The 115,343-nt window shown below is 45.2% G+C and carries 100 protein-coding genes and 1 tRNA gene (2 of these 101 only partly in view); 27 read left to right on the top strand and 74 right to left on the bottom strand.

All coding sequences use genetic code 11. The features are described 5' to 3' along the window. The 5 genes from QBE54_RS02500 to aroF form a co-directional block, all read right to left on the bottom strand. Window positions 1–532: the 5' portion of a TetR/AcrR family transcriptional regulator gene (locus tag QBE54_RS02500; RefSeq protein WP_369018785.1), read on the bottom strand. Its footprint begins 41 nt before the window's first position; 532 of the gene's 573 nt are visible here — the first part of the coding sequence; its start codon is at window positions 530–532; the stop codon falls past the left edge of the window. A 9-nt stretch (window positions 533–541) separates the two neighbouring features. Then, a complete protein-coding gene (locus QBE54_RS02495; RefSeq protein WP_369018784.1) occupies window positions 542–1,834 on the bottom strand; it encodes a DUF1302 family protein in 1,293 nt (430 codons plus the stop codon). Window positions 1,835–1,845: 11 nt separating this feature from the next. Further along, window positions 1,846–2,613, bottom strand: coding sequence for an outer membrane lipoprotein-sorting protein (locus tag QBE54_RS02490; protein WP_369018783.1), 768 nt, complete (start codon window positions 2,611–2,613; stop codon window positions 1,846–1,848). Continuing rightward, entirely contained in the window at window positions 2,610–5,414 is a 2,805-nt protein-coding gene (locus QBE54_RS02485) for an RND family transporter (protein ID WP_369018782.1), read from the bottom strand. Before QBE54_RS02485 ends, QBE54_RS02490 begins: the two co-directional genes overlap by 4 nt. Window positions 5,415–5,533: 119 nt before the next feature. Beyond that, entirely contained in the window at window positions 5,534–7,429 is a 1,896-nt protein-coding gene (gene aroF / locus QBE54_RS02480; RefSeq protein WP_369018781.1) for a 3-deoxy-7-phosphoheptulonate synthase, read from the bottom strand. A 92-nt stretch (window positions 7,430–7,521) separates the two neighbouring features. Between aroF and mgtE the strand changes: the two genes are divergently transcribed. After that, on the top strand, window positions 7,522–8,886 hold the full coding sequence (gene mgtE, locus QBE54_RS02475) for a magnesium transporter (protein WP_369018780.1): 1,365 nt from the start codon (window positions 7,522–7,524) through the stop codon (window positions 8,884–8,886). On the opposite strand, the gene QBE54_RS02470 is transcribed toward mgtE, so the two are convergent. Continuing rightward, window positions 8,800–9,447, bottom strand: a complete 648-nt coding sequence (locus tag QBE54_RS02470; protein WP_369018779.1) for a flavodoxin family protein — start codon at window positions 9,445–9,447, stop codon at window positions 8,800–8,802. The two genes, mgtE and QBE54_RS02470, sit on opposite strands and share 87 nt — an antisense overlap. Before the next feature lie 86 nt (window positions 9,448–9,533). On the opposite strand from QBE54_RS02470, the gene QBE54_RS02465 reads away from it, so the two are divergent. Continuing rightward, a complete protein-coding gene (locus tag QBE54_RS02465; RefSeq protein ID WP_369018778.1) occupies window positions 9,534–10,196 on the top strand; it encodes a diphthine--ammonia ligase in 663 nt (220 codons plus the stop codon). Between the two features lie 69 nt (window positions 10,197–10,265). On the opposite strand, the gene QBE54_RS02460 is transcribed toward QBE54_RS02465, so the two are convergent. Beyond that, complete coding sequence (locus QBE54_RS02460; RefSeq protein WP_369018777.1) at window positions 10,266–10,436, bottom strand: hypothetical protein; 171 nt, start codon at window positions 10,434–10,436, stop codon at window positions 10,266–10,268. A gap of 183 nt (window positions 10,437–10,619) precedes the next feature. Here QBE54_RS02460 and QBE54_RS02455 point away from each other — a divergent pair, with 183 nt between their 5' ends. Then, a complete protein-coding gene (locus QBE54_RS02455; protein ID WP_369018776.1) occupies window positions 10,620–11,036 on the top strand; it encodes a secondary thiamine-phosphate synthase enzyme YjbQ in 417 nt (138 codons plus the stop codon). A 250-nt stretch (window positions 11,037–11,286) separates the two neighbouring features. On the opposite strand, the gene QBE54_RS02450 is transcribed toward QBE54_RS02455, so the two are convergent. After that, complete coding sequence (locus QBE54_RS02450; protein WP_369018775.1) at window positions 11,287–12,144, bottom strand: alpha/beta hydrolase; 858 nt, start codon at window positions 12,142–12,144, stop codon at window positions 11,287–11,289. 193 nt (window positions 12,145–12,337) lie between these two features. On the opposite strand from QBE54_RS02450, the gene QBE54_RS02445 reads away from it, so the two are divergent. The 4 genes from QBE54_RS02445 (at window position 12,338) to QBE54_RS02430 (ending at window position 15,490) form a co-directional block, all read left to right on the top strand. After that, window positions 12,338–13,300 (top strand): sugar ABC transporter substrate-binding protein, encoded by a 963-nt coding sequence (locus QBE54_RS02445; RefSeq protein WP_369018774.1) that lies wholly within the window; start codon window positions 12,338–12,340, stop codon window positions 13,298–13,300. 84 nt (window positions 13,301–13,384) lie between these two features. Continuing rightward, on the top strand, window positions 13,385–14,356 hold the full coding sequence (locus QBE54_RS02440; protein ID WP_369018773.1) for an ABC transporter permease: 972 nt from the start codon (window positions 13,385–13,387) through the stop codon (window positions 14,354–14,356). Between the two features lie 3 nt (window positions 14,357–14,359). Further along, window positions 14,360–15,106: an ATP-binding cassette domain-containing protein gene (locus QBE54_RS02435; RefSeq protein ID WP_369018772.1), complete on the top strand. Its 747-nt coding sequence runs from the start codon at window positions 14,360–14,362 to the stop codon at window positions 15,104–15,106. A gap of 69 nt (window positions 15,107–15,175) precedes the next feature. After that, on the top strand, window positions 15,176–15,490 hold the full coding sequence (locus tag QBE54_RS02430; RefSeq protein WP_369018771.1) for a YbjQ family protein: 315 nt from the start codon (window positions 15,176–15,178) through the stop codon (window positions 15,488–15,490). Here QBE54_RS02430 and QBE54_RS02425 read toward each other — a convergent pair whose 3' ends face one another. The 17 genes from QBE54_RS02425 to iolM all read right to left on the bottom strand — a co-directional run bounded on the left by QBE54_RS02425 (window position 15,491) and on the right by iolM (window position 34,902). After that, entirely contained in the window at window positions 15,491–17,152 is a 1,662-nt protein-coding gene (locus QBE54_RS02425) for an ABC1 kinase family protein (protein WP_369018770.1), read from the bottom strand. It lies immediately after the preceding gene. Beyond that, window positions 17,152–17,454, bottom strand: coding sequence for a hypothetical protein (locus tag QBE54_RS02420; RefSeq protein ID WP_369018769.1), 303 nt, complete (start codon window positions 17,452–17,454; stop codon window positions 17,152–17,154). Before QBE54_RS02420 ends, QBE54_RS02425 begins: the two co-directional genes overlap by 1 nt. Window positions 17,455–17,555: 101 nt before the next feature. Then, window positions 17,556–18,878, bottom strand: coding sequence for a chloride channel protein (locus QBE54_RS02415; RefSeq protein WP_369019378.1), 1,323 nt, complete (start codon window positions 18,876–18,878; stop codon window positions 17,556–17,558). 18 nt (window positions 18,879–18,896) lie between these two features. Next, a complete protein-coding gene (locus QBE54_RS02410; protein WP_369018768.1) occupies window positions 18,897–19,832 on the bottom strand; it encodes a carbohydrate kinase family protein in 936 nt (311 codons plus the stop codon). Between the two features lie 5 nt (window positions 19,833–19,837). Next, window positions 19,838–20,890: an SIS domain-containing protein gene (locus QBE54_RS02405; RefSeq protein WP_369018767.1), complete on the bottom strand. Its 1,053-nt coding sequence runs from the start codon at window positions 20,888–20,890 to the stop codon at window positions 19,838–19,840. Window positions 20,891–20,994: 104 nt separating this feature from the next. Continuing rightward, entirely contained in the window at window positions 20,995–22,470 is a 1,476-nt protein-coding gene (locus QBE54_RS02400) for a gluconokinase (protein WP_369018766.1), read from the bottom strand. A 4-nt stretch (window positions 22,471–22,474) separates the two neighbouring features. Beyond that, window positions 22,475–23,299: an SDR family oxidoreductase gene (locus QBE54_RS02395; RefSeq protein WP_369018765.1), complete on the bottom strand. Its 825-nt coding sequence runs from the start codon at window positions 23,297–23,299 to the stop codon at window positions 22,475–22,477. Between the two features lie 24 nt (window positions 23,300–23,323). Beyond that, complete coding sequence (locus tag QBE54_RS02390) at window positions 23,324–24,808, bottom strand: tagaturonate epimerase family protein (RefSeq protein WP_369018764.1); 1,485 nt, start codon at window positions 24,806–24,808, stop codon at window positions 23,324–23,326. A 41-nt stretch (window positions 24,809–24,849) separates the two neighbouring features. Next, window positions 24,850–25,632 (bottom strand): hydroxypyruvate isomerase family protein, encoded by a 783-nt coding sequence (locus QBE54_RS02385; RefSeq protein WP_369018763.1) that lies wholly within the window; start codon window positions 25,630–25,632, stop codon window positions 24,850–24,852. A 105-nt stretch (window positions 25,633–25,737) separates the two neighbouring features. Next, window positions 25,738–26,745, bottom strand: coding sequence for an inositol 2-dehydrogenase (iolG, locus tag QBE54_RS02380; protein ID WP_369018762.1), 1,008 nt, complete (start codon window positions 26,743–26,745; stop codon window positions 25,738–25,740). Between the two features lie 27 nt (window positions 26,746–26,772). Then, window positions 26,773–27,603: a sugar phosphate isomerase/epimerase family protein gene (locus tag QBE54_RS02375; RefSeq protein ID WP_369018761.1), complete on the bottom strand. Its 831-nt coding sequence runs from the start codon at window positions 27,601–27,603 to the stop codon at window positions 26,773–26,775. A gap of 15 nt (window positions 27,604–27,618) precedes the next feature. Beyond that, window positions 27,619–28,881: a uroporphyrinogen decarboxylase family protein gene (locus QBE54_RS02370; RefSeq protein WP_369018760.1), complete on the bottom strand. Its 1,263-nt coding sequence runs from the start codon at window positions 28,879–28,881 to the stop codon at window positions 27,619–27,621. Window positions 28,882–28,925: 44 nt separating this feature from the next. Continuing rightward, the gene (locus tag QBE54_RS02365) at window positions 28,926–29,891 is read right to left on the bottom strand and encodes an ABC transporter permease (RefSeq protein ID WP_369018759.1); all 966 of its coding nucleotides are present in this window, start codon (window positions 29,889–29,891) and stop codon (window positions 28,926–28,928) included. A 22-nt stretch (window positions 29,892–29,913) separates the two neighbouring features. After that, entirely contained in the window at window positions 29,914–31,395 is a 1,482-nt protein-coding gene (locus tag QBE54_RS02360) for a sugar ABC transporter ATP-binding protein (RefSeq protein ID WP_369018758.1), read from the bottom strand. 62 nt (window positions 31,396–31,457) lie between these two features. Then, window positions 31,458–32,408, bottom strand: coding sequence for a sugar ABC transporter substrate-binding protein (locus tag QBE54_RS02355; RefSeq protein WP_369018757.1), 951 nt, complete (start codon window positions 32,406–32,408; stop codon window positions 31,458–31,460). Window positions 32,409–32,581: 173 nt separating this feature from the next. Next, window positions 32,582–33,691, bottom strand: a complete 1,110-nt coding sequence (iolN, locus tag QBE54_RS02350) for a 3-dehydro-scyllo-inosose hydrolase (protein WP_369018756.1) — start codon at window positions 33,689–33,691, stop codon at window positions 32,582–32,584. Between the two features lie 23 nt (window positions 33,692–33,714). After that, a complete protein-coding gene (gene iolM, locus QBE54_RS02345) occupies window positions 33,715–34,902 on the bottom strand; it encodes a scyllo-inosose 3-dehydrogenase (RefSeq protein ID WP_369018755.1) in 1,188 nt (395 codons plus the stop codon). A gap of 228 nt (window positions 34,903–35,130) precedes the next feature. On the opposite strand from iolM, the gene QBE54_RS02340 reads away from it, so the two are divergent. From QBE54_RS02340 to QBE54_RS02325, 4 genes are read left to right on the top strand one after another with little or no spacing between them, the layout of a single operon-like run. Continuing rightward, window positions 35,131–36,186, top strand: a complete 1,056-nt coding sequence (locus QBE54_RS02340) for a LacI family DNA-binding transcriptional regulator (protein ID WP_369018754.1) — start codon at window positions 35,131–35,133, stop codon at window positions 36,184–36,186. Between the two features lie 6 nt (window positions 36,187–36,192). Then, window positions 36,193–37,026: a 5-keto-L-gluconate epimerase gene (gene iolO / locus QBE54_RS02335; protein WP_369018753.1), complete on the top strand. Its 834-nt coding sequence runs from the start codon at window positions 36,193–36,195 to the stop codon at window positions 37,024–37,026. 58 nt (window positions 37,027–37,084) lie between these two features. Next, complete coding sequence (gene gndA, locus QBE54_RS02330; protein ID WP_369018752.1) at window positions 37,085–38,491, top strand: NADP-dependent phosphogluconate dehydrogenase; 1,407 nt, start codon at window positions 37,085–37,087, stop codon at window positions 38,489–38,491. A 3-nt stretch (window positions 38,492–38,494) separates the two neighbouring features. Beyond that, the gene (locus QBE54_RS02325; RefSeq protein WP_369018751.1) at window positions 38,495–39,769 is read left to right on the top strand and encodes a lactate racemase domain-containing protein; all 1,275 of its coding nucleotides are present in this window, start codon (window positions 38,495–38,497) and stop codon (window positions 39,767–39,769) included. A gap of 12 nt (window positions 39,770–39,781) precedes the next feature. Here QBE54_RS02325 and QBE54_RS02320 read toward each other — a convergent pair whose 3' ends face one another. The 11 genes from QBE54_RS02320 to QBE54_RS02270 form a co-directional block, all read right to left on the bottom strand. Beyond that, entirely contained in the window at window positions 39,782–40,321 is a 540-nt protein-coding gene (locus QBE54_RS02320) for a hypothetical protein (RefSeq protein ID WP_369018750.1), read from the bottom strand. Between the two features lie 86 nt (window positions 40,322–40,407). Next, window positions 40,408–41,460, bottom strand: a complete 1,053-nt coding sequence (locus QBE54_RS02315) for a peptidoglycan DD-metalloendopeptidase family protein (protein WP_369018749.1) — start codon at window positions 41,458–41,460, stop codon at window positions 40,408–40,410. 12 nt (window positions 41,461–41,472) lie between these two features. Continuing rightward, entirely contained in the window at window positions 41,473–42,327 is an 855-nt protein-coding gene (locus QBE54_RS02310) for a ParB/RepB/Spo0J family partition protein (RefSeq protein WP_369018748.1), read from the bottom strand. Continuing rightward, window positions 42,320–43,084: a ParA family protein gene (locus tag QBE54_RS02305; protein WP_369018747.1), complete on the bottom strand. Its 765-nt coding sequence runs from the start codon at window positions 43,082–43,084 to the stop codon at window positions 42,320–42,322. Before QBE54_RS02305 ends, QBE54_RS02310 begins: the two co-directional genes overlap by 8 nt. Window positions 43,085–43,128: 44 nt before the next feature. Then, a tRNA-Ser gene (locus QBE54_RS02300) sits at window positions 43,129–43,217 on the bottom strand. A 63-nt stretch (window positions 43,218–43,280) separates the two neighbouring features. Next, entirely contained in the window at window positions 43,281–44,393 is a 1,113-nt protein-coding gene (locus tag QBE54_RS02295; RefSeq protein ID WP_369018746.1) for a Gfo/Idh/MocA family protein, read from the bottom strand. Then, window positions 44,394–45,680, bottom strand: coding sequence for a serine--tRNA ligase (serS, locus tag QBE54_RS02290; protein WP_369018745.1), 1,287 nt, complete (start codon window positions 45,678–45,680; stop codon window positions 44,394–44,396). Window positions 45,681–45,691: 11 nt separating this feature from the next. Next, window positions 45,692–47,149 carry an RtcB family protein gene (locus QBE54_RS02285; protein ID WP_369018744.1) on the bottom strand — a complete coding sequence of 486 codons (1,458 nt, stop codon included), beginning with the start codon at window positions 47,147–47,149 and terminating at the stop codon, window positions 45,692–45,694. Between the two features lie 12 nt (window positions 47,150–47,161). Continuing rightward, a complete protein-coding gene (locus tag QBE54_RS02280) occupies window positions 47,162–47,590 on the bottom strand; it encodes an archease (RefSeq protein ID WP_369018743.1) in 429 nt (142 codons plus the stop codon). A gap of 10 nt (window positions 47,591–47,600) precedes the next feature. Next, entirely contained in the window at window positions 47,601–48,551 is a 951-nt protein-coding gene (locus QBE54_RS02275; RefSeq protein WP_369018742.1) for an NAD(P)-dependent oxidoreductase, read from the bottom strand. 248 nt (window positions 48,552–48,799) lie between these two features. Next, entirely contained in the window at window positions 48,800–50,212 is a 1,413-nt protein-coding gene (locus QBE54_RS02270) for a DJ-1/PfpI family protein (protein WP_369018741.1), read from the bottom strand. Window positions 50,213–50,508: 296 nt separating this feature from the next. Here QBE54_RS02270 and QBE54_RS02265 point away from each other — a divergent pair, with 296 nt between their 5' ends. The 3 genes from QBE54_RS02265 to QBE54_RS02255 are packed head-to-tail and all read left to right on the top strand — an operon-like array spanning window position 50,509 to window position 51,768. Further along, complete coding sequence (locus QBE54_RS02265; protein WP_369018740.1) at window positions 50,509–50,685, top strand: hypothetical protein; 177 nt, start codon at window positions 50,509–50,511, stop codon at window positions 50,683–50,685. Further along, window positions 50,673–51,071 carry a class I SAM-dependent methyltransferase gene (locus QBE54_RS02260; RefSeq protein WP_369018739.1) on the top strand — a complete coding sequence of 133 codons (399 nt, stop codon included), beginning with the start codon at window positions 50,673–50,675 and terminating at the stop codon, window positions 51,069–51,071. The genes QBE54_RS02265 and QBE54_RS02260 overlap by 13 nt, the downstream gene beginning before the upstream one ends. After that, the gene (locus QBE54_RS02255) at window positions 51,061–51,768 is read left to right on the top strand and encodes a GntR family transcriptional regulator (protein ID WP_369018738.1); all 708 of its coding nucleotides are present in this window, start codon (window positions 51,061–51,063) and stop codon (window positions 51,766–51,768) included. Before QBE54_RS02260 ends, QBE54_RS02255 begins: the two co-directional genes overlap by 11 nt. A 5-nt stretch (window positions 51,769–51,773) precedes the next feature. Here the strand turns inward: QBE54_RS02255 and QBE54_RS02250 are convergent, their stop codons facing one another. After that, the gene (locus QBE54_RS02250) at window positions 51,774–53,042 is read right to left on the bottom strand and encodes a lactate racemase domain-containing protein (RefSeq protein WP_369018737.1); all 1,269 of its coding nucleotides are present in this window, start codon (window positions 53,040–53,042) and stop codon (window positions 51,774–51,776) included. Between the two features lie 282 nt (window positions 53,043–53,324). Between QBE54_RS02250 and QBE54_RS02245 the strand changes: the two genes are divergently transcribed. The 5 genes from QBE54_RS02245 (at window position 53,325) to QBE54_RS02225 (ending at window position 58,430) form a co-directional block, all read left to right on the top strand. Further along, entirely contained in the window at window positions 53,325–54,317 is a 993-nt protein-coding gene (locus QBE54_RS02245) for a TRAP transporter substrate-binding protein (protein WP_369018736.1), read from the top strand. Window positions 54,318–54,404: 87 nt separating this feature from the next. Beyond that, window positions 54,405–54,896, top strand: coding sequence for a TRAP transporter small permease (locus QBE54_RS02240; protein WP_369018735.1), 492 nt, complete (start codon window positions 54,405–54,407; stop codon window positions 54,894–54,896). A 23-nt stretch (window positions 54,897–54,919) separates the two neighbouring features. Further along, window positions 54,920–56,209 carry a TRAP transporter large permease gene (locus tag QBE54_RS02235; protein ID WP_369018734.1) on the top strand — a complete coding sequence of 430 codons (1,290 nt, stop codon included), beginning with the start codon at window positions 54,920–54,922 and terminating at the stop codon, window positions 56,207–56,209. A gap of 62 nt (window positions 56,210–56,271) precedes the next feature. Continuing rightward, window positions 56,272–57,591, top strand: a complete 1,320-nt coding sequence (locus tag QBE54_RS02230) for an FGGY-family carbohydrate kinase (RefSeq protein ID WP_369018733.1) — start codon at window positions 56,272–56,274, stop codon at window positions 57,589–57,591. Between the two features lie 38 nt (window positions 57,592–57,629). After that, window positions 57,630–58,430: an SDR family NAD(P)-dependent oxidoreductase gene (locus tag QBE54_RS02225; protein WP_369018732.1), complete on the top strand. Its 801-nt coding sequence runs from the start codon at window positions 57,630–57,632 to the stop codon at window positions 58,428–58,430. 162 nt (window positions 58,431–58,592) lie between these two features. Here the strand turns inward: QBE54_RS02225 and QBE54_RS02220 are convergent, their stop codons facing one another. Together QBE54_RS02220 and QBE54_RS02215 are read right to left on the bottom strand one after the other, a co-directional pair. Then, complete coding sequence (locus QBE54_RS02220; RefSeq protein WP_369018731.1) at window positions 58,593–59,873, bottom strand: lactate racemase domain-containing protein; 1,281 nt, start codon at window positions 59,871–59,873, stop codon at window positions 58,593–58,595. A gap of 96 nt (window positions 59,874–59,969) precedes the next feature. Further along, entirely contained in the window at window positions 59,970–61,661 is a 1,692-nt protein-coding gene (locus QBE54_RS02215; RefSeq protein WP_369018730.1) for an HD-GYP domain-containing protein, read from the bottom strand. Window positions 61,662–61,892: 231 nt separating this feature from the next. Here QBE54_RS02215 and QBE54_RS02210 point away from each other — a divergent pair, with 231 nt between their 5' ends. Further along, complete coding sequence (locus QBE54_RS02210) at window positions 61,893–64,316, top strand: hypothetical protein (protein ID WP_369019377.1); 2,424 nt, start codon at window positions 61,893–61,895, stop codon at window positions 64,314–64,316. A 137-nt stretch (window positions 64,317–64,453) separates the two neighbouring features. On the opposite strand, the gene QBE54_RS02205 is transcribed toward QBE54_RS02210, so the two are convergent. Then, window positions 64,454–66,265 carry an L-fucose isomerase gene (locus QBE54_RS02205; RefSeq protein ID WP_369018729.1) on the bottom strand — a complete coding sequence of 604 codons (1,812 nt, stop codon included), beginning with the start codon at window positions 66,263–66,265 and terminating at the stop codon, window positions 64,454–64,456. Window positions 66,266–66,585: 320 nt separating this feature from the next. Between QBE54_RS02205 and QBE54_RS02200 the strand changes: the two genes are divergently transcribed. Continuing rightward, the gene (locus QBE54_RS02200) at window positions 66,586–68,340 is read left to right on the top strand and encodes a family 10 glycosylhydrolase (RefSeq protein ID WP_369018728.1); all 1,755 of its coding nucleotides are present in this window, start codon (window positions 66,586–66,588) and stop codon (window positions 68,338–68,340) included. Window positions 68,341–68,363: 23 nt separating this feature from the next. After that, window positions 68,364–68,540: a hypothetical protein gene (locus QBE54_RS02195; protein WP_369018727.1), complete on the top strand. Its 177-nt coding sequence runs from the start codon at window positions 68,364–68,366 to the stop codon at window positions 68,538–68,540. 24 nt (window positions 68,541–68,564) lie between these two features. On the opposite strand, the gene QBE54_RS02190 is transcribed toward QBE54_RS02195, so the two are convergent. The 12 genes from QBE54_RS02190 to QBE54_RS02135 all read right to left on the bottom strand — a co-directional run bounded on the left by QBE54_RS02190 (window position 68,565) and on the right by QBE54_RS02135 (window position 79,650). Further along, complete coding sequence (locus QBE54_RS02190; protein WP_369018726.1) at window positions 68,565–68,987, bottom strand: hypothetical protein; 423 nt, start codon at window positions 68,985–68,987, stop codon at window positions 68,565–68,567. Window positions 68,988–69,029: 42 nt separating this feature from the next. Continuing rightward, complete coding sequence (locus QBE54_RS02185) at window positions 69,030–69,290, bottom strand: TM1266 family iron-only hydrogenase system putative regulator (protein WP_369018725.1); 261 nt, start codon at window positions 69,288–69,290, stop codon at window positions 69,030–69,032. Then, window positions 69,283–70,782 (bottom strand): L-fuculokinase, encoded by a 1,500-nt coding sequence (locus QBE54_RS02180; RefSeq protein ID WP_369018724.1) that lies wholly within the window; start codon window positions 70,780–70,782, stop codon window positions 69,283–69,285. Before QBE54_RS02180 ends, QBE54_RS02185 begins: the two co-directional genes overlap by 8 nt. A gap of 9 nt (window positions 70,783–70,791) precedes the next feature. Continuing rightward, entirely contained in the window at window positions 70,792–71,649 is an 858-nt protein-coding gene (locus QBE54_RS02175) for an RnfABCDGE type electron transport complex subunit B (RefSeq protein ID WP_369018723.1), read from the bottom strand. A gap of 13 nt (window positions 71,650–71,662) precedes the next feature. Then, window positions 71,663–72,253: an electron transport complex protein RnfA gene (locus QBE54_RS02170; RefSeq protein WP_369018722.1), complete on the bottom strand. Its 591-nt coding sequence runs from the start codon at window positions 72,251–72,253 to the stop codon at window positions 71,663–71,665. Beyond that, window positions 72,253–72,786: an electron transport complex subunit RsxE gene (rsxE, locus tag QBE54_RS02165; protein WP_369019376.1), complete on the bottom strand. Its 534-nt coding sequence runs from the start codon at window positions 72,784–72,786 to the stop codon at window positions 72,253–72,255. Before rsxE ends, QBE54_RS02170 begins: the two co-directional genes overlap by 1 nt. A gap of 68 nt (window positions 72,787–72,854) precedes the next feature. After that, window positions 72,855–73,415, bottom strand: coding sequence for an RnfABCDGE type electron transport complex subunit G (locus tag QBE54_RS02160; RefSeq protein WP_369018721.1), 561 nt, complete (start codon window positions 73,413–73,415; stop codon window positions 72,855–72,857). After that, complete coding sequence (locus QBE54_RS02155; protein ID WP_369018720.1) at window positions 73,412–74,410, bottom strand: RnfABCDGE type electron transport complex subunit D; 999 nt, start codon at window positions 74,408–74,410, stop codon at window positions 73,412–73,414. Before QBE54_RS02155 ends, QBE54_RS02160 begins: the two co-directional genes overlap by 4 nt. Window position 74,411: 1 nt before the next feature. Beyond that, on the bottom strand, window positions 74,412–75,740 hold the full coding sequence (gene rsxC, locus QBE54_RS02150) for an electron transport complex subunit RsxC (protein ID WP_369018719.1): 1,329 nt from the start codon (window positions 75,738–75,740) through the stop codon (window positions 74,412–74,414). A gap of 25 nt (window positions 75,741–75,765) precedes the next feature. Beyond that, a complete protein-coding gene (accC, locus tag QBE54_RS02145; protein ID WP_369018718.1) occupies window positions 75,766–77,112 on the bottom strand; it encodes an acetyl-CoA carboxylase biotin carboxylase subunit in 1,347 nt (448 codons plus the stop codon). Between the two features lie 12 nt (window positions 77,113–77,124). Next, window positions 77,125–78,504 (bottom strand): TrkH family potassium uptake protein, encoded by a 1,380-nt coding sequence (locus QBE54_RS02140; RefSeq protein ID WP_369018717.1) that lies wholly within the window; start codon window positions 78,502–78,504, stop codon window positions 77,125–77,127. Between the two features lie 9 nt (window positions 78,505–78,513). Beyond that, window positions 78,514–79,650, bottom strand: coding sequence for a uroporphyrinogen decarboxylase family protein (locus QBE54_RS02135; protein ID WP_369018716.1), 1,137 nt, complete (start codon window positions 79,648–79,650; stop codon window positions 78,514–78,516). A gap of 165 nt (window positions 79,651–79,815) precedes the next feature. On the opposite strand from QBE54_RS02135, the gene hflK reads away from it, so the two are divergent. After that, window positions 79,816–80,802 carry an FtsH protease activity modulator HflK gene (hflK, locus tag QBE54_RS02130; RefSeq protein WP_369018715.1) on the top strand — a complete coding sequence of 329 codons (987 nt, stop codon included), beginning with the start codon at window positions 79,816–79,818 and terminating at the stop codon, window positions 80,800–80,802. A 4-nt stretch (window positions 80,803–80,806) separates the two neighbouring features. Next, on the top strand, window positions 80,807–81,694 hold the full coding sequence (gene hflC / locus QBE54_RS02125; protein ID WP_369018714.1) for a protease modulator HflC: 888 nt from the start codon (window positions 80,807–80,809) through the stop codon (window positions 81,692–81,694). A 55-nt stretch (window positions 81,695–81,749) separates the two neighbouring features. Here the strand turns inward: hflC and QBE54_RS02120 are convergent, their stop codons facing one another. The 11 genes from QBE54_RS02120 to QBE54_RS02070 form a co-directional block, all read right to left on the bottom strand. Then, window positions 81,750–82,694 carry a TRAP transporter substrate-binding protein gene (locus tag QBE54_RS02120; RefSeq protein WP_369018713.1) on the bottom strand — a complete coding sequence of 315 codons (945 nt, stop codon included), beginning with the start codon at window positions 82,692–82,694 and terminating at the stop codon, window positions 81,750–81,752. A gap of 162 nt (window positions 82,695–82,856) precedes the next feature. Next, window positions 82,857–83,891 (bottom strand): Gfo/Idh/MocA family protein, encoded by a 1,035-nt coding sequence (locus QBE54_RS02115; protein WP_369018712.1) that lies wholly within the window; start codon window positions 83,889–83,891, stop codon window positions 82,857–82,859. Window positions 83,892–83,903: 12 nt separating this feature from the next. Next, window positions 83,904–85,025 carry a M24 family metallopeptidase gene (locus tag QBE54_RS02110; RefSeq protein WP_369018711.1) on the bottom strand — a complete coding sequence of 374 codons (1,122 nt, stop codon included), beginning with the start codon at window positions 85,023–85,025 and terminating at the stop codon, window positions 83,904–83,906. An 18-nt stretch (window positions 85,026–85,043) separates the two neighbouring features. Then, window positions 85,044–86,516 carry a tripartite tricarboxylate transporter permease gene (locus QBE54_RS02105; RefSeq protein WP_369018710.1) on the bottom strand — a complete coding sequence of 491 codons (1,473 nt, stop codon included), beginning with the start codon at window positions 86,514–86,516 and terminating at the stop codon, window positions 85,044–85,046. Between the two features lie 19 nt (window positions 86,517–86,535). Beyond that, window positions 86,536–87,009 (bottom strand): tripartite tricarboxylate transporter TctB family protein, encoded by a 474-nt coding sequence (locus QBE54_RS02100; protein WP_369018709.1) that lies wholly within the window; start codon window positions 87,007–87,009, stop codon window positions 86,536–86,538. Between the two features lie 51 nt (window positions 87,010–87,060). Further along, a complete protein-coding gene (locus QBE54_RS02095) occupies window positions 87,061–88,035 on the bottom strand; it encodes a Bug family tripartite tricarboxylate transporter substrate binding protein (RefSeq protein WP_369018708.1) in 975 nt (324 codons plus the stop codon). A 132-nt stretch (window positions 88,036–88,167) separates the two neighbouring features. Continuing rightward, window positions 88,168–88,797: a GntR family transcriptional regulator gene (locus tag QBE54_RS02090; protein ID WP_369018707.1), complete on the bottom strand. Its 630-nt coding sequence runs from the start codon at window positions 88,795–88,797 to the stop codon at window positions 88,168–88,170. A 154-nt stretch (window positions 88,798–88,951) separates the two neighbouring features. Beyond that, entirely contained in the window at window positions 88,952–89,707 is a 756-nt protein-coding gene (locus QBE54_RS02085; protein ID WP_369018706.1) for an SDR family NAD(P)-dependent oxidoreductase, read from the bottom strand. Between the two features lie 11 nt (window positions 89,708–89,718). Further along, on the bottom strand, window positions 89,719–91,002 hold the full coding sequence (locus QBE54_RS02080) for a TRAP transporter large permease (RefSeq protein ID WP_369018705.1): 1,284 nt from the start codon (window positions 91,000–91,002) through the stop codon (window positions 89,719–89,721). 13 nt (window positions 91,003–91,015) lie between these two features. Beyond that, complete coding sequence (locus QBE54_RS02075; RefSeq protein ID WP_369018704.1) at window positions 91,016–91,498, bottom strand: TRAP transporter small permease; 483 nt, start codon at window positions 91,496–91,498, stop codon at window positions 91,016–91,018. Between the two features lie 207 nt (window positions 91,499–91,705). After that, window positions 91,706–92,728, bottom strand: a complete 1,023-nt coding sequence (locus tag QBE54_RS02070) for a C4-dicarboxylate TRAP transporter substrate-binding protein (RefSeq protein ID WP_369018703.1) — start codon at window positions 92,726–92,728, stop codon at window positions 91,706–91,708. A 738-nt stretch (window positions 92,729–93,466) separates the two neighbouring features. Here QBE54_RS02070 and QBE54_RS02065 point away from each other — a divergent pair. The 3 genes from QBE54_RS02065 to QBE54_RS02055 all read left to right on the top strand — a co-directional run bounded on the left by QBE54_RS02065 (window position 93,467) and on the right by QBE54_RS02055 (window position 97,735). Then, window positions 93,467–95,041, top strand: coding sequence for an AAA family ATPase (locus QBE54_RS02065; protein WP_369018702.1), 1,575 nt, complete (start codon window positions 93,467–93,469; stop codon window positions 95,039–95,041). Between the two features lie 309 nt (window positions 95,042–95,350). Then, window positions 95,351–96,298, top strand: coding sequence for a peptide-methionine (R)-S-oxide reductase MsrB (msrB, locus tag QBE54_RS02060; RefSeq protein WP_369019375.1), 948 nt, complete (start codon window positions 95,351–95,353; stop codon window positions 96,296–96,298). 45 nt (window positions 96,299–96,343) lie between these two features. Beyond that, the gene (locus QBE54_RS02055; protein WP_369018701.1) at window positions 96,344–97,735 is read left to right on the top strand and encodes a deoxyribodipyrimidine photo-lyase; all 1,392 of its coding nucleotides are present in this window, start codon (window positions 96,344–96,346) and stop codon (window positions 97,733–97,735) included. Window positions 97,736–97,737: 2 nt separating this feature from the next. Here the strand turns inward: QBE54_RS02055 and QBE54_RS02050 are convergent, their stop codons facing one another. From QBE54_RS02050 to QBE54_RS02000, 11 genes are all read right to left on the bottom strand, one after another. Further along, window positions 97,738–98,574, bottom strand: a complete 837-nt coding sequence (locus QBE54_RS02050; RefSeq protein ID WP_369018700.1) for a carbohydrate ABC transporter permease — start codon at window positions 98,572–98,574, stop codon at window positions 97,738–97,740. Then, a complete protein-coding gene (locus QBE54_RS02045) occupies window positions 98,567–99,475 on the bottom strand; it encodes a carbohydrate ABC transporter permease (RefSeq protein ID WP_369018699.1) in 909 nt (302 codons plus the stop codon). The genes QBE54_RS02050 and QBE54_RS02045 overlap by 8 nt, the downstream gene beginning before the upstream one ends. A gap of 3 nt (window positions 99,476–99,478) precedes the next feature. Beyond that, window positions 99,479–100,708, bottom strand: a complete 1,230-nt coding sequence (locus QBE54_RS02040) for a sugar ABC transporter substrate-binding protein (RefSeq protein ID WP_369018698.1) — start codon at window positions 100,706–100,708, stop codon at window positions 99,479–99,481. Between the two features lie 77 nt (window positions 100,709–100,785). Continuing rightward, a complete protein-coding gene (locus tag QBE54_RS02035) occupies window positions 100,786–101,793 on the bottom strand; it encodes a LacI family DNA-binding transcriptional regulator (protein WP_369018697.1) in 1,008 nt (335 codons plus the stop codon). 308 nt (window positions 101,794–102,101) lie between these two features. Then, window positions 102,102–103,616, bottom strand: a complete 1,515-nt coding sequence (locus QBE54_RS02030) for an FGGY-family carbohydrate kinase (RefSeq protein ID WP_369018696.1) — start codon at window positions 103,614–103,616, stop codon at window positions 102,102–102,104. Window positions 103,617–103,655: 39 nt separating this feature from the next. Next, a complete protein-coding gene (locus QBE54_RS02025; protein ID WP_369018695.1) occupies window positions 103,656–104,627 on the bottom strand; it encodes an ABC transporter permease in 972 nt (323 codons plus the stop codon). After that, window positions 104,587–106,116 carry a sugar ABC transporter ATP-binding protein gene (locus QBE54_RS02020; protein ID WP_369018694.1) on the bottom strand — a complete coding sequence of 510 codons (1,530 nt, stop codon included), beginning with the start codon at window positions 106,114–106,116 and terminating at the stop codon, window positions 104,587–104,589. Before QBE54_RS02020 ends, QBE54_RS02025 begins: the two co-directional genes overlap by 41 nt. A gap of 46 nt (window positions 106,117–106,162) precedes the next feature. Next, on the bottom strand, window positions 106,163–107,092 hold the full coding sequence (locus QBE54_RS02015; protein ID WP_369018693.1) for a sugar ABC transporter substrate-binding protein: 930 nt from the start codon (window positions 107,090–107,092) through the stop codon (window positions 106,163–106,165). Window positions 107,093–107,211: 119 nt separating this feature from the next. Further along, window positions 107,212–110,283, bottom strand: a complete 3,072-nt coding sequence (locus tag QBE54_RS02010) for a PAS domain S-box protein (RefSeq protein WP_369018692.1) — start codon at window positions 110,281–110,283, stop codon at window positions 107,212–107,214. A 182-nt stretch (window positions 110,284–110,465) separates the two neighbouring features. Then, on the bottom strand, window positions 110,466–112,583 hold the full coding sequence (gene pbpC / locus QBE54_RS02005) for a penicillin-binding protein 1C (protein ID WP_369019374.1): 2,118 nt from the start codon (window positions 112,581–112,583) through the stop codon (window positions 110,466–110,468). A gap of 94 nt (window positions 112,584–112,677) precedes the next feature. Beyond that, a protein-coding gene (locus QBE54_RS02000) for an MG2 domain-containing protein (protein ID WP_369018691.1) crosses the window boundary here: on the bottom strand, window positions 112,678–115,343 show its final stretch. The gene runs 2,689 nt beyond the window's last position; 2,666 of the gene's 5,355 nt are visible here — the last part of the coding sequence; the start codon falls outside the window, past its right edge — the gene reads right to left on this strand; the stop codon is at window positions 112,678–112,680.

The raw sequence follows: 115,343 nt of genomic DNA, 5'->3' as shown, positions 1-115,343 counted from the left end.
CTCGAAAAACATCGCTCTCTTCCATGTCAGTATGAACGCTGAAACTGAAAAAACCAATAAGGGAAAAAGTGATGGCCTTAAAAAAATCCTCGCCTGAAAAGGTTTTTCCACGCCTGGTAACCACGGGGTGCAGCTTCCAACCTATCTCATGAAGGTATTCCTCAAAACGTTCCCTCAGCGCGCTTAACTTGGATTTAGCCTCTGGATGGTGGAGAAAATCATGGCCTGCCCGTTGAATAATCACCAGAAGGTCTCTTTTTTCCTCAAAAAGCGTAAAGTAACAATCAATTATGTCAGCCACCACTTTTCCCCTGGGTTCGGAAAAATCAAGTTTCATCATGCGCTCAGATATGCTGCGTAATGCTTCCTCAATGAGGGCCACAAAGATATCCAGCTTGCTTTCAAAATAGTAATAGAGCGTTGCTTTCTTCACTCCCGACTCACGAGCAATGCCTTCGACAGTAGCCTCAAAAAAACTCTTCTGGGCGAAAACTTTCTTTGCTGCCTCAATAATCTGCTGTTTCCTACTCATCCCTCACCCTCAGAAACTGTAATCCACACTCAGAAAAACGCCGTCGCTCAAAGAACCAAGCTTGCTATTTGAAGCGCCACTGGAGAGTGAAAAGCTGAAACTCACTTCCCAGTTGTCCCGAGGCTTATAAGTAGCCCCAAGCATGTTAACCATGCTTCCATCTTGAAGGCTCAAAACTGAAGTTAACATGGGCTTCCACTTGCCATCTTCTGTGGTGTAGTCAGTATGGAAGTAAAGGTATGACGAAACATCTTTACCCTCTTCAAAGGGATTACCAAGTAGATAATTTATACTGAAATACCAGTCGCTTTCTGTAGTATAATCCACTCCCAAGCTTGCCTTCAAATAAGGAGAAGTAAAGGTAGTATCAGTGAAGGTTTCTACACTCCCATCTGGATAGTGTACCGCAATCTGATGCTCCCACTTTTCCGGAAAAACTAAGGCCAAGTCGCCTCTAAAAGTGGAACCTTCCAGAGCGAAAAGCTCACCCTGAAACTCGAGACCCAGTATAGAGCGCTCAGGAAAACCCCATACAGACTGAACCGTGGATGAGGAATCGGCACTAATAACAATGTCAGTAGAACGGGGATATCCAGAAAGAAAATAGCCATGGTAGAAGCTAAACGCTACATCAATATCACTTACCATACCTCGAGCTCGAATGGCCCAAATAGGCGATGTAAAGCCTACTTCTGGGTACTCTTTCTCGATGGAAAGTGTGAGTGCTTCAGGATTAAGACCCGAAAACTGTGACAAGAGTCCTCCGGCGAAAAGCTGTTCCTCCACGGAGGCAGGAACAAAATTGGGAATGAAATCTACCTGATACAGAAACTCCAGCGACCAGAAGTCACTAAAATACCACTCTGCATCCAGTGCTGGAATGGGAATTTTATCTTCAAGTGCTTCTTCACTCAGCGAAGCCGAAAAAGGACGAGGATTGATTGAATCCACAGGACTCATAACGTCGCTCGCACCCCAGGTCAACTGCAAAAAACCTAACTTGAAGTCCACTTCTTCCCAGGGAGCCTGAATTCCCTGTAAATAAGCTTCCTTAACCCGGAGAGGCCTAAAATTGTTTTCATCCTGATACTTCAAGAGTAACCCAGCCTGAAAGAAATAATTGCTATCACCCAGGGAAGTAGTATAGTCAAGGTCCACTCGCGTTCCGTAATCAAGGTCTCCCGTGGAAAAATCGTAGCTGGAAAACATCTCTGCCTCTCCACTCAATTCAGAAGCGCGAACCGGAAGAGCGTAAAGGGCCAGTAAAGCTACTACCAGTAGAAAACACAACCTTTTCTCCATCGTCAACCACCTCAAAGCTCGGGCCTCTGTATGGTGCGCACGCTGAAGAAATTGTCGGGTAAGGATATATTTTCTTCGTGCTTGACGGTTTCCATGCGAGTCTCATGGTTTTCCTTCAAGTCTTTAAAAGCCATTTTCAAAATAGTTATTTTCCCTTCTTCGCTTTCTTCGATTTCCAGGACTTCGAGTGTCTTCCACAGGTTACCCTCTAAATCGTAAAACTCTATTTTTTTGAAATAAAACTTCTCTTTGTCTACAGTCATGACCAGCTTGGAATAATCACTATCTTCCTCAAGGGGTTTGAGCTCCAGATAATAATTTTCCTCATCCTCGTCCACGAGAGTAGCTTCATAATCTTCTCTTCCATAGCTTTGGGAAAGGTCATCATAGCTGAAATCAGTGCCCATGAACTTTTCCTTTTTGCTGGAACCAGCAATTCTGCGTACCTTGCGATAAGCAGGCATGTAAAGGTATATCTTCTCTCCGCCCTTAATGCTCAAAAGAGTAACCCCTTCAACATCGGCAGGGCTCAAAAACCTCACTATAAGCGATATGGTGTCATCGCCTTCATCTTTGGAATACATAACGACTTCTCGTACCTCTTCTTTGCCGTTTTCATCTATTAAGATCATCTTCGCTTCGCTACGCTGAGTCACAAAATCGGTACGTCGCTTTTCAACTTCGTCCAAAATCTCGTCAGCGGTAAGAGCCCAAACAATTCCACCCAACAAAAACACAACCAGCACAAAAATTCCCATTAGAAACCAGAACTTTCTCATATGCTGCCACCTCCTGACTGTTTTTGAGCACCTCTATTAGAATTATTGCCCAAATAACTCTCTGCATGTAAAAGCAAAGGCAAAAGCACCAAAGCATAGAGAACACTTACCAGAAGCACCGTACCAATTAAACTTCCGAACATGCGAAGCATACTTATTTTGCCTGTAGCCAGAACGTAACTACCAGCAGCAATTGCCAGTGAATTCAAAACAATCCCTCTACCCGAGCTCACCATAGTGGTCACAAGCGCCCTGGGGTTCTGCAAGCTCACCTCACGATACCAGCGCGAAACAAAATGAATAGTATAGTCAATACCCGCTCCAATGGCTATGCTGGCTACCATTAAAGTGGCCACGTTGAGCGGAATTCTTAAAAGTCCCATGATTCCAAAAGAAGTATAAACGGTCAACAATATAGGAACAATAGCTATTGAAGCCTTGCGCAAGGAGCGTAGCTGCAACAACAAAAGTCCAAAAACGATGACAAAAGCTAGAAACACACTGCGAGCCTGTTGATTAAAGAGCTTGCTGTTTACATAGTTGCTTATAATCGGCGTACCGGTCACCCGATACTCAACACTCACTGGCCCATCTGAAGCGGGCAGGTAAACCCATTCATCGAGTACCTGGTAAAAGACGAAGTCGAAATCCTCATCCAGTTCTTTACCAACCGCGCTTTCCACCACCTTTTTTACTGTTTCCACTTTTACCCGCTGGGCAACACGCAACTCAGAGTTTTTGAGTACCTCCTCGAGATACAGCACATCGTCTTCACTCAAATCCAGCCTTTCTTCAAGAAGCTCAGAAATGGAAGAAGAATTATCACCCTGGTAATAATCTTCAAGCACTGATTCTACCTCATCCACGCTCAATCCTAAGTCCTCAATCTCCAGGGTGGCATCGCGAGCCACCAGCGAAGCAAAATTCGCTCTCTGACCAATAAACTCCTCAATCGGTTTTTCAGCAATGGCTTTTATTTCTCTTTTAAGTGAACCCGGGTCAGGGATTTCGAGCCCGAAAATTTGCAGGTCCTCCACCATAGTGTCTACCAAAACATCAAGTGCTCCAGGCTCTTGCGCCGAAACCATCTTTACCCTGTGAGGGCGATTCTCAAGAAATTCTTTCAGTGCTGCCACTTCTTTTCTCAGTTCCGCAGAGGAAGTCTCTTCAGCACTGAATTCCACTAAGGTTTCATCTTCATTTTCACTTATTCTGCCCTTAAGATAGCTGTTGTCCTGAGCAAAAAACCACAGGTTATCAATCTTCTCACGTTCTGCTGGAATTGCTTTCCACCCTTCCATGGCTTTATTTAAATCCATAAGAAAGGTAGCCAGAGAGGAAGCGTCTTCAAAGTTTTTGAACCGAGCAGCATATTTTCCAATGCGTATCATTTCCCGAAGCACAAAGGGTTCCTTGACATTCTGAGAGCGCACGTAGAGATAGTTATAATCGGTGCTCCCAAAACGTTCCTTAAAGTAGTTGAGCAGCAAGGTGATGGGGTGATTTTTACCCATCTGTACCTCCACCGAAGTTTCCACATTGATGCGAGGAATTCCCAGAGTGAAAAATGCCATTACTGCAATAATGAAGAAAATCGCAGCTTTTTTATGGTGCACCACTGATCTGGCAATGAATTTCAGGAAACGGCTAATCAGGCCACCTTGCTCTTTTTCCTGGTGAAGCACTTTGAAGTGATTCGGAACCCTGCGGGGCACAAAAATGGCATAAAAAGCTCCTAAGGAAAAAGTTGCCAAAATCATGCCAAAGAAAATACCCAGCGCTGAATACAGACCAAAGTCGGAAATGGGCTTTATTTCAGCAGTGAGCAGGGAAAGAAAACCACCTATGGTGGTCAAAGCGCTCATCAGAATGGGAACAAAAATATCCCGGAAGGTTGCCGCTGAAGCCTCCGGACCGTTTAGGGTGGCTCTTTCCTCGTAATAACGGTTTATAAAATGAATGCCGTATGCAGTAACCAGGGAGAGCAGCAAAACTGGCATAGCAGAGGCAATCACCGTCAAGGACTTACCCATAACTACGGCAGAACCCAGAACCCATACCGAGGAAAGAAGCGAAATAAATATTGGTAGCAATACTCCTCGCAGCGTCCGAAAACCCCAGTAGAGCACTATCATCAAAACCAGAGCGGCAAAAGGAGTTAAAGTACCCATGGTACGCCGAGAATCTCTGGCCATAAGGCGAGTGATAACCGGGACACCAAAAGTGGTTATCTTGCCACCAGGATTATACTTCTCACAGAGTGCTTCCACTTCCTCAATAGCTTTATATTCATCAACATCGTCATAGAAAGAAATCACCACCAGAGTGGCTTTGCCATCTTCGGTAACCATCTTACCCCAGATGAGTTCGTCCCCTTGAAGTTCTTCTCTGAGCTTTTTAGCTTCTGCTTCACTCTCAGGCAACACCTCGACAACCTCTTTGACTTCAACCCCAAACTCGGTGCTGACGATTTTGGGCATGTTGGTCAAAGCAGAAACGTTTCTCACAAAAGGAAGCTTCTCTATTTCCTCTACCAGTTTGTTAAGACCCTGGAGATGTTCCACAGTGAACAGGTCGTCAAATTCAATACCTACAATCAGAGACTTGGTCTGAAAACCTGAGAATTTGTCCTTAAGGGAATCATAGAAGGAAACTTCGGGGTCACTCTCAGGGAGATACTTGGTCACGTCATCCTCAAAACGAAGATCCCGAAGCAAATAACCAAACACGAAAGTAACCACCAAAGTGGCAATGAAAATAGGCCAGGCATATTTTACAACCCACTGAGCCAGTTTCTGCATGTTTTCTCATCCTCCAACGCTCACTTATCGACTGACCGTTCGGTAGAAACTGAATCTCATTATACAGTCCCTTTATTCGCTGTCAAGAGATTGCTCATCAAAAAACCACAACTCACTTTTTAGTTTTTCTTTAGTAGTTTCCAGCGATTGTTATAGCTACCCAAGATACGAAGAAATGTGGTTTTCTTTTTGAGCTCTTCCAGGGCTTCTCCAAACTTTGTATCAATCAAATTTCCTTCCCAATCTACGTAAAAAAGATACTCCCAGGGTTCACCTGGTATGGGCCGGGATTCCAGCTTAATCAGGTTTATCGAGCGGGCATAAAATACCTCCAGCACCTCAAACAGCGCCCCTGAACGATTGGGGATTCGAAAAACACAGGACACCTTATCATGTTCCTTGCGGGGCTCAAAATACCTCGAAAGGATGAGAAAACGAGTAAAATTGCAGGGTGTATCCTCAACGTCTTCCTCAAGGAGCTCCAGGCCATGCTTACGAATCGCCTCTTCACTCGATATGCATGCACTACCTTTGCCAAACTCGGAAGCTTTTCGAGCCGCCTCTTCGGTATTGCCAACGTCAATAATTTTTACTCCTTTCAGGGATTCGAGAAATCTGGAACACTGTGAAAAGGCCTGAGGATGAGCAAAGAGAAACTGGATATCTCCTACCCCAGTACCTGGATATACACCAAGATGTTGAGACACTTTAATAAACCGCTCTCCAACCACGAAAATCTCGGGAAAATCCAGCAATAAATCATAATTAGCATGAATGCTACCAGTAATGGTGTTTTCAATCGGGACCACCCCGTGGGTTGCTTCACCGCTGGCTACTTTTTCGAACACCTCTCGAAAGGTGTAACAGGAAATAAACTGGGAATCTCTGGGAAAAGCTTTTTGCGCCACCTGAGAGCTGAAAGAACCTTTTTCCCCTAAAAAGGCCACCTTAAACTGTGGAAAGGATTTGGAAACAAAAGCAGGTGAAGCACCAGCAGGGCTCTTTTCTTTGTTCAACTCCTTACCGACTATCACGCTGATGACCTGAAGGTTATTGACTAATCTCCTGAACTGCTCCGGATATAAACTCTGGGGACCGTCAGAAAGTGCTTGTTCCGGAGCATGGTGAACCTCCACCATAACACCATCAGCACCACAGGAAACACCCGCCAGGGCCATGGGAATAACTTTTTCTCTCAACCCAGTGCCATGACTGGGATCAACAAACACCGGCAGATGACTTAAGTCTTTCACCACCGGTATGGCGTTCAAATCGAGTGTATTGCGGGTAAAGCGCTCAATAGTCCGAATACCCCGTTCACAAAGAATGACCTGGAAATTACCCAAACTTAGAATGTATTCCGCAGCCAGGAGCCAGTCTTCAATTGTTGCTGAAAGCCCACGCTTCAGCAACACGGGTTTACCCAGGATGGCTACCTTTTTCAGGAGTTCAAAATTCTGCATATTGCGAGCGCCAATCTGGATGATATCAGCATACTGGGCAACCAGTACGGCATTTTCAGGACTGGTTGCTTCGGTAACCACAGGAATGGAAAATTTCTCCCGGGCTTTGGCAAGGATTTCCAACCCCTGTTCTCCCAGACCCTGAAAACTGTAGGGAGAGGTCCGGGGTTTGAAAGCACCACCTCTCAGAATATGAGCTCCCATAGATTTCACTGCTTCGGCAATCCTGAAGAGCTGTTCCTCAGATTCCACAGCACACGGGCCAGCAATAATAGTAAGGGTCTCCTGTCCGATTTCCACATCGCCAATGGTAATCACCGTACCATCAGGATTGAAAGACCGATGGGCAAGTTGAAAAGGAGTGCTGGGCTTGATTACTCTGGCAATCTTTCCGAAAGCTTCCAGAACCTGAGCGCTAACTTCCCGCTCTGAAACCATAATACTGCCTTGCGGGCTATCCACCCAGTGAACCAGCATTCCCTGTTTTCCAAGCTCACGAAGCACTGCTTGCTTCCGAGCTTCATCAAGAACACCGTCAAAAATAACGACCAAAGTTCCATCCTCCCTATATTCTTCTTTAGAAGACTATTTTACGACAAAAACTTTATGTTATACTATACTCCGAGTTCCCCAGGGAGGCAAACATGGAAAACCAGCTTACACAGGAAACCAGAATAACCAAAGAGTATATAGAAGAGTTGCTCGAGAGAAATGCTCTGAACGAACTAAAAAATAGCATCAATACTCTCCATCCCGCCGATATTGCTGAACTGATGTCTTTCCTGGATAGCCAGAAGCAGGTCGTTGTATTCAGGTTACTGCGCAAAGACCTGGCCATAGAAGTTTTTGAACAACTGGACTTTGAACAGCAGGAAAACCTTCTTCAGAGCTTTACCGACGAACGGGTAGCTGAAATCCTCAACCAAATGTCCCCAGACGACCGCATGGAACTCTTCGATGAGTTACCCGCCAAAATAGTCAAAAAATTCCTGGGACTTTTGAATCCGGAACAGCGCAACATCGTGGCCACCATGCTGGGTTACCCTGAAAACAGTGCCGGCCGTATCATGAATCCCCACATGGTGGACCTCAAAGAATACTACACGGTGGAGCAGTCACTCGAAAGAATACGTCAACTATCACCTCCTGAAGAACTGGCCTACACCGCTTATGTAATCGATGCCGAGCGCCATCTTCTGGGAAGGGTTACTTTGAGAGAGCTGGTACTCGCAAAGCCGGAAACGGTGATCAGAGACATTATGAAAAAGGACATAGTTTACGTTTTTACTCATGATGATCAGGAAAAAGCTGCTCAGATTATTCAAAAATATGACCTTTTAGCAGTGCCGGTAGTGGATTCGGAAAAGCGCCTGGTGGGTGTGATAACCGTTGACGACGCCATCGACATCATAGAAGAAGAGGCCACCGAAGATATTCACCGCCTGGCAGCAATCAGGACTACTGAAGATGAGTATTTGCATGCCCCCCTGTGGAACAAGGTCAAAAATCGCTTTATATGGCTTGCCGTGCTGCTCGTTGGAGGCACCATGACCAGCTTTGTAATGCAGGGTTTTTCGGAAATCATTCAAGCCATCGTTGCCCTTTCCTTCTTTGTACCCATGCTCATCGACACTGGAGGCAACGTGGGTAGCCAATCAACCACAGTCATGGTGCGAGGCATAGCAGTTGGTGAAATCGAAAAACGCAATATATGGAAAATAGTTTTCTCTGAAATTTTGATAGGTGGGATACTGGGCATTCTGCTCAGCTTTATCGCTATATTGCGGGTTATTTTTCTTAAAGAGAGCCTGCTCATAGGTATCATAGTGGGTACGGCTGTGTTTAGCATCGTTTTTGTGTCCAATCTGGTGGGCATTTTTCTCCCTGTACTTTTTAAGAAACTCAAAATGGACCCTGCAATATCAGCTACCCCGGTTATTACCACGCTGGTTGACGTTATTGGAGTTTTCATCTACTTTAAGATTGCCCAAGCTTTCCTGCATTTCTGACTTGAATGCACCAAAAAAGCTTTGAGCCGCATCATCCACTTCTTTCAGACAACGCTCGCAAGAAGCAATGCTCCCTTTTTTATCGAAACCCCTAAAGAAAAGTTCGCCGTCCAGAGTGCAACCAAAAGCATCAAAAAAGTACTTAGTAGTAAGCCTTACTCCGTCGAAAAGCCGCTCACCGCGGGTTGCACCAACGCCCATTAAAAAACCCTTTTTGGGCGAAAACTGTTCTCCAAGAAGATACCTGCGTACCCACAAAACCTGGCTCCTATCAACCAGCGCTTTGAAAGAAGCAGGAATTCCATAGAAAAAAACAGGCGTGCTAACCACCACTATCTGAGCTCGAACAAGCCATTCAACTACTTTTCGCATGCCATCTTTCAGCACACAGTAACCAAGACTTTCACAAAAACGACATCCTCTACAAAACCGAATATCAAGCTCTGAAGGAACTATCAGTTTCAGTTGCGACTTCTCTGGAGCAAAGCGCAGAAACCTTTGAAGCAGCACTTCGCTATTCCCATCTCGTCGAGGACTACCCAGTATGGCTATAATTTGCAAAACACATCATCTCCCCGTAAAATTTAACCAGGAAATTCCAGTCTTATTCACAAAATCTTGGCCACTACAGCAAAGGAGGAATTAATTTGCCAGGACGAGCATTTGCTTCCTTCAGCGGTGGAAAAGATTGTCATCTGAGTATCTTTCTGGCCCAGAAAGCTGGCTTCAAGGTGGAATATCTCCTGAACATGACCCACCAAAACGGTGAAGTTTCCCGCTCCCATCATCTCCCCGCTTCGGTAATTCAAAAACAGGCGGAAAAGATGAATTTGCAATTGATCCAAAGGGGGACCTCCTGGGAAAACTATGAAGAGAACTATCGCCAGGTGTTAAGAGAACTGCGCCAGAAGGGAATAACCCACGGTGTGTTCGGTGATATAGACCTCGAAGAACACCGGGAATGGGTGGAAAGAGTCTGTTACAGCGAAGGCATAGAGCCTTTTCTTCCACTCTGGAAGAAGGATCACCAGGAAATCGCCAGAATGATAGTCAAAGAGGGCTTTAAAGCCCACATAATAGTAGTGAACGACCGTTTTCTGACCCCCGATTTTCTGGGAAAACCGTACACTCTGGCACTTATAGAAGAACTCAATAAAAGAGGCGTTGATCCTTGCGCTGAAAGCGGGGAATTTCATACTTTAGTAATCGATGGTCCTCTCTATCGAGAACCCCTGGAGTTTGAATTTGGAGAAATCAAACAGGAAGAACATTACCATTTTCTGGAAGTGAAACTGGCGACTCCAGTATAAAGTATCTGGTGACCACTGAAACGGGTTAACCCGTTTCAGTGGTCAATACGCCTGCAAGCACGAACCTTCTCAAGTTGCCTGCTTTTTGCCCATACTTGCCCAGATGCCCAGTATCCCCAAAATGATTTTCAAAAGCGCATGCCAGGCAGGTTCCGTACCCAGGTTAATGCCGGGAATAACACCCATAATTCCCATTATCAAAAGCAGCCAGCTGTAGACCATAAGTAAAACCCTGACCATTCAAAAACCCCTCCTTTCGTTATAGTATATTCAACATAATTTAAGACCAGTCCATTGCTCCCGTCAACTCAGCCACTTCACTTTTGTAATAATTTTTAGCCCAAAATCCCCTAAGGGTGAGGGTCTTTTATTCAAGACCCAATTGCTTCTGGTATACTTTTAGCAAAAAACGGAGGCTAAGCCGTGAGGAGCTATCGGAAAGAATTGTGGTTTTGTACTCAGAAACGCAGGGAGTTTATAAACATTACTCCCTTACTTGAAGAGTGTGTACGCGAAAGTGGCATTCAGGATGGGCTTTTACTGTGCAACGCTATGCACATTACAGCCAGCGTCTTTATAAATGACGACGAAGAAGGCCTACATGAAGATTTTGAACGTTGGCTCGAAAAATTAGCTCCGGAAAAGCCCTATCACCAGTACAAACACAATGTAGGCGAAGATAACGCAGACGCACACCTCAAAAGAACCATAATGGGCCGAGAGGTGGTTATAGCAGTGACTGATGGCAAATTAGACCTCGGTCCCTGGGAACAGGTTTTCTACGGAGAATTTGATGGCAGGCGCAGAAAAAGGGTGCTGGTGAAAATCATCGGGGAGTGAAACTGCGAACGCACATGGTTTTTTCCCGCAAAAGCGCCTGACAAAAGCCGCGGAAGAGTTTCTAAAAAATTTTCAAAAATTTTTTGCAACTGCTCTTGACAATTTTAAAATCATAAATATAATGCTTAATGCTCAGTTGAAAAATTCGAATAGCGAAAATCCCCTCCTTGCACCTATGGGAGGGTTGCCTGCCCCACAGGGCAACCCTCCCATAGGTGTTTTTATGGGCTTTTTTCAAGTCCTACTCCTGCTAAAGCAACGACTTCATTTCTTCAAGCACTAATTGAGGCACACCAAAGCTACGCTCAAAAAGTAGACCGTGACCGGTTGGAAACCAGCGAATTTTTTTAAAAGAAGAAACAGTCTCAAAAAGTTCCAGCGTACAAAGAGGTGGCACGATGTCATCCTTCGTTCCATTGTACATAAAAAGAGGTGTACTCCAGTCTAAAGAACCAACGTGATAAAGGGGATCCAGAGCTTCCCAGCCTTTAAGCGCTTCAGGAACAGCTATCCCCCGCTTCAAGAGATGGTAGCGAAGCTCAACCAGAGAATCCAGCATACTTTCTTTGAGTAGTCTGGAAAGGTTCCCTCCACCAACCACCAGGAAAACCCCCCTGAGCTGCTGATGCCTACCAGCTATTAAAGTGCCTATTATACTACCCAGGCTGACTCCCCAGAGAAAAAGTTGGTCCTTCTTCACGTAAGGATGGTTTTCCAAAAAGTAAAGAGCTCGCAGCCCATCCTGTACGGTTCTCTCAAAAGCCAGTCGATCATCATGGATATCAGGAGAAAAAACATCTTTTCCTTCCCGCGCTCTATCGCCATGATATTCCATATCGATTGCCAGAGCCAGGAACCCCGCTTTGCCAATCTCATTGGCGAGCACACGGAGATTATCCTTACTTCCTCGATAATAATGAAGGAACAAAATAGCCGGATAAGGAGGTGGGGCGCTGGGCTCCAAAAGCAAAGCAGGAACCTCAACGGCTTGTAAGCGGTAAAGTTTGTAATTTTTGGTTTCTCGCAAGAGCGTAACCAAATTCTGGCAACCCCCAAACCTCGGCATAAAGCCACAAATCATGTACAAAACGTTTTTTAATTTCGACAAAATTCAAAAAACTAAATTTCATACTGCATCTTATGTATACAAACGAAAAAGTAAAGTTATAATAACATATACAGGCAGGGTGTTTCAGCATCAGGCTTCTCTTAGAAAGGAAAGGAGGTGAAAACTGAGCTATAGCTTCCTCAACCAAATCCTTTTCTAAGGTTTCATTTAACGAACAAAAGGAGGAGAGAACATGAGAAAATCCTTGTTTTTTCTGGTAATGGTTGTTGTGGTAACAACTTTGCTGATAAGTGGTGTTTCCTATGCAGCAAAATATCGTTTTACTTTCATTTCACACGCCGGAGAAGAGAATCCTTTCTGGGCGGCTGTGTACAGAGGAGCAAGTGATGCTGCCAAGCTCCTTAACGTAGATTTTGTATTTGTAAGACCCAAAACTGAAGGAGATTTGGCTACTCAGCTCAGCCAGTTTAAAGCTGCACTGGCTGAAAAGCCTGACGGCATTATCACCACCATTCCTCATCCAACCATGTTTGATGAAGTAATCCAACAGGCAATAGATATGGGCATACCAGTAATCTGTTCTAATACTGATGACCCCGAAGGAGCCAAAGGAAACGCAAGACTATCTTACATTGGTCAGGACCTGGTACAAGCAGGATATTTCCTGGCGCAAAAATTAACCGAAGACTTGCCCAAAGACCAAAAATTTCACTTCCTTATCAGTATAGGTGGTCCTGGTCTGGTATGGGCCGAGCAAAGAGCCAAAGGCATTACGCAGTACTTTGACGAAGTTGGTTATACTTATGAGCGTCTTGACACCACCATGCAGATGGATGTTGCTCAATCCAGAATTCAAGCTTATCTGCAGTCTCATCCTGAAACCAAAGGGGTAATATGCGTAGAGTACAACCACGCTCCTGCCGCCAAGGCTGCCCGCAATTTGGGTTATAAGCCTGGCGAGCTGTTGATTGGTGGTTTTGACCTGGTACCCGAAGTACTCGAAGAAATTAAGTCAGGATATATCAAGCTAACCATCGACCAGCAACCCTACCTACAGGGCTACCTACCCATAGTTCAACTCTACCTCATGAAGGAGTTTGCCCTGAGCGCCTGGGACGTAAACACTGGCAATGCAGTAGTTGACGCATCCAACGTGGACAAGGTCATCGAACTATCCAAACAAAGAGTGCGCTAAAAACAAGCTCCCCAGAGAAGCGATCGCTTCTCTGGGGAGCTTTTCATATAAAAATAGAAGCCATAGAAAAGGAGCGTCTGCAAAATGGGCAGTGGTTTTTTAACCTCTCTAAAGCGCATCCTGCTTCTCAGAGAAATAAGCAGCCTGATTATGTTGGCGGCAGTTATTCTGGTCTTTTTTAGCCTTGCACCTCTCTTTTTAAGCCGCGAAAACATAAGTGTAATCCTGGAGATCATTCCCGAGCTTGGCATTGTGGCACTCGGAGTAACCATGCTGATGATTTCTGGAGAATTCGACCTATCAGTAGGCTCAGTTTTTGCTTTCTGCCCAATCATGTTGGTTTTATTTATTAATTGGGGATTACCTCCTGCCCTGGCTTTCGCGGGAGCCTTGCTGGTTGCTGTTGCTCTTGGCGCAATCAACGGTTTAGTAACCCTAACCTTTGGAATCCCTTCCTTCATAACTACTCTCGGTGCAATGCTCATCTGGCGGGGGGCGGTTTTGCTTATCAGTGGAGGATGGCCCCCTCCTTTTCCAAGCCAGCTTTCCACAGCCTTTCTGGTTGGGAAAATGAGTATTTTCAGAGCCTCAATCTTCTGGTATCTGTTGGTAGTCGTATTACTCTGGATCGTGCTTGAAAGGAGTGATTTTGGAAATTGGATGTTTGCCACAGGTGGCAACCGAACCGCTGCCAGAGCCATGGGTATCAATACCGAATGGGTCAAGTTATCAAACTTTATGCTTTGCTCTTTTCTGGCTGGATTTGCTGGCATAGTTCAATCGTTTCGCTTAGAAACCACACTACCTTCAATGGGCAATGGTCTGGAAATGGAAGCAATTGCAGCCACCGTCATCGGAGGAACAGCACTAAGCGGTGGTGTAGGTACAGTTATCGGAACCGTCATTGGCTCTTTCTTAATTCGAATAATTGACAACGGCTTGATAATGGCCCGAGCTCCAAGTTACTGGTTCCGGGTCTTCATAGGGCTGGCCACAATACTGGCAGTTATACTAAATACCTTTGTGCGTGAGCGAGCAAAAAAGATGAGGTGTTAGCAAATGCAAAGCAATAACCACCTGGTAGAAATGATAAACATCCATAAGTGGTTTGGTGGAGTCTGTGCTTTAAAAGGAGTAGACTTCCACGTTGGTTACAGGGAAATAGTCGGTCTGCTTGGAGATAATGGTGCTGGTAAATCAACTCTGATTAAAATCCTTTCCGGTTTTTTCCCTCCAGACGAAGGCAAAATTTTCTTTGAGGGCAAAGAATGCCATTTTACTTCTCCTCGTGAGGCCCGCGCCCTGGGCATAGAAACCATTTATCAGGAAGCAGCAATGGTGCCTAAAATGAGCGTAATGAGAAACATATTTATGGGGAGAGAACCGATAAAATATAAACTGGGCACGGTAAGGTTACTGGACATTCCTTTTATGGAACGAGAGTCCATGCGAGCTTTAGAGGGTGTAGACCTCCGATTGCGCTCACCCCATGCCCTGGTTGAAGAACTCTCGGGAGGCCAACGACAAGGTGTCGCAATTGCGAGAGCCATGTACTTCAAGTCCAAACTGGTTATACTGGATGAACCTACCAATAATCTATCGGTAAAAGAATCACAAAGGGTTCTGGAATTCATAAAAGAGCTAAAAAATCAGGGAATATCGAGCATTTTTATATCGCATAACCTCTATCACGTTTACCCAGTAGCTGACCGAATCGTGGTATTGAGCCACGGTGAAAAAGTTGGTGACTTTAAAAAAGAAGAAACTTCTATCGAAGAAATCACCAAACTAATCGTTCTTCCCTAATCTTACAAACAAATATATTGCAAAATTCATCTTTCTGAACGGAAAGTCAAGAAAGGAGACGTTTCAAAAATGATTGTCTCAACCCTTTCCGAAGTGCCCAATAAGAAAATAAGGGAAGTACTGGGTATTGTACAGGGAAGTACCATCCGAGCCAGATGGTTGGGTAAAGATATTATGGCAGCCTTGCGTACCTTGGTGGGCGGTGAAATCAAAGAATATACCGAAATGATGAATAAGGCCAGGCAGTTAGCCATAGAAAGAATGCTTGAAGAGGCTCATGCTTTAGGTGCTGATGCCGTCTTGGGAGTGCGCTTTTCAACCAGCATGGTCATGAGCGGTGCTGCAGAAATCATCGCTTACGGCACAGCAGTGAAATTGGAATAGTTAGTGATGGCGTAACATTTCAAAGATCAAAAAAATGCCCAAAAAGGCAGCTACCGCATAACCAAGAATACCCAAGACACTTAAAAAACGTATGCCAGGAAAATTAATATAAACTAACGAAGAACCTATCAAGAGAGAACCAAGGACAATACTTAAAGAAAGACGTGTACTTACTGCTTCCAAGCGGCGATTGATCTCTTCAATTTCCTTGCTTTTAAGGCGTAGGGTAAACTTCCCTGAAGAAAGTTGCGAAAAAATTTCCCGTGTGTTTTCTGGGAAATTCCTGAGCAAACCCTCCCATTCCAGCAAATAATCAAGCAAATCCTGTTTGATGCGTTCTGGACTGAACCAACGGACCAAAAGCTTTCTAAGATATTCCGAAAGATAAGGAGCTAGGGAAAACTCAGGATCTAATTCCCTTCCCGTCCCCTCAGCCACCACAAGCGCCCTCAATAAAGAAACCAGACTGGTTGGAAAGCGAAGTTGGTATTTGCGAAGCAGATGAAAAAAATCAAAGAAAAGAAATTTAAGATTTATTTCTCGCAGGTTCGAAGCAACATAATGCTCCAGAATCTCATTTAACTCAAAGCGCAAAGAGAGGGAAGAATCAATCGGACCTTCCATAAATTCTTCTTCAAGCAAGTGAATCATGCGTGCAGCATTCTTTTCAAGCGCCGCCTGGAGCAGCAATACTATATTTCTGCGAGTTTCTCTATCTATGGCACCGACCATCCCAAAATCCAGATAAACCAGTTCCCGGGTTTCTCCTCGAAACATCAGGTTTCCCGGATGTGGGTCACCATGAAAAAAACCATCCTCGAAAATCATCTTAAAAATAGCTCTGGCTCCTATTTCAGCAAGCATCTTAGCAGTTTCGGTGTCCAGAGCCCCTTCTTTCAGCATCTTAGAAAGTGGCACTCCTTCAATAAGTTCCATAACCATCACCCGGGAAGTGGTAAGTTCAGAAAAAACACGGGGGATGTAAACACCTTCAAAATCCAGAAAGTTATCTCGCATCTTACGAGCATTAACGGCCTCGAAAGTGAAATCAATTTCTCTCAACAATCCTTTGCGGAACTCAGCAACTAACTCAGAAAAGGTGATGGAATCCGCCATACCATGCAGGCGTTCCCCAAAACGAGCCAGGTAACTCAAAATCTCAAGGTCTGCCACCACCATTTCCCTGACCCCAGGCTTCTGGACCTTCACAGCTACTTTCTCCCCGCTTTTCTTTAATACCGCCCTATGCACTTGAGCTATGGAGGCAGATGCCAGAGGACGGGGGTCAAATTCCCAAAAAACATTCTCAAGGGAAGTACCCAGCTCCTCTTCCACGACCCTACGAACCTCTTCGAAAGAAACAGCAGGTGCCTCATCCTGAAGTTTTTTAAGTTCCTGACAGTATTCCGGAGGAAGAAGATCTACCCGGGAGCTAAGTATCTGGCCAGCCTTAATAAAGGTGGTGCCCAGCTCTTCAAAGGCCAATCTCAAGTTAACCCAGGGAGGATTCTCAACAATTTCTTTTTTTAGAAAACGTACTCCAATGCGTTCCAGGAAACGAATCCTGCTAAAAAGATAGGAAAAACCGTATTTGGAAAAAACCCTCACAATTTCTCTAAAACGCTTAAAGTTTTTAAAATAGGGATAGCCCGGTAAAAACATCAGTTAATATCCACCTTGCTCAAAAAATCCATTACCAGTTTACGCAGAGAAGGAAGCACCCTGGCAGTGCCCTGAGTGCGGCAATAGCTGGCAAATTCTTCAGAGCTCATACCCTGGCCAGCAAAAACAGCTTCTGCAATAAGAGTAATTTCATAGGGAAAATGGTTTTCTCGCCTTTCCCTGAAATTCATGTGCAATCTTAAAACACCCTTTAACCCCTCTTCAGTAGGTAACAGAGAAAATTCGGGCAAAACATCAAATCCACTTTCCCTGCTACTACTGAAATCTTCCCCTTTAAACAAGAAATGAACCACACGCAAGCGAGAAAGACGAGGTTGCTCGATAATAGAAAGTCCCTCCTTCCTTTACCTTGTTACATACCACAACCATCAAAACAAACCAGTTAATAACCACCACGACCAACAGTTTTTTGTTGAAGTTCACCAACTGCTCGACCAAGAGGTACATCAATACTCAGCGACTTGGACATAAACAGCAACTGCGAAGGATAGATAGAACGATGACCAAGAAGCTTATAAGCTACAACCACCGATAAAAGCGCAACCACCGCTCGGTCAAAACCAAACAGTTCTGCCGCCATAATCGTCGCTGCAATTGGTGTGTTGGCACAGGCACCCAGAAATGCAGCAAGACCAATTTGCGACCAGAAAGCGGTGTTTAGCGAGAAAAGCCTGGCAAAGCTCATACCCAGTATGCTGCCAATGAAAAACATGGGAGTTACCACCCCTCCAGACCCTCCCATACCCAGAGTCAAAGCAACCAGTACTATCTTAACAAACCAGAGCTCACCAGGAAAGGTGTTACCCTGCACCGTTTTTTCGATGACTTCCATCCCCACTCCCAGTGCCTCTTTGTAACCCAGTAAAGCGGCACCAATCAACGCCACACCACCAAGTAGGGGAGGTACCCAAAAAGCCAGCTTTCGACCCAGCAAATCACCAAAACGCTCCGTCCAGTAAGTGAGATTAATAAAGAGACGGGCTACCAGAGCAACGACCACCCCAAAAGCCACCGCCCAGAGCATAACCTGAAAGCTTAATGGATGTGCACCCAGGGAGGGAAAATAAACCTGTCTGACCCCCAAAACCTCAACCACGTAAACTGAGATAAAAGAAGCTATGGTTGAAGACATTAAAGAACCATACTCCATTTGACCAACATAAAGAACCTCAATACCAAAGATGGCTCCAGTAACCGGCGTACCAAAAACAGCAGCAAAACCTGCAGAAAGTCCACACATAACAAATCTTCTTAAATCCTGCAAAGAAAGGCGAAATAAGTGACCCAGCATAGAAACCAGCGAAGCACCAATCTGAGCTATCGGCCCCTCTTTACCTGCTGAGCCCCCAAAGCTCAAAGTACAGAGGGTAGCCAGAGTTTTCACTGGGAAAACCCTAAAGTCTATTTTCCCGTAGCGCTGGTGTATTGCTTCGATAACTCTTTCCGTACCGTGCCCTCTGGCTTCCGGAGAAAAAAAGTGCACCAAAAGCTTGCTCAAAAGTAAACCCAAGGGCGCAAGCAGAAAAGCAGCAGGAAACAACCCAGCTACCCAGGCGGCACTGAATTTAAGAGCTTTAAGAAATAAAAAAGCTCCACATCCAGCAACCAAACCAGCAATACAAGCCAAAGCCAACCACTTGACGGTGCTTAAAAAAAGCAAAAAAAGCTCGTTAAACTCGGTACGAAAATAGCTTCTAACTCCCATCGCCACCAATCTTACCCTTTACTTTGAGTGAAGCATTTCCTCAAGCTTTTCTCGAGTGAGAAGCTCTTCCCGAGCAGAATCCGTCGCTATATTATAGCCGGCAACCAGGTTTCCAACCCGCAGGGCTTCATCAAGTTTTTTACCAGAAAGCAAGGCAAACAGAAAGCCGGCATTAAAATAATCTCCTGCACCAATAGTGTCTTTGGCTTCAAAGAGAGAAGCTTCCTGAAAAATACTCCCTGAAGCGTTTACAGCCTGAGACCCTTCTTTCCCCCTCTTTACAACCAGGGTACCTGGAAAAGTTTCAAAAATCCTGTATAGATTCTCCCCAATCAGGGCCTGTAGTTCAGTCTGATTGGGTAGAAAATAATCAAAAACGGAAAGAAGGTGCAATACTTCCTTTTTCACCTCTTCAGTAAAGCCTTCAGTCGGCCAACCCGTATCCAGCAGAAGTTTGACTCCTTTTTTGCGGAAAGCTTCGAGAAGCTTCACCAAATCCTCACCTTTGCGAATACCAGGGGAAAGAAAATACCCGCAGAGCAACAAGAAATCACCATCTCTAACCTCGCTCAACACCCTTTCAAGATGGTCCAGAGTAAGCAAAGCCTGAGCACCAAGGTCGGTCAAAAAGGTACGCTCCAGAGTAAGAGCATGGGTAACGGCAACTGAAAGGCCGGTGGCTACGTCTTTGGTAATATCCAAAAAGGAAAGGTCTACACCCCCTTTTTCGAGCTTCCTGGTTAGCTCCTGACCTGCAAAATCGTTACCTACCACACCCACCAAAAAATTAGGAACCCCCAAGCTGGTCAAGGCCAAAGCAGCATTGGCAGCAGCTCCGCCCGGCCGCATCACGTAACCGGGTATCAGCACTTCAACTCCCCAACCCGGAAAGTCCTTGATACCGCCCAAAATCACGTCCAGACTGATGTTTCCAACCACCCAAACCCGGCCCATGCCTGTCACTCCCGAGTAGTGGTCTTACTTATGAGATAAGCTGTGCCTGGTTCCAGTCCCTTATCCTCAGCCAGATAGTAAGCAAGCAGTTCCAGAGGTATTATAGAAAGAGCTGGCGAGAAAAGCTCGTCAGCAAAATGCATGGGCAGTACCTCCAGGTTAAAGCGCGACTCAATACCTTCTTGACCAATTAACAACACCCCGGCCTTGTAGTTGACAAGTTCCTCAGCCAACGCAATCATTAAACTCTGAGTCTTGCCAGGAAGAGCCAGGACGATAGCCAGAGAAGGCCTGGTAATCAGTTCCAGAGGCCCGTGACGAAACTGTCCTCCCGAAAAAGCAAAAAAACTTTCTTTGGCACACTCATAAAAACACAGACAACCGTGCCAGGCAGAACTGAGAGCTGGGCCTCGGGCAATGATGAACCTGTTTTCCGCTGAACGTGCGAATTCGAGATTGCGAAGGATTCTCCTCGACCACTCCGAAGAGGTTGCAATCACCCTCTCTGCTTCCTCAGCCATAAGCTCAATATCCATAGAGGCATGCAAAAAGCGCTCCCGCTCGCCAGCCTGAGCCAGTGCCCAGAGATTAAAAACAAGTAGCGTTGCTGTATGGGTCTTAGTAGAAGTTACTGCCCGCTCAGGACCGCTAAGAATGTCAATAACCACATCGCTCTTTTTGGCAAGAGTGCTTTCTAAGTTGGCCGTAAAGCTCACCACCAGAGGTCGAGTGGAAAGACTATCGAGTATCCTTAAAACCTCGTACGACTCACCAGACTGGGATATCAGAACCAGCAAATCATTCTTATCCAGGCCTTCCAGCCCATAGTGGAGAAGCTCTGAAGCATCAATCCAGTTTACCTGAAAACCTTTATTGAGAAGATGGAGATAAGCGGGGTAAGCAGCAAAAAGGGAACTGCCCATTCCAGTTATGCATACTTTTCTCTTTTTGTTCGCACCCTCACCAAAACGGGAAAACCATTCTTCCTGAGCATAGGTTTCAGCAATTTTTCGGAATACTTCAGGTTGTTCAGCAATTTCTTTAAAAAGTTGATTCACGTCAGATACCCTCCAGAGCAAAATTAACAACCAGGACTTACAAAAGTATACAATAAAACAGCGGCCAAAACGAACTGCAGAAAACGAAAAGGAGAAATTATTGCTCAAGCCAGTTTCAGCGCTACAAAGCGCTCAAAAAGATCGACATTACGTCTGTAAACTTCCCAATATAGCTCGTAAAGCTGGTCATAGAAGAGAGCGTGCTCGGCAATAGGCTCTAAAACCGGGTTCCTGGGAAAGAATGCGTCTGGAATCTCCATAAGCCTCTTTACTTCTCCCAAAGCCTTAAGAGAAACTAAAAATGCTCCTCGTGCCGAAGCCGAGGGAAGATTGCTCACTTCCACTTTTCTTCCCAGCACATCGCATATAACCCTTTTGCCCTTCTCAGTCTGGGCGAAACCACCGCTTAAGATAACCCGCTCAGGTCTCCCCATAATTTCACACAGCATATCGTAAATAGAGCGTACCCGGAAGGCCACACCCTCAAAAGCAGCCTGCATCAGGGATGCAAAATCGTGAAAATAGGAGAGGCCAAAAAGAATCCCCCGTGCATTAGCCTTCCAGTTTGGACTTCTCTCTCCAGTTAGAAAAGGGAGAAAGAGCGGTCGTTCTCTGTGGATATCCAGTTCGAAGTCCTCCGCCCCCTTACCCAAGAGATCGCGCATCCAGGAATAAACTATGCCACCGTTGTTAATCGCCCCTCCTCCTACCCATACGCCGTCAGCAAGATAGTAGCACCAGCCACGCTCCTGAGGATCAAAAACCGGTGCAAGCTGGCACATTCTAACTGCTCCAGAAGAACCCACAGTTACCACCATCTCTTTCTCTCGAAAAGCTCCCTCACCCAGGTTGGCAAAAGGACCATCTCCTCCTCCCCAGACAACTGGAAGACCTGGCATCAAACCTGTATCAGCAGAAAAATCTCCCTCCTTCAAGGGAACAACGTTCTCTGGAGGGCAAAGGGGCGGCAGGTGGTCTTCAGAAAGCTGTAACCAGTTGAGAATGTCTTTCGACCATGAAACCTTTCGAAGATCCAGCAAACCCGTTGCCGAAGCAGTAGAAAAATCACAGCTTAAAACACCGGTTATATTCCACAGAATCCAGTCTTTGATGGTCACCATCTTCTGCGTCTTTCGCCACAACTCAGGCATGTTTTTCTTGAACCACCTCACCCGAGGCGGATTAAAAATGGTATGCAGTGGAGCAGCACTCTGCTTGTAAAAACCATATTGGCGGTACTCATTGCGCATGTCCTCCACTTCCTGAGCGCTGCGAGTATCCATCCAATTCAAAAGTGGATAGAGAGGATTCCCCTCTCCATCCACAAGAAGAGAACTGTGCAGCATGGTATCAAACCCAAGAGCAGAGAAAGAAGAAGCAGAAAAAGAATCGACCGCCTCCCTAATGGCCTGTTTGATGTTTTTATAGATTTCAATCGGGTTCTGCTCAGCAAAACCGGGCTGGGGAGAAAAGGTTGGATAATCACGCTTGGTAGAAAAAAGAATCTCTCCTTCACGGTTAAACACACAAACCTTACAGGAAGAAGTACCAATGTCCACGGTGAGAATAAGTTCTGCCAACTTTTTACACCCCCGAAAAGGCACTGAAACCTCCATCTACAGGCACCACTACACCAGTTACAAAGCTCGAAGCCGGCGAAAGGAGCCACAGTACAGTACTTAGAAGATCCTGGGGTTCTCCAAACCTTCCACAAGGTGTATGGGCAAGAATTGACTGCCCTCGGGGAGTAAGGGTGCCATCTTCATTGTAGAGAAGGTAATAGTTCTGCTTGGTAACAAAAAACCCAGGGGCCAGAGCATTAACTCGCACCTTAGGGGTATAATTCTGGGCAAGGTAAACAGCTAACCATTGGGTGAAATTGCTCACCGCCGCTTTGGCAGCGGAATAACCAACTACTCTGGTAAGCGGACGCAGCGCTGCCATCGAAGAAAAATTGATGATGCACCCTCCTTCTTCCTGGTTAACCATAATTTTTGCAAAAACCTGAGAAGGGATGATAGCTCCGCCAAAAAGGTTGAGATTAACCACCTTTTGCAAAGCCTCCACAGGAAGGTCAAAGAAGGAAACCTCGGGAGAAGTGGTAGCATCTTTCATATTGCCTCCAGCTGCATTAAAGAGGGCATCAACTCTTCCCCATTCTTCAATAACTTTTTTTGCTACCTCTTCTACTTCAGCGCGGTTAAGAGCATCCATCCTGTACCCCCGAACCTCAATGGATTCCTTGCGGAACTCTTCCAGCTTCTCTTCAAGAGGAGCAATATCAGTGAGCACGATTTTTGCCCCCAGTTTTCCCAGCTCATAAGCCAGTGACGAAGCAAGTATTCCTGCACCCCCCGTAAAAAGGAAAACCCGATTCCGAACTGAAAACATCTCCTCAATACTGGGCATGATTGTCATCCCCCTCTAAAATTTTTATTTGCTTTCGCCAAAAAGAACGGCCAGGTGTTTCTCTATGTTGCCACTAACCTTTCGGTAATGTTTTTCTTCTTCCCGAAAAAGTACCTCCCTTAACCTATCCCCGAGAGCTTCAAGTACCGGACCATAAGCAATATGCAACATCTGACGTACCTTATCTTGAAAGAAAAAGGCCGGCAAATGCTTATCATCAACCTTTTCAAGACCAGTAGGAAAATCGGCCTTGTCCAGGGAGAGAGAATACGCTTTGAGGTTCTCTTCAAGCGTATCGTAAGCAATGCTGTAAATAGAGCGAAAAAGTTCGGGGTCGCTTTTCATAATTGTTTCCAGCGCTGAAAGCCAACTGGTACCAGAAGTCTTCACATGAAATATACCCCCGGTTGCCCGAAAGAAGGAGGAATAAACGCTGAACTTATCACTACCTGAATGCAAGCTCAAGCGGTATCCAGTAAGGTTTTTCTGAATGGTAGCATGAGTCTGGAAGGAAAGAGTAAGCTCCTCAAGGTCTCCAACATACTCCACTCCTTTTTCAAAGCGCCCCGGGAAACGGGGGGCCAAACTGTGGAAATCAATTTTCCGACGGTGCAGTTCTTCAGCAACAAAAAAGTGAGCTTCAGGAGAAGTCTCACGGGGTCCTTCGTCAAGCGAGATCTCAAGATCAAAAGACGAAACACTCTCTGAAAGGAGAGCATAGAAGTACTCCACTCTGTCTATTGCAGGAAGATAGGCCAACAAAACTGGTAGCAACTTTTCTTCGGAAAAATCTACCATCACTTCTGGGGAGAGCTTCCACTCTTTTCCTCGATACAGATTAAATATTTCCTTTGCCCTTGTACCCAATTTGTCAAAGCGCTTGAGCAGCGTTTTTTCATCCAGGTTGAAAACGCCAAAATCGACTTCATCGCTCAAATCCAGGGTATACATGGTATACCCCAGGTCTCTGGCTTCGAGAAGGTGTTTTTCATCTTTCACGTGATCAGCATCAGCACCAAAGGGACCCCGGTAGCTGCTCTCCAGCACACCCCAAGCTGCCCCCAAAAGAACCTCAGAAAAAGTACGGTGGGTTTTGTCCAGCTCCCGGGGAGACTGTTGAGCAACGACCGGAAAAACCGGGAATTTCTCCAGAGCTTTAAGATGTGCTGCAGAAACCATGCCCAAGCGATCTCCACAGCCAAAAGAAGGACGATTATCAAAGGGAACAGGGCGCAAATACGGCAGATGTTGAGCAAGAAGCAGATAGTTTTTCCAGGAAAAGGGGTAAACCAGCAGAAAAAGCTCTTTTTCTGGGTCTTGCCAGGAGAAAAGCGGTCCTTCAAAAAGAGGAGTACTTTCTCTTTGCCAAACTCCTAAACAAAATCTGCGAGGACCTTTCACGGGAAAAACAGTACAGGAAAGAGCGGGAATCTCATACTGCTGAGGATACACCCTAAGCTCTTCCCTCAAGGCTTCCTCTAACAACCCCTTAATCTTTTCTCTTTCCACAACGCACACCTCTTCTTTGATATTCTAACATACAGCTTTATTTAGAAAAGTGCTTGGATGGCTCTCACCGCTTCCTCAGAAGAACGCAGCGGGAAAAGCTCAAAACCAACCGCTCCTTTATAGTTCAGGGATTCAAGAGCACGCAGGATGTTAACATAGTTAATTTCTCCTGTACCTGGTTCGTTTCTTCCTGGAACATCAGCAATGTGAATATGACCGATAAAATCAATGTATTCTCGAAGCGTGTTAATAAGGTTTCCCTCCATAATCTGCATATGATAAATGTCGTACAAAATCTTTACATTTGGAGAGTTTACAGATCTTATAACCTTAATAGCGTCTTCAGTAGTTGCCAAGAAATTGCCAGGATGATCCACTTTAGTATTTAAGGCTTCTAAAACTAGGGTAACACCAGCTTCCTCTGCAAAAGGCGCCAAAATCCTAAGAGTGTCAATCATTGTCTGTATTTTTTGCTCGTATCCGATTTCATCGTAAGATCTCAAAACCCTACCATTTTTATCTAAAGCGTTTGAATGAAGTACCAAACAATGGCAATCAAGCTTTAAAGCTGACTCGATAGATTCCTTGACAAAATCAACGTATTGTTTCCGCTCGTGCTCATCTACCAAGGAAAAATCCTGATCACCCGAGAAGGCGGCAATTTTAACTTCATTCTCAAAACAAAGTTGTTTTATCTTTTCGATATCTTTATCTCTCCAGGTCCAGAATTCGACATAATCAAATCCACTGGCTTTTGTTGAAGAAAACCTTTCTTCAAAGGGAAATTCCCTAAAGATGGTCTCGATACATAAAGCCACTCGCACAGAACATCTCCTCCTAAACTTAATAGCAAGCACACGGTCGTGCTTGCTCTCGTCAATTTGGCACTTAAGATAGACACAGAAGGAGTTCTTACAAGAAATAATCGCTCAAACTTTGGGTACTTTCACTGGTTTACCTTCTCGAGCTGATTCATCCGCAGCTCTGGCAATTAAAACAGCTTTAAAGCCATCCATACCATCCACGGGGGGGTCCAAATTTTTCTCAATAGCGTCGATGAAAACTCTGATTTCTGCGATGAAAGCCTCTTTATATCGCTCCACAAAAAACCATAGGAAGGGTTCTCCCAGAGTGCCCTGAGCAGTAAGGACCAGTGAAGTATTGGGTCGGTCATTCTCCACCCACACACAACCTTTTGAGCCATGAACCTCGGTCCTTTGGTCATAGCCATAAACCGCCTGGCGGCAGTTGTCAATAACACCCAAAGCACCATTTTCAAATCTTAAAGTAACAATTGCAGTATCAAAATCGTTCAAATCAGCCACTACTGGATTGACCAGGACAGCTCCGCAAGCAGAGACTTCCACCACATCACTTCCTGAAAGATACCTCGCCATGTCAAAATCGTGAATAGTCATATCGAAAAATATGCCACCAGAGGTTTTGAGGTAATCCACAGAAGGAGGTTGGGGATCTCGAGAAGTGATTTTTACCAACCAGGGTTCTCCTATCTTACCTTCTTTCACTGCATCATGGACTTTCTTGTGGTTATGGTCAAAACGGCGCACAAAACCAATCTGCAACTTCACTTTGTTATCCTCAACAACCTGCAGAGCTTTCTCAATTTTACTCAAGTTGCTGCCAATCGGTTTCTCACAAAAGATGTGTTTCCCATTTCTTGCTGCTTCCATAATGTAGTCCTCATGAGTATTTGAAGGAGAACAAATCAAGACTGCATCAATCTCTGGGTCAGAAAAAACATCTTCCACCCTTTTGCTTGCTTTCGGTACTCCAAGGCTGTATGCCCATTGCTCCATTTCCTCATTGAGGAGTGTATCAGCAACAGTAACCAGTTCTGCACCGCGTATTCCATAAACAATGTTTTCCGCATGAAGTCTCCCAATCCGCCCAGCACCAACCAGTCCCAACTTAATCATTCACACGTTCCCCCTGTTCACATTATTTTATTCAAAAAGCATCTTCATTCTCTGATAGCAAAGTTTAGCAACCTCTTCAGGATCCCACTCCCAGTAAGTAGGATTGAAAAGCTCGATAGAATACACTCCTTGGTAACCAATAGCCTGAACCTTACGAACAAAATCCTTGAGAGGCAGAACTCCGTTTCCAGGAACTGTCCGATGCTTATCTTGTATTGTTTCTTTAGAAACATTCTCAGCATCAGTAATATGAACCAAGAAAATTCTTTCAGAAGGAATTTGATCCAAAACAGAAAGAGGTTCGCCACTCAAAAAGAAATGAAAAGTATCGATAGTTAGTCCAATGTTTGGATTATTAAGTTCCGAAACAATTTCATTAGCGAATGAAAGCGAATTCACCGATGTATTAGCAAAACCTAAAAATTCGAAAGCAATTTTAACTTCGTGGGAACGGGCAATCTTTTCAAGCTCTTCGAGGACCAAACAAGCATCTTGTTTAATGGTTTGTCTATCTGGCTTACCTGTCAAATCATTCAAAAACGTTGGAACAACAATAAGAATAGGACAGTTAAGCGCAGAAGAATATTGACAGAGCTTTTCTGCTCTGTTTTTAACTTCCTGAAAACCGGTTCGATCATGCAAAGTAGCCCGCTCTAAAGAATTCATAGCTAAAGGTTGAATACCAATATGCTGAAGAATGTCTCTGATTTCAGGCAAGCTTTTATCCTTCAACAAAGTCTCCAACTTATTATCTCGTAGCTCTAAGTACTCAAAACCTGCCTTTTTACTAACTTCGGCATCCTCAATGAGACTGGCTTTCATGGTTGTTGCGCCATTAAAACCCAACTTCGGTGTCATATTAACAAACCTCCCCTAACGATATTGGTTAACAGCCTCAAAGAAAGCCAAAACATTTTCAACAGGCACATTGGCCTGAATGTTGTGCACCGGAGCACAGACAAATCCTCCACCAGGGCGGAAAATACTGATGAGTTGCCTAACTTCTTCTTTAACTTCCTCGGGGCTTCCAAAAGGAAGAGTTTTCTGAGTATCAATGCTTCCTCCCCAAAAGGTGAAATAAGCACCAAAATCCTTTTTCAGTTTTTCAGGATCCATGCCAGCAGCTGAAATTTGTACTGGGTTCAAAGCGTCAAACCCTGCTTCACGAAGATCAGGTAAGAGCTCATAAACCCCACCACAGGTGTGAATGAAGGTTTTCCAGGACGTGTTCTGATGAACCCAATCGTTGATCTTTTTGTGGAAGGGCTTGAAGAGCTCTCGGTAAGCTTCTCTTGAAATAAACAAGCCATTTTGCGAACCAAAATCAGTACCAGAAATCATTATGACTTGGATTCTATCACCCACCGCCTGATAAAGAAGCCTTAAATTTTCCAAACCGATTTCTGTCATCCTCGCAAACACTTCCCGCACAAAGTCTTTTCTGATAACAAGAGAAACATACCACTCCTCTACATCTCGGATGCCTTTGGGGTCTGGAAGGGCTGGACCAGGAACATAAGCAACGTCCCCTAAGTTAGTACCGGGAACCCCTCCAAAAACTACAGCGTAATCGGTCTCTTCATAAAGTCGTTTTGATTCTTGCTCGTAATAGCTTAGTTCTTCATCAGTAAGCAGGGTATATTCCTCAATCTGATCTTCAACTTTGAGGTCTTCATCGCGAAAGGGCTTTTGACGGATAATGGCATCATGGTAAAACCCATCTTTGGGCATTTTGGCAGAAGGTGGAAAACGGGTATCGCCCAGGGGGTATTGGTAAATATTGCCATTGGCATCAGGAGTGGTGTTGAACTTGCCGGGAACTAAAAGTGGTGTACCATCAAAAAAAGTCCAGGGTTTCCAGTCAGTATTTTCAAAACCAAAAAAGTTTTTATATGGCATTAGGGGAACAGTATCGATTCCCAAAGCTTTCCTTAGCTCGTTATCAATTTCTCCCAACATCTGATAGGGGTCGACAACTTTCACTGGTTCTTTCTCTGAAATTAGGCCCAGAGCTACCTTCAACTTGTGAAGGGTTGAAACATGAATTCCAGTATTAAGAATTGGATTTATGTCCAACGGAAGTTTATCAGTTTCTTGATGAGAAAGAGCCTTCACGACTCGTTCACGCGGGGTCATTGTCTACTCTCCTTTCTTGTTTTTTACCGAAAAATAACCCAGCTCTATCGGTACGATTTACTGCGATAAACATCGGAAATCACTGCAGCAATGATAGCCACGCCTTTAGCAATCTGCTGCCAGTAAGGAGAAATACCCAAAAGGCTTAAACCATTGTTAAGTGAACCGATGATTAGCGCACCAATAAAGGCGCCAAAAATGCTGCCTATTCCTCCACTCAAGCTTGTACCACCAATAACAGTAGCTGCAATAGCATCTAACTCATAACTTAAAGCTGCCGTAGGATTGCCAGAACTGACCCGAGAAGTCAATACTATACTCGCCAAAGCTGTCATGATCCCACCAAAAGTAAAAACGTATATTTTTATCTTTCTCACGTTGATGCCGCATACAACAGCTGCCTGCTCATTTCCACCTACAGCAAAAACATACTTTCCAAATCGCGTTTTTTTAAGAATTATGTGGCTTAAAACCCCAGTAGAAATAAAAATAAGTACCGGTATCGGTATACCCAGTAATTTTCCAGAACCAATAGCAAGAAAAGAAGCAGCCTCGGAAGTAAGAGTGATAGGCCTACCTTTACTGTAGATTAAAGCTAAAGCCCTGGCAATACTCATCATGCCCAAGGTAGCAATAAAGGGTGGAATACCAGTAAAAGCAACCAAGATACCGTTAGTTAGGCCACAAAGAGCGCCTACCGCCAAAGCAACAAGTAAAGAAACAAGGAGTGAATGGCCATTACTAACAAAACCAGCCACTACCACTCCAACAAAAGCAGCTACCGAACCAGGTGATAAATCGATTCCACCCGCAATGATTATCAGCGTAACTCCAAAACTAATAATACCGATTACTGATACCTGTCTCAAAATATTCAGAAGATTTACGGGAGTATAGAATACTGGAGTAAGAATTGACATAACAATTGCTAAAGCTAAAAATATTAAAATAATACCAAAATCACCAAGAAGAAGTCTCTTCAAAATTGTTTCTTTGCCTGATGTTTCCACCTTGGAATTCCTCCTTTTCCCTTTAACTTAATGCTAGAGCCATTACTTTTTCCTGATTTGCTTCTTTACGGTCAAGAACGCCGGTAATCCTCCCATCATGCATCACCAAGATACGATCGCTCATCCCCAGTATTTCTGGCATTTCTGAGGAAATCATAATGATTGCTTTACCCTGCCCCGCCAAGCGAGACATTAGATAATGAATCTCCGCTTTAGCACCAACGTCAATGCCTTTAGTTGGTTCGTCCAAAATTAGAATCTCAGCATCACGCATCAACCACCTAGCAAGCACAACCTTCTGTTGGTTCCCACCACTCAGATTCCGGACAATTTGGTAAAGAGTGGGTGTTTTAATATCAAGTTCTTTCCGAAGGTTTTCGCAAACAGCGCAAGCCAAACGATCAGAAACAAAAAACCACTTTTCAAATTTTTCAAGATTGGGCATGATCATGTTATCAAGAACACTCAAAGGCAAAAACAAACCACTGCGTTTTCTATCCTCAGTAAGAAAAGCGATTCCATGCCTGATAGCATCTTCTGGAGAACGAATATTGATTCTTTGTTTATTTTTGTAAACTTCTCCTCTGTCTGGAGGAATAACACCAAAAATACTTTGCATTAACTCAGACCGACCAGAGCCAACGAGCCCAGCAATACCCAATATCTCTCCTCTACGCACCTCAAAGCTAATGTCGTGAAACTTACCCTTAAGAGAGAAATTCTTCACTTCGAGTATGGCGTCTCCTATATCAACCTGAATTTTGGGGAAAAATTGAGTAATTTCTCTTCCCACCATCATCTTAATTAGGGTTTCTCTATCAAAATCACCAATTTTCCCTGTACCTATGAGTTGTCCATCCCGCAAAACGGTAACCTCATCAGCTATTTCAAAAATTTCTTCTAAACGATGCGAAATATATACAAAGGAGATACCTTGCTCTTTTAACTTCCGAATTAGCCGAAAAAGGTTTTCCACCTCTTTTTTTGTGAGGGCAGTAGTTGGCTCATCCATTATTATCAAACTGACATTCCGCGAAACCGCCTTAGCAATTTCTACAATCTGAATTTGAGCAGTGCTTAAGTCTCTCATCTTTTTCTTTGGATCGATCTCTTCACCTAGGTACTTCAAAGCCTCTTTTGCTTTCTCATTCAATTCCTTATCATTTACAAAAATCTTCCCACCAGGTTCGCGCCCCAAGCCTATGTTTTCTGCAACAGTCATGTAGGGTATAGGCGTTAATTCCTGATGCACCATAGAAATGCCCAACCTTAACGCTTCTGCAACATCAAGGTGTAAAAACTTTTTTCCATCAAATATGATTTCTCCTTCATCTGGGCGATACATGCCAATAAGAATCTTCATCAAAGTGGACTTACCAGCCCCATTTTCTCCTACAAGAGCGTGAATCGTCCCTTTTTTTACTCGAAAATCAACTTTATTTAAGGCTCTAACACCGGGGAAACTTTTGGAGATGTTAACCATTTCCAAAACATATTCTGACAAATCCATTCCCTCCCCTTCAAAAACCAGAGGAGCTTCCTTTTGGAAGCTCCTCTGGTAACTACTTACTCAATGGTCCAGCCTGCGTCTGCCCAAAGCTTGATATACTGGTCAACGTTTTTAGCTGTAACCAATTCATACGGTATTAATTTGCTTTCTACCGGTTCTCCTCTAACAAGCTTCACAGCCGCTTCAACAGCACCTCCACCCTGCTTAAAGGGATCCTGGAAAACAGTGACCTTGAGCTTTCCTTCCTTAACATATTTGAGCGCATCAGGAGTAGCATCAATACCCGCCACAATCACTTTATCAAGCTTACCCGCCGCTTCCAAAGCACGAATAGCCCCAATAGCCATTTCGTCGTTGTTAGAAACAATAGCATCAAGTTCGATACCAGACTGAATCCAGTTTTCTGCGATTTCCATACCCTTAGCCCTATCCCAATTTCCGGTATCTTTGACTACAATTTCCATATCCGGATACTTAGCAACAACCATTTCGTTTCCCTGGGTTCTCTTAATTTGAGCTTCATGACCTAAAACACCCATCAAAATACCAATTTTGCCTCTATAATTAAGCATCCGAGCTACTTCTTCCATTTGGACAACACCAGACTGCAAAGAATCACCACCTATATATACATCGCATCCCTCAAAAGGCCTATTTACCCCAACCAGTGGAATACCAGCTTCTCGACAACGCTGAACAAAAGGTTGCGCAGCAGTAACATCAACCATACAAGCCACTATCGCATCGACTCTGCGCGCAATGAGATTTTCTAGATTTGCCAGCTGAGTAGCAACATCGTCTCTACCATCAGTCATAACCAGCTCAACACCCAATTCCTCCGCTTTCTGCCGCATGGCATCGTGAAGATAGCTCAACCATTTATCCGAAAAAGTAGAAGTTAACACTCCAATAACGATCTTCTCGCCAGCAGCAAAAACTGAGCTACTCAACAAAAACACCATTACCAAAGCAATTGTTAAGACCATACCCAATATACGGAAACGCATGCGATATACCTCCTTTCAAAAATTTTCCTGTTCAGGCTTAAATGACGCCAAATAACCTCTCTACTCCACTTGCTAAAACCATCATCACCCCCCAAAACCTTTTTGATTCAATCAAGAGCTGCTACACTCCACCCCTACGAAAAACTAAGTGAAATGCAACAGCTCTTTTCTTCTTACAGCTTATGGAAAACCCCGATGTAGGGGAGTTCATACACTGATTTCCAACCAGGGCTTCCTGGTTCTTTGAGGAAAGGTTCCATTTCTTTTTCAGTGCGCAGGGTAACCTTCTCAACCGGTGGTACGGTACCTGGCGGGAAGGCAGCCAAGATATGATCCACAGTCAAAGTGAGATACTTCAAAATAGCAGCAATGGGTCTTTTAGCCTTGCGGGGATCACCAAGGCTGGGTTTGCCCACCACTCCTATGGGAGTTGCAGCTCGTTCAATGGCAGCATGGCCTTCGCCTTCTGACCAGCGGTGAGGTCTTCTGAAAGGCTCAACAGACTTATCAAAGTGACCTTCAGGAAGGAAACTTTCACCTTCTGCATCCTGAACTACGCTCATATCAATCATTTCCGGGAAAAGAAGAAGAGCAACGGAGGTTTCCGCTTCATCAGCATGGACAAAGTTGGTCTCCATGCTATCAGGACGGCCCGCAGGATAGAAAAACTCTCTTACCGCACGATGCCAGTCAAGCACCATGAAAATCCCTGGCAATTGGAAGCGTTTCATGAACTCCTGAATAGCCGACTCCAGCATCCAGAGATGCCCATGGTTATTCACCAAAATTATCTTCCGAAAACCGTCATTCCAGAGCCCCAACATGGTGTAAATAACAGTCTCTTCCACCACTTCCTTGGGCATAACAATGGTACCCGGCATACCCAGGTGATGATAGGGATGACCACCATAGTTAAGAGGTGGAAAAGCCAAGCTGACCTCTCTTCCCTGCTTGGCCGTGTAGCGCCGCACACCTTCGAGGATTTGGGTTACCATGAAAGTATCCAAACCGCTGTTTGCGTGAGGGCCGTGGTTTTCGGTACAACCAATGGGAACAAAAACGATGTCGTTCTTTTTACGTTTCTCAATGACTATATGTCGGGGGGTGTTTTGGATGTAGGTACCGGCCTTACCCAATTCCGAAGGAGAAGGAATCTCGTATTCCCTGAGAATAGCGTCGATTTCTTCTTCAGTAGCATCCCAGATTTGCTTTTTTAAGCGACCAACCTCGTTATCTTCGAAAACAATGGCGGGGTGTTCCGTGGTCAACCACTTATCCTTCATAACTCAAACGCTCCTTTCTCGGCTTAAGAATTCACCGCGGTAACTTTCACAAGTTCTTTGTCCGTCTGTAGACGGGTCAAGTATTCGGGAACTTCGTCCAGGGATATTTTCTTAGAGATAATTTTGGTCATGTCCATGCCAGAAGCCATGAGAGAGATCACGCGGGGAAAAGTTCCGTGTCCGGAATGACCCTGAGCTCCAACAATCTGAGCTCTCTTGACTTGGAAAACCTCGGGCGTCATAGGCACATTGACATCCGCACGAGCCACAATGGCCACAGTAGAGTTAATACCCCTTGCTTTCCAGATCAGAGCCTCAAGGTCTTTCCAGATTATTTGCGGAACGCCGGTAGCTTCAAGGTAGAGTTTAGCTCCCATGCCCTGAGTGTAATCAAGAACTTTTTCAACCAGGTCTTCTTTAAGGGGGTTAATGGTCACATCAGCACCCAGTTCCTGAGCCATTTTGCGTCGCACTTCTGAAGGCTCAGAAAGAATAACCCTGGCTCCACCTGCTCTTTTGAGAATGGCACAGGCAGCAAGCCCAATTGGCCCTCCCCCAAAAACGACCACATTATCTCCAGGTCGGATACCTCCTCCCCTCTCAATTACTGCGTTGTAAGCGACAGAACTCGGCTCTACAAGGCTTCCTGCTAAAAAGAGCTTTTCCTCAGAATAAACGCCTTCCAGCTCTCTCAAACTCCAGAGATACTTGGCATCCACTACAATGTATTCTGCAAACGCTCCATCTACATCAAAACCAAGCTCGTGCAAGTTTTCGCAATGATTGGGATACCCATCAGCACAGTGCCGACAGTATCCACACCAGAGCATTTCTTCTGCTGTAACCGGTTCACCAGGGGTGAAGGGTTGGTTATTTCTGCGGTTAATAGCTTCTGGACCTGCTTCCACCACTTCTCCTGAGAATTCATGCCCCAAAACAGCTGGGAAACCAGTAAGACCCGGATAGAGAATGTAACCATTTTCATCACTTTGTGCCATGTGCACATCGCTACCACATATGCCACAAGCCCGCACTTTAATGAGAACTTCAGAAGGTCTTTTAATCTTGGGTTCTGGAAGCTCCTCTACCTTCGCTTCGGGATATCGCCAGACTTTGCTTCCTAACCAGCTTACCTTACCTTCAATGTCTTTGTTACCGAGCTTAAAATCGGATCGAGGATCCCATTTAGCATGAAGCCTTACCGCCTTCATAATGACATCTCCCTTCTCTTTGTGAAACTGGTTTCAGTATAAAGAGAAAATCGGAATCTGTCAAGAGGAAAGAAAAATGAAAATTAAAAATACAAATAATAAGCTACAAGGCACTTTTGAAGCCAAACACAACAAAAACACCCTTTAAGAGCTTGCTTTATTTTCGTAAAGCTATATAATGGGAAAAGAGATTTTATTGAAAGTAGTTTCACGAATGTGAGGATGCATATGAGTGGTAGACAAAAAAAATCTTTAACCATAAATGATATAGCTCAAAAAGCCGGAGTGTCTAAGGCCACTGTATCCCGGGTCTTAAACAATCCAGAAAAAGTTGCTCCAAGAACCCGAGAAAGAGTGCTTTCTGTGATTAGGGCCACCAACTATCGTCCCAACCCTATGGCCAGGGCGCTAAACATTCGAAAAACTGGCATCATAGGAGTAGTGGTTTCTGATATAACTAACCCCTTCTATGCAGTCATGGTCAAAAGCATCGAAGAAGTGTGTCGAGCTCACCAGTATTATATTTTCCTCTGTAGCACCGATGGTAGAAAAGAAGAGGAAGAGTTCTATGTGCGCTCTCTCATCGATAAAAAGGTGGACGGTATCATCCTTGCTGCTACTCAGATGGACAGCGACAACATTCACCTCCTACAGGAACTGAAGGAGGCCGATATACCATTTGTGTTTGTATCCCGCCTTCCCCAGGAACGAGAGCTTTATGACTACGTCATGGTGGACAACGTTCAGGGAGGGTATGTAGCCACCAAATACCTCATATCCTTAGGGCATGAGAAAATTGCTTACCTGGGCGGGCGCTGGAGTACCTCTTCCAATTTCGATCGCTTCGAAGGTTACAAAAAAGCATTGATGGAAAGTGGACTTCCTGTACATGAAGAATATCTCTTTTGCGGCGAATTCAGAATGGAAGGAGGATACCAGGAAGGGATAAAAATGCTGAGTCTGAGAGAAAATCGTCCCACCGCAGTCTTCTGCGCCAACGACAACATGGCCATAGGACTCATTGAAGCCTGTCGAGAGCACGGAGTTGAAGTTCCACAGGAAATTTCGGTAATAGGCTTTGATGACATACCTCTTAGTGCCATCAAGTCCATTCAGCTAACCACCATTTCGCAATCAATACCTGAGTTAGGCGCCCTGAGCGGAAAAATACTCATAGATAAAATACTCGACCCCCAAAAGAAAGGCCTTCGTCAGCAAATTGTTTTCCCACCCAAGCTCGTCATTCGCAAAACCTGCGCTCCTCCTCAAAATAGAAAGGAGTGAGAAAACATGAAAACCAGTTTCGCAGTTTCCATCCAGAAAACGCAGTTTGGAGCCATAGCCTTCGGAGAGTCGTTTCAGGATATCGCTTCCACCCTTAAAAGCCTGGGTTATGAAGGAATAGAACTCGCCATAAGAGACCCTCAAAGCATTGACCAGGAAAAGATAATCAACACCGTGAAAGAGCTGGAATTGGCAGTCCCAGCCATAGGAACCGGGCAAGCTTTTATTGAAGAAGGATTAAGTCTGAGCAGTCTCAACAACAAAATATGGGAAAAAGCTGTTGCTCGCCTTAAAGAACACATTCTTTTTGCCAGCCACTTGAACAGCATAGTGATCGTTGGCCTCCTGCGTGGCAACCTTCCCACCGAAACAGAAAAAGAAAAGAGAAACGAAGCTTTGGAACGCTTTAAAAAAGCTCTCATCGACTGTGGTAAGTTGGCCCAGAAAAAGGGCGTGAAAATAGTCGTTGAGCCCCTCAATCGCTACGAAGTAAATTTCCTGCACACCATTGAAGAGACCTTACAGTTCCTTCAGGAACTTGGAGTAGACAACATTGGTATCCTCGCTGACAGCTTTCACATGAACATAGAGGAGGTGAATCTCTACCAGAGCATTGTAAAGGCAAACCAGCGACTCTGGCACTTTCACATTGCTGACAGCAACCGCTGGGCACCGGGATTTGGGCATTTGGACTTCAAACCTCTACTGCAAGCCCTGCAGGAAATAAACTATCAGGGCTTTATTTCGGCAGAAATAATCCAAAAACCCAGTTTTCTTGGAGCAGCCAGGCAAACTTCCACCTACCTTAAGAATCTGCTTTCCGAATTGCGATTGATATAATAAAGAAAAGTCCAAATGTGTTCCAGCTGTCCTCTGTAAAACTGGAAGGAGGTAAATCATGCACGGTTCCTGCGATATTGGCATAATTGGAATGGCGGTTATGGGACAAAACTTAGCCCTGAATATTGCTCGCAAGGGTTTTCAGGTAGCAGTATTCAACCGCACAGCTTCCCGAACCGACGAACTGATGAAAAGAGTTGAAAAGGAATCAATCGTACCCACTTACACCCTGAAAGAATTCGTCGCTTCTCTCAAAAAGCCTCGTAAAGCGATGTTAATGGTCAAAGCAGGAGCAGCAGTTGACGAATTCATTGACAAACTTTTGGAACTCCTTGAACCTGGAGACCTCATCATAGACGGCGGCAACTCTTTTTACCAGGATACCGAACGGCGTATAAAAAAGGTGGAAAAGCAAGGATTGCTTTTCCTGGGTACAGGAATAAGCGGTGGAGAATATGGTGCATTGCATGGCCCATCCATCATGCCTGGAGGCCACGAGGAAGGTTATGCATTGGTAAAAGAAATCTTCGAAAAAGCGGCAGCTCAGGTAGAAGATGGACCCTGTTGTACTTATCTCGGGCCTCGCTCAGCAGGCCATTTCGTTAAAATGGTTCACAACGGCATTGAATATGCTTTCATGCAAGCCATTGCCGAGGCATATGACTTGCTCCGTAAAGCATATCGTCTCTCCAGCGAGGCAATCGGAAAAATATTTGAAGAATTCAATCAATCAGAAATTGCCTCCTATCTCATTGAGATAACTGCCAAAATATTTAAAGTCAGTGATCCGGAAACCCGAAAACCCCTGGTAGAGTTGATTCTGGATCAGGCAGAACAGAAAGGGACGGGAAAATGGACCTCTCAAACTGCTTTTGACTTTGGAGTGCCCACCCCAGTCATCAACCAATCTGTAATTGCTCGTACCATTTCTTCTTTTAAACAGGAAAGGGTTCAATTTGCATCGCTCTGGAAAAACAAAGAGGCAGCACCAATCAACTTCGATGAACAGCACAAAGAAAAAATCAAAGATGCCCTTTTTGTAAGCATGGTGGTTGCTTTCAGTGAGGGACTGCACCTTTTAAAAGTGGCTTCTCAAGAAATGCAGTATGGACTAAGTCTCCCTGAGGTGGTTCGCATCTGGAAAGGAGGTTGCATACTGCGAGCACGGATGCTCAACCAAATACAGCAAGCTCTCCAGAATGGAGAAGGAGAAATCCTTCTTTTCTCGCCCACTTTCCTTAACGAAATCCAAAGACGAACGCCGAAGCTCCGGGAAATAGTTGCCCTATCTATCGAAAAAGAAATCCCGGCGTCAGTCCTGAGTACTTCTCTGGCCTATCTTGATTCCTGGAAAAGTGAAAATCTGCCGGCAAACCTTATCCAGGCCCAACGAGATTTCTTTGGAGCCCACACCTACCAGCGGGTTGATAAAGAAGGGGTCTTTCATACTATATGGGAGGAATGAGCCATGTTGCTCTTTAGCCGGGAAAAACCGGAAAACAATTTTAATCCCCACGAGTTCAGAGAAATTCTGATTGAAGCGTTACAAACCTATCCTGCAAGCAACAAAAAAATACTGGCCATCATTCCTGATGCCACTCGCACCTTACCCATGAAAGATATATTCGAGGCACTCATCAAACACCTCTTACCCAGAACCAGGCAGTTGGACTTTATAATTGCTCTGGGAACTCATCCACCGATGACCGACCAGGAGCTTAGAAATCATCTGGGGGTAACTTTTAAAGAAGCAGAAAACCTGGGCACCAGAGTTTTTAATCACCACTTTCAAAATCCCGAAGAGCTGGAGAAAGTGGGCACCATATCCAAAGAGGAAGTAAAAGAAATCTCGGGAGGGTTGCTTGAAGAAGAGATTCCAGTAACTATAAATCGCCTGGTGTTTAACTATGACGAGCTTCTCATCATAGGACCTGTGTTTCCGCACGAAGTGGTTGGGTTCTCAGGAGGATATAAATATCTCTTCCCAGGGATTTCGGGAGCCGAAATCATAGACAAATACCACTGGCTTGCAGCACTTATTACCAACCCCAAAACAATTGGACATAAGGAAACCCCCACCCGGGCTATCCTCAACAGGGCAGCTACTTTCATAAACATTCCCATCACTGCATTGTGTCTGGTAATGCGTGGCGAAGAACCCTGTGGCCTTTTCCTGGGAGATCCCCAGGAAGCCTGGAGCAAAGCTGCAGATCTTTCTTCGCAGGTGAATATCGTATGGAAAGAAAGAGCCTTCCACACTGTCTTATCCATAGCTCCACCCATGTACAATGAGCTGTGGGTAGGTGGAAAATGCATGTACAAGCTGGAGCCGGTGGTTGCGGATGGAGGAACCTTAATCATCTATGCTCCTCATATCAAAGAAATCTCGGTAACTCACGGCAGATATCTAAAGGAAATTGGTTATCACGTAAGAGACTTCTTTGTAAAACAGTGGGATAAATATTACCATTATCCATGGAGTGTGCTGGCTCACTCCACACACGTAAAGGGCATAGGAAAGTATATCGATGGGAAAGAATACCCCCGGATAGAGGTCATACTGGCTACCGGTATTCCCCGAGAAGTTTGCGAAAAGATAAATCTGGGATATCTGGATTATAGAAGCATCGATATTTCAAAATATGAGAATCGTGAAGAGGAAGGAATTCTGGTTGTACACCGAGCAGGAGAAATGCTTTACCGCCTCAAAGATGGGAGTGTTCCCGACATAGACAAGCTATAAAGAAGAGGCGGGTCAACTCCCCGCCTCTTCTTTTTGCCCGCTTTCAAACTTTATGCTTACTGTGGCCTTGGCAAGAATGCCTCGCAAAGCGTAACCTTTTTCTTTGATTTCCTTTTTAGCGTCCTCGGTTAAACTTTCGTCTTCTTCAGAGAGCTTTCTCTCATACACATAAACCACCAATTCTCTCTCAGGCACAAACTGGGGCAACTCTTCTTCAATATTTTTAGTTTTGTCAATCAGCACAAAGTCACTCTTACGCAGAGTGACCGTGAAAACCTGCTCTCCTTGGGTACAGGTAAATTCAAGAGGAGGAGTAAAATATTCATCATTTTCGTAATCAGTGGATGCTTGAAGATAAACTTTCTCACCCTGCCCCTCACTCAGCACCTTAAAGTAAATGGTAACAAAATCTTCGCCAGCAACTCTCTGCAAATCCACACTTTCAATGGTAACTTTGGAAACCAGAGAAAAAGCCGAAGAACCCAAGACAAAAAGCAGTGTAAAAACCAAAACCAGAATCCCCACACTTACAAACCAAACTCTTCTGCTCATCGAGCTACCTCCTTTCCAGCATCAGGACTGAGCGGAAGATTATCAGTGAATTTTATATATCTACTCCTGGATTTTAGTTCCCAAACTCAAGGCAAATATGGCCAAGGATTAATGACTTTTCCATATCTTCGCACCTCATAATGAAGATGCGGACCAGTACTTCTTCCTGTACTTCCAACCTTACCGATAATCTGGTTCTTCTTAACCTGATCTCCAACCCTCACCAGAATCTGGGAAAGATGTCCATAAACCGTTTCATATCCAAACTGATGCCTTACAATTACACATTTTCCATAATTGCCGTTCCAGCCCGCAAAAACCACCTTACCTTCTGCAGTGCTCACCACGTTCCTTCCCAGAGGAGCTGCAATATCTACACCCGTATGCCAAGCACGCAGACCGGTGAAGGGGTCTTTACGCCAACCAAAGTTTGAAGAAATCCGACCCCAGGTTGGCCAGCGCATAGGTACCAGATTAAGCAGTTCCTCTTTACGCTGAATCACTTGTAAAATTTCCTCAAAAGAATGCTGACGAGCCAAAATTTCTGCCTGCATCCAGGACAACGTATCATCAAGCATCCGAGAACGCTGAGCAAAAGTGGGATCCACCACTCGCGGTAAAACCGGCAAAGTCGCAGAAGGAAACTCCATGAAAAGTGGACCACCTGCACCAACCACAAAAAGCGGAAATCCCATTTCCATAAACCGGTCAAGAGGTACGTAAATCTCTGGAGAAGCTCCGGCAAGAGAAAGATTAATACCTATTTTGTTGAAACGAGACTGCAGGTCTTTCTCAAGCAAAGTGCGCACTTTCTGGTCCAGCTCACGCAACGCAGAAAGCTCTTGCAAAATATTCTGTGCTTTCTGATTTAAGGCCTGTAACCGCTCTTCCTGCTCTCTTTTCTGGTTCTCAAGAAGTATTATCTCTTTCTTTAAACTTTCTGCCCGCTCAACAGCATAACAAAGCTCCCTGCGCATCCTGCTCTGATACCACAAAACCCCACCTACTCCAGCCCCGACCCCCACAACAAATACTACCAAAGCCCAGAAAACCAGTTGCCAGCGTAAATGAATTTTTTTAAAATACCCCTCCTTAGGAGAATACCAGAAAACAGTGAAATGCTTCTTTTTACCAAGCAAAACCCCATCCCCTCACTTTATATAACTTTCAGTAATCAGAGAATAAAGGCGACGCAATTCTTCTTCGCTGTGATAATGAATGACGATTTTTCCTCCTCCCACCTGAACCCGGGCTCCCAGGAAACGGGTTAAAAGTTCTTCCACACTTTTCTCTTCCTCAACAAAAGAAATCACACCTCTAAACTTTAAAGCAGAAGCAGCTTTTCTCTTGCTCAGTTCTTTAACCTTTTTCTCAACTTCCCTGACCGAAAGAGATTTTTCAACGATGTTCTGGGCTAATTCTACCTGCTCTTTTTCATCCTCAAGACTCAGGAGAGCCTTGGCATGACCAACCGAAATCTTACCCTGACGCACTTTCTCTTTAACCGGCTCAGGAAGAGAAAGCAAACGAAGCAAATTGGAAATGGTGGAACGATTTTTACCAACTCGCTGGGCTACCTCTTCATGGGTCAGGCCGAAATCATCGATCAATCTTTGCAAGCCTTCAGCCATCTCGATAGGATTTAAGTCTTCTCTCTGAAGGTTCTCAACCAGAGCAAGCTCCAGCTTTTTGCTTTCTTCCGCTTCTTCAACGATAACTGGAACCGTCTTTAAACCAGCCCTTTTGGCGGCCCTCAGACGCCTTTCCCCCGCAATAAGCTCAAATTCCTCTTCGTTCAATCTTCTGACCAGAAGTGGCTGTAAAATGCCATAACTCAAAATCGACTGCGTAAGTTCGGCAAGTCCCTCTTCCGTAAACTCTTTCCGGGGTTGCAATGGATTCTCTCGAATACGCTCTATTTCAACCTCTTGAATGGTGCGTGCTCCAAGAGTGCCAACCCCAGGTATTAATGCTCCAAGCCCCTTGCCCAAAGCCTTCCTACTCATTCCTCTCTAAGACCTCCCGGGCAAGTTCTCGATAAGCCATGGCGCCTTTTGAGCTGTTATCATAAAGGATAATGGGCAAACCATGACTGGGGGCTTCACTCAGCCGCACATTTCTTGGAATAACGGTTCTGAACACTTTTTCCTTGAAAACCCTCCTTACCTCCTCTCCCACCTGCTGAGAGAGAGCAGTCCGCACATCAAACATGGTAAGCAAAACTCCAAACAACTTTAGAGAAGGATTTAGAAAGTTTCGCACCATATTCAGAGTATTAGTTAGCTGGCCCAGTCCTTCAAGAGCGTAATATTCACACTGAATAGGAACCAGCACATCTGTTGCCCAGGCAAGAGCATTGAGCGTTAAAAGACCCAAGGAAGGGGGACAATCAATGAGGACAAAATCAAAATCCTGGTTCAGGGTCTTCATAGCTTCCTTGAGCCGATTTTCACGACCCACCATAGAGACCAGTTCCACTTCGGCTCCAGCCAGCCGAATTGTCGCAGGCACTAAAAAAAAGCCCTGGAGAGATGTTTTCTTTAAAACCTCTCCAGGGCTGGCATTTCCCAAAAGAAGGTCGTAAACACAGTGGTCGATATCTGCCCGGTTAAAACCCAGCCCACTGGTGGTATTCCCCTGTGGGTCTATATCCACAAGCAAAACTCTCTTGCCAAGCTCTGCAAGACAAGCTCCCAAGTTGATAGCAGTTGTAGTCTTTCCCACTCCACCTTTTTGGTTGGCGATAGCAATAGTTTTCCCCATAAGACAAATAAAAGGACAAGCAAAGATGACTGACTTCTGAAAACTGGCGGAGAGGGCGGGACTCGAACCCGCACAGCCTTGCGGCCTTAACCGGTTTTCAAGACCGGCTCCTTGCCAGTTCGGACACCTCTCCAAGCTTATTTCATTATAGTAACTACCCGCGCTTTTTTCAACTTATTCCTTTGCCACAGAGCAACTAGAGCCCCATCAAAGTGTAAGCTGAATGCAGTACTTCCTGAACCCGTAGGCCATCATCAATGGTTGCACCAAAACTCTCCCTGCCGCTTAACCGCAGTATGAAGTCATGAACACAGGCAATATGGGAGCGAACCCACCCTACTGCAAATTTGCCAGGCAGAGCACTGGGTGGAGGATACTGTTGCACAACTTCCAGAGCCTTAAACCCTCTCTGTCCTCCCAGAGCACCTCCAGGGTCTTGAGTGTCGTAAAATTCGAGAAAGTTGGGTTGCATAGAGTTATAGCGTAGCGCTCCTTTGCTCCCTTCTATTTCTATGCGTAGTTCGTCGCAGGAACCAGTTGCGAAACGGCTACACTCGATACTTCCCCATCCCCCTTCGCTCAGGCGAAAATCGATTAACGCCCAGTCATCAACCGTTACCCTTTCCTTTTTTAAGGCATCATCCAGACTGGGTCGCTCTTTTATAAAAGTTTCTCCCCAGGCTGAAAGAAGCTGAAAATCGCCCACCAGAAAATGAATGAGGTCAATAAGGTGTGAACCCAGGTCAGCGAGTGCGCCTCCACCAGCCAGCTCTTTTTGCATTCTCCAGCTTATCGGCCGTTCCGGATTTATGTACCCGGAGTGGAGATACAGGGCTCTAATTCTGAAAATGCGTCCCAGACGACCCTCTTCAAGAAGGGATTTAGCTTTCAAAATGGCAGGAGCAAAACGATTTTGAAAAGCCATGCCAAAAGGGATGCCAGAATTCTTGACCACCTGCCACATGGAAGAAGCCTCATCAAGGTTGGCAGCCAGTGGCTTATCGCAGTACACTGCTTTACCACACAAAGCGGCTCTCTCCACTACACGGCGATGCAAGGCGTTTGGCACAGCAACTACGACGATATCTATATCCTTACGCTCAACAAGTTCTTCAAAGGTCGAAGTAACAAAGGGAACCCCTGTTTCTTCCTGGGCTTTGCGTGCAGTTTCAGGACGCAAAGTACAAATACCCCTTATCTCGGGTAAAAGAGGCAAACCATGGTAATAGTACGGCAAAGACGAAAAAGCCAGCGCATGGATTCGACCTATAAAGCCAAAACCCACGATACCCACACCAACTCTATCCATTCACTTCACCTCAAACTGGGGAGTAATCACTTCCATACCGTGCATGTACGGTCGCAAAGCTTCAGGAATGATTACCGCACCATCTTCTTGCTGATAATTCTCAAGGATGGCCACCAGGGTTCTGCCAACTGCCAGACCAGAACCATTCAGAGTATGCACATAGCCCAAACTTCCATTTTTCAAACGGTAACGAATATTGGCACGTCGAGCCTGAAAATCTTCGAAATTGCTACAGGAAGAAATTTCACGATACCTGTTTTGAGAGGGAATCCACACTTCTATATCGTATGTTTTAGCAGCAGCAAAACCCAAATCACCAGTACATAAAACCACCACTCGATAAGGCAATCCAAGAAGCCGTAGAATTTCCTCTGCATCCTGTAGCAAGGTTTCCAATTCCTGATACGATTCTTCAGGGCGAGTAAACTTAACCAGTTCCACTTTGTTGAACTGGTGTTGCCGAATCAGTCCTCTCACATCCTTGCCGTAGGAGCCAGCCTCTCTTCGAAAGCAGGCACTGTATGCTACGTAACGGAGCGGTAAATCTTCCTCTCTAAGAATTTCGTTGCTATGAAGATTGGTTACCGGAACCTCTGCTGTAGGTATAAGGTGCAGGTCGTCCTGACAGTGATACAGGTCCTCGTAAAATTTTGGCAACTGCCCGGTGCCAATCATAGCCTGGGTATTGACCAGAAAAGGCGGAAAAACCTCTGTGTAACCGTGTTTTTGAGTATGAACATCAAGCATAAAATTTATCAATGCTCGCTCCAGCATGGCACCAGCCTTCCACAAAACAGCAAAACGGGAGGAAGCAATTTTAGCAGCCCGTTCAAAGTCAATAATGCCTAACCCTTCACCAATTTCCCAGTGAGGGCGGGGTTGAAATGTGAAAGCAGGTATTTCGCCCCACCGTTTTACTTCCTGATTATCTGCCTCATCCCTGCCAACTGGAACGCTCTCATGGGGGAGATTGGGGAGCAAAAGCAATTTCGCCTTCCATTCTTCCTCAACTTCTTTTAAAAGGGTCTCCAACTCTTTTACTTTTTCAGAAATTTCCTGGACTTCAGCAAGAAGCTGGGAGGGGTCGTGCCCTTCCCTTTTGTACTGCCCAATCTGCTTCGAAAGGCGGTTGCGCTCTGCTCGAAGTGCGTCCACTTCTTGTTGCAAGCTCCTTCGGCGTTCGTCAATACCAACAAGCTCTCTAAAAAGTTCTGGCTCCATGCCCCTTTTACGCAAACTTTCTTCGACCACCTCAGGATGTTCCCTGGCCCATTTCCAATCCAGCACGCTACCACCTCCTACCCCTTAATGACGCCCAAAGGACGAGCATAAACCACCTTCCTGGAAAGACCCGCCCGGTCAACCACCTCTACAACTTGCGAAACATCCTTATAGGCTTCTGGTATTTCCTCACGAAGCGTCGCCTTGCTTTCAGCAAGCACCAGTACTCCTTTGGCCTCCATCTCCTGAGCTATGTCTCTACCTCGTGACCTGCGGTCTGCTTCGGAACGGCTCATCATCCTACCCGCTCCATGACAGGTAGAACCAAAGGTTTCCTGCATTGCTCTTTCGGTACCGACCAGCACAAAAGACCCTGTCCCCATATCACCAGGTATCAAAACCGGCTGGCCAATATTCCGGTAGCGTTGAGGCAACACCGGATGCTCTGGACCAAAAGCACGAGTAGCTCCCTTGCGGTGGACCACCACTTTAGCCTTTTCTCCTTCAACTTCGTGTTCTTCAAGTTTTGCTATGTTATGTGCCACATCATAAAGAACTCTGATGCCCAGCTCTTGAGCAGATTTTCCAAAAACTTCCTCAAACGACTCTCTAACCCAGTGGGTAATAAGCTGGCGGTTAGCCCAGGCGAAATTTGCAGCACATACCATGCTCTCAAAATAAGCCTTGCCTTCCTCACTATTAAAAGGGGCACAGGCCAACTGTCGGTCAGGAAGAGAAATGCCATACTTGCGCATAGCACTCTGCATCACGTTCAGGCTATCAGTGCAAATCTGATGCCCAAACCCCCTGGATCCTGTGTGGATCATGACCACAACCTGACTCTTAAAAAGACCAAACATCTCGGCCACATCAGGTCTAAAAACTGTTTCCACTACCTCAATTTCTAAAAAGTGATTCCCCGAACCAAGAGACCCCAGCTGGTCTTTACCTCGTTCAATCGCTTTCTGACTCACTTTATCGGGATTGGCACCGGGCATAGCACCCTGCTCTTCAGTACACTCCGTATCCTCAGGAAGACCCCATCCTCTTTTCACAATGTATTGCGCACCTTGCTCCATAACTTTCCTCAGTTCACTCACCGAAAAAGAAATACGTCCTTCCGAACCTACACCAGAGGGAATATTCCTAAAAAGAACCCGCAGGAGTCTATCAAGCACTGGTCTGACTTCTTTCTCTTCCAGAGAAGTAACCAACATTCGTACTCCGCAATTGATATCAAATCCCACTCCTCCGGGCGAAATAACGCCGTCCTCGACACGAGTGGCGGCAACGCCTCCAATCGGAAAGCCATAACCCCAGTGGATATCTGGCATGGCAAGTGACTTGCCAACAATACCCGGTAGACAAGCCACATTGGCCACCTGCTCCGGTGCCTGGTCTTTGCGAATATCTCGTATCATTCTTTCGCTTGCATATATTAGTCCGTCAGTGCGCATGCCCTTTTTATAATCGCGGGGTATAAGCCACCGCCATTCATCAACTTTTCGCAAAGGCCCCTTCCATTCCTCACCCATAGACCACACCCCCTAAAGGTCAAAATAAACCTGTGCTCTAAAAAGGCCTGGTCGCACCTCTTCAACTTTTGCCTGGTGATATGTACATGCTTTCACGTCTCTCAGAATACGATGCTCCTTAGGGTTGATGCGGTTACCAGCAACTCTGGCTCTGACAAAGTACCGACCCACACTTTCAACAGTAAAATGATTCAGCAAAACCTTTTCCACTTCAAAAAGATAAAGCAACTCATTCAGCCAGTTGACGAGAAGCTCTTCGTAATCACCTGCTTCCAGGTTCACCTCGCTCTCAAAATCCTTTTTCGGGCTTTCAAAACCCCTCAAATCGGCAATAATATGGAACATTCCCAAAGCAGCATTGGCGAAGAGCTCCTCCATACTTCTTCCCCAGGCAATCAGGCCGATATCGGCAGTATGGTCTATGATTTCAAATTTCTTCACAGCACTTCACCTAATAACCCAAGGGCTGTCCCCCACTCAGACCCAGGACTTCTTTTAGCTTTACGATCAAAATATCAGTCGCCCGCACGAAAACCTCTTCAGTATTACCACCAATATGAGGAGTGCAAATCACGTTTTCAAGACCCAACAACTCTTGATCCGTAGGTGGTTCTGTATCATAAACATCCAGAGCAACACCACCCAGCTGGCCAGAGAGGAGAGCCTGATAAAGAGCTTTCTGATCAACAACCTTGCCACGAGAAGTATTAATGAGATAAGCACCTCTTTTCATTTTGGAAATTGCTTCCTCAGAAATCATGTTCTCCGTCTCCTGGTTAAGTACAACATGGAGAGAGACAATGTCACTTTTAGCTAAAAGCTCATTAAGGCTAAGCGCTCTCCTGACACCCTTTTCAACAAATACACCTTCTTCAACGTAAGGGTCATAGGCATATACTTCGGCACCAAAAGCCTTTACCAGTTCCGCCACACGGCGTCCGATACCTCCAAATCCGATGACTCCCCAGGTCTTGCCCTCAATGGTGCGCCCCGTACATTTACCCTTAACCCATTCGCCACGCTTCAAAAGATTACACCCGTAGTAAATACGCCTCAAAAGAGCAATGGCCAAACCAATGGTAAGCTCTGCCACGCTGGAAGTAGAAGCTTCTGGAGTGTTGATTATTCTTATGCCCTTTTCCCGGCAGGCTTCCTGATCAATGTTGTCAATGCCCACACCGGGACGAGCCACAACCTTAAGCTGGGAAGCGCTCTCAATAATATCCCTGGTAACTCTGGGCTTGGAACGCACCACAAAAACGTGCTTATCCCGAATGGCCTCTTTAATCTCCACCTCATCGTGGGAGTTTAAGGAAAAAACCTGGCCAATTTCGGCCAAACGTTTTTTCATTTCTTCCGGAACGCCATGTGCACAAAGAATTTTTATCACATTCTGATCCACACTTCATACCCCCCGTCTCCAGACAATACCAAAGCATCCTCAGCAGGTAAATGACGCTTCTATACTAACATCGTTACAGGAAAGCTTCAAGCTCAAGAAAACAATTCTGGCAGGTTTCCAAGCAGTCAAAACAATTAAGATGTGGGAAAAATTCTCGCGCAGACGCCAAACGATAAAATCATACAAAAGGAGCTGCTTATTTAGCAGCTCCTTTTTGCTAAACCAAAATAAACTACTTTGCTGAAATATTATTTTCTGAGCAATGCTGCGGTGCAGGCATCAACAAACTCCGGCACCTCTGGAGGAGTACGACCACTTACCAACCGTCCATCAATGGCTGCAGCCCAATCAGGCATGAACTTACCACCACACAGTTCAATAGAGCTGGTACAGGCTAACCAACCTGCGACCGACCTGCCTGCTACCAGATCTGCTGCCGCTGCCGGTATAGGTCCGTGACAGATAACAGCTACGATTTTGCCTGCATTATAGGCATCCTTGAGAAAGTCACGATGCAGTGCAGCAATATGCAACGGATTCATAGCTCCAGGTATCCAGAGAAGATCAAAATCGCTCATTTTGAGGTCTTCTGCTTTTATAATCTTGTAATAGCTATCGGGTATCTCCTGGAAAGGAATGCTCACTCCAAAGTTCCCAATCCTAACATCCAGACCCACCAGTGGTGGCCGAGACTGGATATAGGGCTTGAACAGGCCAACAACAAGTTCCGCTCCACGATACATGAATTCAAGGGCCGGCGAGCAAAGCTCTATATCTTCGAAGTCATCTGCTACCATAACCATAACTTTCTTTCCTTTAAGGATATTCTTGTGGATATCTACAAAGTTAGGATCAAAAACTTTGCACAGAGCCCTCAAAACAGCAGGAGCATCGACTGTGTCTCTACCAGTAATTAAGTTTCCATCAACCACTACAGGTTCATTCCTGAAATCAGCTACTCTTTTTAGCATGTAGTCTACCACCCTATTACCGGTGACTTTTTTCCCGTTTACAGCTCCTACCTTGATTAAAGGTAAAATTCCCTCTCCAATAGCTGCTACAGGAATTCCCCTGTCAACCACAGCTTTCACGAAATTAATTGCCACATCATCAGCATACATTATGTCGCCAGACCAACCACCTATTATGATCAAGGCATCGTAGTCTTCGGGGTTAGCCACAGGGAGACTGGCTACATGACCTTTACCTGGCTGAAGAACCGCAGGAGTTATTACCCTACTGCCGTTTATGCCCAATCCACTGAAACCAGCAGTACAGGTAAGGCCCCATCTACCAGTAGGCTCAACTGGTTCACCAGAACCAAAGAGTGCACGGGATACCTTCCAGAGATGGTTATTAGAAAGTATAAACTGTGGAATTCCTCCGAACTCGCCTACAAAATTGGCAAAGTAGTAAGCTTGCCAATCGCTAAAATCACAACCCACCAGAATGCCTATTTTTTTGCCCGCCAGAGGCCCATTGGGTTTCATCTTACCACCGTATTCCCCTGTCCAGGCAATTACTTCATCGATCTTTTCAATGGTAACCCCCGTTTTTTGAGCTTCCTGAAGGAAAGAATCGAAATCCATACCCCAGCTCACTCCGACAAAACCAAAGCACAACAAACTCACCACCACTACTGCTCTCCATAACCGCCTCATCCTTTTCCCTCCTTTTGGAAAAAAATTAATTAATCAACAACCTTTGAAGTAGGTTTAACGACCTAAAAGCGGGTTGAAGGAACAACTCCTGCAGATTGAAGCCTCCACCCCCCTTCTTTTATCCCGAGTAAACCCGAAGTAAAATTAATAATCTATGCGGGTCACCCGTTTTCCCAATGTCAATTTAGAAGTATACCATATTGTATACCATTGTCAATATCCACGAACGAGGGAACAGTTGCGTTTATTGATGGTTTATATTACTTTCAGTATGACACCTAAAAGAGGTGCTCTATATGAAGCATGATCACGCCTGGCAAAACAAAAATTTTTTCTGGATGGAACCAATTGAGATCCTGAGAAAAATTGGACTGAAAAAAGGAGATGTGTTTCTTGATATTGGCTGTGGAACAGGACGCTTCACAATACCAGCCGCACAAATAGTGGGAAAACAGGAAAAGTGTACGCAATAGATCGCTCCAGAGACGCTCTGAAAAAGCTTGAGGGAGAACTTTCGAAACTAAAAAATGTGAACTTTTCTCTAATAGAGACAGATGTAATCTCAGGCTTACCAATTGGTGATGGTGAAGTTGACTTTGCCTTTATGTCCAATGTTTTTCACGACATAGTCGCTGAAGGGAAAACCCAGAAGTTACTGAAAGAACTTGTACGAGTTACCAGAGAAAAAGGAATTATTGTTATAATTGAATTTAAAAACAGGGAAAGTCCCTTCGGACCCCCACTTTCTATGAGGCTCTCTCCCGAAAAAGTGGGAGAATTGCTGGAAACTTGGGGATTTGAGAAAGAAGATTATCTGGATGTTGGAGAATATCATTATTTGTTGACCTTTGGAAAATAAAAAGAAAGAACCCGTACAAGCGAGAATGGCGATGATCTTTGAAGCTGAGAGTGGTAATACTCTGTCTAACAAGATATACGAAATTCTTTTAAATAAAATTATTAATGGGGAAATAAAACCCGGTACACGACTTATTGAAAGAGACCTTGCTGAGGAATTTGGCGTAAGCAGAACTCCAATCAGGGAAGCCCTAAACAAGCTGGCCAAAGACGACCTGATAGAAGTGATGCCCCACCGAGGGGCCTACGTGAAAGGGTTAAAAGCCAAGGATATCGTTGAAATATACGATATTCGCGCCTCTTTAGAGAGATTAGCGCTTAGACTGGCAATTCCCTCGATTCCCTCCTCGGAAATCAAACGTTTAAAGTATATGGTAAAACACAATAGCTCTAACACTACTGAAAATGAAATTCAACACCTGGTAAGTATGGATCGGGAATTTCACAGGCTTATTGCCAGTTACTGCGATAATAGGCGTTTAGTGGCTATGCTTGAAAACCTGGCCAACGTGGTAAACGTTTTTCGAATTATGGATGCGCCAATTGAAGATAGGGCCAAAAAGGCGCTTCAGGAACATCTTGCAATTCTAGATGCTATAGAGAAACGAGATGTAGAGCTTGCCTGCAAACTGATCACTGAGCACATCGAAGCCAGCAAGCAGAGCATATTGAGGCACTTCGGTCATATATTACGTTAAATTCTTTATTCTGCCAGTCGATACAATGTCTCTCCTGCTTTAGGAACCAGCAAAATACCTTCGTCTTCTTTGTTCTCATACTCAGATAGATTGATGCTTTCAGGATTGATATAACCTAAACCTACCTTCTCACAAACTTCAGGTGGTATCCCGGTAGCCAGAATCACTTTAATACGAGGTCGTTCAATCCCATTCTGATAAGTACCCTGTCCCTTAATAAGAGTGGATACCGCAAGGACCGCTCTGGGATATTCTTTGTATTGCTCCATATTTTGCAAGTAGTAGTCACGAACATGGTACCCTATTTCTTCAAGGATATGACCATGCGTGTAGGAAAGAGAAGTAATATGAGGTGCATAGATAACGAGTTCTCCCCCGTCTTCCACTACCGGCTCACACTTATACATGCATTTCCCGCCTGTCCAAAGGTCTTCATACATTTTGGGAGCACAGGCAATCACTTTGCGATAAGGATGAGGCTTATAAACGACGTGTAACTTCTCAGAAAGCGCAACCGCCTTACGCCAGGTTTCTCGCAGTTCACCCACAAAAATACCTGCAATCTTATTTTGGTGGACCACGAAGGCTATGTTGGTAACCGGAATAGGAACCAGCGAAGCCCCCATATCAAGAATGGAACGTACAGGATTGTTGGCCTTGCCAATAATGTTCAAATTAGTGATTAAAGCTCCCAACCAGTGGGTATGATCTATCATTTCTGGTCCAGAAATCCCAGGAAAGAAATATTTGCTTCCCCCCGAGAAACCAGCAATTTCGTGAGGAAAAACCGGGCCAAGAATCATCAAGTGGTCATACTCAAATATTTTCTTATTTATGGTAATCTTTATTTCTTCTTCTAACAATCCATTACTAACTTCGCTAACTAGAGCTGGAGACAAAGAACCAAGCTCTACCAGAGAGGAAGGGTCATTCCAGGTGTGGTTAAAACAGCGAGTTTCACCAAAAACTTCAAGGTATTCTCTTTCATTATCCACTCCAAGGTGCCTAAACACTGTTTCTCTGGAAAGCGGCTGATGGGTACCCAGAGCAATCATCAAATCAAGATGCGCCCCGCTTTGATTGCACACTTCTTTGACAATTCTAACCAGTTTACCCACCGGAGCAGTGCGGGTAGTGTCGGGGATAACCATCAAAACTTTTTTCTTCTGATAACCATCTGAAACCAAATAGTCAAAAAGTTCCTTCTTGATTTTTTCCAGATACATAGTCTTGACCTCTTCCATCAGTATGCACTGTGGTATACCATATTGCATACCTTATGTCAAGCCAAAATTACCTTTTACTTCACAAACAGAAACACAAAGGAACAACGGCAGTTTTTTAATTGACATTGGTATACAATATGGTATACTCACTTTGGTAACTTTGTTTCCCTTTGTGTCTCACTAAACAAAGAGGAGGTGGTTTCTTTCAAAAAATACCCTCGATAACACCAGCGCCATTTCTGCAGCTTAACCCTGGTCTACAAGTTTTTGTGTTTCTTTCAACGCTACGAAGCTTAAAAATCGAGTTAAGCAAAAAGGAGGGATAACCAAGTGAAATTCTTCAGAAAAACCCTGTTAATAATAGCTGTCTTAAGTCTCTGTTTAATCTTTTCCAGCTCCCTCATCAGCGCCCAGGAAAAAGTTACCATCAGGTTGGCAAGTGCTTTTGAGCCTGAACACATCCTGTGTAAAACTGCAGAAAAGTTCAAGGAACTCGTTGAATCACAAAGTGGTGGAGCCATAAAAGTAGAGCTCTTTTTAGGTGGTGTGATGGGTTCTGAAGAAGAAATTACTGAATCAGTCAGCATAGGAGCAGTCGAAGCACAAGTAGGAGGCGGATTGCCCATTAAAACTTTTGCTCCAGACTACTATTTCTTTGACTCTCCTTACGTAATGAAAGATTGGGAACACTTTAAGAGAGTTTTTTACGGAGAGTTAGGACAAAAAATGCGCGAAGAAATTGAGAAAAAAGGAAACACCATGTATCTCGGCATCGTTTACCGTGGATTACGCCATTTTACCAGCAACAAGCCTGTTCGTACCCCCGATGATGTAAAAGGCATAAAACTGAGACTTCCTCAGCTTCCCACCTGGATTGCAGTCTGGAAAGAAATCGGTGCCCTTCCAGTGCCTGTGCCCCTTACAGAGCTCTTTACAGCTCTCCAGACCGGCGTTGCAGATGCTTCGGAGGGAGATGTGACCCAAATCTACTCCTTCCACCTTTACGAAGTGCAGAAATACCTCTCTCTCACTGGTCATCTGGTGCAGACAGGAGGTCTGACCATCAACAAAGCGTTTTTCGACAAACTTCCTGACGAGTATAAGAATATAATCGTCGAAGCCGGCAAAGAAGCTTGTGACTGGGGTACCCAGCAAATACTTGAAGGAGAAGAAGACATAATCAAGCAGCTTGAAGAAGCTGGAATGACAGTAATTAGAGATGTGGACCAGGAGGCATTCCGTGAAAAAGCCAAACCAGCAGTGGAAAAACTCTTTGAAACAGAGTGGACAGTAACCACTTGGGAAGAAATCCTCTCCTATTGATAAAAACGCCGTTAAATCTTGCAAAGAATGCCCGGTAAATGATTACCGGGCATTCTTTGCAACAAAAACCTCAAGGGAGGAACCCTTATGGTCACCAGGAAACGAAGAACGGGAATGTTCATTTTTGACACCGTCCTCGATATTATCACCACCATTGGTTTCAGCCTTATGCTTTTAAGTGCGGTAACGCAAGTTCTTTTCCGCTACGCCTTGCGTATCTCGGTCCCCTGGACAGAAGAGTTAGCAAGATACCTTTTGATTTACATCACTTTCTGGGGAGGAGCAATTGCCATAAGGACCAGAGAGCATATTAGCATTCCTGCCCTCCTTGAACGCTTATCCGAAAAAACTCGAAGTCTAATTGAACTTATTTTCATAGCACTTATGATCATATTTTTGGCTGTTGCCTTTTTAGGGAGCCTTACCATGATCAGGGTTACCTGGGAAACACCTACAGGATCCATTGGCTGGTTAACCATGGGTATGGTATACCTTGCTCTACCTACCGGGGTCATTTTTATGTTTATCTACCTTGCAGATTGGGCTCTGGAACTGATCAAGAAAATTAAATCCGCTTAATTGGGCAAAAAGGAGTGGCTAAAATGGGCTTTTTGCTATTTGTCATTATTCTCATAGCTCTTTTCATGAGCGGCCTACCAGTAGCTTTCGCTCTTGGCATTACCGGGTTATTCTTGATGCAAATCCTTTGGGGTGGTTCCGTCAATTTTGGTATTGTGGCTCAGCGATTGCTCTATGGAGCCAACAATTTTGTAATCCTGGCCATACCCTTTTTCCTGCTTGCTGGCAAGCTCATGAACACCGGGGGCATCACCAGAAGGATTTTCAAATTTGCAGAAATGCTTGTCGGCCACCTACCTGGTGGACTGGGTCAGGTCAATGTAGTAGCCAGCATGATATTTTCCGGCATGTCAGGACTTGCTGCTGCAGATACCGCAGGACTCGGCCTGGTTGAAATAAAAGCCATGCGGGATGCAGGTTACGACGACGATTTCAGCTGCGCCATAACTGGAGCGAGCTCCACCATTGGGCCTATAATTCCACCCAGCGTCCCCCTGGTTATTTACGGCATTTTGAGCACCACCTCCATAGGAAGACTCCTGATAGGAGGCATTATACCGGGAATAGTGGTTGGGATTTCTCTAATGCTAATGGTAGCCTTTTACGCCAGGCGCAAAAATTGCCCTCGTCGCCGAAAGGCTACGCTTTCGGAACTGCGCCAAGCTTTCAAGGAAGCAATCGGTCCAATTTTGACTCCGGTCATCCTGATAGGGGGGATTTTAAGTGGTATTTTTACTCCTACCGAAGCCGCAGCAATAGCCGTAGTATATGCATTGGTACTGGGGTGCATAGTATATCGGGAAATTTCTCTTTCTGATTTGTGGAGAATTCTGAAAGAAACTGCCAGAGAAACAGCAACCATAACTTTCATAATAAGCTGTGCCCTCTTTTATGGATGGGTCTTAATAAGGAGCAGGACGCCCATCGCACTACTTGAATTCTTCACTGGAGTAAGCACTAGTCCCTTGGCTATACTCATGATGCTCAACATTTTCTTACTGGTCATTGGCTGTTTTATGGAAACTATTGCAGCAATAAGCACTCTGGTACCCATTCTCACCCCTTTAATTCTCAAAGTGGGAATAGACCCGGTACACTTTGGTCTGGTGATGGTTTTGAACCTCATGATTGGACTTTTGACTCCTCCTTTTGGTATCAACCTGTTTATCCTTAACAAAATAAGTGGCGTGCCAACCTTGCGGGTAGCAAGAGCTTGCTTGCCTTTCTTCATACCCCTGATTGGAGCTTTGGTACTTATAACCGTCTTCCCACAAATTGTGACCTTCCTGCCCAACCTGGTTTTCGGAAGGTAGGCTTCAGCAATGCAAAAACCAGCTTCGTTTCAAAAACCACACCAATCGGAGGGAGAAATAGGGTGAGCTACATACTTTCTGCCGATTTTGGCACCTCTTCACTAAAAATCAGTCTTCTTGATTACAACCTAAACCTGATTAAAAGTGTAAAGGCCAACTATACTTACGAAGTAAAAAAGGGCAAGGAAGTAGAAATTGCTCCAGAAATACTGCTTCAGGCTTTCAAGAAGGGTGTTGAAATTCTGGGCCAAGAGCACACGAATAAAATAGAGTATGTGGTTTGCGACACTCTCTGCCCTTCACTCATTGCGATGGACAGAGAGGGCAACCCTCTTTATCCAGCCATTCTGCACCTCGATAGACGAAGCACCAAGCAGGCCAGAAAAGCCCTGCAGGTAGTTGGTAAGGATACCTTCTTGAAAACAAATGGAAACCTTCCTTTTCCTGGGGGTATCTCACTAACCAGCATCCTCTGGATAAAAGAAAACTATCCTGAGCTTTATCAAAAAACCCAGGTATTTGGCCACTTCAACACTTTTTTACAAAAATTCATGGTCGGAAAGTTCTTTATCGACCCAACTCATGCCTCCTTCACCGGGCTTTATGAAACTCTTAAGTGGGGAGGCTGGTCAAAGGAGCTATGCAAAGGCTTAGATATTGATGCCTCAAAGCTTCCTGAAATAGCTGACTCAAATCAAATCACCGGAGGACTGAAAAAAGAAGCCGCCAGGTTCCTGGGCCTGCGAGAAGGAATACCTGTTCTGATGGGTGCTAACGACACCGCTACTGCTGCGCTTGGAGCTGGTGCCACAGAAGAAGGACAGATATTGAACATCTCTGGAAGTAATGAAATAATAACCGTCACACTTGAAAAGCCCCTACCCCATGAGAAAGTATACTTGAGGACACACGCTGTCCGGAACAGATGGCTCCTCTTAGCCATTACCGTGGGCGGAGGTGCTCTGGAGTGGTTCCGCAGAGAATTCTATCGGGAAATGTCTCGTGAAGAATTTTATGAAAAATACTTCCCAGAAGTAGTCAAAAGAGCCAGTAAACCAAGGGTGCATTTCTATCCCTATCTCGCCGGAGACCGACACAGCATTAACCAGCGCAGAGCTCGTTTTTCAAACCTCACCCTGGATACGACCAGAGAGGAAATGCTCTGTGCGCTTCTCTTTGGTATATTTGAACCCATCAACTTGGTTCTCTCCATCTACCGCAACCAGGTAAAGTTTAAGGAAGAAGTAGCCCTTACTGGTGGAATGGTAAACGAAGCCTTTCTGGAATTCAAAAAAAGAGTATTTCCTGACTTCGTATTTAAAAACGTTCAAGAATGTGTAGCCATCGGTAACGGCAAACTTGCCCTCTCAGGCAAGTCGTAGTAACCCAGCAAACCAACAAAACCCATAGAGGTGAGAAAATGGCTTATTTTTTTGACCTGTCGGGAAAAGTTGCAATCGTAACCGGCAGCAGCAGAGGCCTTGGAAAAGCAATGGCAATAGCCCTCGCCCAGGCAGGGGCAAACTTAGTGGTTACCAGCAGGAACCCTAAAAGTCTTGAAGAAACCTGCAATATCATAGAACAATACGGTAGCAAAGCTCTGCCTTGCCAGCTTGATGTAACTTCCACAGAAAGCATCAGCCAAATGGTAGAAACAGTCATCCGCGAATTCGGCCGCATTGACATTCTGGTAAACAACGCTGGAATGAATATTCGCAAGCCGGCACTGAGCCTCTCTGAAGAGGACTGGGACAGAGTTATCAATACCAATCTCAAAAGCGTTTTCTTTTGTTCCCAAAAAGTGGCTCCCTATATGATGAAGCAAAAATGGGGAAGAATAATAAACATAGGTTCAGCCACCACTGTCTTCGGCTTTCCTAATATGAACCCTTACTGCGCAAGTCGTGGAGGCATCGTTCAACTCACTCGCAGCCTTGCAGCCGAATGGGGGAAATATGGCATAACAGTAAACGTTCTGGCACCAGGCTGGTTTCGCACAGAACAAACCCGAGTGTTGTGGGAAAACCCTCGCTGGATGGAAATGGTAACCAGAAGAACACCGCTGGGTAGAATCGGGGAACCTGAAGAATTAGGTCCAGTAGTTGTATTTTTGGCTTCGGAACAGGCTTCCTTTATAACCGGAGCAGTATTAATGGTAGATGGAGGGTTCACCGGCTGTGATAGCGAAATTATGGATGTTTCCTACTTTCAGCAGCGATAAACTCAAGAAGCTTGGCTCGATCATGTCCATGTAGGTTGGAACAACACAAATGCCAGAAGGAAGGCCATTCGTCTTCATCCAAGCACCACTACCACGCCAGGGCCTTCCTTCTGGCAACTTTGTGCTTTTAGCATTTAGCAAAATACTCACTCTTTTTTAACCTCAAGCCTGGTAAGGATAGTCGAGTAAATTCCCTTTCCCGTCTGTCTTCATTGCTCTTAACTCACCGACAATTTCTATATCTGGATTACAAGAAGCTTCATAAAAGAGCTTCTCCGATACCTCCATCTCAATTATCTCCAGCGTATTTTTAATTCTAACCAGCCTTACCTCCTTCTCATTCTTTTTAACCAATTTCATAGCAGCTTTAATTGCCTGCTCATCGTTTTCCAAAACTATGGGCAAAAATCCTCCTTTCAGAGTACCCGAAGTCAGAATATTGGTGTAGGTAGCATTGAAATCGATTTTATCAAATAGCTTTCTGGTGGTAAGATCGGCAAAACCAATGCCACAGGCGTTGCCATGGGTCTTTTCGGTAAGGTCCAGTGCAATTATTATTTTGATATCCCTGTCAATGCCTTTTGCACGACCAATGACGTTGGTATCCATCCCGCTGCCACTTATATCTTTGCCAATTTCATCCACCACCAGAATATCAACACTCGTAAAGGGTATTTGGGGCATTTTACGCTTATATTCTTTCAGCAGTTCCTTTTCTGCCTTATAAAAATCCTCAGGCTCAACAGCCTGAATTTTGCATAGCCTGTGGTAAGCGTTTTCAACCAGAGCAATACCAAAAAGGATAGGGGCTTTGCGCAGTATTTCCGCCCCCACTTTAGGAATAACTTCTCTAAACCTCTCAAAACCAAGCTCATGGATTGCCGAAGCTCCTTCATGTTTCCCCAATCCGATGACCATCATTTTCATCAAACCGCTCTCGACTTCTCCAGCAAAGTCAGTGTGAACCTTAACTCTGTTGACGACAATAATGCCGTCGGCGGAGAAAGCGTTTTTATCGATATAAACAGGAATACCTTCCTCCGTTTCTCCAAGCTTCACCACTTCCATAGACGAAATTACCGGTGCACCGACGCTCTGCTCGGTTATCCCATATCCTGCAAGTATCTCTTTCTGGGTCTGGGCTTCTCCACCACCGTGGCTTCCCATGGCAGGAACAATAAAAGGCTCTCCTCCCAGGTGCTTAACTTCGTCAACTATTGCTTTTATAACTTCTGCAATCCTGTCAATGCCCCTGCTCCCAGCAGTAATCGCGATTTTTTTGCCTTTGCTGATTTTGTCCTTGACTCTAAGTTTTCGAATTTCTTCCCTCACAACCTGTGAAACGCTGCTAATATCACCCCTGGGAATTTTTTGCCGTATCTTAGCCACACAAGGCAACTTAATGTTCTCAATGCCTGGAATCACAACTCTTGAGACGTCCAAATCTTATCCCTCCTCGGTTCTACAGCGCCCAAGCAGTAAACAATTTGATTTCTTTCACAGAAGAATTGCCAGCTTTAAAAATTTCGCAAGACAATCTCAACTCGTATTAACCAAGGATGTCTTACTTACTCTAAATCGAATTTCCGCTTCCCTGCGGAAAAGGATACCGTAAATACGATCTACTTCGCGCTGAGGAAGAGCAAAGTCCTCAAGATGCACCCTCTGCACAAAACCAAGATTTTCCACCTTAACGACCCTGGCAGGAACAATAAATCGTTCTCCATAGGCCTCAAAAAGTACAACCAGATTATCTCCCACCTGTAAAGAAGAGCTATCAGTCAAAAAGGTCATGCGATCCCCACCAATAATTTCTGTTTCTCCTTGATGAAGATTTTTCAAATTCTGCATAAGCAAGCGAACAAGCTCTCCCGACTGCCCCGGCTCAAACTTCATGAAATGAATCTGCAAATTCCAGGGCAAAGCGAAAGCCCTACGTCGCTCTTCGGTTCTTTTAACCAAAAAAGTAAAATGACGACCCTCTACCAAAATAAGGCGAGCAGTAAGCTCAAAAGCTGAGTAAAAAAGGTCCCAGGAAATAAGCACGCTTTCTTCAGATGAAAGAGAGGGTGGAGAATCAAAAGCAAGAATTATTTTGTCTCGCTCCACTTCCACAACTCTTCCAGGGTAAATCTCTTTCTCAAAGCTTTCACCACCCCTGATACGACGTACCGAAACTTCTATACCTGGAAAAAGGGGCAACCCTTCTTCTTTTCTTTTTCTCAAGTAGTACTCAGGAACACTCAACAAAGCTTTTTCAATCACCTTAGCATCGAGTTTCCCTGCTTTACCCATAGCGTTTATTTCTTTTACCGCTTCTTCAAAAGAATAAGCCCTCCGGTAAGGGCGATGATGCAAAAGAGCATCGAAAACATCACACACAGCAAGAATTCTCGCTTCAAAGGGTATCTCTTCTTCTTTCAGTCCAAGATAGCCACTTCCGTCGAGGCGCTCATGATGCAAACGAGCTATGTGGAGGTAATCTTCCATAAAAGTATTTCCCAAAAAAATTCTATCCAGATAGGAAACATGCCGTTTGACTTCCTCAAGTTCCTCCCTAGTAAGTCTTCCGGGTTTCAGAAGAATTTCCCGAGGAACGAAGAGCTTGCCCAAATCATGAACGAGCCCGGCTACTCTTAAGGTTTCTTGAATCTCCAGCGAAAGGTTCATTCCTAAAGCTACACTTTGAGCAAAAGCAGCTACCCGCAGAGAGTGGTAGTAGGTGTAGGGCTCAACAGCCTGAAGCAAAGTAACCAGACTAAAAAGAAAGGAATCAAGCACTAACCGGTGGTTCAACTGTTCATATAGCCTAAAACGTTCTTTCCTCAGCATTTCGTTAGAAGAAGCTATCTTCTGAAGTACTTCGGTCAACTTTGTAGAAATATCCTTTTCTGCAACGGCGGCTACTACCATAGGACCAAAGGAAAGGACAATCAGCAAAAACCTATTGCCAGCCTCGGAAACGCCAGCGAAATAAGTGAGGTGTGCCAGTTCTGGAGCAATAGGCAAAACAAGAACCGCGTTTTCAGGATTAACTTTTTCTTTACTAAGAGGAGGACTGATTCTAACGCCTCTAAAGAGAGGATCAATGCCTTTATCTTGCAAAAAAGTGGAAACAACTTCCAAACGGCCATCAAGCAAACGACACAAAAGACTTATCGATCTAATGCTTGAATCATCGACTTCTTGATATACTCTCTCCAGAAAACTATCCCAGAAATAGCTCTCCAAAATGTCTCCCCTTTGTCAGAAAAAATCAAAACCAGGCAAGGTAAATTATAGCACAGACAAAAGTCACAGAAAATAAACACAAAAGTGCCGTCTAGGTTAAGGACAAAAACTGGTTCCTTCAACCTCAAAAACCGGGAACAACGCACTGATTAACCTTTACACCCCCTTTAAGCATCTTTTATAATTGAAAAAATTTATCTTTCAGAAAGGGGCTGAGCCTGTTTGCACAAAGTGCACTGGACGCTGCTTTTTCTTTTCCTGGTCCTTTTAAATTTTCTTTCAAGCTGTTCGTTTACTACTTCGCCTCAAGTTCCCATCCTTCGGGGAAAAGTATTCGTTGAAGACATCAAGAGAGAAATTACTAAAGGATACCCGATTTCCGGTGCCATAGTACAAGCGCTGGAGCCTGAAAGTGAAAGGGTTATTGCAAAAACAGAAAGCGACCGGGAAGGGCATTATGTTCTCTACGTCCCTCCTGGTGGCCCCTACCTGATCCGGGCTACAAAGAACAACCTTGAGCTTCTTGACTTTTCTCCCCCCATTCGGGAAAACACAATCTACAATCTTGATCTGACCGGTATTAGCTCCACGGCGATTACTTTGGTGCTCCTGGAAACCGCCAGAGAAGGTTACGATTTTCAAAGCGTTAACGCCGAATCCATTAAAAAAATAGCCCGGTTCGACGAGTTATTAGAAAGAATTTGGGAAATTGTCGTAGATGGCGGAAACCCCGTAAACGATGGAAGAGTGCTGCAGCTTGTGAGAGAATTGGCAAAGGCCCTTTTCCCGAATCCGCAAACTACGGTTGAAGCTTCCTCTTTTCTTACTCCTATACGGAATGTTACTCAGAACAAATATTATTTCAAACTCCAGGATGCAATCGACGAAGCCCAAAGTGGCGATACTATCATAGCTTCAACGGGAATCTACAGAGAAAATATCAATTTTAAGGGTAAAAATATTGTCCTGCAAAGTACAAATCCCGACGATCCCCAGGTGGTGGCTGAGACCATCATCGATGGAGGAAACAAGGGAAGTGTAGTAACTTTCCAAAGCGGCGAAAGCAGTGAAGCGGTGCTTTGGGGTTTCACCATCCGGAATGGCTCAGGTAACATTCCTTCCCCGAATCCCGGTTTATCTTGTGGTGGAGGTATTTTTATAAAAGGCTCTTCTCCAGTGCTTAAGAAAAACCGAATTCAGAAAAACAGCGCCGCCTGCGGTGGCGGGATATACATTGAAGACGGCTCTCCTTCTTTTCTTGGTAATATCATAGAAGCAAACACATCCACTATTTACGGTGGTGGTATTTGTATCGTTAAAGCTTTCCCGATTATTGGAAGTAGCGATCCAAATTTGAAAAATATCATCCAGAATAATCAGTCAGGTTTAGGTGGTGGTATATATGCAGACAAAGAGAGCACTATTATAAGTGATGGCATTCCCTGGGATAGAACCTTTTACGCTCCTCCCGCTGGTTGGTCCAATCCCAGCTACACAGATTTTAATATTCTTTCCACTAACAACCACACTGGGGGAAGTGTTGGTTCCCAAGTTTACTTCGAAGCGTGCAGCGTTAATTTTACCGTAGAAGGTCCCGGAGAAATTATTGCTTCTGGCCGTGTAGTTACTAACCAAGATTTGTTGCTCCCTGTCGGGGCAACGCTTGACTTGCAAACCATTCCCGGGACTGATCATTCATTTCTAAAGTGGGTGGTCAATGGTATCGATCATTCAGCAAATCCTTTCTTAACCTTCACGGTCTTTAATAACACAACCATTCAGGCAGTCTTAACACCCACTCGCGTAATAGCCTTTAAAATCAGCCCCAATGATGGGACAAATGTCGGAAGCATCTTTGTCGATGGCGTAAAAGTTTTAGATGGGGAAATTGAAACCCAAACCATCCAGTACTATCCCGAAGGGAAAATCATCAACATTGAAGCGCAAGACCTTGCCGGCAATTTCCAAAACTGGAACACAGGAAACAACAATTCCTCTATTTCCTATGAAGTGGCCAGCGATGCTGAAGTAACTGCCAGCTTCACCACCCCTCCCGTAAAAAACGTCACTCAAGGGGTCTACCACAGGGAAATAAGTGAAGCCACATCCAGTGCCCAGGCTAAAGATACTTTAGAGGTAAGTCCGGGCATTTACTATGAAAATGGGATAACAGTGCCCGAAGAAGTAATTCTCAAAAGCACCGGCGGACAAGATGCAACCATCATAGACGGTAACAACACCTCACCCGGGATAATCCTTCAAAGTGGAGCTACCATTGAGGGCTTCACCATCCAAGATTTTTCTTCAAGTGCCGTGTATGTAGCTGGCGAAAACTGTACAATTAAGAATAACCGTATCTTGAATAACCAGGCAGATAATGGCGGCGGCATTTATGTAAGTAGTGAAGCGAACAACTGCACCATTACAGCTAATGTCATAGAAAATAATCAGGCGACGAACTATGGAGGAGGAATTTACGCATCCACCTGTAGCGGGGGTGACATTTACCAAAACACCATTCAATATAATCAGGCAGGGAGTGCAGGGGGAGGAATTTACCTTAGCGGCAATATTTCTTACCGCGATAACATTATCTACAAAAACACAGCGCCCAAGTGTCCCAACGTTAGCACTGCTTCTGGTTTATGTGAATGAGCTTAGAATAACTTCGCAAGCTCTGTCTACCTTGGAAAGGCTATAACCCCAAAGCAGCAAAAGTGGTGCTAAAAACGGCAAAAGAGAATCAAAAGGGGAACCCTGACGAGGTTCCCCTTTTACCAGCAAAAGCTAAACTATTTTTTATAAAGTGGTCCCAGTGTCTTACAGGCCCTAAAGTCAGCACCTTCCAGGTCTTCAGTACCAAAAGCACTCCACACGCTGGGCCGGAAAATACGCTCTTCCTCCACATTGTGCATATTCACTGGAATACGCAGCATCGAAGCAAGAACCAGAAAGAGGTCTCCCACATGTCCATAACAGATTGAACAGTGGTTAGCTCCCCAGTTTTCCATTACCGAGTAGACACTTCGAAAGGCGCCCTTCCCGGTAAGCTTGGGCACAAACCAGGTGGTGGGCCAGGTGGGGTCAGTTCTTTCGTTAAGAATCTTGTGAACCTGAGGAGGCAGCTCCACAGTATAACCTTCGGCTATCTGGAGTACCGGTCCCAAACCTTTAACCAGATTAATGCGGGAAATGGTTACTGGCATACCACCCCTGGTCGTAAACTGGCTGGAGAATCCCCCTCCTCTGAAATAACCCAGATTGGCATAGCAAAAACGAGTGGCTTCAAGACACTTTTCAACCTCTTCTGGAGTAATTTCCCAGAAAGGCTTTATGGCAGGTTTTCCGTTAAGTTCTTCTTCTCCAGTCCCATCGAGAGCTGCTGCTCCAGAGTTGATGAGATGAATAATGCCCTCACTTGCCAAGCCTTCCGGTTTCCAGCCACTGACTCGCTCAATAGCCCGGGGGCTCCAATAGGTCCGTACATCTGCAAAAATCTGAGCAGTGTTAGTAAGAAGATGGCCAAAAAGCATGCTAACCGCATTGAGACAATCATTTTCAGTAGCTACAATATAGGGTTCTCGCAAACCGTTCCAATCAAAAGAAGAATTTAAAATAGCTTCCATAAAATCTCCATTGGGAAAGTGGTCCGTCCAGTGTCGCTGACCCTGAAAACCGGCAATAATGGCATTGTGACCCAGACTTTCTTCGGGAAATCCTTTTTCCTTAAGCTTCGGATTTCCTACCATTAAATCCCTGACTATGATTGCCATAGAAACCACAAAACGCCATACTTTTTCTTTAACTTCAGCACTCACCCTTTTTTCAGGAGGATTGGGATCCATGCCTTCTTTACAATACTTCCTTACCCAGACAAGGGCTCGCTCCAGCTCCTCCTCATCATAAATCTTTTCCTCAATTCGCCGTAAAACTTCGGTCATGTCCACATACTCAACTCGCATACCAAGGTAGTCCTCAAAAAAGTCTGCATCCACTATGGAACCAGCAATACCCATAGAAACACTTCCTATGGCAAGATAGGACTTGTTTTTCATTATGGATACAGCGAGTGCTCCTCGAGCAAATTTAAGAAGCTTTTCCTGCACATCTTCAGGAATAAAATTGTCATCCTTATCCTGCACGTCTTGACCATAAATCTTAAAAATAGGTAACCCTTTTTGATTGTGAGCTGCAGAAACTGCGGCAAGATACACCGCACCGGGGCGTTCAGTCCCGTTAAAACCCCACACTGCTTTGGGTAGCTCCCTTGACATATCCATGGTCTCCGAACCATAGCACCAGCAGGGAGTGACCGTTATCGAAACCCCAACCCCTTCTCTGTGGAAAAACTCATCCACCATTCTTGCTTCAGCAACACCACCAATGCAACAATCCGGTAGAATACACTTCACCCGCTCCCCATTAGGCAGAAAGAGGTGTTGTTCCAAAAACTCTGCCACCAGCCGGGCAAGTCGCATGGTCTGCCCTTCCAGCGATTCTCTGACTCCACCGTAACGCCCGTCAACAACCGGACGAATGCCTATTTTGGGGAAATCCTCCACAAACCTTTTTTCTCCCCGAAACACTTTAATCGAGTTTAACATGGAAATTCCTCCTTACCTTAAGGTGCAATGTGTAACACTTCAAAGTAACGAAATTGATTTAATTTTATCTCCTCGTTACCACCCAAAACCAAAATGAGCCCTCAAAAAAATTTTACCTCTCCCTCTCCAAACACTCTATCAAAGCCTATTGTAAGTGACTGTTCTCAGACCGTCAATCCGTTTGCTCCCCAAAAATTTTTGATATCGATTGCAAAATCCCAGAATCACCTGACGGAAAGACTGGTTGCTTCCTCGAAGCTGCAACAGTTAGCTACCAAAACACTATTGTCATCAGGTGCATGCTCTGCCATAATAAATGCATGCTAAAAAGAGTTATGACGCTCTTTTTAATCTGTGGAGTTGCCTTGTCGTTAGGCGCTCTCGCCTCGGCGCAAAATCTGCGTGGAGTCTGGGTAGACACAAAAAGCATCCCGCGCACACCAGAAGAAATTACAACTATGGTTGACCAATTGTACCATGTCGGCTTCAACGCCATTTTCCTGGAATCTTTTTACCATGGAGAAACCATATACCCTTCCTCCTTCCTGGCTTCTCTGGGACTGCCCAAACAACAAAAGCTTTTTGCAGAGGCTGGATACGACCCCTTAGAAGTCTTTTTGAGCGAAGCTCATAAACGCTCCATGCAAGTTCATGCCTGGGTACACATCTTTTATATAAGTCTGGATGAAGCCGGAGAAATACTCAATCTTTATCCCCACTGGGCAGTGGTGAGTAAAGAGGGAAAACCAGGTTATCAAAGTGGTAACCACTTCTTTTTCTGGCTTTGTCCCATGGAGAAGGAAATATGGGATTTCTATCTCAATCTTTTTTCAGAAATAGCTGAAAAATATCCCGTTGATGGTATTCATTTCGACTATTGCCGCTTTCCCGAATTCACCCTTGCAGACACTTGTTATGCCCAAGCGCACCGCCAGAGTTTTTTTGCAAGTTACGGCCTTGACCCCATAACGCTTTCCCCTCTGGAAAACCCAACAGCATACAAGCAGTGGATTCAATTCCGCACCGAACAGCTCACGGAATTTGTACGCTACCTAACCAGCAACTTAAAGAATCGTTTCCCTGCATTGCTTCTTTCCTGTGCCATAAAACCCCTTGGCTTCCCCCTGGGGTTGTACCCCGGAGCTTTACAGGATTGGCCTACCTGGGGCAAAGAAAAACTCTTTGATTTTCTGGTTGCCATGACCTACACTTCAAGGCCCAGGGAATTTGAGGGCATGGTCCACTGGGTAGGAACCTTTCTTGAGGAAACACCTTTTGCGGCAGGTGTATGGGCTTTCAACCAGAAAACAGAAACTATTCTTGAAGAGATCAAACGAGCTCTATGTTACTGTTACCCTCTTACAGGAATAGTAATTTTTGCTTACCCTTACCTCTCCAAAGAAACTTTGCATGCGCTTACCCAGGAATTTCTCTCCGGCAATTGTTCTCCAACGAAAGCCTTTCTGCCCCTCTCCTTCTACCAGGTTAACCATCGCTCGGCACACGTATTCTTCACTCAGGAAGCCGTCACCGTCGATGGTATATTGAGCGAAACCAGCTGGAAAAGAGCCGACTGGCAAAACAACTTTATCACTATAACTGGAGAACCCTCCCGATATTCAACCTCTTTCGCCTTGCTCTACGACAAAGAAAATCTTTACTGTGCCTTCAAGCTCGAGCTGCTTACTCCCACCCAGTCTCGTTTCAGGGAACATGATAGCCCGGTATTTTATGAGCCTTCGGTAGAGATTTTTATTGACCCCTTTGCCAATTCTGGCATCTGGTACCAGATTGCAATAAACTATAACGGTACTGTCTATGATTCTTTTTCACTTACTGGAAGTAGATTCAATGGCAACTGGAAAGTGGCCGTCCACAAAGATTCCAACGATACCCTCTATATCGAGATAGCTCTTCCTTTCCAGGAGCTCGGCAAAAGGCCGGAAAAAGGAGAAATTTGGGGAGCCAACTTCTGCCGCAACGAACCGGAAAAAGACGAATTCAGTGTTTTCTCGCCTGTACCCGGTTTATACGCTACACCAACACTGCTTGGAAACATAATTTTTGAAAAATAAATCAGAAAAGGGAGACTAAAAGCGTGGAAAACAAAACAGAAGATAAAAGCACCTGGGCAATCGGAGGAGGTACCTTGCTTGGATTAGGCATTGGCTTTTTCTTTCTCGGAGGAAATAGCCATGCTTTCGTCGGTTCTCTTCTTGGAGGAATTGGTGCCGGCCTCATCATAACTTCCATTATCTCAAGAAAAAAGGCGTAGCGTTATAATCACACAAACCTTTACTCACCTCAGGTATTTGCTTAACCCAGCTTCCCCCGTATAGCGCACAAGAGCTTCAACTTGGATGTTGGTTTCCACAGCATACTGACAGTAGTTTTTGCGAAGGTAACCAATGGGATCTTTTATATCGCGCCAGGCATAAAGTAGCGCTCCAGCAAGGTAACCCGTGCGCCCATGTCCACCAATACAAAAAATGCCTACTTTTTTACCCTCTTCAAGTTTTTCAATTAGCATACTAACATAGCGTTCCAGAACATCTTCGGGAAGAATGTACCCATCGAGAATGGGAATATATATGATTTCTCCTCGGAAACCCAGCTCCCAAACACCCCCTGGCAGGTGATCCAGAGGAACCAAGACTTCCACACCTTCCTCAACCAGTCTTTCCCAACCACTCAAACCGCAAAGATACAATCTGTCAAACAACACAGTGGGACTCTTATGACAGACAGGCATTCAGGCATCACCTCAATCATTAATCACAAAAGGCACCAGGGCCGATTTGACTTTTACCCCAGGAATGTTCCCCAGTTTCCCAGTCAAAGCTCCAATCTGGTCAGTATTCCCATTAACAATTAAAGCAATGACCGAGATGTTGTGCTCCCGATAGGGAATCCCCATTCTACCCACCACAATATCTCCAAACTCACTCAAAATTCGGTTAACATTGCCAGCCTGTCGTTTTCTGTCGGTGATTACAATACCAACCACGCCCACTCGCTCATCCATTTCGAAACTCACCCTTACGAAGTATTTTCTGATTCAGGGAAAACATATCTCGCTCCAGCTCAACATACAAACTATAGTAACTGTCAAACCAACCCAAAAACTCCTGGCGAGGATAATACTTCCGCTTTACTCGAAAAGTTTTCCGATAAGCCTCGTCGACACTTTTATAAAAACCGCTTCCCAAACCTGCAAGCAAAGCGGCCCCTTTCAGACTTCCCTCTGTATCCTCAGGAACGGCAATTTCTCTGTTTAAAACATCAGCCTTCAGTTGCATCCAGAAACTGTTACGAGTACCTCCACCCACGTTGCTTGCTTCCTCTGCTTTTATCTTTAGTTCTGTTTCCATGCCTTCCCACAATTTGCGATACTCAAAACAAATTCCCAGCACCAGCCCACAAAAGAGTTCTTCAAGGCCTGCGTCTCCACTTAAACCCAGGAATGCCGCCCGAGCACCGGGATAATGGGCACCTAAAAGATAAGGTAGAAAAAGAGGAATGTTATCTCGTGGTGGTAAAGGAAGAACCTCAAATAAAGAATAATCTTTACCAGTTATTTTAAGCAACCAGTCAACAGCGTAACCGCCGCTGTAAATGCCGTTCATGGCATACAACCTTGGAAAAACCACGTGCTGACCCCAGGAAAAAGGTTTGCTGAATTCAGAAACTTCTACCCGAGGAATAGTGGAAGGAATCATAGTCAGGGATTCGGTGGTTCCAGTAGAAATGAGTGCCCTGCCCTCTTCAAAAACTCCACAGGCCAGCGCTGCACAGAGATGGTCATGACCACCAGTAACCACCACCACCTTATCGGAAAAACCCAGTTCTCTTGCCACATCATTCTTCACTACTCCTATAGCCTTGCCCGAAGGACAAAGAGGAGCCAATTTGGATACGGGCAAATCCAGCATAGAAAGCCCTTCTTCCCACCAGGCGAGTTTTCTCTGATCAAAAAACATGGTGCGCGAAGCCAAAGAATAATCAAAAGAACACTCACCAGAAAAAGCGTACAGGATATACCCCGACATCGAAGTCCAAAGAGCGGTTTTTTCAAAACGTTCAGGCTCTTTTTCTTTGTGCCAGAACAACTTGTAAAAAGAATACTTGTTCTGGGGGAGAAGACCTGTAATCTGGTAAACATGCTGTGGATCCAGCAGGTTGCGCATCTTTTCAAATTGTTCCTCAGTCCGAGTGTCGTACCAGGGAATACAATCTCCAACCACTTTCCCCCGGGCATCAATGCCAACCATTACTTCAGCAAAACTCGAAACACTCAATGCAACAATTTCCTTTCGCAAGGTCGCATCGAAACTCTTAATGGTCCCAATAAGAGACCTAAAAATTTCCTCTGGACGATAATTTTCACCATAAGGACTTGCAACAAGTGGTGTTCGAAAAGAACCGAACGCCAACCTCTTTCCCTCGGCGTCATAAATAGCAACTTTGGTGTTTGTGGTTCCAACATCAATACCCAGCAAATATCCGCTTTTGTCCATAAAACGAAACTACCCCTTAACTCCTGTAGGCTCACCAATCGACTTTAAATCCGAAAAAGCGACACACTTGCTGCGTGAAACGAAAACAATGCACTTGGTAGGACATTTTTCCACACACGCACCGCACAGAGTGCACTTTTCGTGGTCAATTACTATCCTACCCTCTTTAAAGCTTATTGCCCCTACCGGACAGGTCCTTACACAGAGCTGACACTTAATACAACCTTTTTTACAAACCGCTCGCACTTCTTTTGCTCCTTGCAAAGAAGTGCAGGCAACCACTACCTGGTCTTCCTGGGAAACCAGCCCCAGAACATTGCGCGGGCACTCGCGCACACACTTACCACACCCGGTGCATTTTTGCCAGTCGATAACTGGAAGTTTTTCTTCCTTATCAATCACAATAGCTCCAAAGGGACACACCCGTTCACAAGTGCCATAACCCAGACATCCGAAAGGGCAAGCCTTGGGAGAAAGACCCAGAACTGCAACTGCTCTGCAATCCTCGATACCATGATACTCAGCAAACTCCTGAGCCGTGCCCCTACCTCCCTGGCAAAGAAGCAATGCTCTCTGAGGTTTAATTTCCGAAACACTTGCTCCTACCAGCTTGGAAATCTCCAGCCACACTCTTGCTCCTCCCACTGGGCAGGCATTAACGGGAGCATTGCCCAGAGCAATGGCTTTAGCAAGGCCACTGCAACCAGGATATCCACAAGCTCCACAGTTAGCACCGGGTAGAATTTCCTCGATTCTCTGAGCCAGAGGATTAACTTCCACAGCAAACTTTTTTGCAAACCACCCCAGCATCAAACCAAAAAGAAGCCCTAACACACCGACCACAATTCCAGGCAAGGCTATGCCCATTTTCAAAGCCTCCTCACTTAATAAGACCTTTAAAACCCACAAAAACCAGTGCCAGGAGACAGGTTGAAATAAAAACTATGGGATACCCTTTCCAAAACCCAGGCACTTTGCTAAACTGCAATTTTTCCCGGATTCCAGCCAGCAAAAGTAGTGCTACCGTGAATCCCAACGCTACACCGATACTGTAAATAGCCACCTGTAAAGGCCCGTAACCATAGTCAACCCCAAAAAAGGTAACCGCCAAAATAGCACAGTTAGTGGTAATAAGGGGGAGGTAAATACCCATAGCCCGATAAAGATTGGGTAGGTTCTTCTTGAGAATTATTTCCACAAGCTGCACCAAAGTAGCAATAACCAGAATGAACACCATAATCCTTAAATATTCAAGATGTAGGGGAACCAGGATAAAATTCCAGAGCACCCAGGTAACCAGAGAAGCAAGTACCATTACAAAAGTAACAGCCATACCCATCCCCAGCGAGTTCGCCACACTCGAAGACATGCCGATATAGGGGCAGAGGCCTATATAGCGGGCCAGGATTATGTTGTCAACAAACGCAGCACTCAAAAATATCTTAAGCAACGTAAGCAGTCCTGCATCCATCACTTATTCCCCCTTGCAAAGCGGTTCAAAAGAGCAATATAGATACCAATTACCAGAAACGCTCCTGGTGGCAAAATCATTACCATCATACCCTGATAAGTCGCTGGTAAAACAGGAATTGAGAGGAGTTGTCCGTAACCGAAAAGCTCTCTGGCCACCCCAATGGCGGTAATTATCAAGGTAAAACCTACTCCCATACCCAGTGCATCCACAATGGAGGGCAAAAGAGAGTTTCGGGAAGCAAAAGCTTCTGCTCTCCCCATAATCATGCAGTTCACAACAATCAAAGGTATAAAGATACCCAGCGCCTTGGAAAGCGGTGGGAGATAAGCTTTCATAACCAGGTCCACTATAGTGGTAAAGGTGGATATTACCACGATAAAAATGGGAATGCGAACCTGACTGGGCACAAAACGGCGAATCAAAGAAATTACCATACTGGAACAGGTGGTAACGAAAATCACGGCTGCTCCCATAGCCAGACAGTTTTCCACCTTAACTGAAACCGCAAGCACTGAACACAAACCGATCATCAAGCGCAGAATAGGATTTTCTCCAACAATACCATTTTTGAAAACATAAAAAAGGCTTGTCTTGTTACTCAACGGGAGCTACCCCCTTTCAAGTAATCAATAACTCCAAAGCAAGCTCGAACCATGGCTCGTGAAGAAATAGTAGCCCCGGTTATGGCTTTTACATCTTGATTAAGCTTGAAAGGATCGTCAATCGATTTTCCAACAAATTGTCCAAGAAATTCGGGTTCCGCAATATTAGAACCCAAACCCGGGGTTTCCTGGTGTTCCAGGACCTGGATGCCAGTAATTGTATTATCCACCGTGGAAATGCCTATAAGCAAAAGAATGGGGCCTCCATATCCGCTGCTTTCAACTTTGAAAACATGACCTACTTCTTTATCTCCAGAAAAAGCCTGATAAAGCTCTAAAATGGAGAAGTCTTTGCTTTCTGGTTCTTCAGGAAGGGTCACTTCGATTTTTTGAAAAGTATCAGCACTCGGAAAAACTGCTCCTAAAGCTTCTTTGAGTTCTTCTTGAGCCCTTCGCAAAATTTCTTTTTGAGTAACCTCGTTCACCGCTGCCAAAGATACCGCAGCTATTACACAAACCAGAGCCAGTACCGATGCCACCTTCAAAATGTCTTTCATCTCGGCTTCACCCCAAATCTTCTGGGTTGATGGCGGTCCATAAGGGGAACCAGAGCATTCATGGCCAGAATACCAAAAGTTACACCTTCGGGATACCCTCCTGCGATGCGTATCAGAGCAGTAATCGCACCTGCCCCGAAACCAAAAAGATAACGCATATTCTGAGTCATCGGAGTAGTTACATAATCAGTTGCTTTAAAACAAGCACCCATAACTGCACCACCAGCAAGAAGGTGATAAAGGGGATTTTCACCCCCCAGGAAGGCTACCAATGTCAAACCGACAAAAAAGAAAACTGGGATATCCCAGCTTACAATACCCCTCCACAGAAGGTAAAAAAATCCAGCCAGCAAAAGCAAGGCAGAAATTTCCCCAATAGATCCTGGAACCAGACCCACAAACAAACGCCACAGTATATGTGGATCCAGTTGCTTTAAGGTGCTGTAACCAAACATTTTAGAAATACCAAGGGGTGTAGGAGTGGTAACCACGTCAACTCCCGAAGCCAGGTTCATTGCTCCTTGTTCCAGATTGGGGAAGGCAAAAGGAGTTTTGGCAACCCAGGTAGTCATAGCCTGAGGCCAGGAAACCAGTAATACCGCCCTACCTACCAGTGCAGGATTAAATATATTCTGTCCCAATCCCCCAAATACCTGCTTTCCAAGCAAAATGGCCGCTCCTCCACCCACAATGGGGATCCAGAAGGGACAGCCCGGGGGAAGAGAAAGCCCCAAAAGCATGCCAGTAACCAGAGCACTCCCATCAAATATGGAGAGAGGCCTTTTGAAAAGCCAGCAGTCCAGGGCCTCAAACCCGACGCAGCTTAAAATAGACAAAAGTAAAGGCCAGAAAGCATAAGCAGGACCAAAAAAGTAAATGCCCCATATCGCTGCAGGGAGAAGTGCCAGAAAAACCTGCTTCATAATCCAGGGAACAGTCGTTGCGTCTTTGATATGGGGAGACGGAGTAAAAACTAGCCTAAGAGCCTCGCTCAATTCACTTTCCTCCCTTCCTCGACCTGCGAATTATTTCCGCCTTGGCAACCTTAATGCGATGCGTTATGGGTATACCAGCTGGACAAACATAGGCACACACTCCGCACTCGATGCAATCCATAACCCTGAACCTCTCTGCTTCCTCAAAGGCACCAAACTCAGAAAGCCGAGCCAACTGGCTGGGAACAAGGTTCATAGGACAGTGATTGACACATCTTCCACAGCGGATGCAGGAATATTCCCTGAAAGATCGAAATTCTCTCATGAAAAGAAAACCCGAAGTACCCTTGATAACCGGCACCGCAAGAGAAACCTGAGCGATACCCATCATGGGTCCTCCCATAATAACCTTGCGAGGAGGTTCTGTAAACCCACCGCAAAACTCTATCAATTCCTCAAGCACGGTTCCAATTGGAACCAGAAAATTCCCGCGTTCCTTTATACAGTCTCCACTGACAGTAATTACCCTCTCTACAAGTGGCATTCCTTCAAGTGCCATTCTCCCCAACGCCCAAGCAGTTTGAACATTATTCACCACCACTCCCACATCGAGAGGAAGGCCACCCGGTGGAACTTCACGACCCAAAATAGCCAGAATCAGGTGTTTTTCAGAACCCTGAGGATACTTGGTAGCCAGAGGAACCACTGTGGTGGGAATAGTGAGTTGCTTCACTTTTTCCTCAAAGAGCTGAATACAATCAGGTTTATTCTCCTCAATCCCTATAAAGGCAGCTTTGGCCCCACAGGCACGAGCCAGAATGCGCAACCCGATAAGGATTTCTTCCGGTCGTTCCAGCATCACCCGATGGTCACAGGTAAGATACGGTTCGCACTCAGCACCATTAAGGATCAAATACTCAATCGTTTTCCCCTGAGGAGGAGAAACTTTAACATGGGTCGGAAAAGCTGCTCCCCCCAGACCAACTATGCCTCCTTCGCGAATCCACCTTCGCAAAAAATCCGGCTCTAAATCTTCAATTCTTTCTACAGATAAAAGCTTCCCACGTTCCTCTTCCTCGCCATCCCTTTCTATAACGATCGCCTTGAAAACTCCCCGCGTGGGATGTGGCCAATCAACAATCGCGCTTACCACACCACTTACCGAAGCATGCAAAGGCGCACTTACAAAAGCTTCAACATCCGCTATCTTTTGTCCCTTTTTTACCCGATCACCCTTTTTAACTAGTGGAGAGAGGGGAGCTCCAGTATGCTGTATCAAGGGAAGAACCACTTTTGCTGGGGGTTCAATAGTCCGAATTGCACTGGAAGCCGTTAGTTCCTTGAAAGTACGGGGAGGATGCACCCCTTTAGGAAAAGTTTTAACCCTCATACCATATCTCCTCCATAGCTTTTGGTCATTCCATAACGAAATCTTCCTCTATAAAACGGGTGTGAAAACAGCCTCTGACAAAATCCTCGTTTTGTAAAATTCTCAAGTGGAAAGGAATAGTGGTAGATATACCCTCTACAAAGAAAGAATGCAAGGCTTCATAGGAACGCCGTAAGGCAAAATCCCGATTTTCATCCCAGACGATGAGTTTGGCGATTAAAGAATCATAGTAAGGTGGTACCACATACCCAGAGTAGCAATGCGAATCCACTCGAATACCCGGACCACGAGGTATTTCAAACCTGGTTATGCGACCTGGCGAAGGGGTAAAATTGCGGAAAGGATCCTCTGCGTTGATCCGCATTTCGATCGCATGCCCCCGGAAGGCGATATCCTCCTGGTTAAAAGGAAGTTTTTCGCCACTTGCCGCTTTAATCTGTTCCCGAACGATATCCACACCCGTGATCATCTCGGTAACCGGATGCTCTACCTGAATACGGGCGTTAAGCTCCATGAAATAGAAATTCCCATCTTCAGTAACCAGAAACTCCAGAGTCCCGCAAGTAGTATAATTAAGGGCTTGTGCTGCCTTAACTGCACACTTCAAAATTTCACTTCGCAAACCAGCATCCAGAAAATGCGCAGGCGCTTCTTCAAGCACTTTTTGACGTTTTCTCTGCAAAGAACATTCTCTTTCCCCAAGATGCACCACATTGCCAAAGTTATCGGCAAGAATTTGCACCTCAATGTGGCGAGCACGTTCAATCTGCTTCTCAAGGTACAGATCAGAACTCCCAAAGGCCATCTTGGCCTCACGAGAAGCACTCCGAAAAGCATCTTTCAATTCTTTCTCCGAAGCAACCACTCTAATACCCCTTCCACCACCCCCCAAGCAAGCTTTTAGCAAAACCGGAAACCCCAGTTCTCGAGCAACGCTCAGAGCTTCTTCTTCGCTATGTAGTGGTTCCAGAGAACCGGGAACCACTGGTATACCAGCCTGATGCAAAATTTTTTTGGTAAGCAACTTGTTCTTCATGGTTCTCAAAACATCTACCGAAGGACCAATGAAAACTATGTTATTCTCCTGCAGTTTTTGTGCAAAAAGGGCATTTTCGGATAAAAAACCATATCCAGGATGCACTGCATCAGCACGGGTTAAAAGACAGGCTTCAACTACTTTGTCTATGTTGAGGTAACTTTCCAAAGGGCTATTACCACCAAGAGCCACCTTTTGATCCACAAAGCGCAAATGCAAAAGGTTAGCGTCGGAGTCGGAAAAAATTCCCACCGTCTTAAGCCCTAACTCTCGACAGGCTCGGGTAACTCTCAGAGCAATTTCTCCGCGATTGGCAATCAAAACTTTGGAAAACAAAGCAAAAACCTCCTAAATTGGAATTCTCTCTTCAGGATAGCTTATCAAACCCTTAATATCGCGTCCTGGTCGGTACATGAGCAGCGTGAAAAGCCCTACTCTGCCCACGTACATAATAAGAATAATCAGCATTTTGGAAAGAGTCAAAAGATGTGGAGTAATACCCCGAGAAAGCCCTACTGTACCAAAAGCTGAAAAAACCTCAAAAACAATGTCTATTGGATTATTTGGCTGAATAATAAGCAGGACGAAAGTTGCTCCGACAACAAGAAGTATAGCAAGAAAGAAAAAGACAAAGGCTTTGTACACAGTGAGCTGCGCTACCTTACGATGCAAAAGCTCTACCCGGTCTTCCTGGCGAATCACACTTTTTACCGTACCCAGGAGGATTGCAAAAGTGGTGGTTTTTATACCACCACCTGTGCCACCTGGAGAAGCACCAATAAACATCAACACCATGAGTAGCAGCGCGGTCGCCGCACTCACATTTGAAATGGGAACCGTATTGAAACCAGCCGTGCGAGGTGTTATGGACTGGAAAAGCGCTGCCAGCAATTTTCCACTTAGAGAAAGATCTCTCAAAACTCCATTCCATTCCAAGAGCAAAAAGCCCAGAAAACCAATGGCAATGAGCAAAGTTGTCATACGTACCACCACTCGAGCATGCAGGGAGGTAACCCGCCTTCTTTCGGAAAGCTCTTTGAGAACCATAAAGCCAATCCCTCCCAGCACGATTAAACCAGCAACCGTCAGATTTACAAAAGGGTCCTCAACAAAGCTTTCTAAGCTATTTGTAAAAACTGAAAACCCTGCATTGCAGAATGCCGATACCGCATGAAACAGAGCAGCAAACAGCGCCCGAGGAAACGGAAAATATTTCAAAAACCTCATCAAAAGAAACACAAAACCCAAGCCTTCAATCAACAAAGTGTATTTCACGATTAAAAGGACAAAGCGAACCACGCCTCCCGGGGTATCCAGAGCCAGAGAATCTCTGATTGCCAGACGGTCCCGATATTCAACACGTCTCCCCAAAGCCACGGCAACCAGGGTCGTCATGGTCATGTAACCCAAACCACCAATCTGCAACAAAATCAGAATGGTCAGCTGTCCCCAGAAAGAGAAAAAAGTCGCGGTGTCAACCACAACAAGACCAGTCACACAAACGGCTGAAGTAGAAGTAAATAGAGCGTCTACAAAAGAAAGATGATTGCCGGGAGCAACCATAAAAGGTAAAGACAAAAGAAGTGCCCCCAAAAAGATTACACCTGCATAACCCAACAGAATAACTTCCGAAGGAGACAGCGAACTAACCTTTTTTTTAAGATGTACCAGTAATCTTAAAGTACTTATTGCTTCTTTTTCCTCGGCAACTTCCCCAAAGAAATTCATTAACCGTGGTCAAAGCTCCTTTACCGAAAAGCAGCCATATGCTCTGGCTTCTTCAAACATGGCTATCACGTTTTCAGGGGGAACATCAGGTTGAATATCGTGCACCGAAGTAAGCACATACCCCTCAGGACCCAACTGGTCAATTCTGGTACGTACTTCCTGACGTACCTCCTCCCTGGTACCCCGAGGAAGTACAAAAGTAGTGTCAATTGCTCCCCAAAAAGATAGTTCCCTACCGAACCTTTCTTTTAATATCGCCGGTTCCATACCCTGCGCAGAAACCTGAACCGGATTCAGAATATCTACGCCGATTTCAATCAAATCGGGTATAAACTGCAAGATACTTCCACAAGAATGATAGAGAAGCTTCGCCCGAGGAGCAAGTTTTTTTAGCTGGCGAAAGTATTCCTTATGAAAAGGCTTAATAAGCTCACGGTAGGTTTCAGGACTCATAATGACGTTTTCAGCAGTGGCCAGATCGTCGCCGACAAAAATCACATCCAAAAACTCCCCAACTTCTTTAAGGAAGAGAGAGTAGCGGTTAAGCTGGTAATTGTACATCCCCTCCATAAGCTTGAGGGCAAAATCTTTGTTAATTAAAAGATCTACAAGAAAATTCTCAAATCCCCTTAGATACCAGCAGGGCTCGAAAATCCCGGTATCGATCATGTCTCCCACCAGGAGGTATTTGCCTTCCTCATACATCTTTTGAGTTTTTTCTCTCAAGCCTTCAAGATTCATGCTCTTTGCAGGATCTGGCCAGGGATAATCCTCAAGCTCTTCAAGGCTTTTCCCAGCTAAAGGGTGTTCAACCATATCGTAATATAATCCATTCTCCGGCATGCGATAGACTATACCAAACTCATTCTTGTAAGTTCGCTCGTCAATAATGGTCTTCTGAAATACTGGCTGCGGATGTACGCCACGAGTATCGATCTGGAAATATTCAAGCACTGCCTCATCTATGAAAACAATCTGAAAATTTTCCATCATCAAACGGGTTTCACCCTCAATACCCAGGTAGGACTTGAGGTTTTCATAGGCAACTCTGGTCATGGTAGTACAGTTAGTACTTCCCAAATCTAAAGGGATACGGTCAGGAACTTTATGCTCTAAAGCGCGTAAAGCTCTTTCTCTCGGCGTCAAAAAAATCGCCCCCCTCAAGCAAACATCGCCTATATTGTATCAGAAAAACAAAACTTTATACCCTTGAATTCGATGCTTTCAAAACCAACTGTCTTTATCTCCTTTCTGCAAGAAAGAATTAAAAAACCCTTGTCATTCACAACCAATTGGGTTAGTATAAAAAAGATGTTTGATGAAGATTTCGAACGCAAAGTAATAAACATCTACGACTCGAGGTTATTGCGCTTTCTGAAGCGTCTGGGATACTTTACCGTTCTCATCATCATTGCGATTTATTTTTTGAGTGGGATATACATAGTTGGCCCGGACGAAGTAGGAATGATAAAAACCTTCGGGCAGTTTACCAGAAAAACACCCCCGGGCATTCACTACAAACTACCTTATCCTTTCGAAACCCTGCAGAAACCCAAAATAACGGAAGTGCGTAGGGCCGAAATAGGTTTCAGAACCATTTCTCCTGGACCACCTCCCCGATATCAGCTTTTTCCCCAGGAATCACTAATGCTCACTGGAGACGAAAACATTGTAGATTGCCAGTTTATTGTCCAATACCGTATTTCTGATCCTTACCTTTATCTTTTCCAAGTTAAAGACCCGGAAAACGCAGTAAAAAGTGCGGCAGAATCGGCAATGCGTGAAATTGTGGGGAAAAAACCTATTGATGACGTGCTAACCACAGGGCGTTCTGAAGTCCAGGAAGAGGTTAAAACCCTCCTCCAGGAAATCCTCGACAAATACCAGTGTGGAATACAGGTCATCGGAGTACAGCTCCAGGACGTACAGCCACCACAACCAGTTATCTCTGCCTTTAAAGACGTGGCCAGTGCTCGGGAAGACCGGGTACGTTTTATCAACCAGGCCGAAGCCTATCGCAACGAAATCATTCCCCAAGCCCGTGGTGAAGCCGAAAAACTACTCCGTGAAGCAGAAGCCTTTAAAGAAAGTACTGTCAAAGCAGCGGAAGGAGAAACAGAACGCTTCCTTAAAGTACTCAGGGAATATCAACATGCTCCTGAAATTACCAGAAAAAGAATTTATCTCGAAACTCTTCAGAAAATCTGGCCTAAAGTTAAAAAATTCATATTTGATAGCAAAACCGAGGAAGGTGAAGTACTGAAATTCCTTCCTCTTACTGGCGAAGGAATGGATTAGTCAAATGGCGAGAAGAAAGCTTTTGGGTAGAATCATCATTGCAATCATAGGGCTCATTATCGTAGTGCTTGTCAGACCCTGGTATACCTTAGACGAAACCGAGCAAGGGGTGCTCTTGCAGCTCGGAAAACCTGTTAAAGTGGTCAAAGAGAGCGGCTTACATTTAAAGCTTCCTTACCCCATTCAGACGGTATATAAGTTTGACAAGCGCCTTCTTGAGTACGATTCGCCTCCTGAAGAAGTCATTACCAGAGATAAAAAAACCTTAGTAGTTGACAATTATGTGCGTTGGAGGATTGAAAACCCCCTCCTTTTCTTGCAAACTGTGGTGAGTGAATCGGAGGCAGTTGTTCGTATTGATGACTTAGTTTACTCGGAATTGCGAACCGAAATAGGTAAAGTAGACCTGATAGACGTGGTAGCTACGGAAAGAGGAGAAATCATGGATACAGTAACCAGAAGAGCCAGTCAAAAAGCGAAAAACTTTGGAATAGAGATAGTAGACGTGCGCATTAAAAGAGCCGATTTACCCAAACAAAATGAAGAAGCCGTTTTTGAGCGCATGAAGGCTGAACGCGAACGCCAGGCCAAGCAGTACCGCTCTGAAGGACAGGAAGAAGCCACCAAAATAAGAGCTCAGGCCGACAAGGAACGGGCTCTGATTATTGCTGAAGCTCAAAAACAAGCTCAGATTATAAAAGGAGAAGGCGAAGCCCAGGCATTGCGAATTTACGCTGCAGCCTTTGGAAACGACCCCGAATTTTTCGCCTTTTTGAAAACGCTGGAAATGTATGAGCAAGGCATAACCGAAAACGATACGCTTGTACTTACACCAGCTTCGGAAATCCTCGAATACATAGAAAGCTCCAGAAAAAAAGAAGGTACAAACTGAGCCCTATCTGGAGAGAGGGTTAAACCCTCTCTCCAGATAGTTGTTTGAATAATTTTTATTGAGCAAGCACCTCTTCCCAGGTGGTAACCGGCCACTCAACAGCAAACAGTTTTTCAATTGCCGGTTTGGCTTTTTCTCTTATGGCATCTGCGTCAGGATAAATCACTTCCATGCCCAGCTCCCGTAATTTTGCAAGTAATTCATCTTCACCGCTTTTGATTTTCTCTGTAGCCCACTGGCAAGCCTCCGCGATGCAATTTCGTACCAGCTCCTGGTCTTCAGGGGAAAGTTTTTCCATAGAATTCTTGTTCATTGTTACCCATCCTACACCAACCAGATGATTGGTAATACCCAGATACTTTTGCACTTCATAGAGCTTGAAAGAATATATCTGGGGAAGATCTCCCTCAGAAGCCTCGGCTTTTCCTTCCTTAAGCGCCTGGTATAGCTCTGGAAGAGGAACAGGAACTGGCTCCACCCCTAAGGACTCCCACACTGCAATCCAGGTTTTAACTACTGGAAGGCGCAATTTCAATCCAATCAAATCTTCGGGTCTTCTGATTGGTTTAAGAGAGGTCATCTGTCTGAAACCACGATATACCGTGCCCAAACAGAGCATATTGCCATTTTGAAGCACCAGCTTTTTGGCCTCTTCGCCTAAATGGCCATTCCACACCCTCAAAAAATGGTCGTAATCCTTAATCACATAGGGTGCATTAAAGAAAAAGTATTGAGGTGCGAATACTTCAACTGGTCTTCCTCCTGTGAACTGGAGGTCAATTGTGCCTTCCGCGCACTGGGTATTAACGTCCTCTTCTGAAGCCTGCGCTATTTGAAGTTCCACTTGCAGCCTTCCTCCACTGCGTTCTTCGAGCAACTCTTTAAATTTTGTTGCTGCTTCTACCAAAATATGACCTTCTTTGAAAGGACTCCCCGCTTTGAGCACAACTTCTCCAAAAGCAAAAGAAGCTGCTCCCAAAAGCAACACAAAACACAGCACAAACAGCAAACACCTTAGTGATGTCCTCACAAACACGCTACTCCCTCCTTTAACTCTAAGTTTTTATTTTTTGGGTGCTTTGCACCCTTGATATATCGTATCTGATATATCAAAACTTCGAAAAAATATTACTTTACACCCTGTTTCAGGGTTACCTCACACTCAAAGAGGCAGCTCCACCACCCTGGATTCCAAAGCAGACCTGCGTGCCGCTTCAATAAGTTCCACTGCTTTTCGACCCTCTCGTCCATTCAGTGGCGGATTGCGACCTTCGCGAAGGGCATTAACAAAGTCTCTCAACATTCTTACAAAAGGCTCTAAATCTACATGAGCAGGATCGCTCGCTCCAGACAAACCGCTTTCTCCTCGTTCTACGTCGGGTATTTCATCAGAAGAGGTTTTAAGATAGACGATTTTACCTCCCTCGATTATTGCGCTACCTTTTTCGAAATGCAATTCCAGCCTCTCTGCAAAACCGGGATAGGTAGCCGTGCTAGCCTCCACGCTTCCCAAAGCACCATTCCTGAAAGCAATCGAAACCACCGCCACATCCTCAACCTCTATTCCGGTATGAACTAAGGTGTCCATGAAGCTACACACTCTGGCCACTTCGCCCATAAACCAGAGCAAAAGGTCTATACTATGCGAAGCCTGAATAGCCAGTGCGCCACCACCAGAAGCTTCCACACTCTTTCGCCAGGAACGAGCATCATAGTATTCCTGGGGTCGATACCACTTAACATAGGCGCTGCCCATCACCGGCTTTCCCAAAAGACCCTTTTCCATGTATTCCCTCAACCTCAAAGAGGCGTCATCATAACGATGCTGAAAAACTGCCCCCAGAATAACTCCTGCCTCGTTACAAACCCGAATCAACTCATCAGTCCGCTCCAGATTGCTTTCCAGAGGTTTTTCCACCAGAAGGTGCTTACCATAAGGAACAATTTCCTTAACTACGTCAAGATGCGTACCCGTAGGGGTTGTGACAATAAAAGCTTGAATGTCCTCTCTTTTGAGCGCCTCCTCAAGAGATAGAGCTTTTACCCCAAAACGGCTCGCCAACTGGGAAGCCTTTTCAAGGTTTCTACCCACTATAGCCACCAATTGCGCATTCTCAAGCTGGACTAAAGCCTGAGCATGAAGCGAGGCAGCAAGTCCATAGCCTACAATCGCCACACCTATCCCTTCATTACCCATTGCCTATCCTCCTCAAAGTATTAACAAATCCGGACGTTTAAAGGAAAAACCCGACACTTCAACGCTTAACACTGGAAAACGCACAGGATAGGTTATAAACAAAGGACCGGAAGAAGTAGCTATAAAACCGTCCTCCGATTTGGTACCAGCAATAGATGGATTCCAGCAAAAAGCCTGGTTTTCAAGAATAATTTCTTTACAGTTAAAATCCACCCGATAATCCCGAGGCAAATAGCCCATTGCACCCCCTTGATGATGATACTTCCATTCCCCCTGATAACCAAACTGTTCATAAAGCTCCACCGCCCTTTTAAGTGGAAGCAAAGCCGGGTTTCCAGGCTTTGAAAGAGCAATCATTTCGCATTCGATACGCACATTGTCCCGATACTGTTTTAAGAATTCTTGAGAAGGAGTTCCAAAATGCACCATGCGGGTGACTGTAGTCACCAAACCAGCATACCTGGCCATCACGCTTGCCAGAAGAAGTTTCCTAACTGGATTCTGGAAAGCCACTGGATGCCGAAACTGGTAGGCACGCTCATCTGCAGCCACCTGAAATCCAATGGGTTCAATCCTTTTTTCCCAGAGCTTAAAGGCAATTCCCGCCGCTATTTCAGATTCAAGAAGGCCAGGGTGAACACTACAAAGTACCTCCTCAAGCAGCCAAGAAACCTCCCTGCCCAACCACAAATATCGCTCCTTTTCAGGCTCTAAAAGCTGGTAACGGCAGCGATTGATTTCTGAGGCAATATTTTGAGCACCTTCAAAAGGCATATCACAACCAATACGACCTTGCCCACAAATTTCCTGCACAACTTTCATCTCATCACCTTCGTACCAAGAATACTCTACTATCTCAAATCCCTTTTCGGTAACCTTTTCTTCCTCGCGCATACGGGGAACCTCGATATTGCTGGCTATAACATAGCTTTTATCATGGGTAACCAGAATGCTGCTTACACCACCATCCTGTGCCATACACAGCACATTGGTACCGCCAGCAGTAAGCCAGCTGAAGTTGACATGTCTTTTTAAAAGCAGTGCTTGTAGGTTCCTGTTTTCCATCACGGTACGAAGGCGCCTCAGCTTTTCCTGGATTTCAAGCGTTACAGAAGAAGTTCCATCCTGATTCACCAAACTTCTCACCCCTTTTCAAGTTCTTTTGCGAAAAGCAAAAACCAGCGACAAACCTGCCAGAATTAAGAACCCGAGAGAAATGGGACGAGTAACCAGTATTGACCAATCTCCCCTTGAAATCAAAAGGCTTCTGCCAAGCTCTCCTTCGGCAATGGGGCCAAGAATCATGCTGATGAGCAATGGTGCCACCGGAAAACCAAATTTTTCCATGAAATAACCTGCCACTCCAAAAACCAGAGCCACTGCAATACCAAAAGCACTGGAACTCACCGCATAAGCCCCAACTACACACAAAAGAAGTACTAAAGGCGAAAGAATTCTTTTGGGAATGCGGAGTATCAAGGGAGAAAAACGTGCACCGAGCAAACCTAATCCCAAAATAGAAAAAGCAATCACAAACATTGAGGCAAAAAGCTTCCCTACCAGTTCTGGTTGTTCCCGGAACAACATAGGACCAGGACGAACTCCAAAAAGAATTAAAATTCCCAGCATCACTGCAGTTACGATGTCCCCAGGAATACCCAGCGTTAAAAGAGGAATAAGGGCTCCACCAGTTGTAGCGTTGTTGGCTGCCTCTGGAACAGCAACTCCTTCAATAACCCCGTTACCAAACTCCTCTCCGTATTTAGACAGTTTACGGTACTGACCATAAGCCACGAAGGTAGCTATAGAACCTCCAATGCCCGGGATTGCACCAATTCCTACTCCCAGGGCCGAACCAAACAGGGAAGCCTTAAAAACCCTTTTCAGCTGCTCTGGAAGCAACCAGACGCGGTTTATCATACTGGTTACTTGGTATTTCTCCCCTGCTCTTTCTATATCCCTCAAAACTTGAGATACCGCAAAAAGACCGATCATCACTGGTAAAAGAGGCAACCCTCCTTGGAGGGCATAGGAACCAAAATTAAAGCGAGCATAACCCATCACAGGGTCCATGCCAATCGTTCCCAGAAAAAGCCCCAGAAGGGCAGCAATCAAGCCTTTCAATGCATCTTTACCGGTTACCCCAGCAATAACCGTAAGACCGAAAACAACCAGAGCGAAGAATTCCGGTGGTCCAAACTTGAGCGCTATGCGTGCAAGTTGTGGAGCTACCAAAAAAAGGGCTATCGCACTGAGTAAGCTTCCCACAAAAGATGCGATGGCAGATGTCGAAAGAGCAAGGCCTGCTTCCCCTTTCTGGGCCATAGGATATCCGTCAAGCGTAGTAGCAGCAGCAGAGGGTGTGCCAGGTGTGCGAATTAAAATGGCTGGTATGGAACCAGCAAACATAGTACCTCCATATATACCGAGCATGACCATGATTGCTTCTGCAGCCGGGATTTGATAAGCAAGTGGTAGAAAGAGAATGATCCCCGTTGAAGCAGAAAGACCGGGTAAAGCACCAACCACAAATCCGAATACCACTCCTCCAAAAATGTACAAAAGGATTTGAGGGTCGAGAATTTCTTTCAATCCCTGCCAGAGACTTACCTGAATAATGTCCATTCTCTACCTCCAAATCTATTCAAAAGGGATGAGGGATAGGCCAATTCGGCCGAGGCAAGACTACCATGAAAATCCGATAAAAAATCAAATACACCAGAACACTGGAGAGGAAAGAAAAAAGCAGTGCTTTCCCCCATTGCTCAACACCGGCAAGGATAAAAATCATCCAGAAAAAAATGCTCGATGCGTATACAAACCCCAGAGGACGCAAGAGTGTGATATACAACCAGGCAAAAGCTGCAAACAAAGCTATTTTGCCCAAACTTCTTAAGTTAAGACCCAAAGAAGCGGGAACCTCTTTTTTCTCAGCTTTTTTTCTCCAACTCCTGAATACCAGAGCCAGATTCAGAATAATGAGACCCAGAAAAGCGATACTGGGAAACAAACCCGGGCTTATCCCCACATGACTTCTGGGCAATTCCATTGCCTGGATTAGAAGAAACACTGAAACACAAAGCAGCGAAAAACCTATTCCAAGGTCAGCCTTCCACATTGTTAATACCTCCAAGCGCCTCCTCGGGACCCCGAGGAAGCGCCTAAAACCTTATTTGTAAAATTCTCCGAGTTCGTATTTCGCAATAATCTCCTGGTACCGTTCAAGCTCTGAAGCTATGTGTTCCTTAAAAGCTTCCGGGTCAAGGTAAACCAGATTCTGTCCCAGATTTTCGGCATCTTTCTGGAAATCCGGGTCTTCTATAATTGCTTTAAAAACCTGAGCAATCTGCTGTATCAGTTCAGGGCTAACTCCTTTTGGTACTACCACACCTCTCCACATAAAGGCCGTGAAATCATAGCCTTGTTCTCGAGCTGTGGGAAATTGAGGAAACTTCTTTAATCGCTCTTCAGCAAAAACCGCAAGCATCTCGAGTTCTCCTGCTTCGACATTAGGAAATCCTTCAGGAGACGAAGCAACCACTGCATCAACATGTCCTCCAAGCAAAGCATTGATGGAAGGAGCACCACCAGCAAAGGGCACATGAATAAACTTGAGACCAAAAGCGTTCTCAAAACGCAGTGCTACCAGATGGTTGCCACCACCAGCTCCACCGTTACCAACCGTAACTAATCCTGGATTTTCTTTAACATACTCGACCAGCTCAGCAAGGGTATTCCACTTTTTCAACTTGCTATTCACTAACATGTAACAGGGATTTTTCACCAGAAGGCATACCGGGTCAAAACTCTCTATCGGGTGATAGGGAGCAGGACCCATTAATGCTCTGGTAATGATGGGATTTACTGCAGCAACCAGCGTGTATCCATCGGGTTTAGCCTTAGCACCTTCTCCATAACCTATCGCTGAACCGCCACCAGGAACATTTTTAATAATCAACTGCTTTCCGTTGGCATACTTGGGAAAATACTTGGCCACTGTCCTGAACAAAACATCGGTTGCGCCTCCTGCCGACCAGGGAATAATAATTTCCACCTCTTTTTCAGGCCAGCTTTGTGCCCTTACACCTGCAACCATACCGAAAAGCACAACACAAACCAAACTAACAATTAAAAGTTTCTTCAAAACTGTTCACTCCTTTCTCAAAATTTTTTAAAACCTCAACTACCAATTCTCAGAAGTTACCCTATACCACCACCCCCAGTCTCCCAAAAGTGATATCTGATATATCAACAAATAAAGAAATAAAAACCAACTTTACAGGGAAACTTCACAGGTAACCCTGTCAATATGAGCCTGTAAAATTTCTTTGGCTCTTTCCTTATCACCGTCCAAAATGGCCTGAATCAAAAGTACATGCTCTTCATTAGCCCGACGAGCCTGACTTTCCCCAAGATGGCGAATCAAAAATATCCTGTCTTTTATGTTATTGTAACTTTCTATCAAAAACGTGTTTCCAGAAGCACTAACAATTAGATCGTGAATGTCATCATCCAGGCGATCAAATTCTGGATTCTTGACTGCAGGCCAATCCCGGGAGAGACAGCGTTCAAGCAAGAAACGCAGTCTATCTTTATCTATGCAATCAAAATAAGATTCCAGACAGTAAAGCTCGTAAAGCTTGCGCACTTCCATGATTTCCCTTACCTCTCGCGGAGTGAAAGAACGCACAAAGAACCCTACTCGGGGCTTGCGCACCACCAGACCCTCATCAACCAGCTGCTTGAGTGCGTCTCGAACCGGCATAACACTCGACTCAAACTCCTCTGCCAGTTTACGAGGGTTTAACTGCTCTCCAGGCTTACGTCGAGCAAGAAGGATTTCTTCCTTAATAATGGCATAAATCTGCTCTGCAATACTTTCACGAACCAGCTTCTGAGGACCCATATTCTCAGTAAACACCCTTTATTAAAAGAACATCATATCTGATATATTAGTTTAGTATTATAGGCCACATCTGTCAACAAAAGCTTCCTATCTCTTTTTCAAAAGCCACAGATCCTGGCTATCCCAAAAAACTTCAACTTTAAAACCGCGAACCCTAAACCATTGTAGAACCGCCATCAATATTGATCACACTTCCAGTCATAAAAGAAGCTTCGTCACAGGCCGCAAACAGAATCGCAAAAGCTATTTCTTCCTCTTTCCCCAATCTCTTCATGGGGATTCTCGCCACCATTCTCTGTAACATCTCGTCAGGATTTGGAGAGGCCTTGATACGTTCAGCAAGTCCCTGGGAATAAGTAGTAGCCGGGCAAACAGCGTTTACTCTTATGCCATAATCCACATAATCAACCGCTAAAGATCGGGTCAAACCCAGCAAAGCCGCTTTGGAAACACTATAAACACATCTACGAGGGATACCTATTAAGCCGGCTTCGGAAGAGACATTGACTATTACTCCTCCTCCACGTTTTTTCATCTCCTGAACTGCATACTTGGAAAGTAAAAGCGGCCCCTTCACATTTACTGCCATCGTCTTTTCAAAATCCTCCTCAGATGTCTCCTCTACATTCCCATAGGGCACCACTCCCGCATTGTTAACCAGAATATCCAGACCTCCAAAAACACGCACCGTCTCCTCGACTATCTTCTGAGCCTCCGTCGATACGTCACCAGCGACAAAAACAGCCTCGTTCCCTTCACTTTGAATTAGTGTTACGGTTTCACTTCCTCGTTCCAGAGAAATATCGTTTACTGCCACTTTTGCGCCCCTCTTTGCAAACATTATCGCTGTTTTGCGCCCTATCCCGGAACCAGCTCCAGTAATCAGTACAACTTTATCCTGAAAGTTCATGCTCTAACCCCCTATCCAAATATAAGGTTTGGAATTATCAACACCAGCTGTGGGAAAAAGATCAACAAAATGATCACCGCTACGGTAGCCACAAAAAAGGGCAAGGAAGCCCGGGTGTACTCCTCTACAGATGCATCAAGAATAGAACAGCCAGCATACATCGACGCACCCACTGGAGGAGTTTGATTGCCCATTGCTGCTGAAAGAATAAACATTAAACCAAAATAAACTGGATCTATGCCAATTTTGCGAGCCACAGGCAGAAAAACAGCAGTGGTCATAAGTATCAAGGCAGTAGCATCGATAAAAAGGCCAGCAAAAACCAGGAAAATCACAATAGTCAAAAGCAACAAATGGGGATTGGTGGTAACCCCGAGCAGGGTGTTGGCCATAACCTCGGGAATCCTCTCCCAGACCAGGCCGTAACTGAAAATCGCCGACATGACGATGATATACATAACACTCCCGATATCACCGATAGAATGCTCAAGAGTCTCGTTAAACATGGTTCTCACGTTTAACTCACGATGTAACAAAAAACCTATCAGCAAACCATAGATTACGGCAAACGAACCCACTTCCGAAGGGGTAAAAATACCAGTTCGCAAACCAAGAATCAAAAGCACCGGGAAAATAACTGACCAGACGCTTCTCGAAAAAGCCTTTGCCATGGCACTTGCCGGGGCTCGCTTTTCCCTTTCCGGTTGCAAGCCCATTCTTTTTGCAGAAACCCCTATGGCAAACATATAAGCCACCATCAAGAGAACCCCCGGGACAATACCCGCCGCAAAGAGTCTACCAATTGAAACCTGACCAATAGTTCCATAAATGATGAAAGCAATTCCCGGAGGAATAATTGGGGTAATCAGAGAAGTCCATACATTCACTGCCACTGCAAAACCTTTGGGATATCCTCTTTTAATCATCTCCGGACCAAGCATGCGAGTTTCCATAGCAGCATCTGCAATACTGGACCCAGAAACACCACCCATGAGAGTGGAAAGAACAGCCGAGGTTTGACCCAGACCACCCCGCATGTGCCCGGTAAGGGTAGAAGCAAAATCCATCAATCTTCTGGTAACCCCGGCACTGTTCATAACATTTCCCGCCAAAATGAACATGGGAATGGCCAGCAAGGTAAAGCTCTGGGTTTGAGAGAGTGAAACCTGAATGGGTATGGTAATAGGGAGGTCTAAATGCTGCAAAAACCACAAAAATCCGGATATGCCTATTGCAAAAGCTACAGGCATTCCCAAAAGAAGAAAAACCACAAAGGCAATTATAACTACAAGCATTGCCAATCCTCCTCTAAGCCCTGGTAGCTTCTCGTAAATTCAAAAATTCGCTTCTGATCTTCAAAAGGCCAGTTCTAAACATTAGTGCCGCACCCACCGGTACACTGAGGGTGACCCAGGTGTAGCTAAAACCCGGTATGCCCACAAAAGTCCTGAACCGCGTGGTATAAGAAAGGTAAGAACCCCAAATCACCAGATAAACCAAAAAAGCCATTATTATGAAATAGTTGATGAGCCTGAAAAGCCTCTGCGTTCTTTTCGGAAACCTTTTGACAAAGAGATCTACCCTCATCATTTTGTTCTCTCTCCAGGCTACATCAACCGCAAAAAAACAGGCCCAGGCAAACATGAAGGTACTGATATCTACAGCCCAGTTGATAGGGTAATGAAGGAAACGGGCAATGCCCGAAGCAAAAACCAGGACCACCATGGACAAAACCAAAACCTTCGCAGCATTTTTCTCAAACTTGAGAAGATAAAAATCGATTTTATGCACCACCAACCACCCCTCAAAAAACACATTCTGGCTAAATGCCAAAGGCCCAACCTTTCAGGTTGGGCCTTTCCACAGCAAAGCATTTGAATGCCAACTCAAAACAAGCTGCCACTATTTGTATGCATTTTCCTTTCAGCAGTTTATTCATTGTCACCCTGCTTCGCTTCCACAAGACACACACTAAAATTAAAATCAAAAACTCTCCGCTCATTCCTCCTTAATTGCTTCCATAAGCGCGTTTCGTGTCTTAACCAAGTTGAGCTTTTCGTATGCTTTTTCTGCTGCCTTCATAAAAGCTTCCTTATCAACATCAGTGATAACCTGAAGACCCTTTTCAATGGCCTGCTGCTTAAAAGATTCTTCGAGTTCTTGCATTATTTTAAGCGAGGTTTCCACGCCAGCTTTATCACATTCTTCAACCAGAATCTGCTGGTATTCAGGCGGCAAGCTGTTAAACCATTTAGAGCTGACCACCTCAAAGTTAATCAGCAATATGTGCCCTGTTTCCGACATGTATTTCAAAACTTCGTAAAGAGAGGCAGCAACAACATTAGCATATACCAACTCAGCACCATCAACCGCCTTGGTCTGCACGGCTGTATAGATTTCTCCAAAGTTAACTGCTACTGGCTGTGCCCCAAGAGCGCGAATTGATTCCTGCCAGATAGGCGCTCCCGGCGTTCTGATTCTCAAACCCTTGAGGTCCTCGGGAGTCCGAATGGGTTTATTAGTTATAAAATGCCGGTAGCCCTGAACCCACATGAAGGAAAGCACCTTAAAACCGTATTTCTCCTCGAGATCCCTAAGCCACTTCTTCATGACTTCCGATTCTTTGATCTTTCTGAGTGTTTCCATAACTTCTTCCGGTGTCTTAGCACCCATGAAATCAATGAAGTAAGCTGCATTCATAACTGCAATCTCAGGTACATACATACCCATTCTCGCTGAATCAGTGTTTTGACCAATGTTTGCCCCCGCCCTGATTTGTTCCAAAATGTCTTCCTCGACTCCTAACTGTGCGCTGTGATATACTTCGATTTTCAAATCGCCATTGGTCCGTTCTTCAACAGCCTTGGCCCATTTCAAAAAACCCTCGTGATACGGTTCGGCTGCACCCAAAACATGGTTAAATTTCAAAACATATTTGGGAACAGCCATCGCTAAACCCGCAAGGAGAAAGCAAACAAAGGTTAAAACAACCAGTACCGAAATCCATTTGAAACTTTTCATGAATAACCTCCCCTTCTGACATTTTTCAGTAACGATTTTTTGCTAACTGTCACCAGCATTCCTGGCCCGTAAAAAATCCTACACTGCAATACACATTAAAGCTTTTTAAAGAGTCAGCACCACCCCCCAAACCCAAATTGATCTACTATCCAATATCTGATATATCATAACCAGAGCAAATAAAAAATCAACAAAACTCTTTACCTGTTTTTATCTACTAAAAAAGTACCTTATTTAAGAAACATTGTCAATGTTCCAAATTACATTGAATAGCATCAACTTATTGAAGGTACATTTTTTAAAATCTTCTCTTCCCTTTTATGCTTCTCGCCCTTACTTACCCAGAAGGCATAGCGCGGTTATTTTTCTTCCTTGCAGCACAGGAACCCAGGATATTTCTTGGAACGGGGTTTGGAAGCTAAAGCGTAGAAATATCAATGACTCTCCCATAACCAGGAAGACATGAGATTTTTCCAGAAACACGAATGCTCTGACCGACCTTACCCCACCTTAATTCGTTTACACAAATCGGCAACAACCCATGCTAAAATGGTATAGGGGGAAATTTTATCTTGAAAAGGAAACTATGCTCCTTTAAAACCCAAAAAGCCGGAAGAACATGCAGGAGAACCCACAAAATACCATAAAAATAGTATAGAATGCAAAAGTTCTCGATAGACACAGTAGTTAAAAGGCAAAGCCGGCAACTATTTTCAGCTGGGTGTTGGTGATTCTACCATGACTTTTCCAAAGGATCTTGAATTCAACTCAGAATTTATGAAGGCCCTGGAGATTATGGAAAAAAGCCAGCAGTCGGTCTTTATCACCGGCCGGGCAGGAACAGGAAAGTCAACTCTTTTGCAGTATTTCAGAGGAAACACTAAGAAAAGCCTGGCTGTACTGGCACCTACCGGAGTGGCAGCCATTAACGTTCAGGGGCAAACTATTCATTCTTTCTTTCGGTTTCGCCCTGATGTAACGCTGGATGTGGTGGAATCGCTGAACCCAGCTAACCGGGAACTGTATAAAAATCTCGATACTATTGTAATCGACGAAATTTCCATGGTTCGAGCTGATCTCCTTGACTGTGTTGATACTTTCCTGCGTCGCTTTGGCAAGAAACCTGGCAAAGTTTTTGGTGGCATCCAGATGGTATTCATCGGAGACCTATATCAACTTCCACCAGTGGTAAAACCAGGCGAAAAAGTTCTCTTTCAAGAACATTACCAGAGCCCTTATTTTTTCAGCGCTCGATCCTTTCAGGAGGCTCACCCTGCTTTTGTAGAATTGGAAAAAATTTACCGCCAGCGTGATGAGCAGTTCATTGGTATATTGAATCGGATTCGAAACAATACGGCAAGCGAAGAAGACTTGGAGCTCCTCAATAAGCGAGTCATTCCTGGGTACCTTCCAGAAAAAGAGGAATTCGCAGTTTATCTTACAACCACTAACGAAAACGCACGAAAAATCAACCAAAAAAGGCTGGAGATGCTTAAAGGAAAAGAAAAAGTGTACACGGGCACTATAAACGGGGACTGCTCAGTCGCAGACTTACCAACCGACCCAAATCTGCGGTTGAAAGAGGGTGCCCAGGTGATGTTGCTCAACAACGACTCTTCAGGGCGGTGGGTCAACGGAACCATCGGTCAGATAGTTGATTTTCAAAAGCAAAAAACAGGAGAAGCGATAGTCCTTGCTCTCAAAAACGGTGAACCGGTTGAAGTAGAACCATATACCTGGGAGATGTTTGAATTTTATTACGATAAACACGAGCACCGCATCAACACTCAAAAAATCGGCTCCTTCACCCAGTACCCTCTGCGGCTTGCCTGGGCAATTACCATTCATAAAAGTCAAGGACTCACCTTTGACCGGGTAATTATTGACCTCAGCAGAGGAACATTCGCCCATGGACAGCTTTATGTGGCGCTCTCTCGCTGTAGGACCTTAGAAGGTATTGTCCTTCAAAAACCCATCCGAAAAGGTCACATCCGTATGGACAAAGCAGTGGTTCGCTTTCTCACTGAGTACCAATACAAAATAGCAGAAGCAAACTTGCCGCTTGAAAAGAAAGTTGCCTTTCTTGAAGAAGCACGAGAAAAAGGAAAAACACTGGAAATAGTTTATTTGAAAAGAAATGACGAAAAAAGCCGCCGGATTATTACTCCCCTGGAAATTGGAACCATGTGTTTTCAGGGAAAAGAGTTTCTGGGCTTGCGAGCATTCTGCCAGACAAGGGGCGAAGAGCGTACCTTTCGGATAGACCGTATTCTATCGCTCCAATATCCAAAAAGAGCGGGGGAAACCCCTTAACCATCGCTTGAGATACAAGGAAACATCCGCCAAAAACCACATCCCGCTTCGTCTTTTCCAGCCGCTCGATGTTTTGCAAAATATTTCGGCACTTAAGGTCGGTAGCTTCCACTTAGCTATAACGGGGGAATAAAAAACTGAAAATTATTCTTACAAATTCATAAATATGATGGGGTGATTGCCTTGAAGCTTTTAGTAATAGCAACTATCTTTGTTGCCCTCTTTCTAACTCAACACGCTTGGGCACAGGGTTGGTGTTCACGCATAAGTTACGAGAGCGCCACTTTCGCTGGAGGTTGCTTCTGGTGTATGGAAAGCGTTTTCGAAGAATTGCCTGGCGTGATAGAAGTTATCTCAGGGTACACAGGAGGCCATAAAGAGAATCCAACTTACGAAGAAGTATGTTCAGGTACTACTGGACATTTTGAAGCGGTAAGAGTAACCTACGATCCTCAGCGAATATCCTACGAAGAGCTTCTGGAAGTATTCTGGAAAAACATTGACCCTACTGACTCTGGAGGTCAGTTTGTGGACCGAGGGCTCCAATACCGAACAGCAATCTTTTACCACAACGAAGAACAAAAAGAACTTGCAGAAAAATCTAAAAAGGAACTGGAGCAATCCGGGAAATTCTCCAAGCCCATCGTGACCGAAATTCGTCCCACTTCCATTTTTTATCCAGCAGAGGACTACCACCAAGACTATTACAAAAAGTGCCCAGTCCACTATGCAATATACAGCGCTGGTTCGGGACGCAAAGAGTTTAAGGAAAAGTACTGGAATAATGAAGACTCTACAGAGAAAAAATATCTCCAGTTTCGCAAGCCTACCGAAAAAGAACTACGCCAAAAGCTCACTCCTCTCCAGTATGCCGTAACTCAGGAAAATGCCACTGAACCCCCTTTCCAGAATGAATACTGGAATGAAAAACGTGAGGGAATATATGTGGATATAGTTTCTGGAGAACCCCTTTTTAGCTCTCTTGATAAATACGATTCAGGAACTGGATGGCCCAGTTTCACCAAACCGCTGGAACCTGAAAATATAATTGAAATTCCTGATTGTAGTGCAGGAATGAACCGTGTTGAGGTACGCAGCAAATACGCCGATTCGCATCTTGGCCATGTCTTTAACGACGGACCACCACCTACAGGCAAGCGCTACTGTATTAATTCTGCTGCCCTGCGTTTCATCCCTAAAGAAGACCTTGAAAAAGAGGGATACGGCGAATATCTAAAGCTGTTTGAAAAAAAGTAGGTGCTCTTAAGCAACCAAAGATTTCCAATTTTCTAACCTCAAACTATGAAACAAAACCTGGTAGAAGAAGAAAGAATACAGTATTTGAACCATTCGCCTATCCGCCATAGGGGTGATTACCTACTTTACTGGATGCAAGCCTCCCAAAGAGCAGAATGGAACCATGCTCTTGAATATGCCATTTTGCAGGCTAACATACTCCGGAAGCCTCTCCTTGTTTTCTTTGGACTCACCGCTGATTTTCCAGAGGCTAATCAACGACACTACCAATTCATGCTGGAAGGCCTAAAAGAAACCAGAGCAAAACTTATCAAACGAGGAATTAAAATGGCTGTCAAAATTGGCTCCCCAGATACTGGTGTCGTAGAAGCAGCGAAAAGGGCTGTTCTCGCCATCGTGGACCGCGGTTACTTGCGCATTCAAAGAACATGGCGCGAGCAAGCTGCGAAAAATCTACCTTGTCCCCTATGGCAGGCAGAAAGCGAAGTTGTGATTCCTGTGGAGGTAGCGTCTGACCATGAAGAATACGGAGCATATACCTTGCGACCCAAAATACGCAAATTACTCAAGCGCTTCATGCGACCAGTTGAAGAAATACAACCCGAATTTAGTTCTCTGGATCTACGACCATTCGAGTGGGAAACTGAGCTATCAAATATTGAAGATCTGATCAGAACTCTACCCATCGACAAAACAGTTCCCCCCGTGAATTTGAGAGGGGGTACCGAAGAAGCAAAGAGAAAGCTAAGAGTTTTTGTGACACAAAAATTGCCCTACTATGTAAAGTGGCGCAACGATCCCACTAAAAATGTACTTTCTGAAATGAGTCCCTATCTTCACTTTGGGCAAATTTCCCCACTTTTTATAGCTCTGCAGGTTGTAAACGCTGACTGCGGTGAACCCACTTCTCAAGAAGCTTACATAGAAGAACTCATTGTACGTAGAGAACTTGCTGCAAATTTCGTATTCTACAATTCGAATTATGATTCCTGGAATGCTCTTCCTGGCTGGTCTTGGAAAACGCTTACAAAACACAGCAAAGACCTCAGGAAGTACCTTTATTCCATAGAAGAGCTTGAACACGCAAAAACCCATGACCAGCTCTGGAATGCCGCGCAAAAAGAACTGCTATTAACTGGTAAGATACACGGATATGTCAGAATGTACTGGGGTAAAAAGATACTGGAATGGAGCGAAACACCGCAGGAAGCTTTTCGTATAGCCCTGTATCTCAACAATAAATACGCACTGGACGGGCGAGATGCCAACAGCTTTGCAGGAGTAGCCTGGTGTTTTGGTAAACACGACCGGCCTTTTTCCGAACGACCCATTTTTGGAAAAGTACGATACATGAGCTTAAACGGCATGCAGAGAAAGTTCCCGGTACACCAATACATCCAAAAGGTAGAAAATTTAGTCCACCAATTAGAAAGGTGATTTCAACCCTTAACGGCACCCGCAGTAAGTCCCTGTACCAGGTGCCTCTGTACCAGGGTAAAGAAAAACACTACAGGAAGACAGGTAAGCACACCCCCTGCAGTCAGCAAATCCCAACGAATAATGTATTCTCCCATGAAAGAATGCAAACCAACTGGAAGAGTGCGAGCAGCGGTATCCGAAGTGAAAGTAAGTGCATAAATAAACTCATTCCAGGAAAAAATGAACACATAGGTCAATGAGGCAACAATGCCCGGTGCTGAGAGAGGCAAAAGCACATAACGAAAAACCTGCCAGCGGTTTGCTCCATCGATGGTTGCCGCCTCATCGAGCTCCCGGGGTATAGAGTTCAAAAAACCGGTCATCAACCAGGTGGTAAAAGGAAGAGCAAAGGTGCTGTGAGAAAGTATTAGCGCAAACGGAGTGTTAATTAAACCCAAGCTTTTCACTATAAAGAAGAGCGAGAGCACCAGCAACACAGCGGGAAACATCTGACTAACCAGAAAAAACGATAGGAGCTTGCGCCTACCCAGAAAATCGAAACGTGAAAAAGCGTAGGCTGCAGCAATTGCAGCACTGCCAGAAAGAAGTATGGTGCCCCCAACAACCAGCAAACTGTTTACGAAATAACGGGAAAAGGGAGTGGTCTGGATTAGCAACCGGTAGGCAGAAAAAGTAGGCTTGGATGGGAAATAGCGTATTGGCGAACTATAAAGCTCGTCCTGGGGCTTAAGAGAAGTATTAAACATCCACAGGTAAGGAAAGAGAATAAAAGTAAGCCATAAAACTACAAACAGCACAATCATAAAAGAAGCTTTTCGAAGCTTGTTTTTAAGCAATAAACATCTCCTCCTTCTCTCTTCCCTGCAAAATACGCAAGTAAACCCCAATAGCAACGATTAGAAAAATGGCCTGAAAAACTGCTATAGACGCTGCCTCGCCCACCCTCAACCTTTTGTAAGCAGTAATGTAAGCAAGGAGCGGCATAGTCATACTGCTATAACCTGGACCACCTCCAGTCATAATTAAAATAAGATCCATATAATTGGCAGTCCAGATCAAGCGAAGCATAGTGGTAATAATAATGGTGGGCATAATTAAAGGTAAAGTAACATAAAAAAATTGCTTGACTCTTCCTGCTCCATCGATATAAGCAGCTTCATAGAGTTCTGCAGGAACATTTTGCATGGCTGCCAGTAACATTACTGCAAAGAAGGGGGCTCCCTGCCAAACGTTGGCTATAATAACTCCCCAGAGTGCAGTGTTAGGCTGTGCAAGCCAGGGAACATAGCCGCTTAGAATCCCAAAACGGGTCAGTAGGTCATTGATCACCCCATAGTTTCCGTCGAGCATCCAGGTCCACATGAGAGCCACCAGCACACTGGACGTGGCCCAAGGAATAAGAGTTAAACCGCGAACCAGTGCCCTACCAGGAAACTTGCAGCGCAAAAGCAGCGCTCCGAACAAGCCCACTACAAATTGAATAGAAACACAACCACCAATCCAGATTAGTGAGTTTAAAAAAGCTCGATAAAAAACTTCATTCTTGAACATCCTCAAGTAATTATCAAACCAGACCAGTTTCGCCAAATCTGGACGCAAAAGAGAAACCTTAAAAAAAGAAAGGCGCACTGCTTGAAAGAGAGGATAAGCAACAATCACTATCATCAAAGCAAAAGCAGGAGTAAGAAGAAGGAGCGGCAAAAGCCACCGCTCCTTCCGCCCCATAACCATAGGCATTTTTTAGCGCTCCTTCAGGGCCTCTGCAACGGCGTCCAGCATTTCTTTACTGGAAATTTCTCCAAGTAATGCTCGTTGCATATTCACTTGCCACACACTGGCTGCAACATAACCAACTCCAGGTAGTGGTGGCCAAGTGATAGCAAAGTCGGCTGCTTCGAGAGAAATCCTGAAAAATTCATTCTGGTTATAATAGTCCATCACGGCTACAGATTTTAAAACCGGTAACTGCCCGTTTCGGGAACGACTCCAGCGGTCCATCTGTTCAGTCTCAGTAATCCAGGAAAGAAACTTAAATGCTGCATCCTTTACTTTTGAAGTGGCAAAAATAACGTTGCCACTCATGGTAGCCATAGTAGCTGGGTTAGCGGGATCCGCAACCGGAATGTGCGTTACTCCTACTTTGTCTCCCAAGGCCTCAGTCATGATTACCGAAGAACCCACATGGTGAGCAATCATGGCCGTAATACCAGCCTTAAATGCCCCAGTAATTCGGGCATAATCATCGGTAGGAGCACTGGGTGGAGCCACTTTGTACTTGCGGTAGAGGTCAATATACCACTGATTAACTGCAACGGCCTTTTCAGAATTAATGACAATATTTCCCGTTTCATCAACTACCCGCGCACCTCCTGCAACCATAAAAGCTAACCACTGGTCCTGACCTCCGCTACCTCCACGCAGTCCAAAACCATATCGATTAGCCTCGGGGTCGGTCAGGGTCTGAGCTGCCTTTAAAAAGTCATCAAAGGTAACTGGGGGTTTCAGCCCTGCTTCCTGAAACCAATCTTTACGATAGTAAAGGTAGAAAGTGATAAACTGATGGGGCATCATGTAGATCTCTTCTTCTCCAGGTATTTTGCCCGTATTCCAGAGGTTGGGAATTACATCGTTTTTACCAGGCCAATTCGCAATATACTCAGAAAGAGGCTCCAGCAGTCCTGCTTCGTGGAATTCCCCCAACCACCAATCCTTAAATCGTGCCACATCAGGTCCTGCTCCAGCGCTTAAAGCAGTAACCAGCTTATCGTGATAATCCTTAAGGGGAATGTTTTCGATTTCCACTTTGATTTCTGGATTGGCAGTATTAAACTCTTCCACCATTTCCCACACAGTACGATCTGTGGGGTCATCAAGCCACATCCAATATTTCACCACTTCCTGAGCAAAGGCCGGAACCATCATCAGAAAAACCACTGCAAATACCCCAATAAATAGAACCTTCCTCCGCATGGTATTCACTCCTTCCTAAGGTTTTACTAACAAGATAAGGGATTCACTCTGACTGCAAATTATCAGCCACCACCTCCTTAGCCTCTCACTCCACAGGAACCACGAATAATCAGCTGGGGCTTAAGGCGCACGCTCTTTTTCGCAACACTACCACGTTCAATCATCCTGAAGAGCATATCAGCAGCCAATCTGCCCATCAAATACTTGGGTTGTTCAACCGTGGTGAGTGGAGGGTCAAGAAAAGCACAGAGAAAAATGTTATCATACCCTATGAGAGAAATATCCCGAGGCAGAGAAAGGCCACTCTCCTTTATAGCTTTCATAGCACCAAGTGCTACTAAATCGTTATAAGCAAAAATAGCTGAAGGCTGCATCTCCTTTTTTAAAAGACGCAAGGCAGTAACATATCCACCCTCAATGAGGGGTGGGTTAAAGCTCAAAAGTCGCTCATCAATCTCCTTGTTCTGCTCAGTAAATGCTTTTCGAAAACCCTTTTCACGCCACTTGCTGGTTTGGGCATTAGCCGGGCCATTAATCAAAGCAATACGGTCGTGACCCAAATACAAGAGGTAACGGGTGGCCAGATAGGCACCCTCTTCATAATCCGCAACAACATGAGGAATACCCTCTACTATCCGATTTATGGTTACACATGGAATACCCTTTTCAAAAGTACTCTTAATATACTCCTCTTTAATTCTTGAAGCGCCAAAAATAATGCCTTTAACATTTTCTTTGTGAAGAGTCCTCAAATAATGCTCTTCTCGTTGGGGGTCCTCACGAGTATTCCAGAGGCTAACACTGAAGCCGTGCTCAAAAACAGCATCCTCTACTCCATGCACTATCTCAGGGAAGAAGGGATTAGCGATGTCAGTAATCATCAAGGCAATGACTTTGCTTTTGCCTACTCGCTTTCTAAATGAACGGGGAGGTCGATACCCAAGTTCTTTTGCCACTCTCCAAACTTTTTCTTTCACTTGTTCTCGCACGTTATCAGTATCATTCAGCACTCGCGAGACGGTGGCTATCGAAACTCCGCTTCTACGGGCTATCTCTTTCAAAGTAGGCCGCACCAAAGTGATCACCTGAAATAATTTTAACTCTTTTTCTGATAAATATAAATATTTTCTGAAAATTTTTTTGTTTTCAAATAATTTTCAAAATTTACAAACAAAGAGAAGCAACATTCACAGCTACATCTTGCCATTGCGTATTCTGATTGCACCCTGTACCCAGGATGCCACTCTATAAAAATTCGGGCTAGATGTTTAATTAACAATGTAGGCTAAAGATAGAAAAGGTTCTAAAAAGAGGAGAGCCAATCGAAAAAGAAACAACTTTTCAGGAATGGCCCAAAAACAACGCGATGTCTAATGTCCACTGTTTTGAAACTTCAAAAACCAAGCTCAGCCCGCTCTTTAAAAGTATCTTTCAGGAGAGGATACAGCTTTTCATAAAGCGGGAAAAGCACCTCATACACTGATTGCGCTTCCCAGGAAGGTTTATACACCCGGCTTTCACCAAGGATTCCATTAACCAGTGATTGGTCCAGAAAACCACGATAACCAGAAAGAGCGATCAGAAAGGTGCCAAAGCAGGTAGCACCAGCTCCTCGTTCAGAAACCGCAACATCCACACCGCAAACATCAGCAAGAATTTGAGGCCAAACTGTACTACGACTACCTCCACCAATAAGGGTAAGAAAGCTTAGTTTTTCTCCATTATCCCGACTCTTCAGAAGAGCAATAAGCTGACGAATAGCAAAGGATACTCCCTCAAGAACAGCACGCACCATTTCCGCTCTCCCGGTTGTCTCGGAAAGCCCAAAAAAGACCCCACGAGCATGCGGATCAAAAAACGGACTACGCTCTCCCTGAAGATAAGGAAGAAAGATAACTCCTCCACTTCCCGGGGGAACCGTTTTAAGTTCTTCTTCTGCCCGAGCATAGCCTCCCTCTTTCTCATAACCCAGAGCTTCAATCGCCCAGCGATAGGCCCGGCCCGCATTCAAAAGAGGAGCAACCAGTATATAATACTGCGGATCCGGATCGCAGAGTATGAAAAGCCCTTTTCGGGGTTTTACGGGTAAAGAATTATCTACGGTAGCCACCCAACCTGTGGTGCCCAAGTAACAATAGGCCCTTGAAGGATCGAAAACGCCAGCCCCCAGGCTTGAGGCTCCAGCATCACCAGCCCCGTTAAACACTGGACAACCAGTCAGCAAGCCGGTAGCCCGTGCAGCTTCAGGAGTTACGGAACCCACTTCTTCCGTCGAAGCAAGAACCGGTGGTAAAAGGGAAACCGAAATGCCAGCCGCTTTGAGTATTTCGCCTTCCCAGGTTCGTTTTCGAATATTTAGTATGCCGGTGGTCGAAGCACTGGTAGGGTCAGTAACTTGTACCCCTGCAAGACAAAAGAGCAAATAATCTTTGGAACTGTTTACCACAACCCGGGTTGCACGATACACATCGGGAAGGTGCTTTTTGAGCCATAAAATTTTAGCAACAGTCATTGAAGCACGGGGAAAATTACCTGTGTATGCCCAGAAGTTTTCCCAACCAATACTTTCAGCCACCAAATCCATTTCCTGCTGGGCTCGCATATCAGAACAAAGGATTGCCGGGTAAAGGGGTTTATAATTCAAATCCAGGGGGAGACAAAGTTCCATTTGTCCGGTAACACAAACTCCGGCAATACTTTGTGGAACAATGCCCTTGTCCCAGAGACGATGCAAGCAAAACACCAGAGCATCCCACCAGCTATCCGGATCCTGCTCAACTTCGCCTGGAGCAGAAAAGCGGGTGGGATAATCCTTGCTCACCGATACTATTTCTCTCCCTTCAAAATCAAAAACCACTGCTTTGAGACTACTCGTTCCAGCATCAACAGCCAAAATAAAATCTTTCATCAGGCATCCTGCTTTCCTTCCAAAAGGCCCAGAAATTTTTCACAAAGCGATTTTACCCAGGCTCTGAAATACAACTGCCATAATAACGATGGCACCAGTAACGATGTCCTGAAGATAGAAAGGAACATTAAGAATGGTTAAACCGTTAGCGATGATGCCAATCATCAGGCTTCCCAAAAATGTGCCCCAAGCATTCGGGAAACCACCACGAACCGTGGTCATTCCAAGGAAGACTGCCGCATAAGAAGGCAAAAATAAACTTCCACCTGCAGTAGGATGAGCCGAACCCAGGCGAGAAGCAAGAATTACGCCGGCTGAAGCAGCAAGAAGCGCCGTGTACCCAAAAGCAAAAGTTTTATCCCGCGCTACCCGAACTCCGGAAAGTTCTGCTGCTACCGGGTTACCACCGATAGCATACAACCGGCGTCCAAACTCAGTATAACTCAACAGGAACCAAAAAAGCGCTACCACTAAAAACATAAGCAAGGTAGGAACAGGTAAAGGACCCAGCATTCCCTGGCCCAACCACAGAAAGGGTTCCGGAATACCCCCAAAAATGGTGGCTCCACCAGTGTACCAGAAGGTAAGGCCACTCAGCATAGTTCCACTGGAAAGAGTGGCAATAAAGGAAAAAACTCCAAAACGGGTTACCAGATATCCATTGCCCAAGCCGAAAAGAAAAGCAAAAAACAACGTCAATAAAATGGCCAGAGGAATAGCCATTCCGCTTACCACCAGGCCAGTTGCTAAAACCCCGCCAAAGCTGGCCATAGCACCAATGGAAAGGTCGAATTCACCCACCGTCATAATGATGGTAGCCCCGGTAGCGATAATGGCAAGCAGCGAAATCTGGCGGGTAATGTTGAGCAGATTGCGCAGGGTAGGAAAAACACCTGGACTCAAAAGAGAAAAGGCAACAAATACAATAAAAAGTGCAATAATCGTTCCGTAAGAAGACAGAAACATGGATTTACTGCGCACCACTCTCACCCTTTCCGTTCTCTGTACCATAACAAAGAGAAAGAATATCTCGAGACGACGCTTCCTGGCAAGACAATACTTTGATTAAATGTCCTCCAACCATGACCCCCACTCGATGGCTAATTGTGAGCACCTCTTCAAGGTCTGAAGAAACAAGTAAAACTCCTGCTCCTTCTTGAGCCAGCTGATAGAGAAGTTCGTATATTTCCCGTCGCGCACCAACATCAACACCCTGTGTCGGCTCATCACACAGAAACACCTGTGCTCCACGAGCAATCCATTTAGCAAGAACCACTTTTTGCTGATTACCACCACTTAAAGTGGCTACCATCTGTTCCGTTCCTGCTGCCTTAATTTGCAAACGATGAATCATCCGACTCACGAAATCTTTCTCTTTTCTCCGTTCAGGAACAGGAAGCCAAGGCAAAAAACGAAAGCGCTTAATAACGGGTAAGGTTATATTTTCCCGTACCGAAAGAGAAGGTATAACCCCCCTGCGAATACGGTCCTCAGGAACCAGAGCAAAACCAGCACGCATAGCTTCATAAGGACTATGAACAGCCAATCTATTTCCTTGAAAGTACACCTCGCCCTGGGCGAGCTTTCTCAATCCATACAAGGCCTCAAGAAGCTCAGTTCTCCCTGCACCAACCAGTCCAAACAGTCCAAAAATCTCTCCCCGATAAAGCTCCAGAGTAACTTCCTTAACTTTCCCGTCCTCGGTAGAAAGCTGACGAAGGGAGAGGAGAACTTCCTGTTTTTGTGGAACAGGAGGAGGAGGGAAAACGCTTGCAGCTCCTTCTCCAGCCATCATAGCTACCAGTTCGGGCTTACTGGTACAAGAAGTGCTTAAGGTTTTCACCAAACGGCCATTGCGCAATATAGTGACTCGATCACAGAGAGCAAAAACTTCTTCCAGGCGGTGCGAAACATACAGGAAAGATGTACCCTGTTCTCTCAATTGTCTGATAATCTCAAAGAGCTTGCCCACTTCGTTTTCCGAGAGCGCAGCAGTTGGTTCATCGAGAATAATCAACGCTGCGCGCACCAGCAATGCACGCAATATCTCGACCATCGTTCCTTCTGCTGGGGTGAGCATTGAAGCTGGAAGAGAAAGATCGATTTCCACGCCCAGTTGCTTCTTGAGACTTTCTGCAGTACTTTTAACTTCCCTCCAGCTTACTACACCTTTTTTTCGGGGATAAACACGACCTACAAACAGATTTTCATAGCCAGAAAAAAAGGGCACCAGCTGGCGCTGCTGGTGGATGGCAAAAATGCCTTGCTTTTGAGCCTGAGAAGGATGAGAAAAAACTACTTTCTCACCTCTCCAGCGAAGGAAACCCTTATCTGGAGGATGTACACCACTTACAATCTTTACCAGAGTACTTTTTCCGGCACCGTTTTCCCCTATCAGTGCATGTATTTCCCCTGCTCTTACTTCCAGACTAACTGCATCAAGTGCCACGACACCTGGAAAAACCTTGGTAACCTCGTGTAGCTCCAGCAATACACTCATATCCGCACAAAGGAGGACCCTCGCTCAAGGGCCCTCAAAAGGAAAACTATTCCAGAGATTCTCTGGTAATGAGCTCTGACGGTGCGTAAATCTCAATCGAAGTCGGTGCTTGCCCAGCAAAAATCCGCTCCAGTTGCTCTACCAGGATTTTCGCCATGGCAACGAAATCCTGTGAGACAGTAGCAATAAGTGGTGAACCTTTCTTAATGAGTTCTATGGCCTGGCTGGTCCCATCAATACCAGCTACCACTATTTCTTTTTCCCGTCCGGCAGCAATAATAGCCTGGGTAGCACCAATAGCAGGCTCATCCCAGGCAGCCCACACCGCTTTAATTGAACCTGGTTGGGGATTAGCAATGAGAATGCTTTCCATGGCCTTACGAGCATCCTCAATAGGTCCTGGAACCTGTACGTGATGCTCAGTAATCACCTTTATATTGGGATTCTCCTCAAGAATGGCTTCTAGAATTCTGGTTCTCTTGCGTACTCCATGGTGAGGGCGATGAGTAAAAACGACAATATTCCCCTCAAGACCGATGGCGTTAAAAAGATAGGTGGTCATCATTGCCGACATAACATAATTGTTGGAAGTCACATTGCAGGCTACTCCCGGAATCCAGCCCGCATCACCACCCAAAACCGGAATATTGGCTTCGTTGGCCTTTTTAATTTGATCTTTCAGCTGGACCGGGTCTGCCATACCCAGAACAATTGCATCCACCTTGCGAGCAATCATGTCTTCCATGCGGCTTGCCAGAGCAGCAAAGTCGCCCTTGGTGTCGATGGTTATCACATTCCATCCTTTCTTTTTGGCTTCTTCTTCAAAGGCTTTTATCATCTGATTGGTGGTTACTGAAGCAAGATAAGGAGTGAGCATAGCGATGGTCTTCTCCTGTGCCCAGGCCGCAGAAATGAGAGTTCCCACCAGCACACAAAGAAAAACTAACCAAAGAACCTTTCCCACGTTTTTTACCATTTCACTTTCCTCCCTTACTAAACTCAGCCAAATTATATAGGAAAATTATACTATACAGACGCTCGAGCGAAGGCCCCATCGGGAAATTCCTGAACCAAAAGATAATAAAGCTATTCTATTTATTGTTCCAATATTTCCTGTATGAAGGCAGGATCTTTTTTAGCCAGCTCTACAAAAAGTTCTACAACTTTAGGATCAAATTGTGTTCCCGCACAGCGCTTGAGTTCTAAAAGTGCCTCTTCAACTGAAAGAGGCTTTTTGTAAGGACGTCCATTAATCATTACATCAAAAGCATCGCAAACAGCAACAATCCGCACAAGGAGCGGTATTTCTTCACCCCTGAGCCCTCGGGGATAACCCTCTCCGTTCCACCATTCGTGATGAGCAAGGATTAAAGTGGCAATGGGAGCAAGCTCAGGAATAGCCTGAGTAATACGAAAGCCTGTTTCAGGATGCTTGGTAACTACCGCCCACTCCGCGGGAGTAAGCGGCCCTGCTTTTTGCAATATGTGGCGAGGTATGGCAATTTTACCTATATCATGAAAGCGAGCAAGCAAGGAAAGAATATCGAGCTCGTGCTCGGAGAGACCGAACCTTTCGCCCAGCACCAGAGCCCACCTGGCAAGACGCTGGGAATGCTCCTCGGTCTCTAAGGTGGTTTCGCGAAGAGTAGCTTCCAGAATTTGCAAAGCACGACTGCGGAAACTTGAACTCTCTGTGAGCTTTCGCTGATACATCCAGTTCTCAGCAATGCGCAAACACTCCTCAACAGACTGAGAAGGGGTACTCTTAGTAGCAAAACCCAGCGAAATACTCAGGGGTAGTTCGTTCTTTCGGCTTTCCTCCTCAAAGCGTTTTCGGATATTTTCAAGAATGGTCCTTGCCTGCTCCCGATTACAACGAGGCAAAAGAACCACAAATTCGTCACCTCCAAAACGAGCCACTACACTTTCTTTTGGACATACTTCTTTGATCAAGCGAGCACTCAAAATGAGAAGTTTGTCTCCTTGCTCGTGCCCAAAGGCGTCATTGGTAAGCTTTAGTCCGTTAAGGTCTCCCATGATAACGCTCAGAGGGAGATTCTCCGAAACATCCACACGGCGCACTTCCTGTTCGAAGAAAGCTCGGTTGTAAAGACCAGTAAGTGGATCGTGAAAACTCAAAAAACGAATTTTTTCTTCGCTTCTTTTGCGCTCCGTAATATCGAGGAGGCTGCACAGGAGAGCTTCTTCACCAAGAAAAGGAAAAGGATTTACCCTGACCAGGAACCACCTGATTCCACCTCGAGGAGCATAGAAAGCAAATTCAAAGTTTGGTGACCCAGAATTAGGCTCTATTCTTTTAAGCTTCTCCACAAAATCGCGACCAAACAAACCTTCAACGGGCATACCTTCTAATTCTTCCCTCTCACGTCCCATGAGCTTAATAAGTTGAGAATTAAAATAAACCACTTTTCCCCTCAATATAACCAGAACAGAAAAGGGTAAGGCTTCAGCTAAATTTCGAAAGCGTCGCTCGCTCTCCTCAAGTGCCTTGCGTATTACCCTTTCTTCTTCAAGAAGCTCAAAATTACGCACTGCAAAGCCTAAATCCGCGGCAATTTCTCGCAAAAGCACTTTTTCTTCCTGAGAAAGCTTTGCTTCACCAGGTACAATAACCAGCAATCCATAAACTTTTTCTTCAAAAATAATCGGGAACCCAAGGCAATCCCTGCCCGCTGCACCCACCAGGGTTTCAATAGAGTACAACTGAGAAAACTTCTTTCTAAGCTCCTCGGAAAATAAAGACCTCTTTACGCTCTCTTCATCAATGCAACCCCAGGAAAAAAAGAAAGGTTCTTTCTCATCAACCAGAAATATCCATCCACCCTCATAGGGGCTTATTTCTCCAAAAAGCGTGCTCACAAAGGCAAAGATCTCTTTTCTCTCGCCCCCACGGGCAAAACGCTGGTTGATTTCTTGTAACAAGCGCAGCAAAGTATTAAGTCGCAACAGGTGCTCTTCTCTCTCCTTGATTTCAGTGATATCCACCAATGAAACCAAACCGGCTGGACGCTTCTGGTATTCAAAGGTCAGGCTGGAAACCAGCACCCAGCGTTCCACTCCATCTTTCCGAATTATTTTTATTTCGTACCACTCGCGCTCTCCCCTACCTCGCTCCCGCTCCTTTATCCTCTCGAGTACTTCCTTTTTAAACTGCGGATGCACAGGGTAGTCAGCCCTCATACCCAAAAGCTCTTCCTTAGCATAACCGGTTATCAAAGTAGCTTGAGAGTTGGCATACACGTAGCGTCCTTGCTGATAAATAAGGACACCCACCGGAACCACTTCGGCCAGGTTTTTAAATTGCTGCTCGCTTTCTCGCAAGCTGGTTTCCAGATCAACTCTTTCGGTAACCTCTCGCACATATTCTATGACACCCACCATTTCACCTTGAGCATTCCACCAGGGGTAAGTGATAACCTCGACCCAGCGTTTTTGCCCCTCTACCCCATGCGAACGCAAAACCCTGTGCGGTTTCCCATCCCGAAAAGTCTGGAGTGCCGGACAATCATCACAGGGGCTGTTCCTTCCCTGATACACCCTGAAGCACTTCTCCCCTTCCAGAGGTCTTTCAAAAGCGAGGAGCTTTTTCATAAATGCGTTGGTTCTCAAAATCCGTAAATCCCTATCCAGGACCGATAAACCATCCTGTACCCCCTCAAAAATGCTTTCCAGAAAGCGCTCTTTCTCTTTCAGTTCTGCTTCTCGCTGTTTGAGGCTGGTTATATCCCGGGAAATCCCCGCCACCCCAATAATTCTTCCCTGCCAGTCTTTGAGTGGTATTTTAGTGGTAGAAACCCAGGTGGTTTTTCCGTCAGGCCAGAATTCCTGTTCTTCTATGTTATAAAGCCCTTTTCCAGTCTCAACGATGCGTCGCTCATCACAGAATGTCTTCCTGGAGTGGGGCGGAGCAAAAAAATCAGCGTCTGTTTTACCCACAACATCTTTTAGGTCTTTCACCCCAAAATATTCCAATAACGCCTTGTTACCCCACAGGAAGCGGCCTGCAAGGTCCTTAACGTAGAGACGGTCAGGTGTGTTGTCAATCAGAAAATCAAGCAGGAAGTTCCTCTCCAGCAAAGACAAACCTTCCTTTTTGGAAAGGCAGTGCAGGAGAAAGGCAAAGGTTACTCCCAATATCCCACCCATAATTAGAAAAAATAGAGCAAGAACAACAGGATTCGATCTATCCAGCAGGAAAAATGCAATCCACAGGAGAACTACCAAAAGAGGTGAAAGAACAAAAAACACTCGCCTACAAAAGGGCGTAATCACTTTTCTTTTCTTCAACAAAGGTGCAGCACCCCAGAGTCGAAAATGTTTTTCCGTAATTATAACATTTCCCCGCCAGCCACCTCCTTCCCGGGAGGACCTATCTCAAAAAGCACTTCCTCTATCATCCCTTTCTGAGAACAAAGTGATACTCGATGTTCGCCCTTTCCAAGTTCCACAAAAAGGGTCTCTCTGGGTCGTGCCCTGCCTGCAAAGTCTCCATCCACAAACCAGAAAACATCCTCTTCTCCCTCGAAAGAAAGAGGAATCTGCACCACTCCCTGCGGGTTGGATAATAAATACTTTTTGCCCCTTATAGGAGAAACGATACTGACTGCTTGCGGATACCACACACCCTGCAGAGAAAAGTCAAAATCGGCAGTATCGGCAGTAAGTCCTGAATGTACATCGCACTTCTCAAGTGGTGAGACATCCTTGATGAAGGGCGCAAGCACCGAACCCGGGCATCGCTCGGTACTTAACTTGCCAGAAACCGGGCATACCTCCCTAAAGACAATCCCGAGAGGAGGAGTGTAAAATTCCCCGCTCCCCTTCAAAAGATAGGCCATAATCCTGCGAGCAATTGGAAAAGCAGCACGAATACCCACCAGTTCCATATGGCTGCGCCCCCGTGGGTCTCCCATCCAGACCACCAGCGTGTATCGAGGGTGATAACAGATGGTCCAGGCATCACGTAAGCCCGAAGAAGTACCGGTCTTAAAGGCAAAAAGAAGGCTGTCACCCCCTTGGCTACTTCCTTCCTCACGAATCCTTTCAGCGAGAATATCAGCAACCAGGAAAGAAGCTTCTTCTGTGGCCAAATTCTTCCAGAGAGGAACACTTCTGGTTCCTTTTAAAATCTGAAGAGGTCGCCACTTACCCAGAGTGGCCAAAACCAGATACCCCTGAGCCATCTCCAGGGGACTAACCTCACACCCCCCAAGAAGCAAAGCATCTCCATAAAAGCGGGGATCACCCGTCAAATGAGAAAAGCCCGCTTCTCGAAGATAAGAAAGCAGAGAATCATAACCCAGCTTTCTTCCCAATCGCACCGCCGGAACGTTCAGAGAAGCAGCAAGCGCTTCTCGAACGGTTACCGGACCACGAAATTTGTCGTCAAAATTACGCGGAGTATTACCAGAAAAACCCCAAGGAACATCCGAAAGAAGCGAGGAAGGGACCAGCAACCCACGCTCAAAAGCAAGAAGGTAGGCAAAAGGCTTCAGAGCCGAACCAGGAGAACGTAAAGCTCGGGCACAATCCACCCATCCCCCCGGTGTTTTTTCTTTCCAGCGAGCATTGCCCAGGTAAGCCAGTATTTCGGCATTACGGTTGTCCACAAGCACACAGGCCAGAGTAATCTGGCTATCAAAAGAGAGCAGATAATTCGAAGTTACACGCTCTATCCACTCCTGCAATCGACCATCAATGGTGCTCTGGATAATCTGCTCTTCCACGAGTTCCCTCAACCACAAACTGGCATGATACGCAAGTTGGGGAAAAGGATGGGTCCTACCAGATACCATTTCAGAAAGAGCACCGCGATATTCCTCCGCTGTAATGACCCCTCTTTGATAAAGAGTCCGCAACACCCGATCACGCTTTCTAATTGCCTCACTCAGATGCAAGTCAGGACGCAATCTTTCAGGCCTTGGGAAAAGCCCTGCCAGAACACAGGCTTCAGAAAGAGAAAGTTCTCGGGCTGCTTTACCAAAATAGTAGCGACCTCCCGCTTCCACGCCTCGCAGGTTACCACCTACTGGAACCCAGTTGAGATAAGCTTCCAAAATTTCTTCTTTGCTCATCACGCTTTCCAGCTTTAAAGCAAGTACAAACTCCAAAAATTTACTCCAGATATTGCGAGGCCGGGGCTCAACCAGGCGAATTAGCTGGGAAGTTACGGTGGAAGCACCTGATGTGTTCCTGCCATGAACCAGAAAATTCAGAAATTCCCGGAGTAGAGCTGGGAAATCAACACCTCGATGCATGAAAAAACGGCGGTCTTCAAGCTCCAGAGCCACAAGGGGAAGCCATTTCCCCATTGCCTCCAGAGACACGGGGAAAACGTATTCTTCCTGTGGAGACAGGAAAGTACACAGCCATTCTCCCCTTCGATCCAGGACTACGGCTGAGGTTTCCAGATTCTTGATTTTCTCAAGAGGCAGGGGGAGTACCATCCACAAAAACACGATACTCCCCAAAACAAATATCCAGAAGCACAATCCGGTCAGAAGAAGCGCTTCCCAAAAATGTACACTGCAATCCTTTTTTCTATTCGGAAGCAACAATCACCCTCTGCCCTCCTCCTGAAGTGGCAAAAATTGAGGGGTTATACATACACTCCGCATGCACAGGAGGAATAACGAAATCACCGGCAGTTACCACTCGAGCGGTATATGTATAGTCCAGCTTTCCGGAAAGGTGTTCCACGAAAAGAATTACCCGGTCATCCCGACGCTCCACCCTCACCTGAGGTTCCTCCTCCTGCCAGGTCGAAGATACAAAGAGGCGTGGATTTTCAACTTCGAAACAACCCGGCAAAAGATCTAAAAGCACAACGTTTTCCAACGTCCCTGCACTTTCAAGTCGCAGATGTACCCTTACAAGGTCTCCTCTCCTAAAAGAATAATTTGCAGGCAGTGGATTACCTTGCTCATCAAAAAATTCTCGGGTAACACTCAAACCCTGACTTTCTTCCGGAGGCATAGCACGAGGAACGCCACTCACAGTCATTGCAAAATAGAAAGGACCTTCACCCTCGTTCGCAACACTCCAAGGCGGAGGAGGTAGTTCTTTAAAACTCCAGGAAACTTTTTTCTCCCTCTGCAGCAAAAAGAGCTCATCATTCTGAGCATCAAAAATCCGAGCCGTAAAGGCTTCTGGAGTAATCTTTCCCTTCAAGTAACTGCTCAAAGCCAGCAAAGAGAAGGCTGCTTCCTGCGTTGACCAGTACTCACGTTTCCGTAAGGTGTCAAAAAGCTGCACAGCAAGCTGCTCCACACCCAGCGATTCAGGGTCAATGCTCAATTCGACAAGCAGGCGAAGAGCCAGGTCGCGCAAATAAGAACTGTAAGCACCTCCCGACTCAGGCACACCATAAAGAGAGGGAGCAAAACCACCAGACAACTCTCTGGCCACCCTGGAATTTCCAGTCAGAGCATAGGCCCAGGAAAGAAAGAGCAAGGCTGTACCGCTCAACTCACTCCTCTTGTTACGTAACTCCTCCATGTGGGCAAGTGGTGGTTCTCCCCACATAGTTAAAACCAAAGCTGCGTAGGCAGAAGTCGTGTTGTGATAGGATAGAGCTCCAGGTGTAGCACTCCAGGGCAAGGAGTTCAAAAATTCCCGGAGATAACTCAGGGCACCACGCAGGACATCCTCAGGTATTGAAAAACCTTTCGCCTTTGCCGAAAGCAGGAAGTGAGTAGCATATGCAGAATCAAAAGGAACGCTCACATACTCCCCAGCGAAACGAGCAAAGCCACCATCCGGAGTTTGCATAGAAATAACACGCCGGATAGCCCTCTCCAGAGAACGATTGACTTCCTGAGGGTTAGAAAGTAAAGGATCGACTTCAGCCATAATTTCCGGAAGGTAAAGCAGGGGCCAGGAAGACGAAACCACCTGCTCCACGCAACCATAGGGATAACCGTGCAGGAAATTCGCAAGATAGTTAAGGTCCAGGCTGTTTGAAGCTTGCAACCATAGCTTTCCCTCAAGGGTTTGCAAGTACCACTCACCAGGCAAAGAAAGCGTTTTCTTTTCTCCTGGAAGAACTCTCCCCATAATCACCCGAGTTACTCTGGGATAAGGGGGCCTTACCGGAAAACGATACTCCTCTCTACGTGACTCTCCAGCATCGTTAAGCATGACCTGTAACAGAGCTTCGCCAGCACTTCCGTAAGCTTGCATACTTATGTTTCTCGCTGTACGGGATTGAGGAGGTAGCTCCAGACTCAGGGTATGTTCACCAGTGATGGTCACCGGTCCACTTTCAGAAATGGTGACCTCTACTTTTCGCTTTTCTCCGCTGCGGTTAAAAAGAACAAGCGGAATTGAGAAACGGTCTCCAGGAGCTACAAAACGCGGATGTACCAGCTCGCACACCACATCATGAGCAACATTCACTTCCTGAGTAGCCATTCCCAGCAATTCACCACTTGAAGCGACCACTGCAAGAAGCAATCTTCCTTCAAATTGAGGAAGCTCAAAGATTACCTTCCCTTTTCCCTGCGAATCAGTAAAGACCTGTGGTTTTACCAAAGACACAATTCGGAACTGGGCTGGCTGAATTGGAGAAAGCGCCAGACCCATTTCTCTTTCCAGTTCTTCGCCACCTCCCGGATACAGAGGAGGTGTGGTTAAGGGTTCGCTTAAAAGAAGGTTTCCATACCAGTCAAAAGTGCCTACCGAAAGTTTGCATCTGGCACTGAAAAAGTCAAAGGGGTCCACCAGTTGATGCGCAGTCAGGTCCAAAAGTCCTACATCCACAAGAGCAACCAGAAACTCACCAGGCACAGCGTCTCCCTTTGCGTTCTTGAGTGTTACTTCAACAGGGAGCTTTTCCATAGGTTTAACTGAACTTAGAGCAGCAATTTCTACCTTAAGATGATGCGCAGTTTGGTCAACATAAAAAGGCGTTATTCCCAACGCCCGAACTGGAGCAAGTGGGTCTTCACCGCTGTGAGCGCGAACTACCAGAAGCGAACAGTAGGCGTTAGGAGCCATTTCGGCGCTTACCGGGAAGCGCACTTCACCTTCAAGCTGCGCCTCGAAAACCCTGCTGTAAACAACACGGTCCGTCTCTACAGTGAACAGGGCTTTTCCTGGAAAAGGAGAATGGTAACTAACACGAGCTTCCTCGCCCACCTGCCACTTCTCCCTGTCCAGGGATAAAGTTATCCGCTCCAGCAATTCTTCACGAGGGTTAAATCCGT

It is taken from the genome of Thermatribacter velox, from assembly GCF_038396615.1.
Lineage (GTDB): Bacteria > Atribacterota > Atribacteria > Atribacterales > Thermatribacteraceae > Thermatribacter > Thermatribacter velox.
Note: the sequence above shows the minus strand (reverse complement) of the source record. Positions and strands in the feature narration are given on the sequence as shown.

Bases quoted from the DNA above. Each gene is read 5' to 3' on its own strand.
- QBE54_RS02495 (WP_369018784.1), bottom strand. From the start codon at position 1,834: ATGGAGAAAAGGTTGTGTTTTCTACTGGTAGTAGCTTTACTGGCCCTT.
- QBE54_RS02490 (WP_369018783.1), bottom strand. From the start codon at position 2,613: ATGAGAAAGTTCTGGTTTCTAATGGGAATTTTTGTGCTGGTTGTGTTT.
- QBE54_RS02485 (WP_369018782.1), bottom strand. From the start codon at position 5,414: ATGCAGAAACTGGCTCAGTGGGTTGTAAAATATGCCTGGCCTATTTTC.
- mgtE (WP_369018780.1), top strand. From the start codon at position 7,522: ATGGAAAACCAGCTTACACAGGAAACCAGAATAACCAAAGAGTATATA.
- QBE54_RS02460 (WP_369018777.1), bottom strand. From the start codon at position 10,436: ATGGTCAGGGTTTTACTTATGGTCTACAGCTGGCTGCTTTTGATAATG.
- QBE54_RS02445 (WP_369018774.1), top strand. From the start codon at position 12,338: ATGAGAAAATCCTTGTTTTTTCTGGTAATGGTTGTTGTGGTAACAACT.
- QBE54_RS02440 (WP_369018773.1), top strand. From the start codon at position 13,385: ATGGGCAGTGGTTTTTTAACCTCTCTAAAGCGCATCCTGCTTCTCAGA.
- QBE54_RS02435 (WP_369018772.1), top strand. From the start codon at position 14,360: ATGCAAAGCAATAACCACCTGGTAGAAATGATAAACATCCATAAGTGG.
- QBE54_RS02430 (WP_369018771.1), top strand. From the start codon at position 15,176: ATGATTGTCTCAACCCTTTCCGAAGTGCCCAATAAGAAAATAAGGGAA.
- QBE54_RS02425 (WP_369018770.1), bottom strand. From the start codon at position 17,152: ATGTTTTTACCGGGCTATCCCTATTTTAAAAACTTTAAGCGTTTTAGA.
- QBE54_RS02415 (WP_369019378.1), bottom strand. From the start codon at position 18,878: ATGGGAGTTAGAAGCTATTTTCGTACCGAGTTTAACGAGCTTTTTTTG.
- QBE54_RS02410 (WP_369018768.1), bottom strand. From the start codon at position 19,832: ATGGGCCGGGTTTGGGTGGTTGGAAACATCAGTCTGGACGTGATTTTG.
- QBE54_RS02395 (WP_369018765.1), bottom strand. From the start codon at position 23,299: ATGCCCAGTATTGAGGAGATGTTTTCAGTTCGGAATCGGGTTTTCCTT.
- iolG (WP_369018762.1), bottom strand. From the start codon at position 26,745: ATGATTAAGTTGGGACTGGTTGGTGCTGGGCGGATTGGGAGACTTCAT.
- QBE54_RS02375 (WP_369018761.1), bottom strand. From the start codon at position 27,603: ATGACACCGAAGTTGGGTTTTAATGGCGCAACAACCATGAAAGCCAGT.
- QBE54_RS02370 (WP_369018760.1), bottom strand. From the start codon at position 28,881: ATGACCCCGCGTGAACGAGTCGTGAAGGCTCTTTCTCATCAAGAAACT.
- QBE54_RS02355 (WP_369018757.1), bottom strand. From the start codon at position 32,408: ATGCGTTTCCGTATATTGGGTATGGTCTTAACAATTGCTTTGGTAATG.
- iolN (WP_369018756.1), bottom strand. From the start codon at position 33,691: ATGAAGGATAAGTGGTTGACCACGGAACACCCCGCCATTGTTTTCGAA.
- iolM (WP_369018755.1), bottom strand. From the start codon at position 34,902: ATGAAGGCGGTAAGGCTTCATGCTAAATGGGATCCTCGATCCGATTTT.
- QBE54_RS02340 (WP_369018754.1), top strand. From the start codon at position 35,131: ATGAGTGGTAGACAAAAAAAATCTTTAACCATAAATGATATAGCTCAA.
- iolO (WP_369018753.1), top strand. From the start codon at position 36,193: ATGAAAACCAGTTTCGCAGTTTCCATCCAGAAAACGCAGTTTGGAGCC.
- gndA (WP_369018752.1), top strand. From the start codon at position 37,085: ATGCACGGTTCCTGCGATATTGGCATAATTGGAATGGCGGTTATGGGA.
- QBE54_RS02325 (WP_369018751.1), top strand. From the start codon at position 38,495: ATGTTGCTCTTTAGCCGGGAAAAACCGGAAAACAATTTTAATCCCCAC.
- QBE54_RS02320 (WP_369018750.1), bottom strand. From the start codon at position 40,321: ATGAGCAGAAGAGTTTGGTTTGTAAGTGTGGGGATTCTGGTTTTGGTT.
- QBE54_RS02310 (WP_369018748.1), bottom strand. From the start codon at position 42,327: ATGAGTAGGAAGGCTTTGGGCAAGGGGCTTGGAGCATTAATACCTGGG.
- QBE54_RS02305 (WP_369018747.1), bottom strand. From the start codon at position 43,084: ATGGGGAAAACTATTGCTATCGCCAACCAAAAAGGTGGAGTGGGAAAG.
- QBE54_RS02295 (WP_369018746.1), bottom strand. From the start codon at position 44,393: ATGGATAGAGTTGGTGTGGGTATCGTGGGTTTTGGCTTTATAGGTCGA.
- QBE54_RS02285 (WP_369018744.1), bottom strand. From the start codon at position 47,149: ATGGGTGAGGAATGGAAGGGGCCTTTGCGAAAAGTTGATGAATGGCGG.
- QBE54_RS02270 (WP_369018741.1), bottom strand. From the start codon at position 50,212: ATGAGGCGGTTATGGAGAGCAGTAGTGGTGGTGAGTTTGTTGTGCTTT.
- QBE54_RS02265 (WP_369018740.1), top strand. From the start codon at position 50,509: ATGAAGCATGATCACGCCTGGCAAAACAAAAATTTTTTCTGGATGGAA.
- QBE54_RS02250 (WP_369018737.1), bottom strand. From the start codon at position 53,042: ATGCAATATGGTATACCACAGTGCATACTGATGGAAGAGGTCAAGACT.
- QBE54_RS02240 (WP_369018735.1), top strand. From the start codon at position 54,405: ATGGTCACCAGGAAACGAAGAACGGGAATGTTCATTTTTGACACCGTC.
- QBE54_RS02235 (WP_369018734.1), top strand. From the start codon at position 54,920: ATGGGCTTTTTGCTATTTGTCATTATTCTCATAGCTCTTTTCATGAGC.
- QBE54_RS02225 (WP_369018732.1), top strand. From the start codon at position 57,630: ATGGCTTATTTTTTTGACCTGTCGGGAAAAGTTGCAATCGTAACCGGC.
- QBE54_RS02205 (WP_369018729.1), bottom strand. From the start codon at position 66,265: ATGTTAAACTCGATTAAAGTGTTTCGGGGAGAAAAAAGGTTTGTGGAG.
- QBE54_RS02200 (WP_369018728.1), top strand. From the start codon at position 66,586: ATGCTAAAAAGAGTTATGACGCTCTTTTTAATCTGTGGAGTTGCCTTG.
- QBE54_RS02185 (WP_369018725.1), bottom strand. From the start codon at position 69,290: ATGGATGAGCGAGTGGGCGTGGTTGGTATTGTAATCACCGACAGAAAA.
- QBE54_RS02180 (WP_369018724.1), bottom strand. From the start codon at position 70,782: ATGGACAAAAGCGGATATTTGCTGGGTATTGATGTTGGAACCACAAAC.
- QBE54_RS02175 (WP_369018723.1), bottom strand. From the start codon at position 71,649: ATGGGCATAGCCTTGCCTGGAATTGTGGTCGGTGTGTTAGGGCTTCTT.
- QBE54_RS02170 (WP_369018722.1), bottom strand. From the start codon at position 72,253: ATGGATGCAGGACTGCTTACGTTGCTTAAGATATTTTTGAGTGCTGCG.
- rsxE (WP_369019376.1), bottom strand. From the start codon at position 72,786: ATGATCGGTTTGTGTTCAGTGCTTGCGGTTTCAGTTAAGGTGGAAAAC.
- QBE54_RS02160 (WP_369018721.1), bottom strand. From the start codon at position 73,415: ATGAAAGACATTTTGAAGGTGGCATCGGTACTGGCTCTGGTTTGTGTA.
- rsxC (WP_369018719.1), bottom strand. From the start codon at position 75,740: ATGAGGGTTAAAACTTTTCCTAAAGGGGTGCATCCTCCCCGTACTTTC.
- QBE54_RS02140 (WP_369018717.1), bottom strand. From the start codon at position 78,504: ATGAATTTCTTTGGGGAAGTTGCCGAGGAAAAAGAAGCAATAAGTACT.
- hflK (WP_369018715.1), top strand. From the start codon at position 79,816: ATGTTTGATGAAGATTTCGAACGCAAAGTAATAAACATCTACGACTCG.
- hflC (WP_369018714.1), top strand. From the start codon at position 80,807: ATGGCGAGAAGAAAGCTTTTGGGTAGAATCATCATTGCAATCATAGGG.
- QBE54_RS02115 (WP_369018712.1), bottom strand. From the start codon at position 83,891: ATGGGTAATGAAGGGATAGGTGTGGCGATTGTAGGCTATGGACTTGCT.
- QBE54_RS02105 (WP_369018710.1), bottom strand. From the start codon at position 86,516: ATGGACATTATTCAGGTAAGTCTCTGGCAGGGATTGAAAGAAATTCTC.
- QBE54_RS02100 (WP_369018709.1), bottom strand. From the start codon at position 87,009: ATGTGGAAGGCTGACCTTGGAATAGGTTTTTCGCTGCTTTGTGTTTCA.
- QBE54_RS02090 (WP_369018707.1), bottom strand. From the start codon at position 88,797: ATGGGTCCTCAGAAGCTGGTTCGTGAAAGTATTGCAGAGCAGATTTAT.
- QBE54_RS02085 (WP_369018706.1), bottom strand. From the start codon at position 89,707: ATGAACTTTCAGGATAAAGTTGTACTGATTACTGGAGCTGGTTCCGGG.
- QBE54_RS02080 (WP_369018705.1), bottom strand. From the start codon at position 91,002: ATGCTTGTAGTTATAATTGCCTTTGTGGTTTTTCTTCTTTTGGGAATG.
- QBE54_RS02070 (WP_369018703.1), bottom strand. From the start codon at position 92,728: ATGAAAAGTTTCAAATGGATTTCGGTACTGGTTGTTTTAACCTTTGTT.
- QBE54_RS02065 (WP_369018702.1), top strand. From the start codon at position 93,467: ATGACTTTTCCAAAGGATCTTGAATTCAACTCAGAATTTATGAAGGCC.
- msrB (WP_369019375.1), top strand. From the start codon at position 95,351: ATGGAAAGCGTTTTCGAAGAATTGCCTGGCGTGATAGAAGTTATCTCA.
- QBE54_RS02055 (WP_369018701.1), top strand. From the start codon at position 96,344: ATGAAACAAAACCTGGTAGAAGAAGAAAGAATACAGTATTTGAACCAT.
- QBE54_RS02045 (WP_369018699.1), bottom strand. From the start codon at position 99,475: ATGCCTATGGTTATGGGGCGGAAGGAGCGGTGGCTTTTGCCGCTCCTT.
- QBE54_RS02040 (WP_369018698.1), bottom strand. From the start codon at position 100,708: ATGCGGAGGAAGGTTCTATTTATTGGGGTATTTGCAGTGGTTTTTCTG.
- QBE54_RS02030 (WP_369018696.1), bottom strand. From the start codon at position 103,616: ATGAAAGATTTTATTTTGGCTGTTGATGCTGGAACGAGTAGTCTCAAA.
- QBE54_RS02025 (WP_369018695.1), bottom strand. From the start codon at position 104,627: ATGGTACAGAGAACGGAAAGGGTGAGAGTGGTGCGCAGTAAATCCATG.
- QBE54_RS02020 (WP_369018694.1), bottom strand. From the start codon at position 106,116: ATGAGTGTATTGCTGGAGCTACACGAGGTTACCAAGGTTTTTCCAGGT.
- QBE54_RS02015 (WP_369018693.1), bottom strand. From the start codon at position 107,092: ATGGTAAAAAACGTGGGAAAGGTTCTTTGGTTAGTTTTTCTTTGTGTG.
- QBE54_RS02010 (WP_369018692.1), bottom strand. From the start codon at position 110,283: ATGGGTGGGATATTGGGAGTAACCTTTGCCTTTCTCCTGCACTGCCTT.
- pbpC (WP_369019374.1), bottom strand. From the start codon at position 112,583: ATGGTACTCCCCCTGCCTCTTGAGAAAATCAAGAATCTGGAAACCTCA.